Origin of the sequence: Pseudoduganella sp. R-31, from assembly GCF_049913235.1 — a bacterium.
Taxonomy (GTDB): Bacteria; Pseudomonadota; Gammaproteobacteria; order Burkholderiales; family Burkholderiaceae_D; genus Rugamonas.
Window position 1 is genome coordinate 4770644 of the sequence record NZ_CP183986.1, and the last position, 110899, is coordinate 4881542.

Genomic DNA, 110899 nt, shown 5'->3' on the forward strand with positions numbered 1-110899 from the left:
GGCGTCAGGTGCAGCTTGCCGACAAAGGCGTCCAGCCCGAGGGCGGCGCAGGCGTCGAAATCGGCCCAGGTGGTGACCGGACGGCCCACCATGCGGATACTGGATGTCTTCAGCAGCGAATAGGCGCGCGCCTGCGCGGCCACATCGGCCCCGGTAAAGCGTACTTCGACGTACGAACAAATGGTGCCCAGGCGGCTGCCCACGCGCGCCAGGTCGGCTTCGCGCAGCAGGATGCCGACGCCGCCGGCACGCAAGCCCTGCACCGCAGCCAGCGTGGTCGGATTGGCCAGTTCGGAAGTTTTCAGCGACAGCACGGTGTGCTCGGGCGGCAGGTCGAACATCGAATCGGTCGACAGCATGCCGGGCACAGCCTGCAGGAACAGGGTTTTCTGCTTGAGCAGCCAGCCGTGTTCAGGGTGGTTCACCTGGCTGGCGACGAAGCCGACCAGGCCTTCGAGCTCTTCCAGGGTGGGGACATGGGCAGCAGCTTCCTGCTGCCATGTAAGTTCGTAGCCGACCACGCGCTGCTCGGGATCGAGCAGGGGTTCACGAACCAGGAAATGTGTCTGATGCATACGTGGTCTTATGCTTGACTCAGGAGGGAACGGCGACGGCCAGGGCCGCCGCCGCGCATTACTTGTAAAGCTGCGATCAAGCGCCGAGCTTTTCGAAAATCTTGTTCAGCTTTTCATCCAGGGTGGCGGCGGTGAATGGCTTCACCACGTAGCCGTTGGCGCCTGCCTGCGCAGCCGCGATGATGTTTTCCTTTTTGGCTTCGGCGGTCACCATCAGCACCGGCAGCTTGGCCAATGCGGGGTCGGCACGGATGTTCTGCAGCATGGTCAGGCCATCCATGTTCGGCATATTCCAGTCGGACACCACGAAGTCGAATTGCTCCGCGCGCAGTTTAGCCAGCGCCATCACGCCGTCTTCTGCCTCGTCCACGTTGGCATAACCCAGTTCCTTCAAGAGATTTCGCACGATGCGACGCATCGTGGAGAAATCGTCAACAACCAAAAATTTCATCTTTGGATCAGCCATGAATTGCTCCGTTGTTTCTACTTACGCGGTTATTAATTAAAGTGGTGTACCCAGCAAGTTGTAGGATAGCATTTTCGTTGCTCCAAGGCGAACTAACTACCCCAAAACTGTCAATCACGTGTCAAACGCGCAATGCACGCGAGCCATGCTGCGCAAGATAACCCAATACCATGCCGGGCAGCGCCTGCAAGGCTCCAACTTCGTGCGTTGCACCAACGGCAATCGCTTCGCGCGGCATGCCGAACACCACGCAGCTAGCTTCGTCCTGCGCGAAATTATACGCTCCGGCGTTCTTCATCTCCAGCATGCCTGCCGCGCCGTCCTTGCCCATGCCCGTCAGGATCACGCCGACCGCGTTCTTGCCCGCATTCTGGGCCGCCGAGCGGAACAGTACGTCGACCGAAGGGCGATGGCGGTTGACCGGCTCACCCTGGTCCAGCCTGGTCATGTAATTGGCGCCGGAGCGGGTCAGCAGCAGGTGCGAGTGGCCGGGCGCGATGTAGGCATGGCCCGGCAGTACGCGCTCGTTGCCCTGCGCTTCCATCACGGAGATCTTGCACAGCGAATCGAGGCGCTTGGCAAACGATTTGGTGAAGCCTTCCGGCATGTGCTGGGTGATCAGGATGCCCGGGCAGTCCGACGGCATCTGCATCAGGAACTCGCGGATGGCTTCCGTGCCGCCGGTCGATGCGCCGACAATGATCAGTTTTTCCGAAGACATCAGTGGGTTCCGTAGTTGCGGCAGCGGCGTGCCGCCCTCGCCTGCCGTCCCGGCGGCCGGCAGGGTGCGGGCGCGTACCCGGGCCTTGGAGGCGGCGCGAATCTTCTCGGAGATCAGGTCGGCGTATTCGCGCATGCCGGACTGGATCGAGATCTTGGGCTTGGTGACGAAATCCACGGCGCCCAGTTCCAGCGCGCGCAAGGTGATTTCGGAGCCGCGTTCGGTCAGCGAGGAGACCATCACCACCGGCATCGGGCGCAGGCGCATCAGGCGCTCGAGGAAGTCGAGGCCGTCCATCTTCGGCATTTCGACGTCCAGCGTCAGCACGTCCGGGTTGGTCTGCTTGATCAGCTCGCGCGCCACCAGCGGATCGGGCGCCACGCCCACCACTTCCATGTCCGGCTGGCCCTTGATGATCTCGCTCATCACACTGCGGATCAGCGCCGAGTCGTCGCAAATCAGGACTTTGATCTTGTTCATTTTTATATCTCTCAGAACAGCTCGACCTCGCCCGCCACCGGTTTCGACTTGAGGCGGTTGGCGTAATCGTTCTCACGCTGCGCCAGGGTGTCGTTATGGGTTTGCATCAGTTTCTTGACCAGCACCTTGCCAGTCTTGGGGAAGAAGTACACCTTGCGCGGGTAGATGTCCAGCAGGTCCTCGGCCACGATGCGGATCTTCTCGTTCTTCAGGAAGTTCTGCACGAAGGCGGCATTGCGTTCGCCGACATTGATCGCGGTGAAGCCTTTCAGCACGGCGCCGCCGCCGAACACTTTGGCTTCCAGATTGTCGCGCCGGGCGCCGGACTTGAGCAAGTCGTTGATCAGCACTTCCATCGCATACGTGCCATAGCGGGCCGAGGCCGACACCGGGCTGCTCTGGTCGGCGCCGCCATCCGGCAGCATGAAGTGGTTCATGCCGCCCAGGCCCGTCAGGCGGTCGCGGATGCAGGCCGACACGCAGGAGCCGAGCACGGTCACGATCAGCATGTCCTTGTTGGTGTAGTAGTACTCGCCCGGCAGGATCTTGGCCGCGTCGCAGTCGAAGGTCCTGTCGTAATAGACATTGGTCGCGAATTGTTCTTTATCCATGTCATGCCCTCTTGCGCTCATCGAGCTCGTAGACAGTCTTGCCGCGCAACTTCAAAGCGTCCGACACGTAAAGGAAGTTCTCGGAGTGGCCGGCAAACAGCAGCGCATCCGGCTTCATCAAGGGAACAAAGCGCGACAGGATCTTGCGCTGGGTCGCCTTGTCGAAGTAAATCATCACGTTGCGGCAGAAAATCACGTCGAAACCGGGACGGATATCCCATTTTTCGTCCAGCAGGTTGACTTGCCGGTAGGTGATCAGCGAGCGCAGTTCCTGGCGCACGCGCGCCATGCCTTCGTTGGCGCCGCGCCCTTTCAGGAAAAAACGGCGCTGCTGCTCGGGCGACAGCTTGTCGATGCGTTCCATCGGATAGACGCCGTTGGCGGCCGTGGCCAGCACGTTGGTGTCGATATCGGTGGCCAGGATGTGCACCGGCGGCGTCAGCGTATTGAACGCTTCGCAGCAGGTGATGGCAATCGAATACGGTTCTTCGCCGGTGGAGCTGGCGGAGCACCAGATATTGATCGTCTCCCCGCGCTTGGCCTTCACGTGCTCGGCCAGCAGGGGGAAGTGGTGCGCTTCGCGGAAGAACGACGTCAGGTTGGTGGTCAGCGCATTGGTGAACGCTTCCCACTCGCCGTTGCCCAGGCGACCTGCTTCCAGGTCGTCTAGGTAGCGCACGAAACTGTTGATGCCGGTGGCGCGCAAGCGCCGCGCCAGGCGGCTGTACACCATCTCCTGCTTGGAGTCGGCCAGCGCAATGCCGGCCCGCTTGTAGATCATTGCGCGGACCCGTTCAAAATCCTTGCCGTTGAAATCAAACTCTTTCACGGTCTCTTTGGTCAGCGCCATTTTTGCTGTTCTCCGCGGTTACATGGACATTAAAACTCTTCCCAGTCGTCGCCGGATGGGGCGGCCGCAGCAAGTTTCTTCTTCGGCGCCTGCGCGGCCGGGGCGGCCGGCACGACCGCCGTGCTGCGTGGCGGCGCCGCCGGCTTGGCCTTGCGCGGCGCCGCGGCCGCGCGCTTGGCGAATTCGTCGCCTGCCAGCTTGAAGATCGACACCGCCTGCGCCAGGTTGTTGGCCTGGTCCTGCATCGATTCGGCGGCGGCGGCCGCTTCTTCCACCAGCGCGGCATTCTGCTGCGTCATTTCGTCCATCTGGCCGATGGCGGCATTGACTTCCTCGATGCCGTGGCTCTGCTCCAGGGTGGCGGCGGTGATCTCGCCCATGATGTCGGCCACCTGCTTGATCGAGGTCACGATCAGGCCCATGGTCTGGCCGGCTTCATCGACCAGGCGGCCGCCCGCGTCGACCTTGTCGACCGAGTCGTCGATCAGGGCCTTGATTTCCTTGGCTGCCGCGGCCGAGCGTTGCGCCAGGTTGCGCACTTCCGATGCCACCACGGCAAAGCCGCGGCCCTGTTCGCCGGCGCGCGCCGCTTCCACGGCGGCGTTCAGCGCCAGGATATTGGTCTGGAACGCAATGCCGTCGATCACGCCGATGATGTCCACGATCTTGGTCGACGATTGCTTGATCGAGCCCATGGTGTCGACCACCTGCGACACCACCTGGCCGCCCTTCTCCGCCACCGACGATGCCGACACCGCCAGCTGGTTGGCCTGGCGTGCATTGTCGGCGTTCTGCTTCACGGTGGAAGTCAGGTTTTCCATCGATGCCGCGGTTTCCTCCAGCGAGGAGGCCTGCGATTCGGTGCGGGCCGACAGGTCGGCATTGCCGGTCGCGATTTCCTGCGAGGCGGTTGTGATGGTTTCGGTCGAAGCGCGCACCTGGCCAACCGTCTTGGCCAGGCTTTCGTTCATGTCCTTCAGCGCCTGCAGCAGTTCCGAGGTTTCATCCTTGCCTTCCACCGTCACTTGCGAAGTCAGTTCGCCGGCGGCCACCTTCTGCGCCACTTCCACCGCGCCCGACAGCGGACGGGTAATGGACTTGGTAATCACCAGTGCGCACAGGATGCCCACGCCAACGGCCACCGCCGCCAGCACCACCATCCACATCGTCAGGTTGCGGTCGGCCTTGTTGGAGCTTTCCTTGAAGTCGGCAACCGCCGCCTGCTGCAGGTCCACCAGCTTGTTCAGCGAGGCCAGGGTCTGCTGCTGCAGCGGGTCGATGCGGCCGGCAATCACTTTCGCCGCGCCTTCGGCGTTGAAGGCCATGATCTGGCCCATGGCTTCCTTGAAGGCTGCGTCGACGTCGGTCTGCAAGGCGGAGATGTCGTTCACCACCTTCTTCTCGGCGTCGTTCAGGCCCAGGCTTTGCAGCTTGGTGCGCGCCGCATCGTAGCGGGCGCGGTTGGCCTTGACCTTCTCCTCTTCCTTCTGCATCAGGCTGACGTCCGACTGCAGGCCGATATTGCGCATGGCGATGCCGGTTTCCAGCATCGCGCTCTTCATCGACTGCGCCTGCGATTCCTTGGCGCCGGCCAGGTCCAGGCCCGTCATCAGGGCCGACTTGTTACGGTAGTTCAGCACATTGGTCAGCAGCACGGTGCCCACCAGGATCAGCAAAATGATCCCGAAACCGAAACCAAGCCGTGTCCCTATCTTGTATTCGCGCACATTCATTTTTCTCTCTCCCCTCGTGTCCTTTTGGATCTGTATTTTTATGCTTTACGCCGCGAGCTTTTCGCTCAAGCCCATTTCAGGGCTGGACATCAGGCGCTGGATGTCGACCAGGATCAGCATGCGCTCGTCGATAGTGCCCAGGCCGATCATGTATTCCGAGCTGAAGGCGGTGCCCATGTCCGGCGCAGGCTTGATCTGTTCTTCCGTCAGCGACGTCACGTCCGATACCGAATCGACCACCATGCCTACCACGCGGCCATTGATGTTCAGGATGATGACCACGGTGAACTGGTCGTACACAGGCTCGCCCAGCTTGAATTTGATGCGCATGTCCACCACCGGAATGATGATGCCGCGCAGGTTGATCACGCCCTTGATGAACTCGGGCGCATTGGCGATGCGGGTCACCGCTTCGTAGCCGCGGATCTCCTGCACTTTCAGGATATCGATGCCGTATTCTTCGGAGCCCAGCTTGAAAGCCAGGAACTCCTGGACGGCTGTACCGGCGCTTGCTGCGTCGTTCATGGTTCTTCCTTCACAAAGTTTGATTCGTCAACCAGCTGGCGCGACGAACGGACCAGCGCCGTCACGTCCAGGATCAGCGACACGCCTCCGTCGCCGAGGATGGTGGCACCGGAAATTCCGGTCACCTTGCGGTAATTCGATTCCAGGTTCTTGACCACGACCTGCTGCTGCCCCACCAGTTCGTCCACGAACAGGCAGGCTTTCTTGCCTTCGGTTTCCACGATCACCAGGATGCCCTGGGTCGGATCGGTAAAGCGCGGTGCAATGTCGAAAATCTGGTACAGCGGGATCAGGGGCAGGTATTCGCCGCGCACCTTGATGACGCGGCCCTTGCCGCTGATTTCCTTCACGTCTTCCGGCGCCGGCTGCAGCGATTCGAGCACGAAGCCGAGCGGCAGGATGTACACCTCGTCGCCTGTCTGGATCAGCATGCCGTCCAGGATGGCCAGCGTCAGCGGCAGGGAAATCGAGATGGTGGTGCCGAAGCCCTTGGCCGAGCGGATGTCGACGGTACCGCCCATGGCGGTGATATTGCGCTTGACCACGTCCATGCCGACGCCGCGGCCCGACACGTCGGTCACGGTTTCTGCGGTCGAGAAGCCCGGCGCGAAGATCAGCTGCCACACGTCGGCGTCGCTCATGTTATCGGACAGCGGCAAGCCGTTCTGGCGGGCTTTTGCCAGGATCTTATCGCGGTTCAAACCGCCGCCATCGTCCGACACTTCAATGATGATGCTGCCGCCCTGGTGCGAGGCGGACAGGAACAGGCGTCCCGTCTCGGACTTGCCGGCCGCCTTGCGCACGTCCGGCATTTCAATGCCGTGGTCGATCGAGTTGCGCACCAGGTGGGTCAGCGGGTCGACGATGCGTTCGATCAGGCCCTTGTCCAGTTCCGTGGCGGCGCCGCTGGTGACGAATTCCACTTTCTTGCCAAGCTTGGTGGCCAGGTCGCGCACCATGCGCGGGAAGCGCGAGAACACGAAGTCCATCGGCATCATGCGGATCGACATCACCGATTCCTGCAGGTCGCGCGTGTTGCGGGTGAGCTGGGAAATGCCGCTCATCAGTTTTTCATGCAGCACCGGATCCAGCGAGCCGGCGCGCTGCTCGATCATCGCTTGCGTGATCACCAGTTCGCCGACCAGGTTGATCAGCTGGTCGACCTTTTCCACCGACACGCGGATCGAGGACGATTCGCCGCCGGCCGGCGCGTGGGCCTGCTTTTCCGCTTCCTTACGGGCGGCTTTCTTTTCCTGTTCTTCGCTCGGCTTGGCCGCTTCGGCCGGGGCATCCTTGATGCCGGCCTGGGCGCGGATCACTTCCAGCGGCTGGAAGAAGCCATAGCCGCGCGCGTCGTCGGCGGCGCCGGAGGCGTTGGAGCGGATTTCATCGAGCGGCTGGAAGAAGCCATAGCCTTCGCCTTCGGCCGACGGCGCGGCGGCGCCTGCAGCCGGCAGCGGGTCGAAGAAACCGTAGCCCTGCTCCGCCTCCTTGCGTTCGCGTTCGGCCTGCTCGCGCGCCGACTGGGTCGGGCTCAGGGCCGGCAGCTCGCTGACCTTCATCTGGTCGGCATCGATCACGAAGGAGCAGATGGCGACAATATCGTCCAGCGATTCGTGGGTGGTGACGATCATGGCATGGCGCTCGGCATCGAGCGGCGTCAGCTCCACATGGCCCATCAGGCCAAGTTCGGCTGCCAGCGCCTCCACTTCCCGGTGCACCATCGGCGGCAGTTCAAGGCGGAAGCGCTTGCCGCCGCTATGGTCCACCGCCTGCGATTCCTGCGCATTGAAGGCCGGCGCCACCGGCGCCATCGCCTCGATGTGCACGTCCTGCGCCAGCTCCTGCAGCATCATGCGCACGTCGCCCACGGCTTCCTGGTCGACAGCCGTGCCGAGGCGGTGGCCGTCCAGCTGCATCTTCAGGATGTCCTTGGCGGCCAGGAAGGCGTCGACGTGGGTCGACGTCAAGGCCATCTCGCCCTTGCGGATGCGGTCCAGCAGCGTCTCCAGCACGTGCGTGACTTCGGTCATGTCGGTCACGCCGAACGTCGACGCGCCGCCCTTCACCGAGTGCGCGGTACGGAAAATCGCGTTCAAGTCCTCTTCGCTGGGCGACTCGACGTCCACGCCCAGCAGCAGACGCTCCATTTCAGCCAGCAGTTCTTCCGCTTCATCGAAGAAGACCTGGTAGAACTGGCTAATATCGATGGTCATGCCACACCCCTTAATTAGCCAATGACCTTCTTCACTACCTCAATCAAGCGTTGCGGGTCGAAAGGCTTGACCAGCCAGCCATTCGCGCCGGCGGCGCGGCCCTTGGCCTTCATTTCGTCGGACGATTCGGTGGTCAGCATCAGGATGGGAACCTTGGCATAGGACGGCTGCTCGCGCAGCAGCTTGATCAGTTGCAGGCCATCCATGCGCGGCATGTTCTGGTCGGTCAGCACCAGGTCCACGGTTTGCAGCTTGGCCTTTTCCAGGCCATCCTGTCCGTCGACTGCTTCCACCACCTGGTAGCCCGCTGCCTTCAGGCTGAATGCCACCATCTGGCGCAGCGAGGAGGAGTCGTCGACTGCAAGAATTGTTTTAGCCATCTTTTTTTCTCACTTGGTTAAATTTTTGTATTCGTATCTATATTCAGAACAGTTCGATGTCGCCGCTTTCCAGGTGCTTCTGGCTGACTGCCTTGCGCAGCACGCTGCGCAGCTCCAGGCTCTGGATCGCCAGCGCCATGCTGACCTTGCTAAGCAGGTCCACGATCTCGTCGCTGCCCGATTCCGGCACCACTTCGGCGCCGTGCGCACCCAGCGTTCCAAGGAATTCGCGCAAGCCGGTGACACGCTTCAGGGTGCGGTCGATCAGCTGGCTGGTCATGTCCTGGAACTGCATGCTGGTAATGGCTGCATTGACGTAGCCGCTTACCTGTTCGTTCATTTCCTTCAGGCGCGCCTTGTCTTCCGCCGAAGGATCGCCGCCTTGCAGCAGCAGCTCGATGGTCGTCTGCTGCGCGCTCACCGCCTCATGGATCGCCATGAAGTTGCGCGTCAGCTTGTCGATCGCCTCCTCCAGCAGCAGGTTGGTCTGCAGCAGGTCGGTCTCGACTTCGGTCAGGTGGCGCCGGCCATGGTCCGACACGCCGGACAGCAGCCGTTTCACATGCGAGCCAAGGATTTTCTTTCTTGTCATAAAGCCCCTATTTCTTCCCCGCCGGCGCTGCCGCTGCCGGTGCCGCTGCCGCCGCGGCTTGCGTAGCTTCGGTATCGAGGCCGACTTGCAATTTGCCGCCGTCACGCAGCACATTCTCCTCGGTCCTCTTGTTCATCACAATGATGCTGATGCGGCGATTGATCGGGTTGAAAGGATCGGCGCGGTCCAGGTGGGCGGCGCTGGCCAGCCCCACCACGCGCAGGATCTTATTGTCGGCCAGTCCGCCATGCAGCAGCGCGCGGCGCGAGGCATTGGCACGGTCGGCCGACAGTTCCCAGTTACTGTACCCCGTTTCGGTGAAATACGGCGTGGAGTCGGTGTGGCCGGACAGGCCGATCTTGTTCGGCACGTCGTTCAGGGCCGGCGCGATGGCTTCCAGGATCTCGCGCGCATACGGCTGCAAGTCGGCCTTGCCGGCATTGAACATGGGGCGGTTCTGCAAGTCGACGATCTGGATGCGCAAGCCTTCGCTGGTGAAGTCCAGCAACAGTTGCTCTTTGAACTTCTTGAGCTCGGCGTTGGTATCGATGGTCATTTCGATACGGGCACGCAAGGCCTGCAGGCGCGAACGCTCTTCCGCCTCGAGCGCCTTCTTGGCGGCATCCAGGTTGTAAGTCTTGCTCTGGGCCGGATCGTCGGTCATCTTGACCTGGCCGGTACGGCGCGACAGGTCCGAGCCGCCGCCCTGGATCACCGAGGAACTGTCGCCGCTGCCCGAGCCGCCCTGCATGGCGACCTTCAGCGGCGTCTTGAAGTATTCGGAAATACCGTTCAGGTCGCCCTTGGTCGTCGAGCCGAGCAGCCACATCAGCAGGAAGAACGCCATCATCGCCGTCACGAAGTCGGCGTAAGCGATCTTCCAGGCGCCGCCGTGGTGGCCGCCACCGCCTTTCTTGATCTTCTTGACGACAATGGGCCGCAGGCCTTCTTCAGCCATGGCAGGTCCTCGCTTCCATTACTTCGACTTCGATTTCTTGATATGTTCTTCCAGCTCGGAGAAGCTTGGGCGCTCGGTAGAGTACAGTACCTTGCGGCCAAATTCCACAGCCAGGGCCGGGGCATAACCATTCAGGCTGGCCAGCAGCGTGACCTTTACGCACTGGAACATCTTGGTCGACTCTTCCAGCTTCTGCTCCAGCAGGCTGGCCAGCGGGCCGACGAAACCGTAGGCCAGCAAGATACCGAGGAAAGTACCGACCAGCGCGTGCGCGATCAGCATGCCCAGTTCGGACGGCGGGATGCCCACCGATTCCATTGTGTGCACCACGCCCATCACCGCCGCCACGATACCGAATGCCGGCAGGCCGTCGCCCAGCTTGGCGATGCAATGGGCCGGCACATGGCCCTCCTGGTGGTGGGTGTCGATCTCGTTGTCCATCAGGTTCTCGATCTGGAAAGCATCCATATTCCCCGACACCATCAGGCGCAGATAGTCGGTCATGAACTCGATGATATGGTGGTCTTCCAGCACTGCCGGGTATTTGCTGAACAGCGGGCTGTCTTCCGGCTTGTCGATATCGCCTTCAATCGACATCAGGCCTTCCTTGCGCACCTTGGACAACACGTCGAACAGGAGCGACATCAGCTCCATGTACAAGTCCTTGGTATAGCGCGAACCCTTGAACAGCGTCGGCAGCGCGGCCAGCGTAGCCTTGATGGACTTGCCGTTATTGCCAACAAAGAAAGCGCCCGCAGCAGCGCCGCCAATCATCAGCAGTTCCAGAGGTTGGAACAGGGCCGCCAGATGGCCGCCGGACAGCGCGAAACCACCAAAAACGGAGCCAAGGACGATGAGGTAACCGACAATGACTAACAAGCGCGCGAACTCCCCGATAGCTAGTTAAAAGCAATAATATTCCACAGTGGAACTACAATAACGTGAAGACGCCTCTGCGGCAAGGAAAACTGCCTCTAAAATGCTCTTATATAAAGGAGCGGACCACCCTCTGTGGTGCGAATGGTCTTGATGCCGTTTGCAGCTGGAATTTCAAATTCATAACTGGCAAGCAAACTACCGGCCCGCATCTCCCGCTGGGCCTTGCGCCACAAGGCCGGCATGGCGGCCGGCGACAGGTAAGCGAACACCAGGTCGTATTTTGCAAAGTTTAACTGTTCATAGTCGCCACGCACGAAGCGCGCGCGGCTGCCGGACAACGCGGCCCGCAAACGCGACACCAGCCACGGCACCGGCGCCAGTTCAATTCCCACAACTTCCGATTCGGGCCGCGCAACGGCCAGGTGCAAGGCGAAGCCGCCGAGGCCGCTACCGATATCGATCATGCGCAGCACCCTGCCCTGCGGCAGCTCAGCCAGCACGGCGCGCCACACTGCCGGATTCGATGGATAGTAAGGGACCTGGGTGCGATAGGTGGACCAATACCAGCCCAGCAAGAGAAGAAAGGCAGCGGCAGCCAGCCAGGGCGGCAGCTGCAGCGCGAGCCCGGCCAGCAGGGCGACGGGAAATAGAAGCTGGATCGGCAGCCACCACCGCGCCAGGCCAAGCTTCCAGCTGATGCCGGCAGCCAGCAAACCTTGCAGCAGCGCGGCTTGCAGCAAGGTCAACCCATGGCCGAGCGCATCAAGGGCAACCGCCAGCGCGGCGCACGGCAGCAGCGCGCCGGCCTGGACCAGCAGCGCCTGGAAGGCTGGAACTCTAAAATTCATTGCAGGAGTATACCCGGGCCAGCATCGTTGGCACTGCAGTGCCTGACCCTGCGGGTCAGGCACTGGTTTACCGGTTTTGTGTGCGTATGCACCGAAACCTAAACCGGCAACCCGTTGTCAGACCCACGGGGTCTGACACCATCCCAATCAAGCAGCGACCGCTTCGGCAGCATCCTTGGCCTTGCGGGTCTTGCCGGCACGCGAAGGCATATGGCACAGGCCGCACTTGTAGTCGCGGTTCAGGTCCATGGCGTCGACTACGAACTTGCCTTTGCAGCAAGTGCAGGGCTTGAGCTGCAGCATATTGCTGCCTGCGAACTTGACCAGGGTCCAGGCGCGGGTCAGCGAGAGCAGCGGCTCTTCGCCGGCAGCCGGCGGCATCTGCTCCAGGTAGAGCTGGTAAGCCTTCATCACGGCATGGATGCCGGTGGCGCCCGCGTGCTCGACCAGGAAGTTATGGATGTTCATGAACAGCGACGAGTGGATGTTCGGCTGCCAGGTCAGGAACCAGTCGGTCGAGAAAGGCAGCATGCCCTTCGGCGGCGACACGCCCTTCAGCTCCTTGTACAGCTTGAGCAGGCGTTCGCGCGACAGCGACACTTCGGTTTCCAGCAGTTGCAGGCGGGCCCCCAGGTTGATCAGCTCGATGGCCAGCTGGATTTCCTGCGCTTCGGTCACCACACTCTTCTTGCTCATGGCGTCGCTCCTTAAGCGATTTCTTCAACAGCCTGGCCGGCCATCAGGATGGCGGCGTGGGACTGGGCCAGGGAACGGTCCTTGTTGTAGTTGGTCAGCATGCCGAGAATGGCGCTGTCGTCGAAGCGGAAGCGAGCCAGCATCATGTTGCCGCCAGCCAGCTTCAGGATCTGGGCATTGCTCATGCCTTCGATCAGGTCAGCGATGTCGGCGGAAATGCCCAGGCGGAAGATCGCGGTGACTTTGTCGGCGCGGATCATCTGCTGCGCCAGCATCAGGTAGCTCAGGTTCGCATCGCGGATTTCAGCCATCATGTCGTTTGCGGTCATGTCCATCTCCAGTCAGTTTCAGCTTGCAACGCAATTTTCGTTGCTGTTGAGATACATTCTGCTGGAGACGCGATAAAGCGCAAAGAGGCGGCACTCTGTATTTTGGGTCGGGAATAGACGAAGTCGCCCCGTAGGATTTTGTCCTACAGAGGGCTGCCCATAGAGGGACAACGCCAGTATTGGCGTGGGTTTGCGGGGCGTTCGGTCTCGCTCAAAACGCAGGAGCCGAAGGTAAAAATGCGATGTCGGCGTGGTGCTTTTTTGCGACATCTGAACTGGTAACGGCAGGGTTTTGGAGAACTTTAGGGTTCCGAGCAAAAAATTTTAAGATTTTTTCACTCATTCCAAAATGCCGAACAGCAAGCCTTTTACCGGGCTTCTATAAACGGTAACGGCAGGGGTTTGGGGAACTTTAGGTTTTTTTTGAAAAAAATTTTGAAAATTTTTTGGTTCCTTTGAAATCAATGGCTTAGCCAACCAAACCGGTTGGCGGCCGCCGCGTATCGGTGTCAGACCCTGCGGGTCTGACACCGGTTTACCGGTTTTGGCCAAGAAAAGGTTGCTACAATCTCACTTTGTTTAAGTCTCAAGGAAAATGCCCTCATGATTTCCCGTTCCGACTGCCTGGCGCGCGACGCCGCGGACACCCTGGCGCCCCTGCGCGAGCAGTTCGACCTGCCTGCCGGCGTGATCTACCTGGATGGCAACTCCCTGGGCGCGCGTCCCAAAGCCGCCCTCACCCGCGCCACCGAAGTGATCGCCAAGGAATGGGGCAAGGACCTGATCACCAGCTGGAACACCGCCGGCTGGTTCGACATGCCGAAGCGCTTGGGCGACAAGCTGGCCCCGCTGGTCGGCGCCAAGGCCGGTGAAGTGGTGGTTACCGACACCACCTCGATCAACCTGTTCAAAGCCCTGGCCGCCGCCCTGCACGCGCAGGCGCATACCGGCCGCAAGATCATCATCAGCGAGCGCTCGAATTTTCCGACCGATATCTATATGGCCCAGGGCCTGACGTCCTGGCTCGACCGCGGCTATGAAGTGCGCCTGGTCGACAGTCCGGACCAGCTTCCTGCCGCCATCACCGCCGACGTCGCCGTGGTCATGCTGACCCACGTGAACTACCGCACCGGCTACCAGCACGACATGGCCGCCACCAGCGCCCTCGCCCACCAGCATGGCGCAATGGTCGTGTGGGACCTGTGCCACTCAGTCGGCGCGGTACCGCTCGACCTGCACGCCGATGGCGCCGACTTCGCCGTCGGCTGCACTTATAAATACCTGAACGGCGGCCCGGGCTCGCCGGCCTTCATCTGGGTCCCCGAGTGCAACCAGGACAAATTCAGCCACCCGCTGTCCGGCTGGTGGGGCCACGCCAATCCGTTCGCCATGGCACCCGACTTCGCGCCGACCAAGGGCATTGGCCGCGCGCTGTGCGGCACCCAGCCGGTGACCTCGCTGGCCATGGTGGAATGCGGCCTGGACGTCTTCGCGCAAACCACCATGGATGCGGTGCGCGCCAAGTCGCTGGCCCTGACCGACCTGTTCATCGCCCTGGTGAAGCAGCGCTGCCCCAACCATCCACTGGGCCTGGTCACGCCGCGCGAGCATGTGCGGCGCGGCTCCCAGGTCAGCTTCACCCACCCGCACGGCTACGCGGTGATGCAGGCCCTGATCGCGCGCGGCGTGATCGGCGATTACCGCGAGCCGGAAATCATGCGCTTCGGCTTCACGCCGCTATACACCAGCTTTGCCGACGTGTGGGATGCTGTGGAAATCCTGAAGCAGATCCTGGACGATAAGGCCTACGACATCACTGTCGCCCGCGGCGCCGTCACCTGAGACACGACACAATATGACCGAAGAAAAGAAAGATGCCGCCTGGCACGGGGCGCAAATGGACTTCTCCAAGTCCATGAGCTATGGCGACTACCTGGGCCTGGAAAAGATCCTGAACGCGCAGCACCCGCTGTCGCCCAACCACAATGAGATGCTGTTCATCGTGCAGCACCAGACCAGCGAATTGTGGATGAAGCTGATGCTGCACGAGCTGCACGCCGTGGTCGACCATATACGCCGCGACGACCTGCCGCCGGCCTTCAAGATGCTGGCCCGCGTGGCGCGCATCATGGACCAGCTGGTGCACGCCTGGGACGTGCTGGCCACCATGACCCCGCCCGAATACACCGCGATTCGCCCTTACCTGGCCTCCTCGTCCGGCTTCCAGTCACACCAGTACCGCGAAATCGAATTCATCCTCGGCAACAAAAACGCGAACATGCTGGCGGTGCACCAGCAGGCGCCGGAAGCGCATGCCCTGCTCGACGCGGCGCTGCATGCGCCGTCGCTGTACGACGAAGCGATCCGCCTGCTGGCGCGCAATGGCCTGCAGATCGACGCCGGGCGGCTGGACGGCGACTGGACCCAGCCGACCGTGGCCAACGAGTCGGTACAGAAAGCCTGGCTCGAGGTATATCGCGACACCACACGATACTGGGCCCTGTACGAGCTGGCGGAAAAGCTGGTCGACATGGAGACCGCCTTCCGCTTCTGGCGCTTCCGCCATGTCACCACGGTCGAACGGGTGATCGGCTTCAAGACCGGCACGGGCGGCACGGCCGGCGTGTCCTATCTCAGGAAGATGCTCGATGTGGTACTGTTCCCGGAATTGTTCGCTTTAAGGACCGCTTTGTGAAACGCTTGCTCGCTGCCTTGCTGGCCGCGGCGTGTGCGCTGCCGGCAATGGCACGCGACGACCGCCCCGGTGTTTTCGATTACTACGTGATGTCGCTGTCCTGGTCGCCCGAGTATTGCGCCGGCCGTGGCGGCGGCGACCCGGTGCAGTGCGCCACCGGCCGCCAGCTCGGCTTTGTGCTGCACGGCCTGTGGCCGCAATTCGAGCGCGGCTATCCCGAAAGCTGCGGCCGCGTCAGGATTTCGAACAGCCTGCGCGAGCAATACGAGTCGCTCTACCCTTCGCCCAAACTGCTGTTCCATGAATGGAACAAACACGGTTCCTGCTCCGGCCTGCAACCCCAGGATTACCTGGCGTTGAGCGCCAGGCTGCGCGACAGCCTGAAGATCCCGGCCGATTTCGCGCGCCCGCAGCAGCCGGTGCGCGTCACGCCCGGCCAGTTCGAGGCCAAATTCCACCAGGCCAATCCATGGCTGGCCAAAGACGCCGTGCTGCCCGTCTGCGGCTCCGGCGGCCGTTTCCTGCGCGAAGCACGCGCATGTTTCAGCAAGGACGGCAAATCGCGCAGCTGCTCGCAAGAAGCGATCGCCTACTCGCAGAAGAGCTGCGGCCAATCCACTTTCCTGATGAAAAATGTGAAGTGATGGCGCTAAGCGTGCGCCGCCCAAGGCGCGCTTGCAGCGACAATAAGCGCGCTGTACTGCGCGCCTGCTTGCCATACCACGGGGGGAACCGTTATCGCGGGCTCGCGAACTTTGAGGAGCCACCGAATGGGAACTCATCTGAAAAAGGGGCTGGCGACGCTGGCCTTGATTGCCGCTTGCGGAGCAGCGCAAGCTGATCCACTTGTCTTCAACGCCTCACTCAGCGGCGCGGCGGAATCCCCGCCAAACGCATCGGCAGCCACGGGCGATGTGACCGTGCTGTTCGATATCGACAACCACTACATGACCATTGCAGCCAGCTTTACCGACCTGGAAGGCCTGAGCGGTGCTGCCCACATCCATTGCTGCACCGCCGTGGCCGGTGACGGCACCGCCGGTGTCGCCACCATGCTGCCGACCCTGACCGGCTTCCCTGAGAACGAAACCAGCGGCAGTTATGCCTCGTTCTTCAGCACGTCGCAGGAATCGTTCTGGAACCCGACCTTCCTGGCCAATAACGGCGGCACCACGGCCGGCGCCGAGGCCGCACTGCTGGCCGGGCTCAATGCCGGCGCCGCGTATTTCAACATCCACTCGAACGTCTACCCGAGCGGTGAAATCCGCGGCTTCCTGGCGGCGCCGATTCCCGAGCCGGCACAGATCCTCATGCTGCTGGCCGGCCTGCCCTTGCTGTTACTGCGCAAGCGGGAAAACTAGCGAGGAATCGGGTTGCGTGACGCCACGTTCAGCATGTTCCAGGAACGGATGACCGCAACCACGAAGCCCAGTTCCGCGATCTCTTCGTCGGAGAAATGCTCCTTGACACGGGCGAAAGCTGCGTCGTCGGGATCGCGGACTGGAATTGCATTGATCAACTCCGACCATTCCAGCGCAGCGCGTTCGCGCTCGCTGAAGAATGGCGCCTCGCGCCAGCCCGCCACCGCATTCACATGGCGCGGGTCGACGTCCATCTTCAGCAAGTCCTGGTAATGCATGTCGATGCAAAAGCCGCAGCCATTGATTTGCGATACGCGCAGCAGGACCAGGTCCACCAGCTTCTTGCCCAGCAGTTCACGGTTCAGGCCATTCGACAGCGCCAGCAGGTTCTGGAACGATTTCTGGGACAGTTGGAAGTAGTTGTAACGCAGGGTGCTCATGGAAAATCCTTTCGGTCTGATGGTAAAGGCCACGCTGTGCGGCCTTCTCAACCATTAGACGGAGCAGCCTGCCGGTTTGTGACAGCCCGGCTAAAAATTTTTTCCAGGCTGGGCGGGGAAGGTGCACACCCGGTCGCGGCCGGCCCGCTTGGCCGCATACAGGGCGGCATCGGCCCGCTGCAGGAGTTCGCCCAGCGTCTCACCCGGCTGGTGCGCGGCCACGCCGGCGCTGATGGAGAGTTCGATCCCCGACAGGGCGCCGTCGAAACGCTGGGCGCGCACTTCGCTGCGCACCCGCTCGGCAAACTGCAGGCTGTGTTCGAGGTCGAGCTTGGGCAGGAAGACGGCAAACTCGTCGCCGCCATTGCGTACCGCGATGTCGATGCGGCGCGTATGGCTGTTCAAGACTCCGCCGATGCGTTGCAGCACCACGTCGCCGGCCAGGTGGCCGAAATTGTCATTGATTTGCTTGAAACGGTCGATGTCGAACACCAGCAGGCCAACACGTTCGGCCGGATCGCGCTCGTGCTGCTGCAGCAGGCGGGCCGCGGCATCTTCCATGTAATGGCGCGTGTACAGGCCCGTCACGGCGTCGCGCACTGCCAGCTGGTAGTATTTGGAGCGGTCCTTTTCCAGCGCGCTATTGTCCAATTGGGCGAGCCGCAGGTCTTCATAGGCCGACAGCAGCTTCCGGTGCGCCTGCTCCAGCTCCTGCTGCTGGCGCGCCTCGGTGGTGACGTCCTCATAGATGGTGACGAAACCCATGACCCGCCCCTGTTCATCGCTCATGGGGCGGCCGGTCACTTGCAGGACCGTGCCATTGGCGCGCGTGCGCCGGAAACGGTGCGGCACGAACTGGCGCGCCAGGTTGATGCGCTCGCGCACCTGGGCCTCCGGATCGCCGGGCCCGAATTCCCCGCGCAGGGCGTTGAAGCGGAACAGATCCTCCAGCAGCACGCCAGGCTGCATCAGGCTATCGGGGAAATCCAGGCATTGGCAAAACGTCTCGTTCCAGAACCTGAACTGCAGGTCGCGGTCGATGATGGACATGCCAACCGGCAGGTACTGCATGGCGCGCAGCAGGTCCGCCTGCCCGATTTGCATGCCGCGCTCGCGGGTTTCGCTCAACATGTCAGGGCCTCCTCTGCTTGCGTGCCAGCCAACCTCAGTTAACGATGTGCGCCAGTTTATCGGGGTTGCGCACCACATAGATGCCGGTGATGCGCTGGCCGTCGGTGGCAAAGCCCTGCGCCGATTCCAGCTTGCCGTCCACGAAGCGCAGCAAGCCCGGCTCGCCGTTGACCATGGCAGCGCGGTATTCGATGGCGCCCAGCTTGTGCATGCCGGCGTACAGCGCAGCGATCTTGTCCGGATCGGTGATGACGATGCCGAAGGACTTGACCTTGCCGCCGCCATCGCCCACCAGTTCCAGGTCTTCCGCCAGCAGGGCGCGGACCGCCGCCTTGTCGCCGCTGGCCGAGGCCTCCACGAAACGCTGCAAGAGCTGGCGGTGGGTGTCGGCCGGGATATCAAAGCGCGACTGGCCTTGCTGCACACGGTCGCCGGCGCGGCTCACCATCTGGCGGCACGCCGCTTCCGACTTGCCAAGCTGCTCGGCCACCTCGTTGTAGTCGTAATCGAACACCTGGCGCAGCAGGAAGGCGGCGCGCTCCTCGGGACCTAGCCGCTGCAGCAGCCACATATAGGCCAGCGACAGGTCGCTGGCCCGCTCGGCCTGCGCCTCCGGCGTCTCCTCGTCGACTGCCACCAGCGGTTCCGGCAGCCACAGGCCCTCGTAGGCTTCGCGTTCGGCAATGGCGGCGCGCAGGCGGTCGATGGAAAGGCGGGTCACCACCGTCACCAGCCAGGCCTCGGCCGATTGCACGCCGCTGGTATCGGCGCCCTGCCAACGAATCCAGGCATCCTGCACCACGTCTTCTGCATCGGCGCGCACGCCCAGCATGCGATAGGCGATGGCAAACAACCGCGCACGGTGCGCGGCAAAGTCGATTGGATCATTCATGATGCAGGACTATAGCCGACCTTGTGCACTTTCAGCAGCACTTCGCGCAATTCGCGCACGCGCGGCGGCTTGCTCAGCACTTCATCGACGCTGGCCGGCTTGGCGTCCACGTCGCCCTCCGGAATCAGGCGCTGGCCCCAGCCGGTAACCAGGATCACCGGCGTGGCCGGCGACAGCTCCTTGATGCAGCCGGCCACCTTGCGGCCATCGACGTGCGGCATGCCAAGGTCGCTGAATACCGCGTCGAAAGGCTGGCTGGATTCCATCGAAGCGCGGAATTGCTCGATGCCGGCGGCGCCGCCATTGGCCGCCACCACCGTGTGGCCGTCGCGCTGCAGGATGGTGGTCATGGACGCCAGCACGGCCGGATCGTCGTCAATCACCAGCAGGCGCATGGGTTCGGCCACCGCCACCGTCGTGGCAGGCGCTTCCAGCGGCGGCATGGCGGGATGCGCCTGCGGCAGCGGGAAGGCCAGCGACACGGTGGTGCCCTGCCCGATCATCGATTCCACCTGCACCACCGCGCTGTGGCGTTCGGCCATCGAATTGACGGTGGCCAGCCCCAGGCCGCTGCCGCGCTCGCCCTTGGTGGTGAAGAACGGGTCCAGGCAGTGGCGGCGCGTCGACTCGTCCATGCCGACGCCGCTGTCCACCACGTCGACAATGGCATGCTCGCCGGTGCTGCGGGTGCGCAGGATCAGGGCGCCGCCTTCCGGCATCGCATCGACCGCATTGAACACCAGGTTGGTCAGGGCTTCACGGATTTCCGGCTCGGAGCCCATCACGGACGGCAGCCCCGGCGCCAGCTCCAGCTTCATATTGATCACCACGCCGCGCTGCTGCGGCATATCGCTCCAGCGCGCCCGCGTCAGGTCGGCCACCTGCTGCGCCAGCACGTTCAGGCTGACGCTGGTGAGCTCCATCTGCGGCTCGCGGCGGCGGTACAGCTCGCGCATGCGCGCCACCGTCGCCGCCACGTCGTCGATGGCGCGCGCTATCACCTGCAGGTTGCTGCGGCCGCTGGCGCTCAGGCCCGTTTCGGTTTCCAGCAGGGTTTCGGTGTACAGCGCTACCGGCGAGATGGCGTTGTTGATGTCGTGCGCGATGCCGCTCGCCATCTGGCCCAGGGCTCGCAAGCGCTCCTCGCGGGTGACCGACTGCTGCGTCGCATGCAGGGTGTGGTAAGCCTGCTGCAGCGCCCCATACAACTGCGCCTGGCGTGCCGCCAGCGCCGCGTGCTCGCTCAACTGGCGCAGGAATTCGCATTCGCCGCTGGAGAAGGCATTCGGAATGGTGCGCGCCACGGCCAGCACGCCGAAGACCACGCTCTCGGCCTGCAGCGGCGCCAGCACCAGGGAATTCAGGCCGCCGCGCGCCAGCCGGTGCGGGAACGGGAATTCGCTGCCGCTGATGTCCGGTTCGTACACCAGTTGCCCCTTCACGCAGCGCGACAGGCCATTGTTGTCGATCGAAACCTGGGCGCCTTCCTTCAGCGAGGCGTCGCCCGGCAGCATGGCATTGCCCAGGCCGACGCAGCTCGCTTCCAGCACGCCCTCCTGCAGCAGGAACACGCAGGCAAAGTCCACCGGCAACTGGTCTTCCAGGTTGCGCACCAGGACTTGGAGGATGCTGCGCAAGTCCTGCCGCTCGCCGATCGAGCGCGTCATCTGGTGCAACAGGCTGAGCCGGCCAAGCTGGGCCTGCACCTTCAACTCGGCGCCATGGCGCACCTCCATCTCGTCGTGCAGGGCGGCATTGACGGCAACCAGTTCGTCGCGCGAGACCGTGGTGGCGCGCAGGCGTTCGGTCATGGCATCGAAAGCACGCGCCAGGTCCCCCACTTCGTCAACGGCATTCATGTTCATGCGGAAGTCCAGCTTGCCCGAGCCCACCAGTTCGGCGCCACGCCGCAGCCGCTCCAGCGGATGGGCCACGCTGCGGATCGTCAAGGCCAGTGCGCCCAGCACGGTCAGCGCCAGCAGCAGGCCAAGCCCGGCCGCCACGGCGGAAGCATTCTGCTGCGCCTGCAGCACGCCCTGGCGGCTGCGGCGCGCCAGTTCTTCCGCATCCCGTATCATGTCCTGCGTGCGCGACATCAACTGGCCGAACAGCCGCGCTTCCAGCAGGTGCAGCACCTCCGCCCGTTCAGGGGTGGCGCGCAATTCCTGCCGCACCAGCAGCAGTTCGGAGAAATGCCGTGCCAGCAGGGGCAGGTTTTCCTGCAGGTCGTGCAGCAGCTGCGCCTCCTCCGCTTGCCGGAACAGTTCATCGCGCAGCAGCAGCCCTTGCAAGGAATCCTTGCGCAACTGCCACTGCACATGGGAGCGCCGCTCCTGGGTTTGCGCAAATTCGAGCGAAAGGTAGCGCAGCGCCACCACGCCGCTGACGATCTCCCCGGCACGCTCGTTGCGCTGCAGCTCCTGCCTGACCTGGCGCGTGGCGCCGATCATCAGCAGCACGGCCAGCGTCACGCCGGCCACGCACAGCCACTGGGCCCACTTCAGGCGAGTGATAATTTTCATGGTCGCTTAGTGGATGACGGTAACGGCAGTCGGCCGCACCTCGCCCAATCCTTCCAGGTACACGTTGTCGAGGAAATTCGGCACTTCGCGCGAGTTGGCCAGGCGGTTGCGGATGGCCCAGCGGGCGCGGTCCTCAAAGGCCAGCAAAAGCGACTGGTCCAGCTCCAGGCCGAAGTGGTAAGTCGGCCAGGCCGCCACCACTTCATCGCGATTCAGCTTGGCGGTTGCCGGCAGCAGGGGCTGCGCCTCCCGCGGCGACTTTTCGCACCAGGCCGAGCCCTGCTCGATGGCCTGCAACAGGCGCGGGACGACGTCCGCCCGCTCGCCGGTAAAGCGCTGCAGCGAAACCAGGTTGTAGATGCTCTCGTACGCCTGCTCGCCGGAAAAGCTCACCGCCGTATCGCCGAGCTGCTTGCGCATGGCCCCGAGGAAGGGTTCCCAGCCGGCCACCGCGTCGACATCGCCGCGCTGCAGCGCCTGGCCCAGTTCTTCCGGCTTGTAGTTGACCATGGTGACTTCGCTGCCATCCATGCGTTGCCAGTTCAGGAAAACGTCCAGCGTAAACTGGCCCGAGGTTCCCTGCGTGACGCCGATGCGCTTGCCCTTCAGGCTGGCCGGGGTCAGCACGCCGTGGTCGCGGCGGCCGATGATGCCGTGGTCCTTGCCGGTGCGGAAAAACGTCGCCAGCACCTTGACCGGCACACCGTCCATGGCGGCAAACACGATCGGGATATCGGCCACGGTGCCGACATCGGCCTTGCCGTCGACCACCGCCTGCATCGATGCCTTGCCGCTCGAATAAGGCAGCACCTTGACCTGCAAGCCCTGTTCGGTGAAATAGCCGCGTTGCTGGGCGGCCACCACGGCACAGGTGCCGACATATTCGGTGTTGGCCGCGATCACCAGCGACTGCGCCGGCCGCGCCGGCTGCCGCTGCTGCTGCCACAGCCAGGCCACGCCCAGCGCCAGCACGATGAACAACACGGCAAGGACCTGCATGGTTCGGCTACGCATGTTGCACCTGTTGGGTAGTTTCCGGCGCCAGCGGCAGTTCCACCCAGAAGGTGCTGCCCTGGCCCGGCTGGCTCTCGACGCCGATGGCGCCTTGCATGGCCTCGACCACGCGCCGGGTGAGCGCAAGGCCAAGGCCGCTGCCCTCCTCCTCCTCGTCGCGGCCGAGGCGGTGGAAAGGCTGGAAGATGTGCTGCACCTGCTCCGGCTCCAGGCCAGGGCCGGTGTCGCTGACGGAAATGCGCAGGCGGCTGCCTTCCGCTGCGGTGCAGGCCACGGCAACGCGGCCCTGGTCGTGGTTGTACTTGATGGCGTTGGACAGCAGGTTGATCAGCACCTGCACCAGGCGCGTGCGATCGGCGCGCAGGCGCTTCTCCGGCACTTCGCCGAAACCCAGGGTGATGTCGCGCTTGGCGGCCAGCGGCGTCACCATCATGCGGCATTCCTGCAGGACGGTCGGCAGGTCCACTGCTTCCATCGCCAGCGGCACCTTGCCCGCTTCGATGCGCGCCAGGTCGAGGATTTCGTTGACCAGCTTGAGCAGGTGCTGGCCGGACTGCACGATATTGCGCGCAAAGCGCTGCTTCTCTAGCTGGGTGGCCGGCAGCTTGTCGGCCGCCAGGATTTGCGCGAAGCCGAGGATGCCGTTGAGCGGGGTGCGCAGCTCGTGGCTCATGTTCGACAGGAAGCGCGACTTTTCAGCATTGGCATGCTCGGCGGCAGTGCGCGCCTGCTCCAGGCGGTGATTGGCTTCCGCCAGTTCCATCACGTTCTGGCGTAGCTGGCGTTCCAGCTCGGCGTTGGCCAGCCGCAGGGCGCGCGTGGCCTGGGCCCGCGCCAGCACCGGCAGCAAGGAAGACGCCTTGAAAGGCTTGACGATGTAATCGAGGGCGCCGCCCTGCATCGCGCGCACGGCGGTGGCAATGCTGCCCTCCCCGGTCATGATGATGCAGGCCAGGTCCGGGTCGTGCTGCAGGGCTTCCTTGACCAGGCCGATGCCGTCCATCCCCGGCATGTTCAGGTCCGACAGCATCAGATCGAAAGACTGGTTGCGCAAGAGCTCCAGCGCTGACTCGGCGCTGGAACAGCCTTCGGCATCAAACTGGTACTGGCGCAATACGTCGCACAACGCCACGGTGTGGACGCTCTGGTCGTCAACGATGAGAATGCGCTGCTTGCGAACTTCCGTCATGCAATCCTCGCGAAGGCGGGCTTGCTTTGATTATGCCGGTTGACAAGGAGGTAAAGTCTCACCAAATCTAACTAGCATATAAATCCTTGCGGCTTTGGCGCCACAGTTGGGCCAGCACCCACTGTGGCGCGCAAGAGGCACTTCTCCGCCAGCTTACTTCGACAGCAGCATTTCGTTCATGCGCTTGACGAAGGAGGCCGGGTCGGCCAGCGACCCGCCTTCGGCCAGCAAGGCTTGGTCGAACAGGATGTGGGCCCAGTCCTTGAACTTCTCGCCGCTTGCGTCTTCATACTTCAGGCGCGTCACCAGCGGGTGCTGCGGGTTGATTTCCAGGATAGGCTTGGATTCCGGCGCGGACTGGCCGGCTGCCTTCAGCATGCGCAGCAGGTTGCCCGACAGTTCGTGCTCGTCGGCCACCAGGCAGGCTGGCGAATCGGTCAGGCGGAAAGTGACGCGCACTTCCTTGGCCTTGTCGGCCAGCGCTTCCTTCATCTTGCCGACCAGTTCCTGGTACTGGGTTTCGGTCTCGGCGTGTTCCTTCTTCTCCGCCTCGTCTTCCAGCTTGCCCAGGTCCAGGCCGCCCTTGGCCACGGAATGCAGTTCCTTGCCTTCGAAGTCGTTCAGGAAGGACAGCATCCATTCGTCGACGCGGTCGGTCAGCAGCAGCACTTCAACACCCTTCTTGCGGAAGATTTCCAGGTGCGGCGAGTTCTTGGCGGCGGCGTAGCTGTCGGCGGTGACGTAGAAGATCTTGTCCTGGCCTTCTTTCATGCGGCCGACGTAGGCTTCCAGCGATACGTCCTGCACATCGCTGTCGTTGTGGGTCGAGGCAAAGCGCAGCAGCTTGGCCAGGCGTTCCTTGTTGGCGAAGTCTTCGCCGATACCCTCTTTCAGCACCTGGCCGAATTCGGTCCAGAAGGTGGTGTACTTGTCCTTCTTTTCCTGCTCGTCGGCGTTGGCCAGTTCTTCCAGCATGCCCAGCACGCGCTTGGTCGAGCCTTCGCGGATCGCTTTCACGTCGCGCGATTCCTGCAGGATTTCACGCGATACGTTCAGCGGCAGGTCGGCCGAGTCGATCACGCCTTTCACGAAGCGCAGGTAGGTCGGCATCAGCTGCTCGGCGTCGTCCATGATGAACACGCGCTTGACGTACAGCTTGATGCCGCCGCGCTTGTTGCGGTCCCACAGGTCGAAGGGAGCCTTGGCCGGGATGTACAGCAGCTGGGTGTATTCGCTGCGGCCTTCCACGCGGTTGTGGGTGTAGGCCAGCGGCGCGCCGAAGTCGTGCGACACGTGCTTGTAGAACTCTTCGTACTGTTCCTGCGTGATCTCGCTCTTGGAGCGGGCCCACAGGGCGCTGGCCTGGTTGATGGTTTCCAGCTCGTCCTTCAGCACGGTTTCCTTCTTCTCCTCGTCCCACTCTTCCTTCTGCATCTGGATCGGCAGCGAGATGTGGTCGGAGTACTTGCGGATGATGGACTTCAGTTTCCAGCTCGACAACAGTTCATCCTCGCCTTCGCGCAGGTGCAGGATGATGTCGGTGCCGCGGCCGGCCTTTTCGATCTGCTCGATCGAGTAATCGCCCTCGCCCGCCGATTCCCAGCGCACGCCTTCTTCCGCCGCCAGCCCGGCGCGGCGCGATTCGACGGTGATCTTGTCGGCCACGATGAAGCCGGAGTAGAAGCCGACGCCGAACTGGCCGATCAGGGCCGCGTCCTTCTGCTGGTCGCCGGACAGCTTGCCGAAGAATTCCTTGGTGCCCGACTTGGCGATGGTGCCGAGGTGGGAAATCGCCTCGTCGCGGCTCATGCCGATGCCGTTGTCGGAAATGGTGATGGTGCGCGCTGCCTTGTCGAAGCTGACGCGGATCTTCAGTTCGTGGTCGTTGCCGTACAGTGCGTCGTTGTTGATCGCTTCAAAACGCAGCTTGTCGGCCGCATCGGAGGCGTTCGATACCAGCTCGCGCAAGAAGATTTCCTTGTTCGAGTACAGCGAGTGGATCATCAGCTGCAGAAGCTGTTTGACTTCTGCCTGGAACCCCATGGTTTGCTTGTTTTCTGCCATTTTTACCTCAATAGTCTTATACGGAACTTCGGAATCGCCCACATGGGGCCGTTTGCGCCGATTTCAAGCCCCTGGCAACGTTTCAAAAATACAACCTTGTTGTGGACAACGACAAGTGGTTCTCTTAGCATGGTAACAACGACGCGCCGGAGACACCGTGATCAACGAAGGCCTGCTGCATGCGACCCTGCCGAAGGATACTTCGGACGCTTCCATGGTGCGTTGGATGCGCCTGGTATTGGCCGTGGCCTGCTTGTTTACCCTCGTGGTGGAACCGTCCGGCCGCGCCGACCCCTTGTCGCTGGGCGTCTTCCTGGCCTACCTGCTGCAAAGCGTAACCCTGCTCTTGCTGGCCAACCGCTCGATCCTGGTGCGCAGCAAGCTGGTGTACTGGCTTGACGTAGGCTGGTTCACGCTGATGGTCTACGTTACCGGCGGCGATGCCAGTTTTTACTTCCTGCTGTTTTTCTTCGCCATCCTGACCTCGGCCTTCAGCCACGGCTTCGAGGAAGGCGCCCGCATCACCATGGCCGCCTCGCTGGCCTTTGCGCTGACCTCCCTGTACACCCACAGCCAGGCCGAAATGGCGGTGGTGATGCTGCGCGCCACCTTCCTGCTGGCCCTGGGCTACATGATCGCGCACTGGGGCGGCATGGCCATGATCCAGCGCCAGCGCATGGCCTTGCTGCATGCGGTGAGCCAGATGTCCAATCCGCGCTTCGGGGTCGACCGCACCATCAGTTCCGTGCTGGAGCAGACGCGCCAGTTCTACGGCGCCCATAGCTGCATCCTGCTGATGCACGACAACGGCGCGGCAAGCTGGACCTTGCGCGCGGCCAGTTCGGCCAATGCCGGGCGTCCGATCCATGCCAGCAACCTGGCGCCGGACGCCGCTGCGCCGCTGCTGGTATGCGGTGAAGACGCCATCCTGCTGATGCGCCAGCCGCGCGGTCCCTGGCTGCGGCGCCGGCTGCAAATCAAGAGCTATGACAGCGCACACCAGCGCTGGGTGGAAGAAGACGCCGAGGCCGGCGAAACCCTGGCCGAATTGCTCGACGCGCTGTCGCTGATCGCGGTGCCGCTGCCGCTGCGGCGCGGTTCCGGGCGCCTGATCGTGGTGTCGCAGCGCCACCACTTCCACAAGTCGGACGCGCTGTTCCTGTTGCAGATCGCAGCCCAGGCCTTCCCCGTGATCGAGAATATCGAACTGCTGGACCGCATGGCATCGGAAGCGGTGTTGCGTGAGCGTGAGCGTATCGCCCGCGACTTGCATGACACCACGATCCAGCCTTATATCGGCCTGCGCCACGGCGTATCTGGCATCCGCCTGAAGGCCGACCCCGGCAATCCGCTGGTGCCCGACCTGGACAACCTGCTCGACGTCACTTCGCAAGTGGTGCGCGACTTGCGCAACTACGCCAAGAGCCTGCGCGGCGGGCTGGAAATGAAGGAACCGGAATTGCTCATTGCCCTGCGCCGCCAGGCCGCGCAGCTGCGCCAGTTCTACGACGTCCACATCAATGTCGACACCAAGGGTGAATTGCACATGAGCGACCGCCTGGCGGCCGAAGTGTTCCAGATCGTCAACGAGGGTATGAGCAATATCTGCAAGCATACGACGGCGCGCAACGGCTATATCGAACTGGCATGCACCGCTGGCCAGCTGACTGTGCGCATCGAGAATGAATGTTCGGGCCAGCCGGTGCTAGACTTTACACCGAGCTCAATCGCTGAACGCGCCGCCGCGCTGGGCGGCGAAGCGCGCGTGCAGCGCGGCCGCCAGAACAACACTGCGGTACAGATTGTGATTCCGGTGTGAGGTGAGTATGGGGCAAGCCGACAAACGAATCCGCATCATGCTGGTCGATGACCACAAGACCCTGCTATGGGGCCTGGGCAAGCTGATCGAAAGCGAAGCGCTGAACATGCTGGTGGTCGGCACCGCGCGCGACTGCGACAGCGCGCTGGCCATGGCGCCCGAAGTGCTGCCCGACGTGATCCTGCTGGACATCGACCTGGGCGGCACCTGTTCGCTGGACATCATGCCGCGCCTGCTGGCCGGCTGCAACGGCGCGCGCGTGCTGGTGCTGTCGGGCACGCGCGACCGCGAGTTGCTCGATCGCGCCGTGATGCTGGGCGCACGCGGCGTAGTCAGCAAGGACGAGCCGGCCGAGGTGGTCCTGAAAGCCATCGAGAAAGTCCACGGCGGCGAGCTGTGGCTCGATGGCATCATGCTCAGCCGCGTGTTCGAAGCCATGCGCAATCCGCAATCGACACGACGGCAAGATCCCGAACTGGACAAGATCGCCCAGCTCACTGCCAAGGAAAGACGCATTTGCAGCTTAATCGCAACAGGTGGTGGTGCGGTTAACAAGGCTTTGGCGCAACAGTTGTTTATTTCCGAGCACACTTTGCGCAACCATTTGACCGCCATCTACCACAAGCTGGGCGTGTCAAACCGCCTGGACCTTTACGTGTTTGCCACCAAGCACAGGCTCGACCAGGCCGACCTGTAGCGCCTCCTCGCCCCCCGCCCACTACCGGCAGGGGTGCCGAAAATATTTCCTCCAATATATCTTCGTTGAACCGGGACAAATGTCCCGATTCCTGCTGGAAAAAAAGGACTTCTGTCACGCATAGAAAAGGACAGATGTTTGATGGAAGTCAAAACGCATGCGCCTAAAGTGAACTCATCAGCACGGCAGACATGTCGGCTGAGACTAGAACCAGGCAAGGCCAACACAACCATGTCCGGAGTACAGAATGCGTAACCGACTCATGCCGCCACGAATCGCAAGCTTCATCGCCGAGGAAGACGGCCGGGCCTTTTACGAATATGTGCTTGTAGCCTCACTGACAGTTGTCGTCGGCATCATTGTGCTTCTAGCGCTTGGAAAAGGCAGGTGAAGCGGGCTTGTTCCGTGAAGCTGCAAACACTTTGGTGCAGTTATTAAACGTCCTGAAAGGAATCATCATGAAAGCCATCCAAAAATTCATCCGCGACGAACAAGGCGTGACCGCAATCGAATACGGCCTGATCGCTGCCCTGATCGCTGTCGTGATCATCGCTGCCGTCAAGCTGATCGGCACCCAGCTGGATAAGACCTTCGACAAGATCGGCACGGCGCTGACCACCGCCAACGGCTAAATCTTGCGCCTGCGTCCGGCCAGGCATTCCCCCGCCTCGCCGGACGACTTTCTTACCTGGAGGTCGATCGTGAAAGAACAATTCCTACGCTTCCTCCGCAACGACACAGGCGTCTCGGCAATCGAGTACGCATTGCTGGCCGGCTTGATCGCAGTGGTCATCGTCGTCAGCGTCGGCAAGGCCGGCACCCAGCTCCTCGCATTGTTCACCTTCGTCAAATCACAAGTCCTGTTGGCCACATCATGAGCGCTGTCCTTACCCCACGCATCGCGACCCGCCCCAGCCTGCCACGCGCCCTGCTGCGCGAGCACGGCCTGCTGCTTGCCATCGTCGGCGTGGAGCTGGCGGCCGCCCTCGCGCTGTGCGCCGCCTACCCGGCCAAATACCGCCACAACCTGCAGCTGGAAGGCTATCTCGCGACCCTGGCGATGGGCCTGGTGTTTGCACTGTGCGGCTATACGATCTACGTCATGATCTTCAAGCGCCCCGAGCACCTGGTGCGCTACCTGAAACAACACCTGGCCGCCTACCTGACGCGCGAACGCCTGCTGTTTTCGGCGCCGGTGCTGGCCATGTTCCCCCTGTTTGCCGCCAGCTTCACCGTGCTGAAAGCCGCCGTGCCGCTGGTGCAGCCCTATGCCTGGGATGCCCGCATGGCCGCCGCCGACGCCTGGCTGCATGGCGGCGTGCAGCCCTGGCAGCTGCTGCAGCCTGTCTTCGGCCACCCGCTGATGACTGCCCTCCTGAATTTCAATTACCACCTGTGGTTCTTCATCGTGCTGTCCACCGTATACTGGCTGGCCTTCAACCTGGAACGCCGCCAGCTGCGCATGCAGTTCATGCTGAGCTTTGTGCTGAGCTGGGCCCTGCTGGGCAATATCATGGCCATGCTGTTCTCTTCCGTCGGCCCGTGCTACTACCACTTTGCGGTCGCGGGCGCCGATCCCTTCGCCGGCCTGATGCATTACCTGCGCGATGCCGACAAGGTGATCCCGGTGATGGCCCTGCAGGTGCAGGACACGCTGTGGCAAGACTACGCGCAGCACAGCGGCACCAATGCCCTCAGCATTTCCGCCATGCCCAGCATGCACGTGGCCAGTTCGGTGCTGCTGGCCCTGCTCGGCTGGCGCCTGAACCGCGCCGCCGGCATCGCCCTCACCGCGTTTGCCGTGCTGATCCAGGTCGGCTCGGTACACCTGGGCTGGCATTACGCGATCGACGGCTACGCCGGTGCGCTGGGCGCCTGGCTGATCTGGACCCTGTGCGGCAAGCTGGTGCAAAGGAGCGCGCCATGAGCTTCGATACCCGCGCCATGCTGCCGATCGTGCTGCTGGCCTGCCTGCTGGCATGGGCCGTGGCCAGCGATGTGCGCAGCCGCCGCATCCCGAACAAGCTGGTGGTGCTGGGCTTGCTGGCCGGGCTCACGCTGCAAGCGACCGTGACGCCGGGCGCCGGCCTGTTCAGCGAACCGTTCGGTGCGCTGGGCCTGCTGAAAGCCAGTGCCGGCATGGTGCTCGGCCTGGTGCTGCTGTTGCCGATGTATGCGCTGGGCGCGATGGGCGCCGGCGACGTCAAGCTGATGGCGATGCTGGGCGCCTTCCTGGGGCCGCTCGACATCCTGGGCGCCGGCCTGTCCAGCGTGCTGGCCGGCGGCGTGCTGGCCCTGCTGGTGGCCCTGTTCCAGGGCAGCCTGCGCAAGGTCACCGGCAATGTCAAGGTGATGGTGCTGGGCAGCGTGCTGCGCGGCATGTCCGGCGGCAGCGCCCGCATCGATGCCCCGCTGGCTGCCACCGGCCAGTTGCCCTATGCCGTGGCCATCGCCGCCGGCACCGTGAGTTACCTGTTGCTGACCCGTTACTTCGGCTGGAGCCTGCTATGAACGCCACCCCCATCCTCGCCTCGCGCACCGTCAGCGTGCTGGCCACGGCCGCACTGGCCAGCGTCTGGCTGCTGTTCTCGGTGGCCCACGCGCGCGCCTTCAATGCCACCGGCGACTGGGCCTACCTGCTGTTCGTGGCCTCGGAAACCCTGGTGGCGGCGCTGTTCATGCTGCGCTCGGAGCCGGCTGCCGTGTCGCACTCCCCGCTGGACTGGGCGCTGGCCATCGCCTCCACCGGCGCCCCCTTCTTCTTCGCGCCAAGCGGCGAAGGCCTGCTGCCCGCGGCGCGCGCCCTGATCGTGGCCGGCGTGCTGCTGCAGATCTGCGGCCTGCTGTCGCTGAATCGCAGCTTCGGCCTGGTGGCCGCGCGGCGCCAGATCAAGACTACCGGACTGTACCGCTGGATCCGCCATCCGCTGTATGCCAGCTACCTGCTCAGCTATGTGGGCTATGTCCTGTCGAACAGCAGCCTCGGCAATGCCGTCACCTGCCTGCTTGCCTCCATGCTGCTGCTGGCCCGCCTGGTGCGCGAAGAACGCTTCCTGTCGCGCGACAGCGAGTATCTGTTGTACATGCGCCGCGTCAAGTACCGCATCCTGCCAATGGTGTTTTGAGAGAGGTCCGCCATGCCTGCCGATTTTGAAGAACCAAGCAAGCGCCCCTGGGCTGACGACCCGCTGCGCGTTCCCGCACCGCGCACGGTGGAAGAAACCGGGCTGCCCTTCCTGCTGCTGGTGGAGCTGGCCAGCAAGGTGCTGTACCAGCGCGGCCAGGTCAAGCTCAACGAGCTGGCCGCCCACCTGAAGCTGCCGCCATCGGTGCTGGACCCGGTGCTGGGCTTCATGCGCACGGAAAAGCTGATGGAGATGATGCGCCGCGGCGTCAGCAACACCGATGCCGACATCGTCTACAACCTGACCGATACGGGCCGCGCCCGCGCCGCCGAATTCGTGCGCCGCGACGCCTATGCCGGCGCTGCCCCCGTAACCTTTAGCGATTATGCCGAACGCGTGCGCGCCCATAGCGTGGCGCAGATGCACGTCAAGCGCGAGCACATCCGCAAAACGTTCGATGGCATTGTCGCCAGCCCTGCAGTGCTTGACCAGTTGGGCGCGGCCATGAACAGTGGCCGCGCCATCTTTATCCATGGTCCGGCCGGCAGCGGAAAAACCTACCTGGCAGAGCGCCTGAACGGCCTGCTGCAAGGGCAGATCGCCGTGCCGCATGCGCTGCTGGTCGACGGCGACATCATCCCTGTCTATGACCCGGTGCTGCATACCATTATTGAGGACACGCCGCCGCCGGGCATGCTGTTCGACCGCCGCACCCCGCGCGACCAGCGCTGGGTGCGCAGCCAGCGACCCGCCGTGATCACCGGCGGCGAGCTGACCCTGGAAGCGCTGGACTTGCGCTTCGATCCGGCCACCCGGCTGTACCAGGCGCCGCCGCACCTGAAGGCCAACGGCGGCATCTTCATCATCGACGACCTGGGGCGCCAGCGCTGCTCGCCGGTGGAACTGATGAACCGCTGGATCGTGCCGATGGACCGCCAGGTCGACTACCTGTCGCTGCAGAACGGCTACAAGTTCCCGGTGCCGTTCGACGTGGTGGTGATCTTTTCCTCCAATATGCCGCCCGATGCGCTTGCCGACGGTTCCTTCCTGCGCCGCCTGGGCTACAAGATCCATGTCGGCCCGCAGACGCCGGAACAGTACGAGACCGTGTTCCGCCAGGTGTGCCAACGCTATTCGGTGCCGTTCGAGGCCGAGACTTTCGCCTGGCTGATGCGCCAGCACCACACGCACGAACGGCCGCTGATGGCCTGTTACCCGCGCGACCTGGTTTCGCAATTGCGCGACCTGGCCGCCTATGAAGGACGCCTGCCCACGCTGGACATCGCCTCGCTTGAGTGGGCCTGGAATAACTATTTTGCCGCGGTTTGAAGCCAAGGACGCAAGGGGATAATCATGAGGAACACACGAGCAATGATCATGATGGTGGTAGCCATCGCCCTGGCCTTCGTGGCCGTTGTGGTGGCAGCGCGCTGGATCAACGCGCAGGCCAGCGGCACCACGGCCAAGGTGGCCGTGGCGCAGGTGGACATCAGCCTGGGCGCACGCATCACGCCCGACATGGTGCGCCTGGTCGACTGGCCGGCATCGGTGCAGCCGCCGGGCGCCATCAAGGACGACAAGGCGCTGGAGTCGCGCGTCACCCGCACCAGCATCATGCGCGGCGAGCCGATCCTGGAAGCCAAGCTGGCGCCGCCCGGCACCCAGGGCGGGCTGTCGGCGGTGGTGGCCGAGGGCAAGCGCGCCATGACCGTGCGGGTCAACGACGTGGTGGGCGTGGCCGGCTTCGCCCTGCCCGGCAATTACGTCGACATCCTGGTCAACACCCAGGAAGAAGGCCAGCGCACCCAGACCAAGGACCCGACCATTTCCAAGATCGTGCTGGAACGCATCCTGGTGCTGGCGGTGGCGCAGGAATCCTCGCGCGACGAGACCAAGCCGAAAGTGGTGAATGCGGTGACGCTGGAGCTGACCCCGGAACAGGTGGAAAAACTCGACCTGGCACGCAGCGTAGGCAGCCTGTCGCTGGTGCTGCGCAACCAGGTCGACCCGAATCCCGCGCTGACCACCGGCGCCACCAAGACCACCCTGCTGGGCGCCGCAACACCCGCGCCGGCACCGAAAGCGGCGCCCGTCGCCGCCCCGGCACCGAAGCCCGTGCCGGTGCGCAAAGTGGCCACCGTGCCGCCACCGGGCGTGCATGTGGAAATGATCAAAGGCCTGGACCGCAGCAGCCAACAATTCTGATACGGAGCTACTCATGAAAAGGATAAGCACCGCTGTACCGAGCATCCTGGGCGCCCTGTTGGCCCTGCCCGCCCTGCCCACGCCTGCCGCCGCCCAGGTGGGCGCCGAAGCAGCCGTCGTGGCGCAGCAGCCCAAAATGAAGGCCAAGGGCGGCGCCATGCCCGGCAAGAAGGCGGAAGCCGCGCTGCCGGCTGCGCTGCCGGAAGGCCGCACCGAACTGGCGCCGGCCATGCAGCTGGCCGAAGGCAAGTCCAGCATCGTGCGCCTGCAGCATCCTGCAGCACGGGTGGCGGTGGGCGACGCCCGCGTGGCCGACGTGATCCTGCTCAATCCGCGCGAAGTATACATGCTGGGCCGCACCGTCGGCACCACCAACCTGATCGTGTGGCAGAAGACCGGCGACACCGTGATTGCCGACCTGACCGTCAGCGCCGACACGGCCACCCTGCAGGCGGGCATCGACAAGCTGACCGGCCAGGCCGGCATGGTCAAGGTGACCGCGGCCGCCGACTCCCTCATGCTGAGCGGCACCGTACCGGACGTGGTGATGGCCGAGCATGTGCTGCAGATGGCCAACGCCTTCGTCACGCGCCAGCGCCCGACCAGCAGCGGCGGCCCGGGCAGCGGCGCCTCGGCGCCGGCCGGCGCCAGCACGCAGGCCATCGCGCCAGTCGAAGGCAGCCTGTCGCTCAAGATCATCAATATGCTGACCGTCGCCGCGCCGCAGCAGGTGATGCTGGAAGTGAAGGTGGCCGAAGTGTCCAAGACCCTGGTCGACCAGCTGGGCGCCAGCATCGGTCTCAATCACACCATCGGCAACTGGACCTATACCCTGCTGTCCAACCTGTTGAGCGGCAACCCTTCGCTGGCCAATGCCTTCAAGAGCACCAACGGCAACTCCTTCACCATCGATGCGCAAAAGCGCGACGGGCTGGTGAAGATGCTGGCCGAGCCGAACCTGATGGCCATCAGCGGCCAGGAAGCCAGCTTCCTGGCCGGCGGCAAGATCTTCATCCCGGTGGCCTCCACCCCGGACGGCGGCGGCTTTACCCGCATCACGCTGGAAGAGAAGGAATTCGGCGTGGCGGTGCGCTTCACCCCGACCGTGCTGGGTGACGGCCGCATCAACCTGAAGGTGGCGCCCGAAGTCTCGGAATTGAACAAGGAAGGCGTGGGCATTTCGGCGGCCGGCGTCAACGGCACCGCCATCCTGCCTTCGTTCACCACGCGGCGCGCCGCCACCACGGTGCAGCTGTTCGACGGCCAGAGCTTCGCCATCGGCGGCTTGATCAAGAACAACTCGACCAACAACATCAAGGCCGTGCCGGGCCTGGGCGAAATCCCGGTGCTGGGCGCCCTGTTCCGTTCCAACGATTTCCAGACCGACCGCACCGAGCTGGTGTTCGTCATCACGCCGCGCCTGGTCAAGCCGCTGCCGCCCGACCTGGCCAATGCCCTGCCCACCTCCAACGTGACCGATCCGAGCCGCGCCCAGCGCATCTTCACCGGCCAGATGGAAGGCACCCCGCCGCAAGACAAAACCCAGAAGCAGCCTGGCAAGCAAGCCGGCGGTTTCGACCTGAACTAGGAGGCCAGCATGAAATCGTCATTCCTGCGCTGCACCGGCACTGCCCTGCTGCCTTTGAGCCTGGCGGCCTGCATGTCGACCACGCCCTACGTCGACCAGCACCTGGGCGAAGCCGCCACCGACCTGCGCCAGGCGCAGATCATGAACCCCGCCGCCGAGCGCAACATGGCGGTGCCCCTGGGGCTGGACGGCCCGGCCGCCAAGGCCGGCTACGACCAGTACGTGAAATCGTTCAAGGCGCCGGAAAAGAACGCCAATTCCTTCCTGATCGGCGTCGGCCGCTAGGAGACAGCCATGGTCCAGCGCATTCCCAAGCACCACCAGCAGCGCGGCGCCGTGGCCGTGATGACTGGCCTGCTGCTGATGCTCGTCCTGATCCCCGTGGCAGGCCTGGTGCTGGACCTTGGCCACTTATACATCGTCAAGACCGAGCTGCAGAACCTGGCCGATGCCTCGGCCCTGGCTGCCGGCAAGGACCTCGACAACTCGGACGCGGGCCTGAACAAGGCCGTCGCTTCCGGCAAGGCGCTGGCGCTGAAGAACCGCTACAACTTCGGCAGCACGCTGACGCTGCAGGACGCCAACTTCCGCTTTGCCGCCAGTCCGGACGGCCCCTGGTACACCCTGGCGCAAAGCCTGGGCAACGCCACCGGTCGCACGTTCGTGGAGGTCGACACCCGGGATGGCGGCAACGGCGGCACTGCGCAGTCGATCAATACCTGGCTGATGCGCATTGCCGGCGACAACAGCACCTCGACCTACGGCTGGGCGGTGGCGGGGCGCTACGTCAACACCGTCACCCCGGTCGGCGTCTGCGCCATCGACCCGACCCGCCGCACGGCCAACTACAGCTACGGCAGCTTCACTGAAATCGTCGAATACGGCTTCCGCCGCGGCATGTCGTACAACGTGTTCGAACTGGGCTCCCTGGGCGGCGCCGCCTCCGACCCGTACCAGATCAACCCGGTCAATTCGCCGCCCAACGCCTGCGTCTCGTCCAACTCGTCGACCAATGTCACCGCCCCCTTCATCTGCGTCGGAAACAGCGCCGTGGTGCCGACCGGGGTGGGCCAGGTCTACACCAATACCGGCGTGTCGGGGACGCTGGAAAAAGCGTTCAACTCGCGCTTCAACGATTATTCCGGCGGCTCGCAGTGCGACCCGGCCACCGCGCCGCCCGACATCAACGTCAAGGAATACCTGCCCGGCTCCGGCGAAGCACCGGCTGGATGGCAAGACGCCGGCAGCACCAACCTGCCCAGCCAGCAATCGGTCACGACCGACGGCACCCCGCAGCTGCCGAAGTACACGCTGCCCTTTGAGGCCACCACCAATATCTGGCCCAGCACGCCCAGCACCCGCGTCCCGACGCAGGCCAGCTATGCGGAACACGGCGTGCTGTGGTCCTACACGCCGGCGGTCCAGTCCGACGGTACGACGGCCGTTACGCCAGCCGAGGCCAATGGCACCAGCGCAACCAGCAAGATGTACGGCACGGGCGCCACCACCAACTATATCGACCCCGCCAATTACCCGACCACGGTCGGCGCCGGCTTCACCTCGCAGTTTGCGGCGCCGTATAACCAGGCCAGCGGCCCGACCTTCCTGGCCCCGGCCGGCCGCACCGGCGTCGAGAACCGCCGCATCCTGAACATCGTGCTGATCGACTGCCGCACCCCGCCGGTGGGCAGCGGCGCCTGCGGCGTCATGAACGTGGTCGGCATCGGCAAGTTCTTCATGCAGAAGAAGGCCGACCTCAGCGGCTCGCCGAAGAAACTGAACGTGGAATTCACCGGCCTGGTAGAACCAGTGCCCTCGTCCGAAGTCAAACTGTACAAGTGATCACCATGCGCCTTCCACCATTACGCAAGCAATCCGGCGCCGCCCTGGTCGAATTCGGGCTGGTGGCCAGCATCCTGTTCCTGCTGCTGGCAGGGGTGTGGGAGTTCGGCCGCGCCTTCGCCTATTACGATGCGCTCAGCAAGGGTACCCGCGACGGCGCCCGCTACATGAGCGTGGCGAAAAAAGCCAACATCAACTCGAGCGCCGTCGGCACTGCCAAGAGCATCGTGGTGGCCGCCGCCAACGCGGCCAAGGTACCCGGCTTCGCCAGCAGCAACGTGGTGGTCACTTGCCTGGATGCCTCCTACAACGACAGCTCCTGCATTGACGGCACCGCGCCCGGCGGCGTACGCGTCGAGATCACCGGCTACGCTGTCAACATCGGCCAGACCATTCCGCTGATCGGCAATGCGGTGCGCACCATCAACCTGACCCCGCGCACCACCATGCGCTACATGCAGTGAGGATGCCATGAAGAACCGGGCCTGCCGTCCCAGCCTGAAGCGCCAGAGCGGCGCCGCGATCGTGGAATTTGCCATCATCGGCGGCCTGCTGCTGGCCTTCATCTATGCCATCTTCGAGTTCGGCCGCATGATGTTCGTCTACAACACCATGCAGGAAATCAGCCGCCGCGGCGCACGCGAGGCAGCCGTGCGCTGGATGAGCGATGCCGACCAGACCGACATCAGGAAGTATGCGGTGTTCGGTGCCACGAGGCTCCCTGGCAGCATGGAAATCACTGATGAAAATGTCAAAATCCGCTACCTGCAGGCAAATGGCGTCGATCCGGTCATCAACCCGCCAGCGGATGCGGGCGACAATATGGCCGCCTGCAACGATGTGCTGCGCACTGCATCTTGTGTCATGTACGTCGAAGTCAAAGTCAAGGATGTCGTATTTACCCCGCTGATTTTCAAGCCCGGATCGGTCACCGTTTCCAAGCCGGCCAACACCATGCCGGAAGCCACCACTGTCGTCTACGCCGAAAGCCTCGGCTTCACCAACTGAGCGATGCCATGAAGATCACCGCCATCTCCAGCAACGATAAGCAACTGTTCGAAATCGCCCGCATCCTGCGCGAGCGCAGCCCGACCGACCAGGTCGACGTGCTGCCAGGCCTGCTCGACAAGCTGCCGCGCTTTGACGGCATGGCACCCGACCTGCTGCTGGTGGCGCAGCCGCTGCTGAACGGCGAGGACATGGACCGCCTCGAAACGCTCAGCGTGCAACACCCCGACATGGCCATCATCGTGGCCTGCACCCAGCAGACGCCCGACTTCCTGATGCAGGCCATGCGCGCCGGCGTGCGAGAAGTGCTGCCCGCGCCGATCGACGGCGCCGCGCTGCAGGCGGCGGTGCGCCGGCTGGACGAAAAGCGCAATTTCAGCGCCCGTTCGCTGGGCAAGGTGCTGGCGTTCATCTCCTGCAAGGGCGGCAGCGGGGCCACCTTCCTGGCCGCCAACCTCGGCTACGCCCTGGCTGCCGCCGAAGGCAAGAAAGTAGCGCTGTTCGACCTCAACCTGCAGTTCGGCGACGCCTCGCTGTTCGTCTCCGACCAGCGCCCGGCCGCCAGCGTGGCCAGCGTGGCGCAGCAGATGCACCGCCTGGATGCCACCCTGCTGTTCTCCAGCATGGTGCAGGTGACGCCGAACTTCCACGTGCTGGCGGCGCCGGAAGACCCGACCCAGGCCAATGACGTGCATCCCGAGCATATCGACGCCCTGCTGCGGCTGGCGCGCCAGCATTACGATTTCGTCCTGCTCGACATCGGGCGCAGCCTGGACGCCGTCTCGGTGCGCGCCCTCGACCAGGCCGACATGATCTTCCCCATCCTGCAGGCCACGCTGCCGTATATCCGCGACGGCAAGCGGCTGCTGCAGGTATTCCGTTCGCTTGACTATCGGAAGGACAAAATCCACCTGATCGTCAACCGCCATTCGAACAACGGCGACATCCGCCTGCGCGATTGCGAGCAAGCCTACGGCATGGAAATGTTCCGCACCATCCCGAACCACTACGAAGCTGCCGCCGCCTCGGTCAACCAGGGCGTGCCGATCCTGCAGCTGCAGCGCGCCAGCCCGATTTCCAAGGCTTTGCAGGACCTGGCGCGTACCCTGGCCGGCGACAGCAGTACCGAGTCGCGCGGCTGGCTGTCCCGAATCCTCCAGCGCGCATAGCGCCCCCAGACCAGCCCATGGAGCCGATCATGCAGATCCCAGCCCAGAACCTCCGCAATCGCCTTGGCGCCGCGCCAGCCAACGGCAACGTCGCCGCCCTGCGCACTTCCGAGGCAATCGACAACCGCGCCTACCAGCAGCTCAAGCACCGCATCCACCAGACCCTGCTCGACCGGGTCGACCTGGAGAGCATGCAGCGCCTGACCCAGGACCAGATCCGCGACGAGCTGAAGATCCTGGTCGAGCGCCTGCTCGAAGAGAACATGGTGGTGATCAACGACAGCGAGCGGCGCAACCTGACGCGCGACATCCAGTACGAGGTGCTGGGCTTCGGGCCGCTGGAGCCGCTGCTGGCCGACCCCAATGTGTCCGACATCCTGGTCAACGGGGCGCGCCAGGTGTACGTGGAGCGCAAAGGCTGCCTGGAACTGACTTCGGTCACCTTCAACGATGATGCGCACCTGATGAAGATCATCGACAAGATCGTGTCGCGCGTGGGACGCCGCATCGACGAATCGAGCCCGATGGTCGACGCCCGCCTGCCGGACGGTTCGCGCGTCAACGCCATCATCCCGCCGCTGGCCATCGACGGCCCGGTGCTCTCGATCCGCCGCTTCTCGGCCGATCCGCTGGGCATGGCGGAGCTGATCAGCTTCAACTCGATGACCGAGGCCATGGCCACCATCCTGCAGGCGCTGGGCAAGAGCAAGGTGAACATCCTGATCTCGGGCGGCACCGGCTCCGGCAAGACCACCATGCTGAACGCCATTTCCGGCTATATCAGCCACAGCGAGCGCATCGTGACCATCGAAGATGCGGCCGAACTGCAGCTGCAGCAGCCGCATATCGTGCGCCTGGAAACGCGTCCGCCGAACATTGAGAACAAGGGCGAGGTAACGCAGCGCGCCCTGGTGCGCAATGCGCTGCGCATGCGCCCCGACCGCATCATCCTGGGCGAGGTGCGCGGCGCCGAAGCGCTGGACATGCTGCAGGCCATGAATACCGGCCATGAAGGCTCGATGGCCACCATCCACGCCAACACGCCGCGCGATGCGCTGACCCGGCTGGAAAACATGATCAGCATGGGCGCCGCCGGCCTGCCGGTGAAGGCCATGCGCCAACAGATCTCTTCCGCCATCGGCGTGGTGGTGCAGGTGGCGCGCCTGACCGACGGCAAGCGCAAGCTGATGTCGATCCAGGAAATCACCGGCATGGAAGGCGAAATGATCACCATGCAGGAGATCTTCTGCTTCAAGCAGACCAGCGTCGGCACCGACGGCTCGGTGCAAGGCTACTTCAGCGCCACCGGCGTGCGGCCGCGCTTCGGCGAACGGCTGCGCACCTTCGGCGTCACCCTGGCCGACGACATGTTCGACCCCACCGTGCAAAAGAGGATGTAAGCCATGGACTACCTCTATTACGCCACCGGCATCCTGGTCTTCCTGGCCGTGGTGCTGCTGATCGAAGGCATGTACCTGACCTGGAATTCGGCCAAGGGGCCGGAAGCGGAACGGGTGGCGCGCCGCTTGCGCATGATGTCGGCCGGCGCCCATGCCGGCGGCGAAAGCGCTTCCATGATCAAAAAGCGCCTGCTCAGCGAAAGCCCGGTATTCCAGCGCCTGCTGCTGCAGATGCCGCGCGTCAGCCAGCTGGACCGCCTGCTGGAGCAGTCGGGCATGTCGTGGACGGTGTCGGACCTGATCGTGCTGTCGCTGATCTGCCCCGTGCTGGTAGGCGGCGCGGCACTGTTCCTGCGGGTGCCGCTGCTGCTAGTGCTGCCGCTGATGCTGGTCTCGCTCAGCTTCCCCCTGCTGCTGGTGCTGCGCGCCAAGGGCAAGCGGCTGGCCAAGGTGGACCAGCAACTGCCCGACGCGCTGGACCTGATCGGCCGAGCCCTTCGCGCCGGCCATGCCTTCCCGACCGCCATGAAGATGGTGGGCGACGAAATGAACGCGCCGATCGCCGACGAATTCAAGGCAACCTTCGACGAGGTCAATTTCGGCATCTCGATGAACGATGCGCTGATGAACCTGGCCACGCGCGTGCCCAGTACCGACCTGCGCTACTTCGTCATCGCCGTGATGATCCAGCGCGAGACGGGCGGCAACCTGGCCGAACTGCTCGACAACATCAGCAGGATCGTGCGCGAGCGCATCAAGCTGCTGGGCCAGATCCGCGTGCTGTCGGCCGAGGGCAAGATGTCGGCCTGGGTGCTCGGCCTGCTGCCCTTTGCCGCGGCTGGGATGATCCAGCTGACCAATCCCAGCTTCCTGGCCGTGCTGTACACCGACCCGGCCGGGCGCAAGATGGTTGCTGGCGCGATCACCATGATGATCGTTGGTGTCTTCGCGATGCGCAAGATTATCCGGATTCGTGTTTAGCGGGAGATTGACATGAGCGTCCTTCAAATGGCCTTCCTGGCCCTGGTGTTCCTGCTGGTGTTCGGCACCGCCTACGTGGTCATGCTGAGTTTCAGCGCCAACCCCGTGCACGGGCGGCTGCAGCAGGTGAGCGAGCTGCCCGGCAAATCGCGGCGGCGCGAACGCATCAACCCCAACCTGCTGGCGCGCATTGCGGCCTGGCTGGCGCCGGTGGCCAAGCTGTCCGGCGGCGAAACCGAAGAATGGGAGAAGTCGACGCTGCGCCTGCGCTTCATGAATGCGGGGCTGCGCCATGCTTCCATGGGGCCGCTGTACTTCGCCGCCAAGACGGCGCTGGCGATCATGCTGCCGCTGGCGCTCTATGCTTCGCTCGTGCTGTCCGGTTCAAAGCTGTCCGGCAATGGCCTGATGTTCTGGCTGCTGCTGGCGGCGGGCCTCGGCTACTACCTGCCGAACTTCCTGCTGCGCTGGGCCATCAGCCGCCGCCAGCTCGAAATCTTCGAATCCTTCCCCGATGCGCTGGACCTGATGACCGTGTGCGTGGAAGCGGGCCTGGCGATGGATGCCGCGCTACTGCGGGTGGCCGACGAAATCGGCATCAAGAGCCCGATCCTGGCCGATGAACTGCACCTGGTGACGCTGGAGCTGCGCGCCGGCCTGTCCAAGGAGCGCGCCCTGCGCAACCTGGCGCTGCGCACCGGCGTCGAGGATGTCGATGCGCTGGTGGCTATGCTGATCCAGGCCGAACGCTTCGGCACCAGCATCGCCGATTCGCTGCGCGTGCAGTCGGAACAACTGCGCACCCGCCGTCGCCAGCGCGCCGAAGAAGCTGCTGCAAAGATTGCCCTGAAACTGCTGTTCCCGTTGATCTTCTTCATCTTCCCATCGTTGCTGGTGGTGTTGATGGGGCCTGCGTTTATCTCGATTTACCGCGTCCTGCTGCCCACCATGGGCGGCGCCGACGCCGGCTAGAAAGGAATTGCCATGATCAAGCTCAAGCCAATCGCATTGGCCGCAATGGGTTGCGGCCTTCTCACGGCATGCAGTGCTCCTCCGGCATCGCATCAACTGGCCTTGCAGCCCGTCGTGCGCGGCGACATGCCGGGCAACCAGGCGGCAAGCTGGAACCGGCTGGCGCGCTTCCACCACGAGCGCGGCCAACTGGCTTTGGCTCTGGGTGCCTACGCGCAATCGCTTGCCCTCGATGCCAACCAGCTTGAGGCGCGCAACGCGGTGGCCGTGATCGAAGCGCAACGCGGCGACCTGGAACTGGCGCGCAAGGCCCTGGTGGCGCTGGTCAAGGACTATCCGGGCGAGGCGCAGCCGCATACCAACCTTGGCTATGTGCTGTACCTGATGGGCGATAACGCCGGTGCCGCGCAGAACCTGCGCCGGGCCATGGCGCTCGGTGCAGGGAAGAAGGCCTTCGAGAACCTGCAGATGGCCGAAGCCGCGATGGGCAAGCAGTCCGGCGCCGACGCGCCGCAGCTGGCCGCCGCCAGCGCAACCGATGCCGACGCGCCATCGGTCGCTGCGCAGCCTGTCATCGCGCCTTCAGTGGTGGCACCGTCCGTCGCCGCTCCATCCGTCGTTGCCGAACCGGCTGCTGCGCCGTCCATCGTTGTACCCGCCGCAAGCGCACCGCCAATCGCAACGCCGATCGTGGCCGCAGCTGCCGCCGCCCCGGTTGTCCCAGCGCAAGACGCCTCCGCACCAAACATGGCATTGCTCTCCGAGGACCCCGTCGCGCCAGCGCCGGCCCAGGCGCCGCGCAAGGAAGCGCAGCCACTGGGCGTGCTGCCCGCCACCACGGCGAGCGAAATCGCCAGCCATATGGAACTGATCAAAGTCGTCGGCTACGTCTACGAGCTGAAAGCCCGCGTCGCCGCCGAGCCGGCAGCCGCGCCGGTTGCCACCGCGGCACCAACATCCGCCGCCGTGCAGGCCGCAGCCCAGGCCGACCGCGTCCGCGTGGCACGCCTGGAAGTCTCGAACGGAAACGGCGTCGCCGGCATGGCGCGCCGCTTCCGCAACCTGCTGGGCCAGATGGGCATTCCGGTCAATCGCCTGAGCAACGACAAGCCGTACAGGCAGGTTGCCACCATCATCCAGTACAGCCCAGGCTTCGAAAAGCAGGCCGCCAGCCTGCAAAAAGCCCTGCAAGGAAAGGTGCAGCTCACCAGCAAGCAGCTGGCCTCCTGCGACGTCCGCCTGCTACTGGGCAGGGACGCACAGGTGAGCATGGCAGCCGTCACGGAGGCGATCGCAGTGTCCCAAGTTGCCATGCACGACGAAAACTAGTCCGCAAGCTCGCGCTGCAGGAAACGCCAGATTTCCGGCGCCTGCAGCGCAGCGATGTTCAGCCGCATGAACTGCGACGGCAGCTGGCTCGGCGAGAACAAGCTGCCCGGCGCCAGCAGCAAGCCCTGCCCCATGGCCTTTTCGGTCAGCACATTGGTGTCGCGTCCCGCATCGACCCACACGAACATGCCCGCCGGCGGCGCACTGGCGATGCGCATTCCCGTTTTCTCGAGCTGGCGCACGATGCGCGCACGCAGGCCGTCCAGGCGCGTGCGGATGCGCTCCGTGTGCTTGCGGTAGCTGCCTTCGGACAGCACTTTGTGCACGACGCGCTCGCCGATATCGCTGGTGGTCAGCGTTTGCAGCATCTTGCGATCGGCCAGGCGCAGCGCCATTTCTTCCGACGTGGCGATGAAGCCGACGCGCAAGTTGGCGGCCATGGTCTTGGAAAAGCCGCCGAGGTAAATCACGCGCTTCAGCTGGTCGAGCGCCGCCATGCGGGTGGCTGGCTGCACGCTGCTGCCCGGGTGCAGGTCGCAGTAGATATCGTCTTCCACGATGGTGATGCCGTGTTCTTCGGCGATGCGCAGGATCTGGAAGGCCTTGGCTGCCGACAGCGAAGTCGAACTGGGGTTGTGCAGCACGGAGTTGATCACATACAGCTTGGGCTTGTGGATTGCAGCCAGCTCGGCCAGTTGTGCAATATCGGGGCCGTCGGCCAGGCGCGGTATTCCCACCACCCGCGCCCCCAGCGCGGCAAAGGAGCCGAACATCAGGAACCAGGCCGGATCGTCGACAAACACGGTATCGCCGGGGCGGGTGAATTCGCGCGCCACCATGTCGATTGCCTGGGTAACGCCGGCGGTGGTGACGATCTGCTCCGGCGCGGCGCCGATTTCGAGCTCCGCCAGCTTGTGCTGCAAATGCTGGCGTAGCGGCAGGTAGCCCTGCGGCACGCCGTAATTCAAGAGGATGCTGCTGTGCTGGCGGCTGATGGCGCGCAGGGCGTTGCCGATCGCCACCCCATCCAGCCAATCTGCTGGCAGCACGCCCGTGCCGGGCATGTACTGGTGCGGCACGGTGCGGAACATATTGCGCACCAGCCAGACCACGTCGAGACCCTGCGTGCCTTCCGGCTGCGCCAGGCCCGGCTCGCGCGCGGGGGGCTGGGGCGCCTGCAGCGGAGCGCGGTCGCGGATATAGAAGCCGGCGCCGCGCCTTGATTCCAGGTAGCCGCGCGCGACCAGCTTGTCGTAGGCGCCGACCACGGTGAAGGGCGACACGCCGTGCGAGGTGGCGAACTGGCGGATCGACGGCATGCGCGCGCCGGCGCGCAGCACGCGGTCGTCGATGCGGGCGGCCACGCTGCGCACGATCTGGTCGCTGAGCGACTCGCCGCCCTCGCGGCTTAGCAGGATTGTATTGGTCATATCACCATCACAGTGCGTCAAATTATTCGAACAAGTGTATTGGTACTGTACTGGTTACTTATCCTACGATACACCCATCCCCCGCCAATATCCAGTGATTAAAGGAGCCTGCGCCATGAACCTGCTGCCAACCCGTGCTGAACTCGACGCCGCCGCCACCATCGTCTACGGCGCCATGCCTGCCACGCCGCAGTTTTCCTGGCCGCTGCTGAACGTGGCGCTGGGCACCGAAGCCTGGGTCAAGCATGAAAACCATACACCGACGGGCGCCTTCAAGGTGCGCGGCGGCCTGGTCTACCTGGATGGACTGCTGAAGCGCGAACCTGGCGTGGCAGGCATCGTGTCGGCCACACGCGGCAACCATGGGCAGTCGATTGCCTTTGCCGCGCGCCGCCATGGCGTGAAATCGACCATCGTGGTCCCGAACGGCAACAGCGCCGAAAAGAATGCTGCCATGCGCGGGCTGGGCGCGGACCTGATCGAGTACGGCGACGATTTCCAGGCCAGCCGGGAATATGCGCTGTCGCTGGCACGCAAGCAGGGCTTGCATATGGTGCCGTCCTGCCATGCCGACCTGGTGGCGGGCGTGGCAAGCTACTGGATGGAGCTTTTCCATGCACAGCCCGGCCTGGACACCGTGTTCGTGCCGATCGGCCAGGGGTCCGGCTTTTGCGCGGCAGTTGCGGCGCGCGAGGCGCTCGGCCTGCGCACCCGCCTGATCGGCGTGGTGTCCAGCCATGCACCGGCTTATATGGAATCGTTCCGTAGCGGCCAGTTCTGCGAGGCGCCAACCACCACGGAACTGGCGGATGGCATGGCCTGCCGCACGCCCGATGCGGGTTCGCTGGAGATCGTGCGGCGCTATGCCGATGACGTGGTTGCCGTCAGCGATGAGGAAGTGGCGCGTGCGATCCGCCTGTATTACCGCGCCACGCACAACCTGGCCGAGGGCGCAGGGGCGGCGGCGCTGGCGGCGGCCTTGCGCCTCAAGCACGATCCGCGCGTGGCGGGGTGCAAGGTGGGTTTGCCGCTGACAGGAGCCAATGTGGATGCGGAGAAGATCATGCGGGTGCTGTCAGAGGTGCTGCCATGACGCCGTATTCACATGATGGGCCCTCGTGGGAAGTTGACTGCCAAACCGGTACCCCGGTGCCTGACCCGCAGGATCAGGCACCGGCAACGCGGCGGCTGCGGGCGGGTGTCAGACCCCGTGGGTCTGACACCGAACTTCCGGTTTCAGGCGCCGAAAGCCGCGGCATGCTGCTGGGCTTCATCGGCGTCGCCATCTTCAGCCTGACCTTGCCCTTCACCCGCCTGGCCGTGGCCGGCCTCGATCCGGTTTTCGTGGCCATGGGCCGCGCCGTGGCGGCCGCTGTACTGGCCCTGTGCTGGCTGCGCTGGAAGCGCGCCCCGCTGCCGGCACGCGCCCAGTTGCCAACCCTGCTGGCAGTGACCATCGGCTGCGTCATCGGCTTCCCGCTGCTGACCTCCATCGCCATGCGCACCCTGCCCGCCTCGCACGGCGCGGTACTGGTCGGCATCCTGCCGCTGGCAACCGCCCTGTTCGCGGCCTTGCGCGGCCACGAACGCCCTTCGGCCGGTTTCTGGTGCATGGCCGCCGCCGGCAGCGCCCTGGTGGTCGGCTTCGCGCTGCGCCAATCGGGCGCAGGCCTGCACGCCGCCGACCTGGCCGTCTTCGCGGCCGTGGCGCTGGCCGCCATGGGCTATGCCGAAGGCGGCCGCCTGTCGCAAACCATGGGCGGCGAACAAGTGATCGGCTGGGCGCTGGTGCTGTCCCTGCCGCTGGCCGCGCCGGCCACCGCGTGGCTGCTGTGGCGCGACTGGAACAGCATTGCTGCCGCACCAGCCAGCGCCTGGCTGGGCTTCAGCTACGTGTCCGTGTTCTCCATGTTCATCGGCTTCTTTTTCTGGTACCGCGGCATGGCGCTGGGCGGCGTGGCGCGGGTCGGCCAGGTGCAATTGGCCCAGCCCGGACTATCGTTGGTGGCCGCCGCCGTGGTCCTGAACGAAACTTTGCATATTGAGCATATTCTGTTCACTTTTGCCGTAATTGCCGTCGTCGGCGCAGGAAAACGCATGAAAGTGGCCCGTTGACCGTGACGAATTCGGCAACGTGCAGAGTACAATAGCGACTTCACGGAACCTTTTTTCTTGGAAATCACATGTCTGTCTACGAAAAACTGAAGTCGCTCGATATCACGCTGGCTGCGCCGGCCACCCCGGCGGCCGCCTATGTCATGTACGTACAAACCGGCAACCTGGTGTTCATCTCCGGCCACATCGCCAAGAAAGACGGCGCGCCATGGGTCGGCCAACTGGGCAAGAATATCGCGACCGAAGAAGGCAAACAGGCAGCGCGTTCCATTGCCATCGACCTGATCGGCACCCTGCAGGCCGCTTGCGGTGGCGACCTGACCCGCGTCAAGCGCATCGTCAAGGTCATGAGCCTGGTGAATTCCACCCCTGACTACACCGAACAGCACCTGGTCACCAACGGCTGCTCCGAGCTGCTGGGCGAAGTGTTCGGCGACGCCGGCAAGCACGCCCGCTCCGCCTTTGGCGTGGCGCAGATCCCGCTTGGCGCCTGCGTTGAAATCGAACTGATCGCCGAAATCGCTTAACCCCCGCTAGAGATTGAATATGAAAATCGAGAACCAGAACCCATTGCAATGGAACTTCTCCGAGCGTGCCAAAGGCATGCAGGCGTCCTTCATCCGTGAGATCCTGAAGGTCACCCAGCAGCCTGAAATCACCTCCTTCGCCGGGGGCCTGCCTTCGCCTGCCACCTTCCCGGTGGAGATCATGCAAGCGGCCTTCGACAAGGTGCTGTCGACCAACGGTAAAGTCGCCCTGCAATACGGCCCGACCGACGGCTACATGCCGCTGCGCCAATGGATCGCCGATTCGCTGTCCCAGAACGGCGCCAAGATCGCTCCGGAACAGGTGCTGATGGTGTCCGGTTCGCAGCAGGCGCTGGACCTGATCGGCAAGGTGCTGATCGACGAAGGCAGCAAAGTGCTGGTGGAGACCCCGTCCTACCTGGGCGCGCTGCAAGCGTTCTCGGTGTACCGTCCTGACTTTCATTCTGTCGCCACCGACGAACATGGCCTGGTGCCGTCGTCGCTGGACGCGATCGCCGATGGCGCGCGCCTGCTGTACGCGCTGCCGAACTTCCAGAACCCGACCGGCCGCTCGCTGTCCGTTGCGCGCCGCCAGGAACTGGTGGAGACCTGCGCCCGCCTGAACCTGCCGCTGATCGAAGACGATCCATATGGCGCGCTGTCCTATACCGGCCAGCCTAGCCCGAAAATGGTCGCCATGAATCCGGAAGGCGTGATCTACATGGGTTCCTTCTCCAAGGTGCTGACCCCTGGCATCCGCCTGGGCTACGTCGTGGCTCCGCTGCCGATGGTTCGCCGCCTGGAGCTGGCCAAGCAGGCAGCCGACCTGCACACCGCGCAACTGACCCAGATGGTGGTGCACGAAGTGGTGAAGGATGGTTTCCTAGACAAGCACATCCCGACCATCCGCGAACTGTACGGCAACCAGTGCAAGGCCATGCTGGACGCCATGGACCAGCACTTCCCGAAAGAAGCCACCTGGACCAAGCCGGACGGCGGCATGTTCATCTGGGTCGAGCTGCCAAAGCACATCAACGCGATGGAACTGCTGGACGAAGCAATCAAGAACAAGATCGCCTTCGTGCCGGGCGCACCGTTCTACGCCAACGAGCCAGCCACCAACACCCTGCGCCTGTCCTTCGTGACCGTGCCGCCAGAGCGCATCCGCGCCGGCATTGAAGTGCTGGGCAAGTTGATCAAAGCCCGCATGTAAGCCCTGCTGCGCAGGATGAAGTTCATACCGGGGTTCATCCTCGCAGCATGGCTTGCCGTCGGCGGCGCGCACGCCGCCGACGGCAAGCCTCCTGTCGTGCTGGTGCACGGCTTCTTCGGCTTCGACCACACTACGCTTGGCGGATCGTTCCGCTATTGGGGCGGTTTCAACGATATCGCACATCACATCAGGGCCGGCAGCGGGCGCGATGTATTCACCGCCGGCGTAGGGCCGGTCAGTTCGAACTGGGACCGCGCCATCGAACTGTATTACCAGCTCAAGGGCGGTTGCGCCGACTATGGCGCCAGTCACGCGGCGCAGCATGCAAGCGCCGGACATGTCCAGAAGCCAGCCGGCAAATGCTGGGCGGCCGATCCGACCAATAATCCCGAAAAATATCCACTCGCGCTGTATCCGCAGTGGGATGCCGCGCACCCGATCCACTTGGTCGGGCATAGCCAGGGCGGCCAGACCATCCGCACCCTGATCCAGCTGATGGACCAGGGCACTGTGGGCAACGGCGGCGCGCGCGGCTGGGTAATCAGCGCCACCTCCATCGCCACGCCGCACAACGGCACCACGCTGCGCGATATCGTGGTCGACTGGCTGCCGGACGTTTCGACGCTGGCCGGCCTGGCCGTGCAGGCGAGCGGCGCTGGCGGCTCCGGCGGCTCCGGCTTCAAGTACCGCCTGGAGCAGTTCAACATGAAGGCCAGCGCGGCCGAATCAATCGACGACTTCTTCGAGCGCACGCGCGGCCACCCGTTCTGGAACCTGAACAACCACGACTCCGCGCAATGGGACCTGGCCCCGGATGGCGCCAGCGAATTGAACAGCTGGGTCAAGACTTCGCCTGATGTCTACTATTTTTCCTTCAGCGCCCAGGCCACTGAATCGCTCAGCCTCTTTGGCAAGGAATTCCAGTACCCGCGCAGCGACATGATCTTCTTCCTGCAGGGAATGGCGGGCGAATGGGTCGTGCCGTCGTTCGGCCATCCCGGCATGGGCTCTTTCAGGCAGGCGGCGCCCGGACGCGTGCCGACCGACCAGCGCTGGTTTGCCAACGACGGCGTGGTCAATACCATCAGCATGGCCGGCCCCGAGGGCAGCAAGATCCAGGCGCTGGACGGAACACCGGTCAAAGGCGTGTGGAACCACATCGGCACCATGCAAGGCATGGACCACTTCGACGTGATCGGCTGGGATGCCAAGCCTTCGGCTGCGTTGAAGATGTACGACCAGCTGATGGCCATCCTTTCCAAACTCGAGTAAGCGGGCCTGCTGGCTCGCCGTGCATTGCGATTGGCTCCGCAGGCACGGTTATGCCGCAACCGTGCGCAATCGCCCCGTGGTGAAATGAATCACACAAAAAACCACGGGAGACAAGCGCATGAAAGTGCTACCGAGCCTCACTCTGGCCGCCTGCCTGGCCGCCTCCTCCGCCCATGCAGCCAATAGCGACCCGGTCGTGCTGGTGCATGGCTTCCTCGGCTTCGGGCCGGAGACGTTCGCCGCCACGGGCTTCAAGTACTGGGGCGGGTTCAACGACATCGCCGCGCATATCCGGGGCACGCAACGGCCTGTATTCACTGCCGGCGTGGGTCCGGTCAGCTCGAACTGGGACCGCGCGGTCGAACTGTATTACCAGATCAAGGGCGGTTGCGCCGATTATGGCGCACGCCATGCCGCAGACCATGCCGCCGCCGGCCACATCCAGAAACCGGCCGGAAAATGCTGGGCCGCCGATCCGGCCAACAATCCAAACAACTACCCTGTCGCGCTGTACCCGCAATGGGATGCCCAGCACCCGCTGCATTTCGTGTCGCACAGCCAGGGCGGCCAGACCATCCGCACCCTGATCCAGTTGCTGGAAAACGGCGCGCCGAACGGCGCCGGCACGGAAGGCAGCGGCGCCCTGTACACAGGCGGCAAAGTGGGCTGGGTCAAGAGCGCGACGTCGATCTCCTCGCCGCACAACGGCACCACGCTGCGCGACGTGGTGGTTGAGTTCGTGCCGAAGGTTTCCGAACTGGCGGGCAGCATCGTCGAAGTGGCGGGCCTGGGCGGCTCCGGCGGCAGCGGCTACAAGTTCCGGCTAGAACAATACGGTCTGGCGCAGGGGCCGGCAGAATCGATCGGGGACTTCATCGACCGCACGCGCGGCGCCCCGTTCTGGCAGCTGTCCAATCACGATGCCGCGCAATGGGACCTGGCGCCCGACGGCGCAGCCCAATTGAATGGGTGGGTGAAGACTTCGCCCAACGTCTACTACTTCTCGATCGGCTCGCGCGCCACGGAGCAAGGCCACTGGTGCTGCAACAACACCGACCGCGTGATCGCGCCGTTCCAGAGCAGCGATTACCAGTACGCCCGCAACGACATGATCTTCTTCCTGAAGAACACTGCAGGCGAATGGGTGGTGCCTTCGATCCTGCAGCATGGCATGGGCTCCTACCGCTCGCCCGAGTGGTATCCGAACGATGGCGTGGTGAATACCGTCTCGATGCGCGGACCTTCCAGCCAGCCGCAGCGCAACTTCGACGGCGCACCGGTCAAGGGCAGCTGGAACTATATCGGCTACTACGACCAGTACGACCACTTCGACGTGATCGGGTGGGATTCGCCGACGTGGGCGGTGTACCCGATCTACGACAACCTGCTCAGCATCATTGGTGGCCTGTGAACGTGCGCGCTACGATAGGCATCGCATCGATCGCCCTGGCGGCTGTACTGTGGCGGGCTGGCGCGCCGGCGCCCTCGCCTGCTTCCCTGCCTACGCCGCCAGCGGCCACCGCCACTGGCAGCGCCGCTTCCGCCCCGCTTGCCCAGCCCGCGCCGGCGGCTCCGCGCAGTGCAGCCCCGACAGCCAGCACCACGACTGCCGTTGCAGGCGTCGAATCGGCCGTGCGTGAGGCGCGTCGAACCGGCAAGGGCGAACAGGAAGTCCATCGCCTGCGCAGCGAGCGGCTGCCAGCCGAACAAGTGGAAGCTCTGGCCCGCATGGAAGCAGCCGAAGCAAACTGGCGCCAGCGTCTGGAAGCCCTGCAGGCAGCATGCGCAGCCAACATCGGCTGCGACGACGCGCGCGCCAGCTTCACGCGCGAGGAACTGGCGCGAACGACCGCCTACGCCGCGCCCACCCTGCGACAGTAAACACAGTGCGCCCGCAAGCGCGGGCGCACTGTCTTATTTACTGGTGATATTGACCATGCCCTTGAAGTCGTATGGAATCACCACAGTCTGCACCTTGCCTGCCGCAATGCCTTCCGCGATCTTCATCTGGGCCTGTGCCTGCATGTAGGAGATGGCGCCGGCATTGGCGTTAAGCGCTGCAATACGCTCGGCTTCCTTCTTCGCGATCTGCACCTCGACCTCCTTGGTCTTCTCCTCGTTCTTGGCGCGCACCAGGTTGTCGGCGCTGGCCTTGACCGCATCGCTGGGAACCATGCCGCCCACGCGTACCTGCGAGATCGTGATGCCGTTCAGTTTTTCATCGTTCAGCGTCGCGATCATGGTGGCCTGGATCTCCTCCTCGATCTGCGAGCGGTTGTCGTTCATGTTCAGTGCTTCATACTTTCGCGCGACCTTGTACACTGCGTTGCGCGCAGTCTGGTAAATGTAGGCGTGCATCAGGTAGATGTCGCCGCTGGCATCCTGCGTGTGGAAGGAGCGGCTCTTGTTAACCCACAGGTCCGACACCGCCGACGGCGTGATGTTGTAGATCACGGCCAGGTCGAAATCCTTCATGGTCGAATTGTCCGCAGCCAGCGGCATCAGGTCGCGCACGTCGACGCTGACATCCTTGATCGGGAAGGTCAGGATGGAGCCGACGATCGTCTGGTTGAAGCTGCCCGCCACGCGCTCTTCGGCTTCCACGGTCTTGTCGAAGTTGACGCGCAAGCCCACCTCGCCGGTGTCGATCACCTTGCAGCCGGACAGGGCGGCTGCGGCAAGCAGGACAGGAACCAGCAGGAGTGTATGTTTTTTCATGGCGATCTCGATGAGTTGAAAGAAGCGCCATTCTATTGCTTTCCGGACAGATAAAAACCATGAAAATATCGCCAGGATTACCGTTGCCAAAGAGCTAGCGGAAGTGTTCGGATATACACCAAATGTCACAACTTTCCTTAGCTCGCCGGAAACTTTCACCAACTATCAACAAGCCAACGTCTTTTTTAGGCAAAACCTTCCTTGAATTTCTACAATTCCAATTGGCAACACGGTATCATCAAGCCCATATCCTACTCACCCCTAGTCAGCATGAATCAAGGCGGTACCAGCTTTTCGCCACGGCGTGACGCCGTGATTTTGATTGTTGATGATGCGCCGGACAACCTCTCGGTCTTGCGCAAGTTGATGGTCGAGCAGGGTTACCAAACGTACGTCGCCAACTCCGGCGAGCGCGGGCTGGAAATCGCACGCCGCGTCCACCCTCACCTGATCCTGCTCGACGTCATCATGCCCGGCATGGACGGCTTCGAGACTTGCCGCCACCTGAAATCGCACCCGGCCACGGAAGACATTCCGGTGCTGTTCATGAGCGCCCGCAACGAACAGGAAGACGTGGTGGCCGGCTTCGAACTGGGCGCAGTGGACTACATCGGCAAGCCCCTGCGCATGGCCGAAGTGTGCGCGCGGGTGCGCACGCAGCTGCAGATCCGCTTCGCCACCGAAACGCAGCAGGAACAATCGGAGCGCCTGCGCACGATCGTCAACAACATGGCGGAAGGCTTGCTGATCATCGAAGCCGATGGTCGCATCCAGTTCACCAACCCGGCCTGCGACCAGTACCTGGGGTATATGTCGCATGAACTGGCCGGCAAATCGATTTCGGATTTGCTGAATCCATTGGTAGCAGACGAATACCTCGAATACTTTGCACGCTACGCCGCCAACCCGGAAGCGGCCCACAGCCACGGCACGCGCGAAGTGATCATCCGCCACCGCACCGGCAAGTCGGTATGCATGGACCTGACGCTGACGCCGATGTTCCTGCGCCAGCCCTTGTTCATCGGCCTGCTGCACGACATCACCCACCACAAGCTGTCGGAAGATGCGCTGCAGCGCGCAGCCATGATCGACCCGCTGACTAAAATCGCGAACCGGCGCCACTTCGATTCCTTCCTCGAAAAGGAATGGCAGCGCGCCATGCGCACCGGTGCCCCGCTGTCGCTGGTGGTGCTGGATGTCGACCACTTCAAGCTGTACAACGACACGCTGGGCCATGCACAGGGCGACGTCTGCCTGCAGCAGGTAGCGCAGGCAATCGGCGCGCACGCACTGCGCGTGACCGACCTGGCAGCGCGCTATGGCGGTGAAGAATTCGTCCTGCTGTTTGCCGAAACCGACGCCGATGCCGCCTTCCAGATGGCCGAATCGATCCGCACCCATGTGGAATCGCTGCACATCCCGCACCCGCGCTCGGTCACCTCGCCGCACATCACCGTCAGCATCGGCGTAGCGACCTTGTGCCCCACGCCGACGGACAATATCGAATCGCTGTTCGTCGCCGCCGACCGCGCCATGTACGCGGCCAAGGAAGACGGACGCAACCAGGTGCGCGCCACCCGGCCGCCCACCACCGCCATCGAAGCCGCCCGCGCCGCCCTCGCCAAACGCTAATTTGAAAGTCGGGGTCAGGTCTGGCAATCCGCCATAAAAGGCACGTACGTGCCTTTTATGGCGGATTGCCAGACCTGACCCCGACTTTCTGCTTTAAAGCTTTTCGGGGTAGCCGGTGATTGCGGCGATTTCGGCGTACATCGGCTGCAGGCGTTTGTACATCTTCAGGTAGACCCGGTGGTAGAGCTGGTCGTAGGTCTTGCGGTGCGCGGGATCGGGCTGGAAGACGCGGCCCTTGCGCGTCATGGCGTTGATCGCACTGTGGAAGTCCTGGTGCAGGCCAAGGCCGGCTGCGACGGCGATGGCGGCGCCAAGGCCGCTGGTCTCGTAGACGTGGGCGCGCGCTGCCGGCAGGCCGAAGATGTCGGCCGTGAGCTGCATGGCGGCGTCGCTTTGCGAGCCGCCGCCGGCCACGCGCAGTTCGGTGATCCTGGTGCCGCTGCGCTTCTCGATGCGTTCGCGTCCTTCGCGCAAGGCGTAGGCCAGGCCTTCGAGAATGGCGCGGTACATGTGGGCGCGCGTGTGCACGTCGCCGAAGCCGATCATGGCGCCTTTTGCTTCCGGTCCGGGCACCTTGATGCCTGGGCTCCAGTATGGCTGCAGCATCAGTCCCATCGAGCCTGGCGGTACTTCATTCACCAGCCGGTCGAACAGCGCTTCCGGCGGCATGCCCTGCTCCATCGCTGCCGATTGTTCGAGGTGCCCGAATTGCTCCTTGAACCAGTTGACCATCCAGTAGCCGCGGAAGATCTGCACCTCGGTGCTGTAGGCGCCTGGAATGGCCGCTGGATAGGGCGGTATGAACGGCGTGACTTCGACGTACTTGCTGGTGGTGGTGTTGATGGTGGCTGTGGTGCCGTAACTGAGGCAGCCGATGTGCGGCTCCAGGCCGCCGGCGCCGATCACTTCGCAGGCTTTGTCGGCGGCGGCGGCCACCAGCGGCACTCCTTCGGGGATGCCGGTGGCGGCGGCGGCGCGGGCATGGATGGTGCCGATGATTTCACCGGGCTGCAGCAGTTCGGGCAGCTGATCGGGACGCACGGCCAGCGCCTGCCATTTCCAGTCGCGCGCGCCGGCCCAGGCGTGGCGCTTGTAGTCGAACGGCATGTAGGCAACCTGCGAGCCAACGGAGTCGGCGAAGCGGCCGCTCAGGCAATGATTCAGGTAGCCCGATAGCAGCAGGAACTTATGCGTACGGTCCCACAGGCCGGGCTGGTGGGCCTTGATCCAGTTGACTTCCGCTTCGCGGCGGAAGTAGTCGATGGTGCCGTCCACGCCGGCCAGCTTGAAGGCGGCCGTCCACAAAGGACCTATCGGCGGCACCTGTTCGGTGCGGCGCTGGTCCAGCCAGGTGATGGCGGCGCGCAGTGGCTTGCCTTCGCTGTCGACGGCCACCACGGTGCCGCGCTGGGTGGTGACGGCCACGCCGGCAATCGCACTGCGCGGAATGTCGGTGACGGTCCACAGGCGCTGGCAGGCGGCGCACACGGCATCCCAGTAGCCTTCCGCCTTGTGCTCTGCCCAGCCGGGCTGCTCGGAGTGGTAGGCAGGCTGCAGGTGTACTTGCGTCTTGGCGACCAGATTGCCCTGCAGGTCGAACAGCAGCGCGCGCACGCTTTGCGTGCCATTGTCGATGGAAAGAAGGTATTTGCTCATGCGCGTGCTTTCGGCAGGCTGTAGTTTGACCGGCATAATGCCAGATATGCCGCTTCTTCGGCAGCCCAGCGCTGGTCGTCCCAGCCTAGTTCCGGCTGGCAGATGGCGCGTATGCGGCCCAGCAGCGCGGCGCCGCCGTTGGCGAGCTGGATGCCAAGGCGGCTGCGGCGCAGCATCAGGTCCTCCAGGTGCTGCACGGATTCGTGGCGCGCCGCCCAGCGCAATTGGGCCCAGAGGGTTTCGGTGCCGGGGATTTCTTCGAGTTCCCCTTCCTGCGCGGCGGCTACCAGTGCCTCGGCCTGCGCGCCGTAGCGTCCTTGCAGGCGCCTTGCCTGGCCCGGCGGAAGCTGCCATGGCCTGGCTGCTCCGGCGGCGGGCCATGGGCTGGCTGGCGACGCAAAAATGGCGTGCGGCCCGAGATCGGCCTGCCAGTGCGGCAGTTGCTGCGCGGCGTGGCGCAGCACGTCGAGCGCGATGGCGCGGAAGGTGGTGAGCTTGCCGCCGGTGACGGTCAGCAGGCCGTCCTGCTGCCACAGCACGTGGTCGCGCGCTTCTTTCGAGGGGTCGGCCTTGCCGGTGTCGATCACGGGGCGCACGCCGGCGTAGGTGGCCAGTACGTCGGCCTCCGTAACGGCCAGCGTTGGGAACTGGTCGTGCAGCGCTGCCATCAGGTAATCGGTTTCTTCCTGTGTGATGGCGGCTTCCTGCTGCAGGTCGCTGCGGTGGTCGACGTCGGTGGTCCCGACGATCGTTACCCCCTCCCATGGGAAGGCGAAGACCGGGCGGCCGTCGTGCGGGTGCATCAGGCTGATCGCCTGCGCCAGCGGAAGGCGCCAGGCCGGCAGCACCAGGTGGCTGCCGCGCAAGGGCCGCAGCCGCGCGGCCGGCTTGTCGTGCAGGCGGTCGGCCCAGGCGCCGGTGGCGTTCACCACCAGCCTGGCGCGCACCTCGTGCCTCGCGCCGCTCACTGCGCAGCGCACCAGGGCGCCGCGTACACCTGCGGCCACATTGGCCGCCCCGGCGGCGCCATCGCGCAGCAAGGACTGCACCGCGCAGTAGTTGACCGCGACACCGCCGTGCGATTGCGCTTCCTGCAACACGCGCATGACCAGGCGCGCGTCGTCGGTCCTGGCGTCCTGGTAGCAGATGCCGCCTTGCAGGCCTTCAGTGCGGATATGCGGCGCCATCGCCAGGAATTCCTGTGCGCCGAAATAGTGGCGGGCGCGCTGCCCGGCCATGCGGTCATAGATCGCCAGTCCAAGCAGGAAGGCTCGGCGGCCCGGCTTGCGGCCGGCGTAGTCGCCAAAGGCAAAGCCGAGCGGCTCCACCAGCCCTGGCGCATCGCGCAGCAGCGCATCGCGTTCGTGGACCGATTCGCGGGTCAGTGCAAACTGGCCCTCCTTCAGGTAGCGCAGGCCGCCGTGGACCAGCTTCGATGAACGGCTCGACGTGCCCCAGGCAAAGTCGCGCTGCTCGACCAGCAGGGCGCGCAGGCCGCGGCGCGAAGCTTCAAGCAGGATGCCGGCGCCGGTAATGCCGCCGCCAATGACCAGCAGATCCCATTGCTGCGCCAGCAACGCGGCCACCTGCCCACGGCCGTCCGTCTTCCAGTGCGGCGCGCCGCTCGCCCCGGCGTGGCCTGAGGCCGGCTTCATGCCGCCTGCTCCGCCGGCAGCAGCTTGCCGGGATTCATGATGCCCTGCGGGTCGAAGTGCGAGAACAGTGCCTGCATGGCGGCGATGCCTGCCGTTCCCTTCTCTGCTGCGAGATAAGGGGCGTGGTCGCTGCCCACGCCGTGCTGGTGGCTGATGGTGCCGCCGTTGTCGACGATCGCCATGCTGACCGCATGCTTGAGCGCACGCCAGCGCGCCATGTCTGTTTCGAAATCGCCGCCGAGGCGGTAGACAAAGGTCGTATAGACGCTGGCGCCCTGGGCGTACAGGTGCGACAGGTGGGTATAGGTGTGCACCTTTTCGCCCATTGCGCCCAGGGCGCCCGTCGCCGCCGCTTCGACCGCCCGCATCATCAACGAGACGCGCGGCCAGTCGACCGCTGTCTCCACCGTATCGATCACATAGCCTTGCGTCCAGGCCGCGTTGCGCAGGTAGACGTTGCGGAAGCGTCCTTCCTTCCACTTGTCGCCCATGCGGCGGCCGACGTGCACCCCATTGAAGCCGCGGCAGGCCGCGAAGGCGCTGCGCAAGGCGGCGCGGGCTTGCGCGCGCGAGCCGCTGGCGCCGATCATCAGCATGCATTTCCCTTCACCGCAGCCGCGCAGCTTCAGCCAGCCTTCCAGCAGGCCAATCAGGCGCTTGTGGCCGGCCAGCGCCAGCATGGTCACGGTTTCCAGCGGGTTCGACAGGCGCAGCATCGACAGGCCGCCGCGCGCCTGCGCCAGCGCACGAACGGCTGCTTCGGCGCGTTCCCAGTCGGGGAAGAAGATGGCGTGGAAGGCCTCGTACTCCGGCAGCGCGCTCACGCGCACCGTCGCCTCGGTCAGGATGCCCATGCGGCCTTCGGAGCCGAGCACGATTTCGCGCAAGTCGGTCCCGGCCGCGGAGGCCGGGAAAGTCTGGATGTCCAGCCGCCCCTTCGGCGTCTCGACCACGCCACCGGCGAACAGCTGCTCGATGCGGCCATAACGCAAGGACTGCTGGCCGGATGAACGGGTCACGACCCAGCCGCCCAGCGTCGAATATTCGAACGATTGCGGGAAATGGCCGAGCATATAGCCGTGCGCCCGCAGTTGCGCCTCCAGGTCCGGGCCCAGCACCCCGGCGCCAAAGGTGGCGAGCTGGGACTGCTTGTCCAGGTTGTGCAAGCGCCCCATGCGCGTCATGTTCACCGCCAGTACGGGCCTGTCGCCGGCCGGCGCGGTCAGGTGCCCCGCCACGCTGGTGCCGCCACCCTGGGGGATCAGCGACACGCCATGCAGCTGCGCGTAGCCGATCAATTCGCGCACCTGCTGCGAACTTTCCGGATAAGCCACGCCATCGGGCGCGCTGCCGATGCGGCCATAGCGCAGCTTGAGCCAGTCCGGCAGGCTTTGTCCCAGCGCGTTGCGCAGGCGGGTGGCCGGCGTCGTATCGACCATGGGATGCGCGGGCAGGCGCGATCCGGCAAGCGAGGCGCACGCCGCGTCAAAGCTGGCGTCCTGCACCGGCTTGCCGGGGCCGATGCGGCTGGCCAGGAACGCCAGCGCCTCATCATGCAGTGGGAATTCGACCGTCTCCTCGCCCCAACCGTTCCATCGTTTCATATGCAATCCCTTGTTATACTTTGCTCAATAAACTTTAATCCATTGCCACCCGCCAGTCTTGCTTTTTCATGCCAGAAGAATTGTTCGATCATGCCAAGCTTGCTCGCGTAGCAGGCTCCTACCTGCAACCCATGCTGGAGGCGGCCGCAGCGCGCGGAGTGACGGCGCAAGCGCTGGAGCAGGCTGCCGGCCTGCCCGCCGGCGCCCTGGAGCCGCTGCCGGAAGCCCTGCCGGCCGACATCTATGTGAAATTGCTGGATATCGCCGCCAGGCTGGCCGATGACCCGCACTTCGGCCTGCACGTGGGCGAGCGCGTCAAACTGGGCACGTACACGGTCTATGGACTGATCCTGCTGAGCTGCCGCGATTTCGGCCAGGCCTTCGAGCAGACGATGCGCTACGAGCAGCTGGCGCACGACCTGGGGCGTTCCACGCTGCAGGTGCACGGCGCGCTGGCCGACTACACCTGGCATTCGAACTACCCTGCGCAGCAGCGCCACCTGGCCGACAGCGTGTTCGCCGGCATCCGCGTGTTTGGCAACTGGCTGGCCGGCACCACGCTGCCGCCGGCCGAATTGTCGCTGATGCACGACGGCGGCGACCCTGCCGGCCACGCCGAATACATGCGCGTGTTCGGCGCCCTGCCCCGCTTCAATGCAATGTCCAACGTGGCGCAATTCGAAGCCGCGCTGCTGTCATGGCCGGTGCCGAACGCGGACGTGAGCCTGTATCCGGTGCTGCAGCAGCACGCGGAACAACTTCTCAAGCAGCGTGCGGCGCCGGCATCGGCCGGCATCGTGGCGCAGGTGCATGAGGCCATCGTGCGCCGGCTGTCGCAGGGCCAGGTGCGGGTTGCCAGCGTGGCGCAAGAGCTGAAGCTGGCGCCGCGCACCCTGCAGCGCAAGCTGGCCGACGCCGGCTCCAGCTTCCAGCAGGTGCTGGACGACGCGCGCTTTGCGCTGGCACGCGATTATCTGCGCCAGCCCGGCCTGTCGCTGGTCGATATCGCCTTCCTGCTTGGCTACCAGGAGCAGAGCGCCTTTACCCATGCCTTCCGAGAGTGGTCGGGCATGAATCCTGGCGCATGGCGCGCGGCGGGGCGTTAAATCTCCGTGCCGCGCACGCGGATGAAGGGGCCGATGCAGCTTCCCATGTCGCGCCGCTGGCACATCAGGAACATATTGTTCGAGGGGTGGAAGACGATGAAGGCCTGGATCACGTGGCCGACCTCGGTGACCTCGCCGGTGCAATCCTTCTTGCCGTTGTCTTTCACGATCTTGTCGTTGGATTGGTAGAAGCCGTCGCCGTCGGGCTGGTCGTCGATCTGGAATTCCGATTCCGCTATCTCGGCAGCACTGGTGATCAGTGCCGAGCCGTCGGCCCTGATGCGGTACATCTCGTGGCAGGAACCATCGGGCAGCTCGAAACGCCAGGTGCCGACAATGGGATGGTCGTTGCGCAAGGGGCCGGCAAGCGTCCCCTGGGCAGCCAGCAGGGCTGCGGCAAGCAACAGGTATAGTTTCATGGCAGCCCCCGGCGGAGTGATTAGACTCAGTATAGCCCTGTTGGACTATTTGCACTTTCCCGTTGCCTTGGCCGCAAAAGTACCGGCAGCGCGCTTGGCGTCATGGTGAAAGTGAACATCTCCTCGACCGGCGGCGCGCCAGGCAGCGCCTCGATGGTGAAGCTGCGCGCCACCATCGACATCAGCGTCCGGATCTCGCTCATGGCGAGATAGCGGCCCGGACAGAAGCGCGGCCCGCCGCCAAAGGGCAGCATCTTGCGCGCAGGGTCGTCGAATTTCTCCTTCATGGCCGGATCGAGCCAGCGTTCGGGCCGGAATTCGGCGCCGTCGGGCAGTGATACTTCGCGTTCGAAGGCATGGCGCAGCAGCATGAAAATCACCGTGCCCGCCGGTATCTGCACACCGTCCAGCGCCACGTCGCGCACGGCCTCCGCGCCCAGCACCGGCGCCACGGGCTTGAGGCGCATGGCTTCCTGCACGCAGGCGTCGAGGTATGGCGCCTGCCCGGGAGCGCCCAGGGCATCGGCTTCTTCGGCCAGGCGCGCGGCAGCTTGCGGATTGCGCGACAGCAGGAAAAGCATCCAGGCGATGGTGTTGGCCGTGGTGTCCTCGCCGGCAAATACCATGATGATGGCATTGGCGCGCACCGTCTCGTCGCTGATGCCGGAATCCGGCAAGTCCGCCGCCGCCAGCATCGCTTCGAGCAGGTTGTCCGGCTTGTCGTGAAGCGCCGGATTGGCTGCCATGCGGTCTCGCGCATCGGCAACGAAGCCGTCGACCGCGGCGCGGATGCGCAGGCCGGCCGCCTCGGCGGCACGGTCTGCCGGCAGCTTGATGCTGCGCCACCAGGCAACCGGCGCCACCAGCCGCCGCGCCATCTGTGCGAACACGAATTCGATATCCTGCTGCAGCGGATTCTCTTCGTGCCGCACCATGTCCTGGTCCTGCCCCATGGCCATGCCGATCGCCACGTCGAGCGCGAAAGCCTTGAGGTCGCGCAGCAGCCGTTGCGGCTGGCCCGCCTGGGCAGCCGCCTGCCAGCGCAGGCGCAAACGTTCGGTCATGGCAAGCAGCCTGGGATGGAAACGGTTGATGACTTCCGGCGTCAAGGCATGCATGACCAGCTTGCGCTGGCGGCGCCATTCCTCGCCCTCGGCCGCAAATACGCCGACGGCCGCCGCTTCTTCGAGGACGCTGGCCACCCGCCGCGAACGCCGCCACTGGTCGGGGCGGTCGTGCAGGACCTGCGCGATATCGGCATGCCGGCTGGTGACGACAAAGCGCCGGTCCATCAGGCGCATGCGGTAGATCGGGCCGTATTCGCGCGCCCATTCTTCCAGCTTCTGGTGGAAATGGGCCGTATCGATTCCAACATTACCCAGCAGCGGCACGCCGCTGGGGCCTGGCAGGTGATTCATGGTGCACCTCCTTCAGAAGCCGCACTCCCGCAAATAGTCAATGAACAGCCGCAGCCTGGCCGGCGTGAACTGGCGCGATGGCCGCACCGCAAACAGGCCAAAGGGCTCAGGGCTGGCGCCGGGCAGCAATTGCTGCAGGCGGCCGTCGGCCAGGGCCGGAGCCAGCACGAATTCGGGCAGCAGCACGATGCCCATGCCCTGGATCGCGCATTCGGCCAGCGCTTCGGCATTATTGGCCGCCAGCGGCACTTTCAGGTCGAGCTGCTCGCCCGGGTCGCCAATCAGGCGCCCCCACTCTTCGCGCACGCTCAGCAAGCTGTAATTTAACACCGAGTGGCCGCGCAGCTCCGCCAGGGTATTCGGCTGGCCGGCACGACGCAGGTAGGCGGGCGCTGCGGCGAACACGCGGCCGACAGTGCCAATACGGGTGGCCACCAGCGAGGAGTCGCGCAGGAAGCCGATGCGCAGGGCGACGTCGATCGCTTCCGCATGCAGGTCGGTGGTGCGGTCTTCCAGCAGCAACTGCACTCTCAGGCCGGGATGGCGCTGCATGAACGGCGGCAGCACCGGCGCCACTTTCTGGATGCCGAAGCTGAGTGGAGCCGCCACGCGCAAGGTGCCGCTGGCGCTGTCCTGGCCCTGGCGCACGCGGTCGTGGGCTTCATCCAGCAGCTGGAACACGGCCTGCGCATCGGCGTAGAAGGCGCGCCCGGCATCGGTGATGTCGTTGCGGCGCGTGGTGCGGGTGATCAACTGGCTGCCCAGCGCTGCCTCCAGCGTGGCGATGCGGCGGCTGATGGCGGCGGTGCTGACCGAAAGCTGTTCGGCCGCCCGCACAAAACTGCCGCTCTCCACCACGGTGATGAAAGCGCGCAGGTCGGTCAAGTCATATTGTTCCATTTTGCGTAAATATCATTTGCACAACCACTAGTTTATTACGGCATCCGGATTTATTAAAGTTCACTCCATCGCAACCCCACAACAACGGAGCACACCATGAATTTCAAGACCCTGATCAAAGCAGCACTGCCAGTCATCCTCGCCTTCAGCGCCGGCGCCCACGCCGCACCGCCTGCCGAACAGTTGCTGACGCCAAAGAACCACACCCTGGTGCTGATCGACCACCAGCCGCAGATGGCTTTCGCCACGCGGTCCATCGATATCGCCGAACTGCGCAACAACGTGACCGGCCTGGCCAAGGCGGCCAGGACCTTCAAGGTGCCGACCATCCTCACCACCGTCGCCGCCAAGTCCTTCAGCGGCCCGATCTTCCCCGAGCTGCAAGCGGTATTTCCTGAACAAGCCCCGATCGACCGCACCACCATGAATACCTGGGAAGACCAGCGCGTGGTCGACGCCGTGCAAAAGAACGGACACAAGAAAGTCGTGATGGCGGCGCTGTGGACCGAGGTATGCCTGGTGCAGCCGGTACTGTCGGCCATCGACCAGGGCTACGAGGTGTACATCGTGACCGACGCCTCGGGCGGCGTCAGCAAGGAAGCGCATGACATGGCCGTTCAGCGCATGGTGCAGGCCGGCGCCCGCCCCGTGACCTGGCTGCAGTACATGCTGGAACTGCAGCGCGACTGGGCGCGGGGCGAGACCTACGCTCCCGTGATGAAGATCGCTTCTGAACACGGCGGCGGCTATGGCCTGGGCATCGTCTACGCCAAGGAAATGTTCAACGCCAAGGAAGGCAAGAAGTAATCATGCGGCTGGCAACCGCCCTGCTGGCAGCCTGCGGGCTGCTGGCCTGCCTGCCGGCCCTGGCCCAAAGCCAGGGCCGGCTTGGCCGCGAGGTATATGAAACGGTCTGCATCGCCTGCCACGCAAGCGAGAATGTGATGGTCAGTTCGCCCAAGCTTGGCGACCGCAAGGAGTGGCAGGAGCGCATGGCGCGTGCCGGCGGCCTGGATGGCCTGGTGCGCAATGCCATGAGAGGGGTGGGCGCGATGCCGGCCCGCGGCGGCAGGCAAGAACTCGATGCCGACCAGCTCAAGGCCGCGATCCGCTACATGATGCAGGCGGATTGACCCGGCTCCACTCGCACCAGCCGCCGTCGTACACGCTGATGCGCTCCCAGTCCATCAACCAGGCATAGAAGAATGCCAGCGAAGCCCGCCAGCCGGTGCCGCAGTAGAAAGCGGTGCGCTGGCCGGGCTCGATCCCCGCCTGGCGCCACAGCGCGCTGATCTCCGCCGGAGGTTTCATGGTCCCGTCAGCGTGCTGGTATTCGCTCATGCTGTGCACGTCGCCATCGTTGCCGGCACGGCCCCAGCGAGCGCCGGGAATGTCGCCGCGGGCATCGATATAGCTGTAGCCGGACGTGGCGCCGACGTGCTCCTGCCAGGTGCGGATGCTGACCAGGGCGCCGTCCGGCTGCTGCAGCAGTTCGCGCGCCTGGGCGGTGTCAATCAGGAAGTCCGGGCGCGCCGGAAAGGTGGAACCAAAGCTTGCCGCAGCTTGCGGCAACTGGCCGGCGCCCCGCTCCAGCGCATGGCCGGCCCGCAGCCAGCCATCGAAGCCGCCATCGAGCAGGCGCACGTCGGCCACGCCGGCATACAGCATCAGGTGGGCAGCACGGGCAGCGGCCAGCGAGTTGCGGCCGTACAGGATGACGGTGGTGTCGTGGCGGATGCCGTTTTCCAGCAGCAGCGCCAGCAAGGCATCGTCGGAAACCTTGTTCCAGTGCGGCTGCCGTTCGAGGCGGTTGGTGTCGATATAGCCAGCGCCCGGAATATGGCCGGACAGGTAGGCGGCGAGGCTGTCGCAGCCTACTTCAAACAGGCGCCACGCCCCGCCCGGCGCTGCCGGCACGGGCACGCCATCGAGCAGGCGCGCCAGCCAGGCAGGCGATGGGAGCTGGTGCCAGCGCGCCAGGTCGGGACGGAAACCATGCATTTAAAACAACTCAAAATCACAATCAATCCGGCAGTTTACCAGCTTCGGCGGGCGCCTCCGGCTTTGCATCGGGCTTGGCATCAGCTTTGTTCTCCGCTGGGTGCATCACCACCTGCACGTAATTATTGAAGTCGAAATAGCGCCTGGCGGCGGCCTGCACGTCCGCCACGGTCAGGCTGGCGATCATGTCGTTCTGACGCAGCAGCAGCCTGGAATCGGTCCTGTTGACCAGCGACTGCTGGAGGTTGACGAGCCACCAGCCGTTTTCGCGCAAGGCCTTGCGGTAGTTGCTGGTCCAGTTTTCCTTGACCTTGGCCAGGTCGGCCTCCTCCGGTCCCTTCTCCTGCAGCTTGCGCGCTTCGGCAAAGGTGGCTTCGATGGCCTTGTCCGCGTTTTCCGGCGCGGTCGGCAGGCCGATATTGATGGTGTAACTGGGGTAAGGATGGCGCGCCATGCCGCCATGGATGCTTGCGGTATAGACCAGGCCGCGCTGCTCGCGCAAGGCTTCCGTCAGCTTGATCTGCATGATCTCGATGAGGGCGCGCAGGCGCATCTGCTCGACCTCGTTGAAACCGGCTTCGCCCGCAAAGATGATGCTGACCTGGCTCTTTGCTTCGCGGCCGCGGCGCACTTCCTTCTTCACCACGCCGCGCACCGGGCGTACATGGCGGTCCTTGTATTCGACAGGTATTTTCGCAGCCGGCAGGCCACCGAGGTAGGTCGCCAGCAAGGGCTTGATCTTCGCCACGTCAAAACTGCCGACAAAGAAGAAGGTCATGCCGTAAGCACTGGACATGCGCTCCTTCTGCAGCGCCATCACGCGCTCGAGGCGAATGCCGTCCAGCTCTTCCGGACGCGGCGTCAGGCCCACGCGCGGATGGTTGCCGTACATGGTCGTGCGCATGGTATCGGTCAGCACCGCCTCGGGACGCGCCTGGGCGTTGCGCGCCTGCTCCTGCTGCTTGTCGATGAAGACATCGAACAGCGCCTGGTCGCGGCGCGGCTGGGTCATTTGCAGGTAGGCCAGCTGTAGCATGGTCTCGACGTCGCTGCTGCTGGAACCGCCGGCAAATCCTTCGGTCACGCTGCCCAAGGCAAAGGCCGAGCGCACGCTGTGGCCGGCCAGCATTTTCTGCAGGTCCAGCGGCGCATAGCCATCGACGCCCATGCTGGCGAGGATGGCGGTGGCATAGCGCGCGTTGACGATATCGCCCTCCTCCGCCAGCGACTGCCCGCCGAAACGGGTCGACGACATCAGCACCTGGTCGTTCTTGAAATCGGTCGGCTTCAACACGGCCTTCACGCCGTTCGACAGCAGCAGCTCGGTGGTACCCAGCAGCTTGTCCGTGCTTTCCTTGACGATGCGGCCGGCCTTGGGCGGCTGCGCCATCAGGCTGGCAGCAAGTGCCTTTTCCTCATGCGCCGACACGGTGGCCTTTTCGGCCTCCTCCACGGTGGCCAGCATCTGCGTCGCCTGCGGCACCACGGTGCCCGACTTGTCGTTGCCCATGAAGATGACCAGCTTCTTCTGCCCGACCGGAATGGCGTTGCGCACCTGGGCATTGACTTCTTCCAGCGTGATGCCCGGCAGCAGCTCCTTGTAATAGCTGTATTCGTTTTCGATGCCGGGCATCGATTCGCCATCCAGGAAGTGGCGGGTGAACTCGCTCACGTAGGCCGCCGACTCCGTCTTGTCGCGTTCGTTGTACAGGTTCTCGATGAAGCGCATCATATTCTTCTTGGCGCGCTCCATTTCAGCCGCGCCAAAGCCAAGCTGGCGCGCACGCTCGCCTTCCTCGACCACGGCGCGGATGGCCGGCAATGCGCCGGCCTTGCCCACCACGGCGCTCGAAACGAAGGCCTGCCGGCCATGTACCGCCTTGGCCATGTTGCTATAGCCTTGCAGGAAAGGCGGGTTCGGTTGCTGCGACAGTTCGGCGATGCGCTGGCTCAGCATCGCTGCCGACAGCAACTCCACCATGCGGTTGCGGTACTCGCCGACAGTCTTCGATTCGGTGCGCTCGATGAAGCGATAGCGGATCGTCACCAGATTTGACGGCGCCTCGCGGTCGGTGACCACGATGGCTTCCGACTCCTTGCGTTCCGGGATCGGGGGGTAGGTGCGCGGGCGCGGGTTGGCGGGATTCACCAGCTTTGAAAAATGGCTGGCCACCAGGCGCTCGGCCTCTTGCGGATCGACGTCGCCCACCACGATCACCGCCATCAGGTCCGGGCGGTACCAGTCCTTGTAGAAGCGGCGGATCGCATCGGGCTTGAAGGACTTCAGGATTTCCGCCTTGCCGATCGGCAGCCGGCTCGCATACAGCGAGCCGTTGAAGATCTTCGGCAGCAGCACCTTGTTCATGCGGTCGGTCGCACCTTTGCCCAGCCGCAGTTCTTCCAGCACGATGCCGCGCTCGCTCTCGATATCGGCATCGTTGAAGGTCACGCCCTGGGCCCAGTCTTCCAGCACCAGCAGGCCCTTGTCCAGGTTTTCCTTCTTGTCGACCGGGATCGGCAGCATGTACACCGTTTCATCGAAGCCGGTGTAGGCATTCAGGTCGGCGCCGAATTTCACGCCCACCGATTGCAGCCACGAAATCAGCTCGTGGCGCTTGAAATGGGTCGAGCCGTTGAAGGCCATGTGCTCGGTGAAGTGGGCCAGGCCAAGCTGGTCCTCGTCTTCCAGAACCGAACCGGCCTTCACCACCAGACGCAGTTCAACGCGCTTTTCCGGGCGGCGGTTCTGCTGGACATAGTAAGTGAGGCCGTTGGTCAGCTTACCGGTCCTGATCTGGGGATCAAGCGGCAGCAGCGTTGCCGAATCGGGGGCGGCGGAAGCCACGAAGGAGCAGCACACCAAGGCTGCTGCCAGAAGCAGTTTTAGTAGTTTCATAACATAGTACGATACACCATAGCTTGTCGTTAATGCTAGTATGCCGGAATGAACGCTTACCGCCCTGCAATCGCGTGGCTGACCAGCTGGTGGCAGTTGCTTCAGTTCGCCGCACTGCTGCTGACGCGCGCCATGGCGCCATCCAGCTACCGGCGCGATAACCGGCGCATGCTGTCCGAACAGATCGTCGTTGCCACCACCGCCAACCTGGCCTGGTTTTCCGTGCTTTGCGCGCTGATCAGCCTTGTCATCATCCGTATTGTCGTGGTCACCTCGGCCAGCTACGGCCTGTCGCGCTATGCGCTGGAAATGGTGGTGCGCGTGCTGGTGCTGGAACTGGTGCCGCTGACGGCGGCGCTGTTCGTGGCCTTGCGCACCACCCTGCCCGCTGGCGTCGAATTCGCGCAGCAAAGGCTGGCCGGCCATGCGCCCGACGCGCGCGCCGCCCTGCGCACCCAGTTCTACCCGCGCGCCGCAGCGGGCGTGTTCGCCGTGTGGATGCTGGCTGCAGTCAGCTGCCTGCTTACCCTGGTGCTGGCCTACCTGGTGATGTACGGCTTCACGCCATGGGCGCTGCCGGGCTACACCCGCGTAGTGGGACAGATATTCAATCCGGCGGTGTGCCTGATCCTGGTCCTGAAGGTAGTGTTTTTCAGCTTGGCGGTAGCGGTGATCCCGCTGGCGTCCTCTTACTTCACCGGCGCCTCCAGCCCGCTGCGGCGCATTGGCGTTGCACACGGGCTGGCCGACATGGTGCGCATGTTTTCCGTGATCCTGGTAGTGGAAGCCGCATCCCTGATGGGTAATTATTATTGACGATATGAGCGAAACGACTCCCCCTGCTACCGGTGCCGAGCCGGCGCCGATCCATAACGCCGAAGCCAAGGCAGTTGCCCTGCTGGTGCTGCTGGTCGCCTTGGTGCTTGGCGCGATCATGTACTTGATGTACGCACGCGGCGCCTTCGAGCCCACGCAACGGCTGGTGCTGACCGCCGACGACTCCGAAGGCGTGGCGGTCGGCATGGACGTGACCTTCGCCGGCTTCCCGATCGGCCGCGTGCAGCGCATCGAACTGGCGCCGGACGGCAAGGCCCGTATCCTGGTCGACGTACCGAGCAAGGATGCGCACTGGTTGCGCACCACCAGCATCTTCACGCTGGAAAAGAGCCTGGTGGGCGGCGCCAAGCTGCGCGCCTTCACGGGCATCCCGGCCGACCCGCCCTTGCCGCCTGATGCCGAGCGCGCGCTGCTGGTGGGCGACATGGCCGCCGAAATCCCGCGCCTGCTGCAATCGGCCAAGGACTTGCTGAACAACCTGGCGGCGCTGACCGCCGAAGAATCCGCACTCGGCACCAGCCTGCGCAATGTGCAAGGCGTGACCGAGAAATTGAATGGCCCCGGCGGCGCGCTCGGCGTGCTGGCAGGCGAAGACCAGAAAGCGCGAGAACTGCTGCGCAATGCCAATTCGCTGGTAGTGAAGGCCGACAGCCTGGTCGGCAACGCCGACAAGCGCGTGTTCGGTGAAAAAGGCCTGGCCAACGATACGCAGGCGGCGGTGCAGCAGTTGAATGCCCTGCTGGCAGACGCGCGCAACTCGCTGAAAAAGCTCGATGCGGTACTGGTGGAAGCGCAAGCTGTCGGCGCCAACACGCGCGCCGCCACCGAAGACCTCGGCGCCTTGCGCGCCGAAGTCGACGCCAACCTGCGCAAGGTAGAACAGATGATCAATGAGCTGAATCGCAAATGGCCGTTCAAGCGCAGCGAACCGGAGATCAAACTTCCATGAGAATGTCGACACTCGCCGCGGTACTGGCCGCCGCGTTGTTGGCCTCCTGCAGCAGCGGCCCGCGCGTGCCGGACTGGCAGTTGAACGCCGCCGGCGCCACCGAGCGCGCAACTTCGGCCTACATGGAAGGCAAGACAGCCGTCGCCGAGCGCGAGTTCAGCCTGGCCCGCAACCAGGTCGGCAGCACCGCCCAGCCCGCGCTGGCGATCCGGATCGAGCTGCTGCGCTGCGCGGTACAGGTAGCAGCCCTGGCATATGAAGAATGCGCCGGCTTCACGCCGCTGCAAGCCGACGCTTCCGCCGCCGACCAAGCCTACGCCCGCTACCTGGCTGGACGCGCCACCCCGTCCGATGCCGCCCTGCTGCCCGAGCCGCAACGCGCCGTAGCCGGTGCATCCAGCGACACCGCAGCCGCGATGGCCGCCGCCGCCATCAGCGACCCGCTCTCGCGCATGGTCGCCGCGGGCGCCCTGATGCGCGCCAACCGCGCCACGCCCGAACTGGTGACGACGGCCATCAACACCGCCTCAGCCCAAGGCTGGCGCCGCGCCGTCCTGGCCTGGCTGAACGTGCAATTGCAGCGCGCCGAACAAGCCGGCGACACCGCCGAAGCCGAACGCCTGCGCCGCCGCATCAAGCTCGCCACCACTCCATAACAGCCGAGTCCGTGTCACACCTTGGGGTCACACCCCAGGTGTGACACGGGCTCTAGCATGCCGCGCGGTTGAGGTCGTGTCACACTTAGGGTGTGACCCCATGGTGTGACACGGGCTCAGCCGTTGTTGGTGTTGGCGGCGGCTTCGCGCAGTTTGTCTTTTTTGCTCTTGCGCTTGCCTTTGATGCCGCCGGTGCCGTCGCTGGCGCCGGGGGGCAGTGGCTTGGCTGCCGTGGTCGGTTCGAAGCCGGCCAGGCGTTCGCGCTGGACGCGTACGTTCTGGCGCTTTTCGATCAGGCGGAAATGCTGTTCGGCGTCGGGGGGGATGAAGCTGACCGCCAGGCCGGAGGCGCCGGCGCGGCCGGTGCGGCCGATGCGGTGGGTGTAGTCGGCCGGTGAGCGCGGCAAGTCGTAGTTGACCACCACCGGCAGTTGCGCGATGTCGATGCCGCGCGCGGCGACGTCGGTGGCGACCAGCACTTTCAGTTTGCCTTCGCGGAAGTCGTTCAGTACCGAGGTGCGGGCGCCCTGGCTGAAGTCGCCGTGGAAGGCTTCCGCTGCCACGCCGCCGCGACGCAGCTTGTCGGCCACGTGCTCGGAGGCGTATTTGGTGGCCACAAACACCAGCACCTGTTTCCAGCCCTCTTCTTTCAGCAGGATGCGCAGCAGCGAGGTGCGCTGCGCCTGGTCCACTTCAATGGCGCGCTGGGTGATGTCGGGTGCGGACGCTGCTTCGTCCAGCGTGGCGACCCGCACCGGTTCGTGCAGCAGCTTGCCGGCCAGCGCCTGCACCGCCGGCGGGAAGGTGGCGGAAAAGAACAGGTTTTGCCTGCGCGCCGGCAGCAGCGCGAGGATGCGGGAGATTTCGTCGGCGAAGCCCATGTCCAGCAGCTTGTCCGCTTCATCCAGCACCAGCACCGAGGTGCCATCCAGCTTGAGCGCATTGTGCTCGACCAGGTCGAGCAGGCGGCCGGGGGTGGCGATCATGATGTCGGTGCCGCCGCGCAGGGCCATCATCTGCGGGTTGATCGAAACGCCGCCAAAGGCGACCGAGACCTTGACCGGCGACGGAAGGTGCGATGCCAGCCCGCGCAACGCTTCACCAACCTGCGCCGCCAGCTCGCGCGTGGGCGCCAGCACCAGCGCATGCAGCTTGCGCGGGCCGGCGCCTGGACGGCCCGCCTCGAGCAAGGCATTCAGCAGCGGCAGCGCAAAGGCGGCCGTCTTGCCGGAGCCGGTTTGCGCCTGCCCCAGCACATCCGCGCCGCGCAGGGCGGGAGGGATGGCGGCGGCCTGAATGGCGGTGGGGGTGCTGTAGCCGGTCTCGGTGATGGCGTTGAGCAGTGCGGGCGCGAGGCCCAGGCTGGAAAATGTCATGGCGTGCTTCGTTGGGATAAGCCGGCAGTATACCTTGTGCCGGGTTTCGTGCGACTATACGTTTGCTATCAATCTACCAACAATCACAACAAGAAATGATCAACTGGGATGCCCACATCTGCCTGCCGCAGCATCCGCAGGCGGATTTCTCTCCGCTCGACCAGCTCCATTCCGCTGGCGTGAACTACGTGTCGATCGCCGTGGGCGCGGACATGAATCCCGTGTCGCAGGTGATGTCGGTCATCGCCGGCTACCGCGCCACCATCGCCGCCAATCCGGGCCGCTATCGCCTAGTGTCCGGCGTGGATGAAGTGATCCAGGCTGCGGCCGACGGCGTATTGGCCATCGGCTTCGACATGGAAGGCGCCATGCCCTTGATGGAGCAGCCGGAAATGGCAGAAGTGTATGCCCGGCTGGGCGTGCGCCAGATGCTGTTCGCCTACAACCGCAACAACAACGTGGCCGATGGTTGCCACGATATGGCGCGCGGCCTGACGCGCCTGGGCCATCGGGTGCTGAAGGCGGTCAACGACGCTGGAATCATCGTCGATTGCTCCCACACTGGCCGCCTGTGCAGCCTTGAAATCATGGAAGCTTCCAGCAAACCGGTGGTGTTCAGCCACGCCAATCCGTTTGCCATGGTGCCGCACGGGCGCAATGTGACCGATGAACAGATTCAGGCCTGCGCGTCGACAGGCGGCGTGGTATGCGTGTCGGGCCTGTCGTGGTTCCTGGGCTGCGAGCAGCCGACAGCGGCGGACGTGGCGCGGCACGTGGCCTATGTCGCCGACCTGGTGGGCGTGGCCCACGCAGGTGTCGGCCTGGATATCTGCTTCAGCGAAAAAGACCTGGACGATACGCCGCCCGGCGGCTTCAATCCCGGCTGGTGGTGGCCGGAGTCGGCCGGCTATCGCGCCGGCCGTTCTCCTTCCTTCGTGCCGATCTATGCCTGGAGGTCGCTGCCGCTGGAATTGCGCAAGCTGGGCATGGCGCCCAGCGAGATCGAGCAAGTCCTTGGCCGCAATATGCTGCGTGTGGCACGGGCGACCTGGCTAAGCTGAGCGACGCAGCTTACATCCCGACGTCGCCGTAAGGCCCTGCCAGCACCACAACGTAACCTTCCGGATCGCGCAGCCACAGTTCGCGGTGCTGCGCGTTGCTGTTTTCCTTCGGCCCCTCCAGCACCGTGGCGCCGGCTGCAGTAGCGCGATCGACCGCATCGTCAAAGTCGTCAGTCCAGAACCACAGCAGCGCACCGTTGCCGTAGGGGCGCTGTTCGGGATTGCCGATGTGAGGATGATGGTGGGCATCCCAGCGGTGCAGCTGCAGCACCATGCGGCCGTCATGCAGCAATTGCTCGTACTCGTTGCCGCCGTGTCCGCTCTTCAGGCCCAGGGTTTTCTGGTACCAGCGGCTGGCCGCCTCGACGTTGCTGACAGCAATCAAAGGTTGCGCTTGCATATCTCCTCCGTTTCCAGGGTTCGCGGAAAAACCTGCTGGACCTAAGCTTACCCCGGTCCGAACCTCTGCACAGCAAAGTCGAGAAAACTTCGCAATTTTGGCATCATTCGCCGGTCGGGCGCATACAGCACGTGCAAAGCGCGAGCCACTGGTTCGTAGCCCGGCAACAGCCGCACCAGGCGGCCGGCGGCGATTTCCTCGGCCAGCAGTTCGTGGGGATGCAGGACTATTCCCTGCCCGGCCACGGCTGCGGCGCGCAGGGCTTCGCTGTTGTCGGTCGAGAACCTGCCGCGGATTGAAACCGACTCGCGTCGTTGCGGCCCGTCGAATTCCCATGCCGTGCGCAGCGTGGTGTGCGAGAACACCAGGCACTCGTGTGCTTGCAGGTCCTGGGGCGTTTTCGGCTTGCCGGCCGTTTTGAGGTAAGCCGGCGCCGCGCACAGGACCATGCGGTACGGTGCCAGCCGCCGTGCCTGCAAGCCGCTATCGGGCAGTTCGCCCGTGCGGAACACGGCATCGTATCCCTCCTCGATGAGGTCTACCGTCCGGTTGCTCAGGCTGAGATCCAGCGTGACTTCTGGGTTCTGTTTCAGGTACTCGGGAATGGCCCCGGCGAGCGCCCGGCTGCCGAAGGTGATCGGTGCGCTGATGCGCAGCCGCCCCCTTGGCACGGCGCGGGTTTCCGCCAGCAGCGCTTCGGCCGCCTCCATCTCGGCCAGAATGCCCTTGGCCCTCTCGTAAAAGATGCGGCCGCCGTCCGTCAGGCTTTGCCGGCGCGTGGTGCGGTTCAGCAGCTTGATGCCAAGGCCCTGCTCCAGCGCCCGCATCTGCTTGCCCGCCAACTGCGACGAGATGTTGAGCTCTTCCGCTGCTGCGGAGAGCGAACCAAGCTCCACCGCTTTCACGAATATCTGCATGCATGTCAGCTGCCGCAACCGGCGGCGCCGCTCCGGCCAAGCCTACCGTGGTCCTGGTCCATGGCGCCTTTGTCGACGGCTCGGTATGGAACAAGGTCATTCCACAGTTGGAGGCAAAAGGCTTGAAAGTAGTGGCGGTCCAGAATCCATTGACTTCGCTGGCCGACGACGTCGCCGCGACCAGGCGCGTGCTGGACATGCAGGCCGGCCCGGTCGTCCTGGTGGGGAATTCCTGGGGTGGCGTCGTCATCACCGAAGCTGGCCGGCATGGGCGCGTCAAATCGCTGGTCTACATCGCGGCTTTCGCTCCCGCCGAAGGACAGTCGATCGTGACCGCGTCCAAGGGCTACCCGACACCTTCGTGCTTCAGCCACTTGGTGGCCGACAAGGAAGGCTTCCTGACCCTCACGCTTGAAGGGGTGCAGAAACACCTCGGGCAATATGTCCCGGCCGCGGAAGCAAAGCTGTTGGCGGCTACCCAGGTTCCGATCCGCGGCCTCAATTTCGAAGAGAAGGTCGGCGTCCCGGCCTGGAAGAGCAAGCCGTCGTGGTACTTCGTGAGCGAGCAGGACAACATGCTGGCGCCGGCCCTGCAGAAGGACATGGCGAAGAATATCTCGGCACAGGTGGTCAGCCTGCCTGCCGACCACTCACCGCACGTTTCGCGCCCCGGCGATGTCGCCAAGCTGATCCTCGCGGCGGCCGCTGCCACGTCGGATTAAGGGCGGGACGGCATACCACTGCACCACGCCGAAGGCGAATTCGGGGAGGACGAACAGCCAGACCAGCGGCATGCCGCCACCGGCCAGTGTCCAGGCAAACCAGGTGCTGAACATGAGGCGTGCCGTGCCGTCGTAGGTGGCGAACTGCGGCTGCGGGTCGCGCAGCCGCAGCCAGGACCACACCAGCACGATGCTGCCGAGCAGGCAGGCAAACAGGATGTGGATGGCGCCGAAGGCCGGCAACGGCGGCCCGCCCAGCGCTTCGTTTAGCGCGGACAGGTGGCCGTGGGCGATGGCGAAGGTCCATGGGGTGGCGAAAGGTGCCGTCACCAGCAGGTCGTAGGTGGCGCTGGCGCGCACCAGTTTGCGGATATTTGAAGTATTCATGCTGCGCAGCTTAAACCTTGGAGTACACTCCATGGTCAAGCACTTTTTTGGAGACGGCGAAATGCAGATCGGCGAACTGGCTGAAGCAACGGGCATCAGCCGCGATACCCTGCGCTATTACGAAAAGCGCGGCTTGCTGGCGGCGCGCCGCAGCACAAATGGCTACCGCGACTATCCCACGGAAGCGGTGGACTGGCTGCGCTATATCCGCATCGCGCAGGCGCTGGGCTTCACCCTGCAGGAAATCGAGGCGGATCTGCCGCTGCTGGCGGCGCCTGTCGAACAAAGCGCGGCGGTCCTGCGCACAGCCCTGCAAGCCAAGCTGGCCGAGATCGACCGTCGCATCGACGGCCTGCAGTCGTTGCGCGGCGAGCTGCTGCACCGCCTCAGCGAGCGGATGGAAGATTGCCCGCTGCGCCCCGTTGCGGCTGCGGCTTAGGCGCTGATTAGTTAAACTGGCGTATGGTCAACGCCACCTTCCGCTTCTACGAAGAACTAAACGACTTCCTGCCGCGCGAACGGCGCAAGGTTGAGTTCACCGTACCGTGCGCACGCGCGGCCACCACCAAGCACATGATCGAGGCGCTTGGCGTGCCGCATACCGAAGTCGAACTGATCCTGGTCAACGGCGAGTCGTCGGGCTTCGAGCGCCTGCTGTGCGATGGCGACCGGGTGGCGGTCTACCCCAAGTTCGAGGCGTTCGACGTGCGGCCGCTGCTGCGCGTGCGCGCCGAGCCATTGCGCTTGGTGCGCTTCGTGGCCGACGCCCACCTTGGCGGCCTGGCGCGGCTGCTGCGCATGGCGGGCTTCGATACGCTGTACGACAACCGGATCGACGATCCGACCGTGGCAGCGCTGTCGGCGGAGGAAGGCCGGGTCGCCCTCACCCGCGACCGCGAATTGCTGAAGCGGCGCGGGATTACGCACGGCTGCTATGTGCGTGCCCTGAAGCCTGCCGAGCAGTTTGCGGAGCTCTTCCAGCGCCTGGACCTGGCGGCCAGCGCGCGGCCGTTCACGCTGTGCCTGGCCTGCAATGCGCCGCTGCGGCCGGTGCCGAAGGCCGAGGTGGCGGAACAGCTTCCGCCTTCGGTGCGCGCATCGCAAGAGGAATTCCTGACCTGCGACGTCTGCCGGGGTGTGTTCTGGCGCGGCTCGCACTGGCGCCGCATGAAGGCGCTGCTGGAGAGCCAGGGCGTGGCTACCGGCTAGCGCTGCCTGCCTGCGCGCAATCGGGTTCGATCGATTCGACCGGCGCCAGCACGATCCGCTGGCCGCCAGCCTCGAGATCGCGCAAGCGTGGCGCTGCCAGCGAGAATTCGCCGGCCCTCAGGCGTTCCTGCAAGCCGGCGCATCCGGCGAGCGACTTGGGCGGCCGGCCGATGACCTGCCACCGTCCCTCCCGCTCGGCCAGGAGCGCCGCGCCATCGGCACGGTTTTCTCCGACCAGCAAAACGTCCTGCCGGCCGTCGCCGTCGGCATCCAGCAAGACCGCGTCGCACCGGCTGCCGGCGCGGCGCAGGCAGCCCGGCGCCCACGCCGGATAGCGGACAGCGGCCCAGTCCTGCGCGAGGAAGCCAGGCGGCATCCGGACGCCTTGCGGCCACACGCTCAGGTTGGCGGCAATATCGGCCGGCCCGGCAGTGCCGGTCTCCCCGCGATCCTCGTAGCGCTGGCTCAATACGCTTGCCGCGCGGGTGCGAACGGCTGCAGCCTGCGGACCGGCGCCGTGGGCGGCGAGCGTCTGCAAGGCTTCCATGCCATAGCGCGCGCCGCGGAAGCGCAGGAATCCATAGTCAAACTTGTCCGTCGCCGTTGCGCCACTGGCCAGCCGCGCCACCTGGCTGGCAACCGATATGCGTGCCGGATCAGCAAGCGGCGTAAAGAGCGACAGCGCAACCGCCAGCGAGAGCATCGCTGCCGCAAGGTTCACCTGGCGCAAGCCATCCAGCCACGGCCCGCCCCGGCGCACGGCTGCGTACACATAGCCGCCTGCATAGAACACTGCCACCAGCAGGCAGGCGGCGGCGATCACGCGGTCCGGCGTCCAGCCGTAATCGGCCACGCGCAGGCCGAGCGCATACACGCCCAGCATGGCCAGCGGCGGCAACAGGAAGCAGGCCAGCCGCGCCGAGAAACGGACGCTGCCCGCCAGCCCTGCGGCCGCGTCGCCCGCCTGGAAAGCGGCATTGACCAGCACCACCAGTACTGCGCTGCTAGCCAGCAGCACGGCGGTGGCGTGGCGCGTCTGCCACAGCACCTCCAGGCCGGTGAACGGCAATGCAGCCAGGAATCCGCCGACCAGCAGCACTGCGATTGGCAGGATCCAGGCTTTCAGCACCAGCAGCAGGCTGCGGATGCCGCGCACGATCGCCGGCCGCACGTCGGTGGTATGCATGGCGCTGGAAAAAGCCACGCATACCAGCGGCACCGAGAACCAGGACTTCATCAGCAGCTTTTCGAGGAAATTCAGCTTCAGGAGGCCGAACAATGCGGCGCCCATCCACATCACCAGCCAGATACCAACCACGAACAGGGCGGAAAACAACAACTGGATCGCCAGTTTCCAGGCACTTTCGAAGCAGGTGGCGTAATGGGCGACCCAGCGCCTGTCGTGCGCTCCTGCCATCACCAGGCTATGGGCGACAAAAAAGAAACCGATGACGAACGGGAACACGAGGAAGCTTGGCCGCAGCAACGGCGCATGGTCGAAGGCATTGCGCCACGCATCATGCATGCCAACCACCGCCAGCACGGCGGCGGCGGCTCCCAGCCACAAAGCCAGCGGACGACGCTCGAGATGGCCCAGGCTGGAAATCAGCAGGACGGGCAGGACGATGGCGGCCAGCACCAGCGGCAGGTAGAGCATCGGCTGGCTGGCCGGCCAGTTGCCGGACTGCTGCGCATGATACAAAAAATATAACACACCACCCTGCACCAGGCCGGCAATCAGGCGCAACTGCCCCACCCGCCGCGTGACGGCAGCGTCGCGCACCGGTTCCTGCGGCAGCACATCTGGTTCGGAGGTTGCGGCGTCCATGAAACGATCATATCCCCTTGTCAATTTTGCAGCAACGCCACTGTTGCGCAGTACGGCTATAATCAATGGTTCAACCAGCCGTATGCGCCATGAATCCACATCTCGACAAGCTGCAGTCCTACCCGTTTGAAAAACTGCGCCAGCTCTTTGCCGGCAGCACGCCCAATCCCGCTTTCAAGCCTATCAGCCTGGGCATGGGCGAGCCAAAGCACCCTACCCCGGCCTTCATCCGCCAGGCCCTGGTCGATAACCTGGACGGGCTGGCCAACTATCCGCTGACCGCCGGCAGCGAGGCGCTGCGCAACGCCATCGCGTCCTGGCTGGAGCGCCGCTACGACCTGCCGACGCTGGACCGCGCCACCCAGGTGCTGCCGGTAAACGGCTCGCGCGAGGCCCTGTTCTCGTTTGCGCAGACCGTGATCGCGCCCGATACCGGCGCACTGGTGATGTGCCCCAACCCGTTCTACCAGATTTATGAGGGCGCGGCATTCCTGGCAGGCGCCGAGCCGTACTTCGTCAATTCCGATCCGGCCCGCAATTTCGCGCCGGACTACGACAGCGTGCCGGAAGAAGTCTGGCAGCGCGTGCGCCTGCTGTTCATCTGCTCGCCGGGCAATCCGACCGGCGCCGTGCTGACGCTGACCGACTGGGAGCACCTGTTCGCGCTGTCCGATCGTTATAATTTTATTATCGCCGCCGACGAGTGCTACTCGGAGATCTACCATGGCGACGAGCCGCCGCTGGGCGCGATGCAGGCGGCCAATATCCTGGGACTGACCCGGGAAGGCGAGCCGTATGCCCGCCTGGTGGTGTTTTCCAGCTTGTCCAAGCGCTCCAATGTGCCGGGCATGCGCTCCGGCTTCGTGGCCGGCGACGCGCAAGTGCTGAAGAAATTCCTGCTGTACCGCACCTACCACGGCAGCGCCATGGGCCCGCATGTGCAGGCCGCCTCTGTCGCCGCCTGGAACGACGAAACCCATGTCGAGGAAAACCGCGCGCAATACCGCGCCAAGTTCGCCGCCATCACGCCCCTTATCCAGGAAGTGCTGGACGTGCAAATGCCGGACGCCAGCTTCTATTTGTGGGCCGATGTGACCCGCACCGGCCTGTCCGACACCGAATTCGCCCGCCGCCTGCACGCCGAGTACAATGTCACCGTGCTGCCGGGTAGCTACCTGGCGCGCGACGCCCACGGCGTCAACCCGGGCCGCAACCGCATCCGCATGGCGCTGGTTGCCGAAACCGAGGAAGGCCTTGAAGCGGCGCGCCGTATCGTTCAATTCTGTAACCAACTAGCTAAATCATGAGCATCCAGCAAATCATTGAAACCGCGTGGGACAACCGCGCCGAGATCAACCCGTCCAACGCCACCGCGGAAGTGCGCGATGCCGTCAACCACGTGCTGGCTGGCCTGGACAACGGCTCGCTGCGCGTAGCCCATAAAGAAAATGGCGCCTGGGTGGTCAACCAGTGGATCAAGAAGGCCGTGCTGCTGTCCTTCCGCCTGGAGAACAACGTGGTCATGCCTTCCGACGGCACCATGCAGTTCTACGACAAGGTTCCTACCAAGTTCGCCAACTACTCGGCCGAAGATTTCGCCAAGGGCGGCTTCCGCGTGGTGCCGCCAGCCGTGGCGCGCCGCGGCTCCTTCATCGGCAAGAACGTGGTGCTGATGCCTTCCTATGTGAACATCGGCGCCTACGTCGACGAAGGCGCGATGGTCGACACCTGGGCCACCGTTGGTTCCTGCGCACAGATCGGCAAGAACGTGCACCTGTCGGGCGGCGTGGGCATCGGCGGCGTGCTCGAGCCAATGCAGGCCAATCCTACCATTATCGAGGACAACTGCTTCATCGGCGCCCGTTCCGAGATCGTGGAAGGCGTGATCGTGGAAGAAAACTCGGTGATTTCGATGGGCGTGTACATCGGCCAGTCGACCAAGATTTACGACCGCACCACTGGCGAGGTATTCTACGGCCGTGTGCCGGCCGGCTCCGTCGTGGTTTCGGGCTCGCTGCCATCGGCTGATGGCAAGTACAGCCTGTACTGCGCCGTGATCGTCAAGCGCGTCGACGCACAAACCCGCGCCAAAACAGGCATTAACGAATTGCTGCGCGGCGTATAACCGTAACAAGGAGATACCCAAAAAATGGCTATGGACCGCCTGTTCCAGCTAATGAAGGAAAAAAACGCCTCGGACATGTTTTTTGCCGTAGGCTCGCCGGTGCATCTGAAGATCAACGGCCTTCTGATCCCGATCAACCAGCAAAAGCTCGGACCCGAGAACCTGGAAGCCCTGTTGGCTGAGGTCTGCTCGCCCGAGCAGCTGGAAGAACTGGATACGACCAACGAGCTGAACATGGGTATCTCCGTGCCCAACCTGGGCCGCTTCCGCCTGTCCGCTTTCCGCCAGCGTGGCAGCATTTCCGCTGTCTTCCGTTTCGTCCCGGCCAGCATTCCGCCGCTGGGCGAACTGGGCCTGCCGCCGGTGCTGGCCGACCTGATCATGGAAAAACGCGGCCTGGTGCTGCTGGTCGGCGCGACCGGCTCCGGCAAGTCGACCACCATCGCCTCCATGCTGGACCACCGCAATGAACTGCGCTCGGGCCACATCCTGACGCTGGAAGACCCGATCGAATACCTGTTCCGCAACAAGAAGTCGATCGTCAACCAGCGCGAGATCGGCAGCGATGCCAAGGACTTCTACACCGCCCTGCGCAACTCGATGCGCCAGGCGCCGGACTGCATCCTGATCGGCGAGATCCGCGACCGCGAAACCATGGCATCGGCCATGGCTTACGCGCAGTCGGGCCACCTGGTGCTGGCGACCCTGCACGCCAACAACTCGTACAACGCGCTGAACCGGATCATTTCCTTCTACCCGATCGAGAACCGCCCTGCACTGCTGCAGGACTTGTCCTCGACCGTCAAGGCGATCGTGTCGCAGCGCCTGATCCGTTCGGCCGGCGGCGGCACCCGCACGCCAGCGGTCGAGATCATGGTCAACACCCGCTACATCTCGGACCTGATCGAAAAAGGCGAGATCGGCCAGATCAAGGAAGCGCTGGAAAAATCCCTGTCGCCGGGCTCGCAGTCGTTCGAGCAAGCGCTGTACAGGCTGGTCATGGACGGCTCCATCACCAAGGATGAAGCCCTGGCCAACGCCGACTCGGCCACCAACCTGCTGTGGCTGCTGAACCACGGCATGGAAACGCCGCCAGCCGTCGAGGAAGAAGAACTGAAATCCCCGACCGACGCCTCCTTCACCGAGTTCACCCTGAACTCCTGACCTGGCGCGCGGGGCTGTCAGTGCCAGCGCTTGCCGAGGCAAGCGCTGCGCCGCACATCTGCGGTCCGGTTCTTGCCGATCCTGGCTAGGGCTGAACAAGTTTGCCGATGAAATCATCAGGACGCGCGGTAAGCTGCAAACGGCATGCGATGAGGTATGATCAGAATTTCATATCAACAAGAAATTCCGCCCCAATATGAGCACCGCCCTGCCGATCGCCAAAACCGACGCCCTTTCCCTCGACCTGCTATCCAGCCTGGTGAACCGCCACGGTTGCATCACCGGCGCTACCGGCACCGGCAAGACGGTCACGCTGCAGCGCATGGCACAATCGTTGTCCGACATCGGCGTGCCGGTCTTCATGGCCGACATCAAGGGCGACCTCTCTGGCATGGCGAAACCCGGCGTGCTGGGCGAAAAAATGGCCAAGCGCCTGGAAGCGCTGAAGCTGGAAACCCCGCAATGGGCCGCCTGCCCGGTTACCTTCTGGGACGTGTTCGGCGAACAGGGCCACCCGGTACGCGCCACCATTTCCGACCTCGGCCCCACCCTGCTGGCGCGCATGCTGAACCTGAACGATACCCAGGAAGGCGTGCTGCAGCTGGTGTTCAAGATCGCCGACGACAACGGCATGCTGCTGCTCGACACCAAGGACTTGCGCGCCATGCTGCAGCACGTGGGCGACAATGCCGCCGACTACAAGACCAGCTACGGCAACGTCAGCGCGGCCAGCATCGGCGCCATCCAGCGCGGCCTGCTGGCGATTGAAGAGCAAGGCGGCGAGCAGTTCTTCGGCGAGCCGATGTTGAACATCGACGACCTGATCCAGACCGATGCGGCAGGCAAAGGCGTGGTGAACATCCTCGCTGCCGACAAGCTGATGAACGCACCGCGCATCTACGCGGTGTTCCTGCTGTGGATGCTGTCCGAGCTGTTCGAAAACCTGCCGGAAGTGGGCGACCTCGATAAGCCGAAACTGGTGTTCTTCTTCGACGAAGCCCACCTGCTGTTTGCCGAAGCGCCGAAGGCCCTGCTGCAAAAGATCGAGCAGGTGGTGCGCCTGATCCGTTCCAAAGGCGTGGGCGTGTTCTTCATCACGCAAAATCCCCTCGATATTCCGGAGACCGTGCTGGGCCAGCTGGGCAACCGCGTGCAGCACGCACTGCGCGCTTACACGCCACGCGACCAGAAGGCCGTCAAGTCGGCCGCTGAAACCTTCCGCCCGAATCCGGCGCTCGACGTGGCGCAAGTGATTACCGAGCTTGGAGTGGGCGAGGCGCTCGTATCCTTCCTCGACGAAAAAGGCACGCCGCAGATCGTGCAGCGCGCCTTCGTGCTGCCGCCGGCATCGCAACTGGGCCCGATCAGCGCAGCGGAACGCCAGGCCGCGCGCGCCAGCTCGGTTGTGGCCGGCGTGTACGAGAAAGCCGTCGACCGCGAATCCGCCTACGAAAAGCTGACTGGCCGCGTCGCCGGCGCCGGCACCCCTGCACCCGCACCGGGTGGCCGCGGGCCGATGGGCCGGGGCACCGCGCAAGCGCCAGCCGAAGCGCCTGCCGACAGCGGCGGCTCGATCTTTAGCGACGTACTGGGCGGCCTGTTCGGCGGCAGCAGCAAGCGCGACACCGCAGTGCAGGCGATGGTGAAATCCGCCGCCCGCAGCATCGGCTCGCAAGTTGGCCGCGAGATCATTCGCGGCGTGCTGGGCTCCATCCTGAAGAAGCGTTGATCGTGCGGGCCGGTGTTTTGCTGCTCGCACTCCTTCCCGCTGTGCACGCACAGGCTTGCTCGTCCGTGTCGGCGCACCCCATCGCCTCGCTCAGCGACCTGCCTCAGGAGGTGTTGAACCTTCTGGGCCGCTTTGACAAGCCCCGCGCCGGCATCGCCGATATTGGCGAAAGCTTCAATGCGTCGGACGTGATTTACCCTGACAGCCCGCCCCAGCAGCGCCTGGTGTCCGGCGTGGCGGGCAAAGATTGCGTTGAACTGAAGGTGGAGTTCGGAGGCATCGCTTACCACACGGAGCAGATTGAGTTCCGGGACACGTGGCGAGGCTGGGCCAGGACCAGGGGCGGCTACGGCCCGGTCGTTCTCAAGCCGGCCCCGGTGCAGGCGCCACGGCCATGACGGCGCCTCAATGGGACCGGCCGGCGCCCTTCATCCTGCCGGTCACGCCGCGAGCGGCTGACATCGACGGCCTCGATCACACCAATAATGCGGTCTACGTGCGCTGGTGCGAAGAGGCTGGCTGGGCGCACTCCAATGCACTCGGCCTGACGCTGGCGGACTACAAGCGGTTGGACCGCGGCATGGCGATCCGCCGCAGCGAGTTCGATTACATCTTCGCCACCAACGAAGGCGAGGATCTGCTGCTAGGCACCTGGCTGCTGCCCGGCGACAGCCCGCTATCGATGCAGCGCTGCTTTCAGTTGGTTCGCCAGCGCGACAACACCACGGTTCTGCGCGCGCGCTGGGACCTGGTCTGCATAGAGCTGTCCAGTGGCCGCCCGAAGCGGTTGCCGCCGGAATTCAGCGAGGTGTACGTGCCGGCATTCAGTCAGGTGTCCGCGTCAAAATAGGCGCGCGCGTGGCGGCGGGTAGCTCCGCCCTCTTGCCATTCTCAGGAAACATTGGCAAAACGATCACGGTTTATCACGCTCGCTGCACGATATAATGTCGTCCTTCGGCCGCAAGGCCGCCCCCGCACAACATTATTTTCCGAATGATTACCCTCTACGGCATTCCCAACTGCGACACTGTCAAGAAAGCCCGCGTATGGCTGGCTGGTCAACAGCATGACTTCACCTTCCACGACTTCAAGAAACAGGGCCTGGACGAAGCCACCGTGCGCACCTGGCTGAAAACCCTGGACTGGGAAGTGCTGGTCAATAAGAAGGGCACCACCTGGCGCGCCCTGCCCGACGAGCGCAAGGCTGCCGTCACCAGCGCCGATGCCGCAGTCGCCCTGATGCTGGAAAACCCGTCCGTGATCAAGCGCCCGGTGCTGGTGGGTGCCGGCGCGAAGGCCCACGTCGGCTTCAACGACGCCATGTACCAGGAAATCTTCGCAGCATGAGCGCCTCCCGTACCCTCGACCTGACCGAGAAGCTGCTGGGCCGCGAGTCTGTCACGCCTGACGACAAGGGCTGCCAGGACCATTTGAAATCGTGGCTGGAGCCGCTCGGCTTCCACTGCGAGACCATCATTTCCGGCGAAGTCACCAACCTGTGGGCGCGCAAGGGCACGGAAAGCCCGGTGCTGGTGTTCGCCGGCCATACCGACGTGGTACCGACAGGCCCGGTCGAAAAGTGGTCGTCCGAACCGTTCTACCCGACCCACCGCGACGGCAAGCTGTATGGCCGCGGCGCTGCCGACATGAAGACATCGATCGCCGCGATGGTGGTCGCTTGCGAAGAATTCCTGGCCGCGCACCCGGATCACAAAGGCTCGATCGCCTTCCTGATCACCTCCGACGAAGAAGGCCCGGCTACCGACGGCACCGTCACGGTGGTGGAAAAGCTGAGGGCGAGAAACGAGACCATCGATTACTGCATCGTCGGCGAGCCGACTTCCGACAAGACCCTCGGCGACATGATCAAGAACGGCCGCCGCGGTTCGCTGTCGGGCAGCCTGACCATCAAGGGCGTACAAGGTCACATCGCTTATCCGCAGTTGGCAAAGAACCCGATCCACCTGGCCGCGCCGGCACTGGCCGACCTGGTGGCCGAAGTCTGGGACCACGGCAACGAGTACTACCTGCCGACCTCCTGGCAAATGTCGAACATCAAGGCCGGCACCGGCGCCAACAACGTGATCCCGGGCGACATGCACATCGACTTCAACTTCCGCTTCTCGACCGCTTCCACGCACGAGAGCCTGCGCGAGCGCGTGCATGCCATCCTCGACAAGCACGGCCTGGAATACCAGCTGGACTGGACCTTGTCCGGCCTGCCCTTCCTGACGCCACGCGGCACGCTGTCCGAAGCGCTGTGCCACGCCATCAAGGATGAAACGGGCGTCGACACGGAACTGTCCACCACCGGCGGCACCTCCGACGGGCGCTTCATCGCCCAGATCTGCCCCCAGGTGATAGAATTTGGCCCCCCGAACGCCAGCATCCACAAGATCGACGAGCACATCGAAGTCCGCTTCATCGATCCACTGAAGAACATCTACCGCCGCACCCTGGAAAACCTCCTGCGCTAAGAAGAACACTATGGATACCACCCTGTACACCACCCCGCGCGACCTGATTCGCCACGCAGTCACCCGTTTCAACAAGGCCAAGCTGTTCTTCGGCCACGGCAGCGCCGAGGCTTACGATGAAGCGGCCTACCTGACCCTGCACACGCTGGCGCTGCCGCTGGACCGCCTGGAGCCGTTCATGGATGCGCGCCTGCAGCCGGAGGAAATCGCCGAAGTGCTGGCCGTGATCGAGCGCCGCGCCAACGACCGCGTGCCGGCTGCCTACATCACCAATGAAGCCTGGCTGGGCACCTACAACTTCTACGTCGACGAGCGCACTATCGTGCCACGCTCCTATATCGCGGAACTGATTCCGAATTACTTCGCCCCTTGGGTCAACGATGCGGAGAACGTGTCGAACATCCTGGAATTGTGCACCGGCTCCGGCTGCCTGGCGATCATGATGGCCGACGCCTTCCCTGATGCGGAAGTCGATGCGGTCGATATCTCCGCCGATGCACTGGAAGTGGCGCGCAAGAACGTCGAGACCTACAAGCTGGAAGACCGCGTGAACCTGATCCAGTCGGACCTGTACGCCAACGTCCCGGCCGGCAAGAAGTATGACCTGATCATCACCAATCCGCCTTACGTGAACTCGTCGTCGATGGCCAAGCTGCCGCAGGAATACCTGCACGAGCCGCAGATTGCCCTGGACGGCGGCGCCGATGGCATGGACCTTGTGCGCAAGATCGTTGCCGGCGCGGCCGAGCGCTTGACCGACGACGGCCTGCTGATCGTGGAAATCGGCAATGAGAAAGAGTTTGCGGAAGCGGCGTTTGGGGAGCTGGGGCTGACCTGGCTGACCACTAGCCAGGGCGATGATATGGTGTTCCTGATCACTGCTGACCAATTGAAAATCTAAACCGGCAAGGCGGTGTCCGACCCGCAGGGTCAGACACCGGTACGCCACGGCCGCGGACTGCGGAGTGACTGGCAGTGAGGGACGGGAGCTGGACCTTGGGCCAGTTCCCGCCGCTTTACCGGTTTTAACTAGAACGACCAAGAAAATGATCCGCTTCACCAACGTCAGCCTAATGCGCGGCCTGAAGCCGCTGCTGGAATCCGCCGACCTGACCCTCAATCCAGGCGACAAGATCGGCCTGATCGGCGCCAATGGCGCCGGCAAATCCAGCCTGTTCGCCATGCTGCGCAACGAGCTGCACCCGGACCTGGGCGACATCGACTTCCCGAAAAGCTGGCGCATGGCCTACGTGGCGCAGGAGACCCCTGCCCTGCCGCGTACCGCCATCGACTACGCCATCGACGGCGACGCCCACCTGCGCCAACTGCAGGCCGAACTGGCGCGCCTGGAAGCCCTGCCCGACACGCCGGAGCACGGCATCGAGATCGCCCACGTCCACACCGAACTGGCCGACGCCGACGCCTACACCGTGCAGTCGCGCGCCGAGCAACTGCTGCTTGGCCTGGGCTTTTCGCTGGAGCAGATGCAGCAGCCGGTGGCGAGCTTTTCGGGCGGCTGGCGCATGCGCCTGAACCTGGCGCAGGCGCTGATGTGCCCTTCCGACCTGCTGCTGCTGGACGAACCGACCAACCACCTGGACCTGGACGCGATCATCTGGCTGGAAGACTGGCTGAAGCGCTACCCAGGCACCCTGATCATCATCTCCCACGACCGCGATTTCCTCGACGAGATCGTGAACGTGATCGTCCACATTGACGATCGCAAGCTGAAACGCTACTCGGGCAACTACTCCGGCTTCGAGCGCCAGCGCGCCGCGCAGCTGGTGCTGCAGGCTTCCGCCATCGAGAAGCAGCAGCGCGCCCGCGCCCACCTGCAATCGTTCATCGACCGCTTCAAGGCCAAGGCCACCAAAGCGCGCCAGGCGCAAAGCCGCATGAAGCAGCTGGCGAAGATGGAAGAACTGGCGCCGCTGCGCGCCGCTGCCGAATTCAGCTTCGAATTCCGCGACCCGGTCAGCGCGCCGAACCCGCTGCTGGTCATGGAAGACGTCGACTGCGGCTACCACACCGAGCAAGGCGACAAGACCATCGTGCGCAGCGTGACGTTCTCGCTGGTACAGGGCCAGCGCATTGGCCTGCTGGGCGTGAACGGCGCCGGCAAATCGACCCTGATCAAGACCATTGCCGGCGACATCGACCCGCTGACGGGCACCGCCACCACCGGCAAGGGCCTGGTGATCGGCTACTTCGCCCAGCACCAGGTGGAGATGCTGCGTCACGACGAGTCGCCCCTGTGGCATTTGCAGAAGATGGCGCCGACCGTGCGCGAGCAGGAACTGCGCAACTTCCTGGGCAGCTTCAACTTCCCGGGCGATATGGTGACCAGCAAGATCGCGCCGTTTTCCGGCGGCGAGAAGGCGCGCCTGGCGCTGGCCCTGATCGTATGGCAGCGCCCCAACCTGCTGCTGCTGGACGAACCGACCAACCACCTGGACCTGGAAACCCGCGAAGCGCTGACCGATGCGCTGGCGCAGTTCGAAGGCACGCTGCTGGTCGTTTCCCACGACCGCCACCTGCTGCGCGCCACCACCGAGCAATTCATCATCGTCGAGAACGGCCGCCTGCGCGAATTCGACGGCGACCTCGATGAATACAAGGACTGGCTGCTGCAAACCAAGCTGGCCAAGCCTGCCGCTGCCGCCAGCGCCGCGCCGGCTGCCGGCCAGCCAGCCGCAGCCGAAGCTTCCACGGTCGACCGCAAGGAACAGAAACGCCTGGAAGCCGAGCAGCGCCAGCGCCTGTCGGCCCAGCGCAAGCCGCTGGAGAACCGCCTGAAGAAGGTGGAGGCCGCGATGGCCCAGCGCAGCGAACAGAAAGCCGCGATCGACGCCGCCCTGGCCGATCCCGCCATCTACGATGCTGAAAACAAGCCCAGACTGAAAACCCTGCTGGCCGACCAGGTCGAATGCAGCAAGGAACTCGAACAGCTCGAAGGCGAGTGGCTCGAGCTTCAGGAGCAGCTGGAAGCGCTGGCCGCCTGACGCGGACGCGCCGCCCCGCGCACCGCCATCAGGCGGTCGATATCGAGCATGATCAGCCGGCGTTCGCCGAGCTGTCCCATCCCCAGCAGGTAATCCACCTCCTCGCCCACATGCGGCAGGGGGTGGACCGCGCTGGCGGGCAACGACACCAGGTCGGTCACGCCATCGGTCACCATTCCCATCACACAAGTCGAAAGCTGCAGGATGATCACGTCCGTGCGCGGATCGTGCACCGGCGGCCGGGGGCCGAACGCCACGCGCATGTCCACAATGGGCATGATGACGCCGCGCGACAACGCCACGCCTTCAACGATTTCTCCGCCCGATGCAATACGCTCGAGCGCACTCAATGGACGCAACTCCTGCACGCGGCGGTAGTCCAGCGCGTATTCAAGGCCGCCCAGGCGGAACGTCAGGTACTGTCGCAGGTCGGCTTCCATATTGCTCCTCTGATTCCGGTGATACGCTGTTCCATCGTACCGTTACGCAACAGCAAGCAGTTTGACCATCCTCAAAGATTGCGGCCTGGGCTACAATGCTTTCATAACAATTGCTGGGAAAGCGTCCATGTTCCAATGGCTGAAGCGACTGCTCGCCAAACCTGAAAGCCGGCCGCCAGCGGCCGCCCCTGCCGCGCCGGCGCAGCCCGCGCCCACACCGGCGCCGGTCCCCGTGCTCTCGCCGGCCCTTGAAGGCGGCCCCGATTTCGAACAGAAGGACCTGGTCAACTCCACCTTCCAGCGCTGGCTGTTTGGCCTGCGCAAGGACGATTCGCTTGATACCACCGCGCCCGAAGGCCGCGTGCTGCACGAATTGATCCTGGCCGCGCAATCGGGCCACAATGCGGCTGACATGCTGCGCCGCATGCCGGGCGTGATCCCGCAACTGCTGCAAAGCCTGCGCAGCGAGAATTTCGCCGGCGCCGATATCGCGCGCAAGATTTCCAACGACCTGGTGCTGGTGGGATCGGTGCTGCGGCTGGCAAATGCCGCCATCCAGAACAGCGGCGAAGCCACCACCATCAACAGCGTCGAACACGCCGTGATCGTGGTTGGCCAGGAAGGCTTGCGCCAGTTGATCACCAGCGTCGCCTTCCGCCCCATCATCGATTTGAATTCCGGGCACTACACCAAGCTGCTGGCGCCGCGCATCTGGGAGCAGTCCGAGAAAAGCGCCGTGGCCTGCCGCATGCTGGCCCCGGAATTCGGCGTCGACCCGTTCGAGGCTTTCCTGGCGGGGCTGGTGATCAATTCCGGCTTGCTGACTGCCTTGCCGGTACTGGACAGCGCCGGAGCCGGGCCGGGCGAGCTGGGATCGGCCACGTTCCGCGCCCGACTTGCCCACGAGGCACTCGCCATTTCGGCCGGGATATCGGAGGCATGGAATTTCCCGCCGTCGATTACCCAGGCGATACGCGAACAGCAGGCCATGCGCAAGGGCGAGCCGCGCACGCCGATGGCGCGCGTGCTGGCGGTGGGCGACTACCTGTCAAAGATCCGCGTGCTGCAGGCCAACCGCGAGATCAACGATACGGAACACAACCTGTTCCACGACCTGCCGCTGGGCGCCATGCCCTGCTACGCGGCGATTTAAGCCGCGCTGCCGCTCCAGTCGAACTGGCCGCCGCTGCCGATGAAGAGCGGCTGCTGCGTGCCCAGCGCGGCCCGCACGCGCAGCTTGACTTCCTTTGGCGGCAGCAGGTAGGCCGGCCCCAGGTCGGGATTGAATACCAGCTTGCGCACCACCATGTCGCCCGCCACTTGCCGCACCGTGCAGCGCGCGCCGCCGACGACCAGCAGCTTCTGCCGGTACACATGCTCGCCCAGCTCCTGCTCCTTCTGCTGGGCGGCCTGGGCTTCCTTCATCGCCACCTGCAAGCGCGCCACCATCTTCAGCGAGGGGCCGACCTTCAGCGCCATCTTCTGGAACAGCACGAGCTGCTCCTGGTTCAGCGTGACTTCCTGCTTGCGCACCTTGCTCGCCAGTTGCAGGTAGTTGCGCACCTCCTGGTCGGCAGTGATGGCGTCCATCTGCTCCTTGCAGCGCTGCGCCTGCTGCTCCTGCCTTTCCGCGCGGGCGGCGCATTCGGCCAGCTTGTCGTCGTACTTGCTGGTGTCCGGCACCATGACGTGCAGCTGCATCTCGGCCTGCTTGCGCGGCCCGGCGCTGTCGATCTCGATGCGGCGCGCGGCAATGGCGCAGCCGGCGGCCAGCTTGATCAACACCTCATCGGCCATGATCTCGCAGTTGTAAGCCTCGGTGATGATCACGCGCGAACCGGTAATCACACAATTCTGCGCCTTGCCCAGCACCACCTCGCCATTTTTGGACTGCAGCAGCGCACCGGAAGCGACGCCGGATACGCGGATATTGCCGTCGGCGTTGGTGGCGCTGCCGCCCATCAGGTTCTTTTGCAGCGCAATCGTGCCGCCGCGCGAGACGATATTGCCGAAGACGTCGGCATGCACGGTGATATTGCCGCCTTCCACCGTGCGCTGTTCCTGCACTTCGCCGAACTCCTCGTAATCGCCATCGAGCTTCAGGTTGCCCGTCGTGCGCGCGGACACGCCTTCGCGGCTGACGATCTTGGGGCCGATGGAGATGCGCTTGCTTTTGCTGTCGACGTTGATGAAGCCTTCGCGCGAGGAGACCAGGTAGTCGACGCCATCGTGGTGCTCGACCACCGTCCCTTCCCCGGCCACCGCGGCCAGTTCCAGGTCGCGCGGCGGTGGCGGGTCCAGCACGATGCCGGACAATTCGAAACCGCGCGTGCCGGCCTGCGGCGGCTCGCGACGCAGCAGCCGCACCTGGGCCTTTACTTGCGGGAAGCGGTTCTGGAAGCTGTGCAAGTCGAAGCGGCCATTGGCCAGCAGGCGCGGAGCATTGGAGCGGTGGATGCTTTCCGATACTTCCACGATGGCGGCATCGCGCCCCGGCACCGGCGGCAGCTTGCGCGCCACGATCAGGCGCGCCACCTTGCCGCTGGCAATGGCTTCGCGCACCACCGGCGCATCGATGCCGAAGCGGATACCCTTGGTCCACATATCGGCCACGAATTCGCCGAAGTCGAGGTGGGCCGGCAGCGGCGCCTCGCCTTCGGCTTCCACGAACACGGGTTCGAAATAATATTCAGCCTCGCCGCCGACGATGCGTACCGACTTGTACAGGTCGCGCCGCCCGCCGGGGAATGGCACGATATCGTCGGCAAAGCGCCACAGGGGCTGGCCGGCCATGCCTTCCGGCAGTTCGTGACCGACGCCGTACAGGGCGCGGACGAAGACGCCGTAATCAAGCCCGCGGAAACAGGCGCCGGACAGGAAAACCTGGTTGGCAGCCGCCTGCAGCAAAGCCGCTGGGGCTTCGGCCTTGAAATACACGCCATCGGCGCGCTGGACCAGCGACGATGGCAGATCGCCGGCCGCCGCGGCGGCCGATGCAGCGTCTGCAGGCACCATGTCTCCCGGGTAGTCTTCTTGCGCCATTGTACGGCTATCGGCCCACTACGCTACGCTCGCCTCGGCCTGGGCAGCGCCATGCCAGTTCACGCTGCCGCTGGAGCCGGCGAAAATGGCCTGGCTATCGAGCCGGGGCCCGCGCAGCATGGCCTTGTAATCCTTGGCGGCGGCCATGAAATTGGCCGCCATCGCCTCGCCCAGCGGCAAGGTACGCACCAGCACTTCGCCGTCGACCATGGTGATGCGCACCGAGGAACGGGCGGCGGCATCGCGCTTCAGCGCTTCCAGTTCGTCGCGCCGGGCGCGCGCGCCGCCGATCGACTCTTCGGCCACCTTGATCGACTGCAGCAGCTGGCCGATTTGCTTGATGTGCGGCGCCACCGCGCCCGCCACTTTTTTAAGGTTCGGCACCTGGGCCGGCGTCAGGTGGATCTCGCCCTTGCGCAGCTTTTCTGCCAGCGTCAGGTAGCTGCGCACCTCGGCCATGGCATTCAGGCGGTCATGCTCGGCGCGCCAGGCGGCGATTTCCGCCTCATGCACGGCGACCTGTTTTTGCAGGGTTTCCAGCTCGGCGTCGTGGCCGGCGACGTCTTTCACCACTACGTAGACCAGCATTTCGCTGTTCTTGCGCGGGCCGGCGCTTTCAACCAGCACGCTGCGCCCGGCAACGGCGCAGCCGATGGCCAGTTCAATGGTCACTTCGTCGGCAAGGATTTCGCAGTTGGACGCTTCCGCGATCACCACCCTGGGCGCGCTGATGACGCAGCTTTCGGCGCGGCCGGTGATAGTAATCGTGCCGCTGGCTGTCTGGATGGTGGAACCGGAGGCCACGCCTTCAATGCGGATATCGCCCCTGGCGTTGATGGCCCGGCCGCCCACCAGGTTGCGGCCCAGGACGATGGTGCCGCCGCTGGAATTGATATTGCCGAACACGTCGCCGTGCACGGTGATGTCGCTGCCGTTCACGTCGCGCAGTTCCTGCACGTCGCCGAATTCTTCGAATGCGCCCATCAGTTCCAAGTTGCCGGTGGTACGGCCGGACACGCCCTCGCGGCTGATAATCTTGTCGCTCAGCGCCACCTGCCCGCTTTTCGGGTCCACATTCAGGAAGCCTTCGCGTGCCGCCACCAGGAATTCGCCATCGGCTTCGCGCGCGATGACCGTGCCCTCGCCGGCATAGCGGCTGAAGTCCACGTCGTTCGGCGCCAGCGCGGCCAGCGGCTGGCCAGCGATATTGCGGCCCGGCTCGCCCGGCACGCCGGGCAGCTTTTGCAGCAGGCGCATGCCTTGCTTGATCTGGGGGAAACGGTTCTGGAAGCTGGTCAGGTCGACCGTGCCGTCGGCGCGCTGGCGCGGCGCGTCGCTGCGGTGCAGTTCGGACGCCACTTCCACCACGCGCGCATCCTGTGCAGGCGTCGGTTCCAGGTCGAGCGCCGCGGCCACCCGTTCGCCTTTCGGCGCCGCCAGCGCGGCGCGCACGGCTGCCACCTGGATGCCGAAGCGCACGTTCTTCAGCCACATGTCGGCCACGAATTCGTCGAAATCGAGGTGGGCCTGGCGTTCCGGCAGCAGGGTGCCGTCCGACAGCTCCTCGGCCGGCAGGTAGATCGGTTCAAAGAAGTATTCCGCTTCGCCGTCGCGAATCCTGACGTTGCGGTACAGCGGCTTGCGCTCGGCCGGGAATGGCGCCAGACGATCGGCCACGCGCACCAGCAGTTCGGGACTGGGCGCCAGCTCCGGTCCCACGCCGTACAGGGCGCGCGCCAGCACCGGATAGTCCAGCCCCTGCAGCACATAACCGCTGCGGTACAGCACATCGACCGCGGCGCTCAGTTCAGGCGCGAGCAGGCGCAGGTCCAGGTAGACCCCATCGGGCCGCTGGACCACGCCGGCCGGCAAGCTGCCGGCGCTCTCCTGTTGTGCAATATGGGACAAAGCTCCTCCTCCAGTGCCCTATTGTTGGGCGCGCCGGGGCGCGTTGTCTTGCGGGCAATCAATATTACACGCAAAACATTAAATGCCGGAGGTTTTCGGAGCCGAAAGTTTTCTTAACGTTACGTAAACGTCACAAAATCACCGCCTGCGCGGCAGGGAGTACACTTGCTGGCCCGCTTCATTGATCTGGCGGCGCAGGTCACGGCGCTCGTCGGGGGTCATGCGCCCCCCCATCCGGCGCGAGTCTGCGTTGTCCCGGTCGTCCACCATGCGCGGCGCATCGTCCATGCGCCCCTCATACTGGCGTGGATAGCGCACTTCGCGGGCGTCGTTCATGCGATTGTCGCGGAAGTCGCGCGGCGCTTCGCGGCGTTCTTGCTGGCGGTTGCGCTGGTCGGACTGCGCTTGCGCGCTGGCCATCACGGTGCAGCACAGGCCGGCGCACAGCGCCAAAGCCGCTTTGCCCAATCCCGTTTTCGCACCAAGTTTCATCGCAGTCCTCGTCGTACTTGCCGTATCCATGCCCGCAGTGTATGCGCTCCAACTTCCCATAGTAAGAGCGACCCGGTAAAGTTTGTAAGAAAATGTAATGAGTTTTCACCGGTATGGCACCGGCCATCAATATGACGTTACCATAGCGACATGCATCTGACAATTCAACAAGATCAACATCCTTATGAATACCACCACTAACCCTCCTGCCGCACCAGGCGGCGCGCAAGGCCACCAGGCCAAGATCATGGTGGTGGACGATGACGTCCGCCTGCGCGACCTGCTGCGCCGCTACCTGACCGAGCAGGGCTTCAACGTCGTCACCGCCGAAAACGCTACTGCCATGAACAAGCTGTGGCTGCGCGAGCGCTACGACCTGCTGGTGCTGGACCTGATGCTGCCCGGCGAAGACGGCCTGTCGATCTGCCGCCGCCTGCGCGGCGCCGGCGACCAGACCCCGATCATCATGCTCACTGCCAAGGGCGAAGACGTGGACCGCATCGTGGGCCTGGAAATGGGCGCCGACGATTACCTGCCCAAGCCATTCAACCCGCGCGAGCTGGTGGCCCGCATCGGCGCCGTGCTGCGCCGCAAGCAGCCCGACGAAATCCCGGGCGCGCCTTCCGAGCATCCGCAAACCTTCGAGTTCGGCCAGTTCGTGCTGGACCTGGGCACGCGCACGCTCAAGAAAAATGGCGAAACCGTGCCGCTGACCACCGGCGAGTTCTCGGTGCTGAAAGTGTTTGCGCGCCATGCGCGGCAGCCGCTGTCGCGCGAGAAGCTGATGGAGCTGGCGCGCGGCCGCGAGTACGAAGTGTTCGACCGCAGCCTGGACGTGCAGATTTCCCGCCTGCGCAAGCTGATCGAGCCGGACCCGTCCAGCCCTCTGTACATCCAGACGGTGTGGGGCCTGGGCTACGTCTTCATCCCCGAGGGCCAGCCGCGCTGATTTTGGGCTGTCGATGAAATTCCGCCTGCCACGCCCGGCGTCGCTGACCAGCGGCCTGTTCTGGCGCACGTTCCTCTTGCTGAGCGTGTTGACCACGCTCTCCATGTCGGCCTGGTTCGGCATGGTCAACTACGTCCAGCGCGAACCGCTGGCACAGCAGACTGCCGCCCAGGTGGTGTCGGTGGTGACCATCACCCGCGCCGCCCTCACCCACTCCGCCACCGACTTGCGGCGCGAACTGTTGTTCGAACTGGTGTCGAACGAAGGCATCCGCGTATTCACCATGGAGGACGACGACGAGGTGGCGCCGCCGCCAAGTTCGGGGCTGATGGCCGACATCCAGACCCTGGTGCGCGCCAAGCTCGGTGCCGATACCCGTTTTTCCTCCGAAGTGAACGGTGTGCCCGGCTACTGGGTCAGCTTCAAGATCGCCGATGACCGCTACTGGCTGATGCTGGAGCGCGAGCGCCTGCAGGGGCCGGTCGAATGGCTGGGCTGGGCCGGCGTGGTGGCGCTGGTGTCGCTGCTTGGCGCAGCGCTGATTTCCAGCCTGATCAACCTGCCGCTGAAACGGCTGACCGCCGCCGCGCGCGAGATTGCCCAGGGCCGCCATCCGGACCCGCTGCCGGAAGTCGGGCCGCAGGAGGTACGCCAGGCCAACCGCAGCTTCAACCAGATGGTGGATGACTTGCAGCAGGTCGAATCCGACCGCGCTGTGATCCTGGCCGGCATTTCACACGACTTGCGCACGCCGCTGGCGCGCATGCAGCTCGAGGTGGAAATGGCCAAGCTGTCGCAGGAGGCGCGCGAGGGCATGCAATCGGATATTGCGCAGATGGATGCCATCATTGCCCAGTTCCTCGATTACGCCAAGCCGACCGAGGCGTCCAGCTTTATCAATGTGGACATGGTGGCGCTGCTGAGCGATTGCGCGCATGAGGCTGGACGTCATCCGGATGTGAAGGTTACGGCTGAGCTGCCGGAGCATGCGCATGTGCTGGGCAATGCAACTGACCTGAAGCGGGTGATTGCCAACCTGGTCGAGAATGCCCGGCGCTATGGCAAGACGCTCGATTCGGATGTGACCGAGATTGATATCAAGTGCTCGGTGCGGGGAGTGCATACGGCCAAGCGCGTTGTTGTCGAGGTGCAGGACCACGGCGTGGGTGTGCCGGAGGGGCAGATTGCGCAGTTGCTCAAGCCGTTTACGCGGCTGGATACGGCGCGCGGGCAGGCCAACGGGGCCGGGCTGGGGCTGGCGATTGTGGACCGGGTGCTGTCGCGGCATGAGGCGGAGCTGGAGGTGTCCAATCGTGAGGGGGGCGGGTTGAAGTTCACTATTTCTTTGCGGGCGCTTTAAAACCGGTAAACCTGGGTCTGACCCGCAGGGTCAGACCCAGTCTGCTCATCTGCCGCTGGTTTCGGTTGTGCGCACTTGATCTTCGACGAAAGTCAACAGCCTCGACCCAACAGCAAGACGCAAGACCGTTGGGGGTCTGACCCTACGGGTCTGACCCCGAATTACCGGTTTTGGGCTAAATTGAAGTCATGCTCCGCCAAGGCTTCGCCGACGCCATCGGCCATACTCCCCTGATCCGCCTCGCCCGTCTCTCGGCCGAGACCGGCTGCGAAATCCTGGCCAAAGCCGAGTTCATGAACCCCGGCGGCTCCGTCAAAGACCGCGCCGCCCTCGCCATCATCCTCGACGCCGAGCGCTCCGGCCGCCTGAAACCCGGCGGCACCGTCGTCGAAGGCACCGCCGGCAACACCGGCATCGGCCTGGCCCACCTGTGCTCCGCACGCGGCTACAAATGCGTGATCGTCATCCCCGAAACCCAGTCCGAGGAAAAATTCGCCATCCTGCGCACCCTTGGCGCCGAAGTGCGCCCCGTCAAAGCCGTCCCCTACGCCGACGACAACAATTACCAGAAAGTCGCCGGCCGCCTCGCACAGGAATTGCCCAACGCCATCTGGGCCCAGCAGTTCGACAATCTCGCCAACCGCCAGGCACACTACGCAACAACCGGCCCAGAAATCTGGCACGACGCGCATGGCCGCATCGACGCTTTCACCTGCGCTACCGGCACTGGCGGCACCCTGGCCGGCGTCGCCCGCTACCTGAAGGAGCAGCAGCCGAACATAAAAATCGTGCTGGCCGATCCCTACGGCAGCGCGCTCTACAACTGGATCAAGCACGGCGAACTGAAGAGCGAGGGCAATTCGATTTCGGAAGGCATCGGCAACAGCCGGGTCACCGCAAACCTGCAAGGCACACCGATCGACGACGCCATCCGCATCGACGACAAGGCGTGCGTGCAGATGGTCTACCGCCTGTTGCGCGAGGAAGGCCTGTACGTCGGCGGCTCGAGCGGCATCAACGTGGCCGCCGCGGTTGAGCTGGCAAAACAGATGGGGCCCGGCCACACGATAGTCACCCTGCTGTGCGACCGCGGCGCCACTTACGCGGCCCGCCTGTTCAACCCGGAATGGCTGGCTGAAAAAAATCTTTTGTAATCGTGTCGATCTGGCGCATCGCCGTTCGTCGTGGGAATATGGAGGCCGCAAACGGTGTCCAGTTCCCAAACAACGAATGGAGATTCACCATGACTGTCAAACCAATTCCAGAAGGCATGCGCACTGTTACCCCGCACCTGGTCTGCGAAGGCGCTGCCGATGCCATTGCTTTCTACAAAAAAGCCTTCAACGCGGTAGAAAATTCCCGCATGCCCGGCCCTGGCGGCAAGATCATGCACGCCCAGATCAGCATCGGCGATTCGAACATCATGCTGGTCGACGATTTCCCTGACGCCGGCTGCTTCGGCCCGAAACACTACAAGGGCACGCCGGTAACCCTGCATATTTATGTGGAAGACGTGGACGCCGCCTACAAGCGTGCAATCGACGCCGGCGCCACTGCCAAGATGCCCCCTGCCGACATGTTCTGGGGCGACCGCTACGGCGTGCTGGTGGACCCATTCGGCCACTCCTGGTCGATCGCCACCCACAAACGCGACCTGACTCCCGCGCAGATGGAAGAAGGGATGAAGGAAATGATGAAGAACTCGCCTGAGTGCAAGGGCTGATTTTTAAATTCAATCGAGAGGACACCATGCGATTCATGCTCATCGTCAAAGCAACCCCTGATTCCGAAGCCGGCAAGATGCCGAAAACCGAACTGCTCGCAGCCATGGGCAAGTTCAACGAGGAACTGGTGAACGCCGGCGTACTGCTGGCCGGCGAAGGCCTGCACCCCAGTTCGCGCGGCGCCCGCGTGCATTTCTCGGGCAGCAAGCGCACGGTCATCGACGGCCCCTTCTCGGAAACCAAGGAGCTGATTGCCGGCTTCTGGCTGATTCAGGTAAAGTCGCTGGCTGAAGCCATCGAATGGGTCAAGCGCTGCCCCAATCCGATGGAGACCGACTCAGATATCGAAATCCGCCAAGTGTTCGAGGCCGAGGATTTCGGCGCCGAATTCACGCCCGAACTGCGTGAGCAGGAGGCGCGCATCGCCAGCAAGATCGCAGCGCCCGTTTAAAGGAGACTTCAATGCAGTACATGGTAATTCGGAAGGCCGACGCCACCTCGGAATCGGACAACTTCCCATCCGCTGAACTGGTGCAGGCCGTACCGGGTGCCAAATGGCTGCGTTCCAGCGCCGACGGCGGCCTGCGCATGCGCCGCCGCGACGGCCAGTGGCTGTACGAAGAAGGCCCGTTCGAAGATGTGAGCGTGGCCGGCTTCACCTTCATCGAGGCCGAAGACCGCCGCGCCGCCAGCGAACTGGCTGCGCGCTGGCCATCGGCGGACGCGGAAGGCAGCGCCGTGGTCGAAGTGCGCGAAGCCGGTTGCCCCGGCGGCTGCGTAGGCTTCGACACCGGCGCGGCGCCCAAGCATACCGCCTGGGCCATCCTGTTGCGTTCCGATGCCGTGGCGGAGCAGGATTTCGAACCGCCGGCGGCAGTGATCGACATCATGAACCGCGCCAACAATGCCGGCATCGCCGCCGGTGTTGCACTGTCTGGCGAAGGCTTGAAGTCCACCGCACGCGGTGCGCACGTCAAGTTCAGCGGCGGCAAACCCTTCATCACCGACGGCCCGTTTGCCGAGGTGAAGGAACTGATCGCCGGTTATTGGGCGGTGGATGCGGCTTCGCGCGATGATGTCATCGCCTGGGTCAAGTCCTACCCCTACCCTAACCCCGGCGATATGGAAGTGGAACTGCGCAAGGTTGCGATCTAATCCCGAGTGGCGGTGGAGGCGCGCAGCACGAGTTGCGCGTTGACCACCGTCAGCGGCTCGACTTCCTGGCCTTCGATGGAGGCCAGGAGTTTCTCCATGGCCGCCGCGCCCATCTGTTCGCTGTTCAGGTCCACGCTGGTGAGGGCCGGCGAAGCGAAACTCCCGAACTGGATATTGTCGAAGCCGACCACGGAAACGTCTCCCGGGACGCGGAAGCCCAGCGCCTGGGCGGCTTTCATGAAACCCAGCGCCAGCAGGTCGTTGAAGCAGACCAGCGCGTCGGGCGGCTGCCTGCCCAACATGATCGATGAGCTCAGTTTCTCGCCCGCTGACGACGCTGGAGCTTCGGCTTCGAATACGCTCAGATCCAGTCCTTGCGCCGCCAGTGCCTCGCGCACGCCGGCCATGCGCTCGCGGTCGCGGCGCGAATTGGCGTAACCCATGTAAGCTACCCGCTTGTGGCCTTGCGCCAGCAGGTGACGCGTGACCATGAAGGCGCCAAGCTGGTCGTCGCTGGCCACGGAAGGCAGCTTGATATAGTCCGGCCGGCCGAAAAATACCGATGGACGGTCCAGCGCCAGCAGCCAGTCCAGTTCCTCCTCCGGCGTGCGGGAATAGACGATCATGCCGTCCACGCGCCGGCTCAGGGCTTCCAGCAGTTGACGCTCGCGCTCCGGGGTTTCTTCGGTATCGACCAGCAGCACGGTGTAGCCGTGGGACTGGGCCACGCGGTTGGCGCCTTTTACCACGCTGGCGTAGTGAGGGTTCGTAATATCCAGGATCGACAGGCCGATGGTCCTGGTGCGCCCGGTAATCATCGACTGCGCCATCGGATTGGAGCGGTAGCCCAGTTCCTCGATGACGCTGGCCAGCCGGGCTTCGACCGCCGGCGAAAAGCGCTGCGCGCCGTTGACGAACTTGGAAACCGTGGCCGTGGATACCCCCGCGGCGGCTGCCACATCACGGATTGTCGCTACGTTCTTCTTCATCGGCCGGTACATTATTGGAAAAGTTGCCGAGTTTATCACGCCATCACTGCCGTGATGGTAAAGTAGCTGGATGAACGACAACAGCATCCACCGCGCCATCGACGCTGTCTGGCGCATCGAAGAAGCGAAGATCATCGCGGTCCTGACACGCATGCTGCGCGACGTCGCACTGGCGGAAGAAATGGCGCAGGATGCGCTGGTCAGCGCGCTTGAGACCTGGCCGGAAAACGGCACGCCCGACCGGCCAGCCGCCTGGCTGATGCAGGCGGCGAAGAACAGGGCGCTCGACTACCTTCGCCACCAGAAGCTGGTGCACGAGAAAGAGCCCGAGCTGACCTACGAAATCGAAGGCTTGCTGCAGGACGCCGCGCCGGACCTCGAGCGCGAGCTCGATGACAATATCGGGGACGACCTGCTGCGCCTGATCTTCATTTCCTGCCACCCGGTGCTGACCATGGAAGCGCGCGTGGCGCTGACCTTGCGCCTGCTGGGCGGCCTGACGACCGACGAAATTGCACGCGCCTTCCTGGCGTCCGAATCGACGGTGGCGCAGCGCATCGTGCGTGCCAAGCGCACCCTGGGCGATGCCAAGGTGCCGTTCGAAGTGCCGCGTGGCGCCGAGCTGGAAGAACGCCTGGCCGCGGTACTGCAGGTGATCTACCTGGTCTACAACGAGGGTTATTCCGCCAGCGCGGGCGCCGACTGGATGCGCCCCGCCCTGTGCAACGAGGCGCTGCGCCTGGGGCGCATCCTGGCCGAGCTGGTGCCAGGCGAACCGGAGGTGCACGGGCTGGTGGCGCTGATGGAGATCCAGTCGTCGCGGTCGCGTGCGCGCACAGACGCGCAGGGTAAGCCGGTGCTGTTGTTGGAGCAGGACCGCACGCGTTGGGACCAGATGCTGGTCCGGCGCGGGCTGGCGGCGCTGCAGCGCGCGCAAGCGTTGAATCGGGTGCCGGGGCCATACGTGCTGCAGGCCGCCATCGCTTCCTGCCACGCCCGCGCGCGCCGGGCCGAAGACACCGACTGGCAGCAGATCGCCGACCTGTACCTGGCGCTGGCGACACGCGCGCCTTCGCCGGTGGTGGAATTGAACCGCGCGGTGGCGCTGGCCATGGCTTATGGGCCGGAGGTGGGGCTGGAATTGGTGGACCAATTGGTCGACGAACCGGCGCTCAAGCAGTACCACCTGCTGCCAAGCGTGCGGGGCGACTTCCTGTTCAAGCTGAACCGCCTGCCTGAGGCACGTTTCGAATTCGAACGCGCCGCGAAGCTTACGCAAAATGAGCAGGAGCGCCAACTATTGCTGACACGCGCCGCGGCCTGCGGTTGAACAGGAGAGAACCCGATGATCAAAGTTAGTGTCATGTACCCATATGCCGCAGATGCGCGATTCGATCACGCCTACTACCGCGAGAAGCATATGCCAATGGTGAAACAGCGGCTCGGCGCAGCGTGCCTGTATTACACGGTGGACAAGGGCGTTGCAGGCGGCGCTCCGGGCACAGACCCCGTCTATGTGGCCAAGTGCGATTTCGTCTGCACCTCTGTCGAAGCCTACCAGGCAGCCCGCGCGCCGCACGCGCAGGAGATCTGGAGCGACATCGCGAATTACACGGATATTCGACCCGTGCTTCAGATCAGTGAAGTGGTGGTGGAGCGTTCAGAGGCCTGATTCAAGGAAAAGAGGTTTTTTCATCAGCGTGTCGATTCTGTGCCCCGCCATCCGTCGTCAGGATGCAGCACCGAATTACCGTTCCACATCAATCAAGGAAACGCCATGAAAAAACAAGTCATCCTCAATTTGCCAGTGAAGGACCTGGAAAAGTCCAAGGCCTTCTTTTCCGCGCTCGGCTTTACGTTCAATGCACGATTCAGCGGCGATAACGCGGCATTCATGAACGTCGTCGGCGACACAATCCAGGCCATGCTGACGACCGAACCTTTCTTCAAGTCCCTGATTGGCAAGCCCGTCGCGCAGGCCAAGGAAGCCAATGAAATGGTCATCTGCCTGAGCTGCGAAAGCCGGGAAGAAGTCGACACCCTCATCGCCAAGGCCATTGCCGCCGGGGGCCGCACGCCGCACCCGCCGGAGGACCATGGCTTCATGTACGACCAGGGCTTCGAGGACATTGACGGCCACCTGTGGAACCTGGTGTGGGTGGCGCCGGAAGCCTGACAGCGACTAGGCGCGTTCAAGAGCGCCATCGCGGCGCGTGCGGCGGTAGCGCGGCAGGTCGTCGCAGATCGGCTCCCAGTGCAGGCGGCTATCGGCAAAGGTGTGGTCCTGCGGCGGCAGTGCTTCGGGATCGTCCAGGCTGGCGGTGGTGATGTCCAGTTCGCCGGGCGTGCTGTCATCGGCAAAGGTGAGGTGGGTGCCGCAGACGCCGCAGAATTCGCGCGTCACGCCGGGGCTGGAATGGAAGATGGCGGGCTTGCCGCGCACATAGCGAAACTGGGTGCGCGGTACGCTGAACCAGGCCACGCTGGGCGCGCCGGACAGGCGGCGGCACATCGAACAATGGCACCAGGTGCAATTCAACACCGGCGCGTCTGCTTCATACTGCACTGCGCCGCAAAAACAGCCGCCCGTGTACATAGGGATCTCCCTACTCCAGCAATTTGGTCATGAGCAGTTCCGCCGAGCCGTAGCCAAACAGCGAATCGCTCTCCAACCCCTCCGTGTCGTATGGCACGGACACTTCGCGCTCCGGCTTGGCCGGATCGTCGCCGTAGGTTGCCTGCCAGGCGCGCTTCAAGGCATCGGCGCGGCGGATGAACATCGGCACCGGCCAGTCGATGCGCTGGAAGCCGATGGTATTGCCGATCACCGGCCAGCGCCCGTTGGCCAACGCGATGTCGCCGGTGCGGATCACCTTCAGCACATCGTTCGCCTTCAGCTGCTGCACGTCCGCCAGGGTCGGCAGCGTCCAGTGGGTCGGCCCGAACAGGTAGGCCAGCATGACCTTTCCTTGCGGTGACAGGCGAGCCACCAGTCCGGTGGCATAGCCGCCATTTCTAAGCGGGATGGCAAACCAGCTGCCCTCCCGGTACGGCTGCAACTTCATCGACTTCCTTTCTCGAAGTCGGGGTCAGGTCTGGCAATCGGACACGGGCTCGACCGTAGGCGACGCCTACGGTCGAGCCCGTGTCCGATTGCCAGACCTGACCCCGACTTTAATCACCATAGTGGTACTGCGCGGCGATCGGTCCCGCCTTGAACAGCGCTTCCTTCATTTCCTTGTCCATTTTCGGGTCGCGCCGGCGCACCCATTCCAGCAGCATTGCGATCTGCTTGCGCGTGGAATCGCGGTGGCTGGCCATGACCAGCTTCAGCTCGGGGTCGGTGCACGTTTCGATGCGCTGGTTTTGCAAATCCAGCATCTCGATCTTCTCGCTCAACGACGTTAGCGCCCGGTGCATGTCCAGCACCTGGGCATTCAAATAGTCGCGCGGCTCGACCACGTGTTCCTGTGTCATCTCACTCTCCTTAGACATGCGGGTACACGCATTGTCAGCCTGCGGCGCGGATTTCTCAAGTGTAGCAAGGCGCTTGGCGGGGTGTCGCACGGATGGGCGAGATTTGCGCGATAATGCCGGGCACTATGCAAAACTTCGAATTCCACAATCCAACCCGTGTCATCTTCGGCGTGGGTCAAATTACCTCCTTGGCAAAACATATTCCTTCCAATGCACGCGTATTGATGCTCTACGGTGGCGGCAGCATCAAGTCGAACGGCACGTACGACGAAGTGCGCGCGGCCCTGGCAGATCACACCGTGCTCGAGTTCTCCGGCATCGAGCCAAATCCGCGCTATGAAACCTTGATGGAAGCAGTCGAGCTGATCCACCGCGAAAACATCGATTTCCTGCTGGCTGTAGGCGGCGGTTCTGTTGTCGACGGCACAAAATTTGTTGCCGCGGCGGCGGCATATGACGGCGATGCCTGGGACATCCTGAAAATCGGCGGCAAAGTGATCAAGGCTGCCCTGCCCTTTGGCGCCGTACTGACCCTGCCGGCTACCGGCTCGGAAATGAATAGCGCCAGCGTGATCAGCCGCGCCGAGACAAAGGAAAAGCGCGCCTTCATGAGCCCGCATGTTTATCCGCGCTTCTCGGTGCTGGACCCGGCCAAGACCCTGACCCTGCCGCTGCGCCAGGTCGGCAACGGTGTGGTCGATGCCTTCGTCCACACCACCGAACAATACCTGACCTACCCGGCCAATGCGCCGGTACAGGACCGCTTTGCCGAAGGCTTGCTGCAAACGCTGCTGGAACTGGGCCCGCAAGTGCTGGCGCGCCCGGACGACGTGGAAGTACGCGCCAACATCATGTGGACCGCCACCATGGCGCTGAATGGCCTGATCGGAGTCGGCGTGCCGCAGGACTGGGCAACCCACGGCATCGGCCACGAACTGACCGCGCTGTTTGGCCTCGACCATGCGCAGACGCTGGCGATAGTCCTGCCGGGCATCCTGCAGATTCGGCGCGAAGCCAAGCGCGGCAAGCTGCTGCAGTATGCCGAACGTGTCTGGGGCCTGCATGCCGGCAAGGGCACCGACGATGAGCGCATCGACGCGGCCATCGGCAACACGCGCGCCTTCTTCGAGCAGATGGGCGTGCCGACCCGCTTGTCCGGCTACGGCCTGGGCGCGGAAGCGATCGACGCCACCGTCGCTGCCATGGAAGCTGCCGGCCTGACGGGCCTGGGCGAACGCCGCGATATCACGCCTGCCGACGTGCGCAAGGCGCTGCAACTGAGCCTGTAGTACAATACCGCCTCGCTAGGGGTCCTCGCGCATGTGCGCGGGGTGAGAAATACCCTCCGAACCTGATCTGGATAATGCCAGCGAAGGAAAGCGTAGATGGTTGAAGGCCCGCAGCCCCGGGGCCTGCTCTCACCCTCGTGCTCTCCCGCTGGCGCATAACGTACAGCTTGAGCACAAACATGAATAGCACTCGCCTCACACTGGCCGCACTGGCCATTGCTTCCGCCTTCGCCCCTGCCGCCCATGCGCAGGACCAGAAAATGACCGAAGTGGTCATTACCGCCAACCGCGTGGCCGCCGAACGCGCGTCCGTGGCCGGTTTCAGCGACCAGCCCTTGCTGCAGACGCCTGCTTCCGTCACCGTACTGACTCGCGAACAGATTCAAGACCTGAACATCGGCACTACCACTGACGCCGTCAAGTACGACGCCAGCATCGGTGACGCGTACAACGCCGTTGGCTATGCCGAGCAGTTCTCGATTCGCGGCTTCAAGCTGAATAACGCCAACTCCTACCGCAAGGATGGCCATCCGATTTCCGGCGATACCCAGATCCCGCTGGAGAACAAGGAAAGCATCGAAGTGCTGCGCGGGCTGGCCGGCCTTCAGCAAGGCGTCGCGGCGCCAGGCGGCGTAGTGAACTACGTGACCAAGCGTCCAACCGAGAACAACCTGCGTTCCGTGCAGTTCAAAGTGAGCGAGCGTGGTTCCGTGCTGGGCACGGTGGACCTGGGCGGCCGGTTCGAAGATAGCCGATTCGGCTACCGTTTCAATGCTGCAGGTGAGCGCATGCGCTCCATCATCAAGGGCGCTGACGGCCATCGCAGCTTCGTGTCCGGCGCTTTCGATTTCCGCATCAGCCCACAGGCGCTGCTGCAGATCGATGCCGACTACCAGAAGAAGTCGCAGAAGTCGGCGCCAGGCTTCCAGCTGATCGGCGGCACCAACTTGCCGGTGGTCGATGCTGACACGTTCCTGAATGACCAGCCGTGGGCCAAGCCGGTGGAGACTGAATCCAGCAATATCGGCGTGAATTTCCAGTACCAGTTGTCGCCTGAGTGGAAGGCCACCCTGAGTGCCAACCAGCATCGCTTCAAGCGCGATGACTACACGGCCTTCCCATACGGCTGTGAGAACGAGTTGTTGTGGCCAGGCTATTGCACCAATGGTGACTACGATGTCTACGATTACCGCAGCCTTGGTGAAAAGAAGAAGCCGCTGTCTGCCAAGGCGCTGTTGAATGGCCGCTTCGCGACCGGTTCGATTCGCCATGAACTGGCTGCCGGCCTGTCCTTCTTCAGCAACCACGAGAGCTGGGGCGATTACGTATACGAGAAAGCAGGCGTCAGCAATATCTATCACCCAGTTGCAGTGCCAATGACCGACAAGCAGGTTGGCCCGGTTTCCGAGCGCCGCAATGATCATGAGCGTTCCGCCTTTGTGCAGGATGTCATCGGCCTGACCGATCAGCTGGCGCTGCATGCCGGCGTGCGTTACGCTTCCCTGCGCCGCAATGAGGTTGACGTGGTCCCGGTTCGCGAGAATTTCTGGCTGCCGAATGTGTCGCTGGTATTCAGCCCGACCGCCAAGCTGTCCTACTATGCGAACTACGCCCAAGGCCTGCAGTACGGTGGCGTAGCCCCACTCGGCACTTCCAACTATCCGCACGCCCTGGCGCCGGGCAAGTCCAAGCAGGTGGAACTGGGCGCGAAGGCTGAAATCAACGGCATCTCCCTGTCGACCGCGCTGTATCAGATCGATCAGGGCCTGGAGTTTACCGACCCGGTTTCCAACGCATTCGTGCGCAGCGGCCAGGAACGTCATCGCGGCCTGGAATTTACTGCGCAAGGCAAGGTGACTCGTGACCTGCTGCTGGGTGCTTCGATGGCGGCCATCCGCGCGAAGCAGGAAGACACCGGCCTGGCCGAACTCGATGGCAAGCGCGTGACCAATGTGCCGAACTTCAAGTCCACTGTGTGGGCTGATTACGCTGTGGCCGAAGTGCCTGGCCTGAAGCTGAATGCGAACTGGAGGTTCTCCGGCCGTAAGGCGTTCGACCAGGAGAACAAGAGCATGGTGCCTTCCTACCACGTGGTCGACCTGGGCGGCTCTTACGCAACACGCGTGAGCGGTTCGACGGTGATCCTGCGCGCGCAGGTGAAGAATGCGTTCGACAAATTCTACTGGCGCGATGTGACGCCGGAGCTGGGCGGCTACCTGTTCCCTGGTTCGCCTCGCACCTTCCAGCTGTCGGCGCAGGTAGACTTCTAAATTGGCAATGCGGAGCCGGGTCCAAGGCGGCTCGCGCTCCGCTTAACCAAACGGAAGAACTGCGGAGTCGGACAGATATGCATCGATTTCTTCTTGCGAAGTGTCGACATTGCTGATCATCTCAAGGAGGTGCGCGAGGTTCGGGAACTCAAGGCGCGCAGCGAAGTGTTTGGCCTCGAGAACTTCAGTTTCCTCCCCACCGTACTCCCAGACGTGAAGATTTATCATTTCGAAGAGTGCACGATAAATGGACGAACCGTACGAGGTGACTTCGCTTGGACGCTCCAAATAAAACGAGATGTACTCAGGTTCATTCAGTGCAATATCAACTGCGAAAACCAGCTCCCCGTGCTCCCATAACGGCAAAAGCGTTCTGTGTGCCAAGTCCTCCCAATTTCCTGGGTAATCTGGGGCTCCTTGCGAATAGAAGTAGTAGGGGCAATTAAACAGGTCTCGCATGCCCGCAGGGGCGTCGAGCGCGCCAAGGAAATCCTTTACGGTAAGTGGGAGATTCAAGTGATGAATTGCCTCAATACGGCGGCTTTCTGATACGCTCATGCTAGGGTCCAATTTGTTTTGAAAGGCCGACTACTGCCAACCATTCGGGAAGCGCGAAATGTGGCGGAGACAAAGCCTGGAAGTCCTAAGATTGAATTGCGTGGCCCCATCGGTCTGCCCTTACCTCTTCATTCAAACAGCTTCAGGCCTCGATCAAGACCATCGCATCGATCGCCCTTACCTAATGCAACAAGCCTAACGCCCTGCACCTCAAAGGTCTCGATCATTCTCCGAAGCTCATTGGCGTTCGATGGCTGCTTGCTCACATAACAATGCCCATCGGACGCGTACGAGAATATATCAGGGTCCACGGTAAAAGGCTTTCCACACGCAGTGCAGCAACCCGCCTCCACATAAAAGTCGCCGCTCACGTTGTCGGCGAACGGGGCGCGCCCGCCCCCTTCACTTTCGGCGCAGGAACTCCATAGCGCGTTCCGAAAAGGATGAGTGCCCCCTGTCGGCAATCTGCGATGGGCGCAGTTCAGAACAGGTACTGCGCACGCATCGAGAAGGAATTGGCTGCGCGTCCTGAGTTTTTGCCAAACAGGTAGGCCGCTTCGTATTTGAGGCGGCCCGCTTCGCCGAAGAATGCCGGGCCGGCGCGGTGCGATTGTTTTTTCGACGGCAGCCAGTTGTTCCACTTTCCTACTTCGCCAAAACCTTGCAGGCCGGGAGAGAACCAGCGCTTCCAGCGTTGTTTCACCTGCCACTGGTAGGCCAGTTCGGTTTCGTTCTGCTTCCCGTTGTCCATCTCACGCTGGAAGAACACGTTGAAGTTCAACTGGGTGCGCCAGATCTGCGTTTGCAGGACTGGTCCGAATTCCACGTAGTAGCCGTTATCGCTCCGCCGGGCACGCTCCACCAGCGTGTGCAACGCGACATCGACGTCGTACTGGCCCTGGGTCAGCAGGAAGTCGTTTTGCCATTCGACGCCGGTGTTGCGGGTTTGCCGCCCGTTGCGTTGAAACCATTGCGTGGTGAGTTCGGTGTACCAGCGCGACGTTACGCCATAGCCGATGCCGATCTCCGGGCTGGCGGTGTTGCGCGAATTCTTGTAGTGGGCGTTCCAGTATTTGTAGTCGATTGAAGCCTGGCCTTCTACGTCGTAAACGGTGACCATGTAATAACCGGTCTCGCCAAACGCCGCCGAGGGGAACATGGCGGCCAACGCGAGCAGTTTTTTCATGCTTCAATCCCCCAGGAGTTGAGCTACTTGCTTCAGGCGTTCATCGAGGTTGCCCGAGATGCGCGTGTACGGTACGCCGCGCCGGGCCAATTCATCGAGCAGGATCGCATCAATAATACCGCTGACATCCTGCTCCTCATGATGAAGTCCGTCAGGTATCCAGGCAAATTCGGGTTTGCAGACAAGGGTTATGTCGTATTGGCGCGACGATGCGAGACTTGCGAGCTGCTCGTCGATGCCGCCGAAGTAATGGATGCTGTAGACCGCCGTCATCAGCGGCGTGGTGTCGCAAAAGAGGAAGCGGCCGCTCTGTGCAGCCAAGGCATCTTCCCGCGCCACCTGGGTGGTGGCAATGTG

112 protein-coding genes and 1 riboswitch (2 of these 113 cut by a window edge) are annotated in these 110899 nt (G+C 64.0%); of the genes, 63 read left to right on the forward strand and 49 right to left on the reverse strand.

The window, feature by feature from the left end:
• The 16 genes from ACN9MY_RS21510 to ACN9MY_RS21585 form a co-directional block, all read right to left on the reverse strand.
• On the reverse strand, positions 1–575 hold the 5' portion of the coding sequence (locus ACN9MY_RS21510) for an EAL and HDOD domain-containing protein (protein ID WP_426162553.1). It extends 637 nt beyond the left edge of the window; 575 of the gene's 1212 nt are visible here — the first part of the coding sequence; the start codon lies at positions 573–575; its stop codon lies off the left edge, out of view.
• A 76-nt stretch (positions 576–651) separates the two neighbouring features.
• Positions 652–1041 (reverse strand): chemotaxis response regulator CheY, encoded by a 390-nt coding sequence (cheY, locus tag ACN9MY_RS21515; RefSeq protein WP_028104141.1) that lies wholly within the window; start codon positions 1039–1041, stop codon positions 652–654.
• Between the two features lie 121 nt (positions 1042–1162).
• On the reverse strand, positions 1163–2242 hold the full coding sequence (locus tag ACN9MY_RS21520) for a protein-glutamate methylesterase/protein-glutamine glutaminase (RefSeq protein ID WP_426162554.1): 1080 nt from the start codon (positions 2240–2242) through the stop codon (positions 1163–1165).
• A gap of 11 nt (positions 2243–2253) precedes the next feature.
• Positions 2254–2874 carry a chemoreceptor glutamine deamidase CheD gene (gene cheD / locus ACN9MY_RS21525; RefSeq protein ID WP_426336111.1) on the reverse strand — a complete coding sequence of 207 codons (621 nt, stop codon included), beginning with the start codon at positions 2872–2874 and terminating at the stop codon, positions 2254–2256.
• Positions 2855–3703 carry a CheR family methyltransferase gene (locus ACN9MY_RS21530; RefSeq protein ID WP_426162556.1) on the reverse strand — a complete coding sequence of 283 codons (849 nt, stop codon included), beginning with the start codon at positions 3701–3703 and terminating at the stop codon, positions 2855–2857. Before ACN9MY_RS21530 ends, cheD begins: the two co-directional genes overlap by 20 nt.
• A 29-nt stretch (positions 3704–3732) precedes the next feature.
• Complete coding sequence (locus tag ACN9MY_RS21535) at positions 3733–5436, reverse strand: methyl-accepting chemotaxis protein (RefSeq protein ID WP_426162557.1); 1704 nt, start codon at positions 5434–5436, stop codon at positions 3733–3735.
• 45 nt (positions 5437–5481) lie between these two features.
• On the reverse strand, positions 5482–5961 hold the full coding sequence (locus ACN9MY_RS21540; protein ID WP_426336112.1) for a chemotaxis protein CheW: 480 nt from the start codon (positions 5959–5961) through the stop codon (positions 5482–5484).
• A complete protein-coding gene (gene cheA / locus ACN9MY_RS21545; RefSeq protein WP_426336113.1) occupies positions 5958–8177 on the reverse strand; it encodes a chemotaxis protein CheA in 2220 nt (739 codons plus the stop codon). Before cheA ends, ACN9MY_RS21540 begins: the two co-directional genes overlap by 4 nt.
• A 14-nt stretch (positions 8178–8191) precedes the next feature.
• A complete protein-coding gene (locus tag ACN9MY_RS21550) occupies positions 8192–8557 on the reverse strand; it encodes a response regulator (RefSeq protein WP_055936079.1) in 366 nt (121 codons plus the stop codon).
• A gap of 43 nt (positions 8558–8600) precedes the next feature.
• Positions 8601–9149: a chemotaxis protein gene (locus ACN9MY_RS21555; RefSeq protein ID WP_426336114.1), complete on the reverse strand. Its 549-nt coding sequence runs from the start codon at positions 9147–9149 to the stop codon at positions 8601–8603.
• 7 nt (positions 9150–9156) lie between these two features.
• The gene (motB, locus tag ACN9MY_RS21560; protein ID WP_426162560.1) at positions 9157–10107 is read right to left on the reverse strand and encodes a flagellar motor protein MotB; all 951 of its coding nucleotides are present in this window, start codon (positions 10105–10107) and stop codon (positions 9157–9159) included.
• Between the two features lie 18 nt (positions 10108–10125).
• Positions 10126–10986 (reverse strand): flagellar motor stator protein MotA, encoded by an 861-nt coding sequence (gene motA / locus ACN9MY_RS21565; protein WP_055936071.1) that lies wholly within the window; start codon positions 10984–10986, stop codon positions 10126–10128.
• A gap of 95 nt (positions 10987–11081) precedes the next feature.
• Positions 11082–11834 (reverse strand): class I SAM-dependent methyltransferase, encoded by a 753-nt coding sequence (locus tag ACN9MY_RS21570; RefSeq protein WP_426318567.1) that lies wholly within the window; start codon positions 11832–11834, stop codon positions 11082–11084.
• Positions 11835–11981: 147 nt separating this feature from the next.
• On the reverse strand, positions 11982–12530 hold the full coding sequence (flhC, locus tag ACN9MY_RS21575) for a flagellar transcriptional regulator FlhC (RefSeq protein WP_426162562.1): 549 nt from the start codon (positions 12528–12530) through the stop codon (positions 11982–11984).
• Between the two features lie 11 nt (positions 12531–12541).
• Positions 12542–12859, reverse strand: a complete 318-nt coding sequence (gene flhD / locus ACN9MY_RS21580) for a flagellar transcriptional regulator FlhD (protein ID WP_055936061.1) — start codon at positions 12857–12859, stop codon at positions 12542–12544.
• Positions 12860–13198: 339 nt separating this feature from the next.
• Positions 13199–13411: a hypothetical protein gene (locus tag ACN9MY_RS21585; RefSeq protein WP_426336115.1), complete on the reverse strand. Its 213-nt coding sequence runs from the start codon at positions 13409–13411 to the stop codon at positions 13199–13201.
• Between the two features lie 51 nt (positions 13412–13462).
• Between ACN9MY_RS21585 and kynU the strand changes: the two genes are divergently transcribed.
• The 4 genes from kynU to ACN9MY_RS21605 all read left to right on the forward strand — a co-directional run bounded on the left by kynU (position 13463) and on the right by ACN9MY_RS21605 (position 16915).
• Positions 13463–14701 carry a kynureninase gene (kynU, locus tag ACN9MY_RS21590; RefSeq protein ID WP_426336116.1) on the forward strand — a complete coding sequence of 413 codons (1239 nt, stop codon included), beginning with the start codon at positions 13463–13465 and terminating at the stop codon, positions 14699–14701.
• 13 nt (positions 14702–14714) lie between these two features.
• A complete protein-coding gene (gene kynA, locus ACN9MY_RS21595; RefSeq protein ID WP_426162564.1) occupies positions 14715–15554 on the forward strand; it encodes a tryptophan 2,3-dioxygenase in 840 nt (279 codons plus the stop codon).
• Positions 15551–16198, forward strand: coding sequence for a ribonuclease T2 family protein (locus ACN9MY_RS21600; RefSeq protein WP_426162566.1), 648 nt, complete (start codon positions 15551–15553; stop codon positions 16196–16198). Before kynA ends, ACN9MY_RS21600 begins: the two co-directional genes overlap by 4 nt.
• Before the next feature lie 126 nt (positions 16199–16324).
• On the forward strand, positions 16325–16915 hold the full coding sequence (locus ACN9MY_RS21605; protein WP_426162567.1) for a CHRD domain-containing protein: 591 nt from the start codon (positions 16325–16327) through the stop codon (positions 16913–16915).
• Here ACN9MY_RS21605 and ACN9MY_RS21610 read toward each other — a convergent pair.
• The 7 genes from ACN9MY_RS21610 to htpG form a co-directional block, all read right to left on the reverse strand.
• Positions 16912–17355, reverse strand: a complete 444-nt coding sequence (locus ACN9MY_RS21610) for a carboxymuconolactone decarboxylase family protein (protein WP_426162569.1) — start codon at positions 17353–17355, stop codon at positions 16912–16914. The genes ACN9MY_RS21605 and ACN9MY_RS21610 overlap by 4 nt on opposite strands.
• Before the next feature lie 90 nt (positions 17356–17445).
• Complete coding sequence (locus ACN9MY_RS21615; protein WP_426162570.1) at positions 17446–18486, reverse strand: diguanylate cyclase; 1041 nt, start codon at positions 18484–18486, stop codon at positions 17446–17448.
• A gap of 34 nt (positions 18487–18520) precedes the next feature.
• Complete coding sequence (locus ACN9MY_RS21620) at positions 18521–19378, reverse strand: RNA polymerase sigma-70 factor (RefSeq protein ID WP_426318571.1); 858 nt, start codon at positions 19376–19378, stop codon at positions 18521–18523.
• A complete protein-coding gene (locus ACN9MY_RS21625) occupies positions 19375–21900 on the reverse strand; it encodes an ATP-binding protein (RefSeq protein WP_426336117.1) in 2526 nt (841 codons plus the stop codon). The genes ACN9MY_RS21620 and ACN9MY_RS21625 overlap by 4 nt, the downstream gene beginning before the upstream one ends.
• A 6-nt stretch (positions 21901–21906) precedes the next feature.
• Positions 21907–22914, reverse strand: coding sequence for an ABC transporter substrate-binding protein (locus ACN9MY_RS21630; protein WP_426162573.1), 1008 nt, complete (start codon positions 22912–22914; stop codon positions 21907–21909).
• A complete protein-coding gene (locus tag ACN9MY_RS21635; RefSeq protein WP_426318574.1) occupies positions 22907–24103 on the reverse strand; it encodes an ATP-binding protein in 1197 nt (398 codons plus the stop codon). Before ACN9MY_RS21635 ends, ACN9MY_RS21630 begins: the two co-directional genes overlap by 8 nt.
• Positions 24104–24256: 153 nt before the next feature.
• Positions 24257–26167 (reverse strand): molecular chaperone HtpG, encoded by a 1911-nt coding sequence (gene htpG, locus ACN9MY_RS21640; protein WP_426336118.1) that lies wholly within the window; start codon positions 26165–26167, stop codon positions 24257–24259.
• 157 nt (positions 26168–26324) lie between these two features.
• On the opposite strand from htpG, the gene ACN9MY_RS21645 reads away from it, so the two are divergent.
• The 19 genes from ACN9MY_RS21645 to ACN9MY_RS21735 all read left to right on the forward strand — a co-directional run bounded on the left by ACN9MY_RS21645 (position 26325) and on the right by ACN9MY_RS21735 (position 44302).
• Entirely contained in the window at positions 26325–27986 is a 1662-nt protein-coding gene (locus tag ACN9MY_RS21645) for a sensor histidine kinase (RefSeq protein ID WP_426318576.1), read from the forward strand.
• Between the two features lie 7 nt (positions 27987–27993).
• A complete protein-coding gene (locus tag ACN9MY_RS21650) occupies positions 27994–28683 on the forward strand; it encodes a response regulator (RefSeq protein ID WP_426162580.1) in 690 nt (229 codons plus the stop codon).
• Between the two features lie 458 nt (positions 28684–29141).
• A complete protein-coding gene (locus tag ACN9MY_RS21655; protein ID WP_426162581.1) occupies positions 29142–29315 on the forward strand; it encodes a Flp family type IVb pilin in 174 nt (57 codons plus the stop codon).
• Positions 29316–29384: 69 nt separating this feature from the next.
• Complete coding sequence (locus ACN9MY_RS21660; RefSeq protein ID WP_426162582.1) at positions 29385–29561, forward strand: Flp family type IVb pilin; 177 nt, start codon at positions 29385–29387, stop codon at positions 29559–29561.
• A complete protein-coding gene (locus tag ACN9MY_RS21665) occupies positions 29558–30610 on the forward strand; it encodes a phosphatase PAP2 family protein (RefSeq protein WP_426318577.1) in 1053 nt (350 codons plus the stop codon). The genes ACN9MY_RS21660 and ACN9MY_RS21665 overlap by 4 nt, the downstream gene beginning before the upstream one ends.
• Positions 30607–31194 (forward strand): A24 family peptidase, encoded by a 588-nt coding sequence (locus ACN9MY_RS21670; RefSeq protein WP_426336119.1) that lies wholly within the window; start codon positions 30607–30609, stop codon positions 31192–31194. The genes ACN9MY_RS21665 and ACN9MY_RS21670 overlap by 4 nt, the downstream gene beginning before the upstream one ends.
• Complete coding sequence (locus ACN9MY_RS21675; protein ID WP_426318579.1) at positions 31191–31808, forward strand: methyltransferase family protein; 618 nt, start codon at positions 31191–31193, stop codon at positions 31806–31808. Before ACN9MY_RS21670 ends, ACN9MY_RS21675 begins: the two co-directional genes overlap by 4 nt.
• 12 nt (positions 31809–31820) lie before the next feature.
• Positions 31821–33137: an ATP-binding protein gene (locus tag ACN9MY_RS21680; RefSeq protein ID WP_426162587.1), complete on the forward strand. Its 1317-nt coding sequence runs from the start codon at positions 31821–31823 to the stop codon at positions 33135–33137.
• A 24-nt stretch (positions 33138–33161) separates the two neighbouring features.
• Entirely contained in the window at positions 33162–34013 is an 852-nt protein-coding gene (gene cpaB / locus ACN9MY_RS21685; protein ID WP_426162588.1) for a Flp pilus assembly protein CpaB, read from the forward strand.
• 13 nt (positions 34014–34026) lie between these two features.
• Positions 34027–35601, forward strand: coding sequence for a type II and III secretion system protein family protein (locus ACN9MY_RS21690; RefSeq protein WP_426318580.1), 1575 nt, complete (start codon positions 34027–34029; stop codon positions 35599–35601).
• A gap of 9 nt (positions 35602–35610) precedes the next feature.
• Positions 35611–35886, forward strand: coding sequence for a hypothetical protein (locus ACN9MY_RS21695; protein ID WP_426162590.1), 276 nt, complete (start codon positions 35611–35613; stop codon positions 35884–35886).
• Between the two features lie 9 nt (positions 35887–35895).
• Complete coding sequence (locus tag ACN9MY_RS21700; RefSeq protein ID WP_426318581.1) at positions 35896–37443, forward strand: pilus assembly protein TadG-related protein; 1548 nt, start codon at positions 35896–35898, stop codon at positions 37441–37443.
• Positions 37444–37448: 5 nt separating this feature from the next.
• Positions 37449–37907, forward strand: coding sequence for a TadE/TadG family type IV pilus assembly protein (locus ACN9MY_RS21705; RefSeq protein ID WP_426162592.1), 459 nt, complete (start codon positions 37449–37451; stop codon positions 37905–37907).
• A 7-nt stretch (positions 37908–37914) separates the two neighbouring features.
• Positions 37915–38451: a TadE/TadG family type IV pilus assembly protein gene (locus ACN9MY_RS21710; RefSeq protein WP_426162593.1), complete on the forward strand. Its 537-nt coding sequence runs from the start codon at positions 37915–37917 to the stop codon at positions 38449–38451.
• Between the two features lie 8 nt (positions 38452–38459).
• On the forward strand, positions 38460–39620 hold the full coding sequence (locus ACN9MY_RS21715; RefSeq protein ID WP_426162595.1) for an AAA family ATPase: 1161 nt from the start codon (positions 38460–38462) through the stop codon (positions 39618–39620).
• 29 nt (positions 39621–39649) lie between these two features.
• Positions 39650–41020: a CpaF family protein gene (locus ACN9MY_RS21720; RefSeq protein ID WP_426162596.1), complete on the forward strand. Its 1371-nt coding sequence runs from the start codon at positions 39650–39652 to the stop codon at positions 41018–41020.
• A gap of 3 nt (positions 41021–41023) precedes the next feature.
• Complete coding sequence (locus ACN9MY_RS21725; RefSeq protein ID WP_426162597.1) at positions 41024–42001, forward strand: type II secretion system F family protein; 978 nt, start codon at positions 41024–41026, stop codon at positions 41999–42001.
• A gap of 12 nt (positions 42002–42013) precedes the next feature.
• Positions 42014–42973, forward strand: a complete 960-nt coding sequence (locus tag ACN9MY_RS21730; RefSeq protein WP_426162598.1) for a type II secretion system F family protein — start codon at positions 42014–42016, stop codon at positions 42971–42973.
• A 12-nt stretch (positions 42974–42985) separates the two neighbouring features.
• On the forward strand, positions 42986–44302 hold the full coding sequence (locus tag ACN9MY_RS21735) for a LytR C-terminal domain-containing protein (RefSeq protein WP_426336120.1): 1317 nt from the start codon (positions 42986–42988) through the stop codon (positions 44300–44302).
• On the opposite strand, the gene ACN9MY_RS21740 is transcribed toward ACN9MY_RS21735, so the two are convergent.
• Entirely contained in the window at positions 44299–45732 is a 1434-nt protein-coding gene (locus ACN9MY_RS21740) for a PLP-dependent aminotransferase family protein (protein ID WP_426336121.1), read from the reverse strand. The two genes, ACN9MY_RS21735 and ACN9MY_RS21740, sit on opposite strands and share 4 nt — an antisense overlap.
• Before the next feature lie 115 nt (positions 45733–45847).
• Here ACN9MY_RS21740 and ACN9MY_RS21745 point away from each other — a divergent pair, with 115 nt between their 5' ends.
• The 7 genes from ACN9MY_RS21745 (at position 45848) to ACN9MY_RS21775 (ending at position 52740) form a co-directional block, all read left to right on the forward strand.
• Positions 45848–46825 (forward strand): threonine dehydratase, encoded by a 978-nt coding sequence (locus ACN9MY_RS21745; RefSeq protein ID WP_426336122.1) that lies wholly within the window; start codon positions 45848–45850, stop codon positions 46823–46825.
• 164 nt (positions 46826–46989) lie between these two features.
• Positions 46990–47847, forward strand: coding sequence for a DMT family transporter (locus ACN9MY_RS21750; protein WP_426318583.1), 858 nt, complete (start codon positions 46990–46992; stop codon positions 47845–47847).
• A 68-nt stretch (positions 47848–47915) separates the two neighbouring features.
• Positions 47916–48374, forward strand: a complete 459-nt coding sequence (locus tag ACN9MY_RS21755) for a RidA family protein (RefSeq protein ID WP_426162604.1) — start codon at positions 47916–47918, stop codon at positions 48372–48374.
• Between the two features lie 19 nt (positions 48375–48393).
• On the forward strand, positions 48394–49587 hold the full coding sequence (locus ACN9MY_RS21760; protein WP_426162605.1) for a PLP-dependent aminotransferase family protein: 1194 nt from the start codon (positions 48394–48396) through the stop codon (positions 49585–49587).
• A gap of 15 nt (positions 49588–49602) precedes the next feature.
• Positions 49603–50859 carry an esterase/lipase family protein gene (locus ACN9MY_RS21765; protein ID WP_426336123.1) on the forward strand — a complete coding sequence of 419 codons (1257 nt, stop codon included), beginning with the start codon at positions 49603–49605 and terminating at the stop codon, positions 50857–50859.
• Positions 50860–50977: 118 nt separating this feature from the next.
• The gene (locus ACN9MY_RS21770) at positions 50978–52270 is read left to right on the forward strand and encodes an esterase/lipase family protein (protein ID WP_426162607.1); all 1293 of its coding nucleotides are present in this window, start codon (positions 50978–50980) and stop codon (positions 52268–52270) included.
• A 2-nt stretch (positions 52271–52272) separates the two neighbouring features.
• Positions 52273–52740, forward strand: a complete 468-nt coding sequence (locus ACN9MY_RS21775) for a hypothetical protein (protein ID WP_426162608.1) — start codon at positions 52273–52275, stop codon at positions 52738–52740.
• Between the two features lie 33 nt (positions 52741–52773).
• Here the strand turns inward: ACN9MY_RS21775 and ACN9MY_RS21780 are convergent, their stop codons facing one another.
• Positions 52774–53577 (reverse strand): SPFH domain-containing protein, encoded by an 804-nt coding sequence (locus tag ACN9MY_RS21780; protein ID WP_426162609.1) that lies wholly within the window; start codon positions 53575–53577, stop codon positions 52774–52776.
• Positions 53578–53847: 270 nt separating this feature from the next.
• Here ACN9MY_RS21780 and ACN9MY_RS21785 point away from each other — a divergent pair, with 270 nt between their 5' ends.
• Positions 53848–55209 carry a diguanylate cyclase domain-containing protein gene (locus ACN9MY_RS21785; protein ID WP_426336124.1) on the forward strand — a complete coding sequence of 454 codons (1362 nt, stop codon included), beginning with the start codon at positions 53848–53850 and terminating at the stop codon, positions 55207–55209.
• 93 nt (positions 55210–55302) lie between these two features.
• Here the strand turns inward: ACN9MY_RS21785 and ACN9MY_RS21790 are convergent, their stop codons facing one another.
• From ACN9MY_RS21790 to ACN9MY_RS21800, 3 genes are read right to left on the reverse strand one after another with little or no spacing between them, the layout of a single operon-like run.
• Positions 55303–56865, reverse strand: coding sequence for an FGGY-family carbohydrate kinase (locus ACN9MY_RS21790; RefSeq protein WP_426336125.1), 1563 nt, complete (start codon positions 56863–56865; stop codon positions 55303–55305).
• Positions 56862–58520 carry a glycerol-3-phosphate dehydrogenase/oxidase gene (locus ACN9MY_RS21795; protein WP_426336126.1) on the reverse strand — a complete coding sequence of 553 codons (1659 nt, stop codon included), beginning with the start codon at positions 58518–58520 and terminating at the stop codon, positions 56862–56864. The genes ACN9MY_RS21790 and ACN9MY_RS21795 overlap by 4 nt, the downstream gene beginning before the upstream one ends.
• Positions 58517–60124, reverse strand: coding sequence for an FAD-binding oxidoreductase (locus ACN9MY_RS21800; RefSeq protein ID WP_426336127.1), 1608 nt, complete (start codon positions 60122–60124; stop codon positions 58517–58519). The genes ACN9MY_RS21795 and ACN9MY_RS21800 overlap by 4 nt, the downstream gene beginning before the upstream one ends.
• 68 nt (positions 60125–60192) lie before the next feature.
• Between ACN9MY_RS21800 and ACN9MY_RS21805 the strand changes: the two genes are divergently transcribed.
• Entirely contained in the window at positions 60193–61230 is a 1038-nt protein-coding gene (locus ACN9MY_RS21805; protein ID WP_426336128.1) for an AraC family transcriptional regulator, read from the forward strand.
• On the opposite strand, the gene ACN9MY_RS21810 is transcribed toward ACN9MY_RS21805, so the two are convergent.
• Genes ACN9MY_RS21810 through ACN9MY_RS21820 form a run of 3 tightly spaced genes read right to left on the reverse strand, consistent with a single transcriptional unit; the run spans position 61227 to position 63967 of the window.
• A complete protein-coding gene (locus ACN9MY_RS21810; RefSeq protein WP_426336129.1) occupies positions 61227–61649 on the reverse strand; it encodes a hypothetical protein in 423 nt (140 codons plus the stop codon). The two genes, ACN9MY_RS21805 and ACN9MY_RS21810, sit on opposite strands and share 4 nt — an antisense overlap.
• A 26-nt stretch (positions 61650–61675) precedes the next feature.
• Entirely contained in the window at positions 61676–63067 is a 1392-nt protein-coding gene (locus tag ACN9MY_RS21815; protein WP_426336130.1) for a cytochrome P450, read from the reverse strand.
• Between the two features lie 12 nt (positions 63068–63079).
• Positions 63080–63967 (reverse strand): LysR substrate-binding domain-containing protein, encoded by an 888-nt coding sequence (locus ACN9MY_RS21820; protein WP_426318590.1) that lies wholly within the window; start codon positions 63965–63967, stop codon positions 63080–63082.
• Between the two features lie 96 nt (positions 63968–64063).
• On the opposite strand from ACN9MY_RS21820, the gene ACN9MY_RS21825 reads away from it, so the two are divergent.
• Complete coding sequence (locus ACN9MY_RS21825; protein ID WP_426318591.1) at positions 64064–64774, forward strand: hydrolase; 711 nt, start codon at positions 64064–64066, stop codon at positions 64772–64774.
• Between the two features lie 2 nt (positions 64775–64776).
• Positions 64777–65100, forward strand: a complete 324-nt coding sequence (locus ACN9MY_RS21830; protein ID WP_426162621.1) for a c-type cytochrome — start codon at positions 64777–64779, stop codon at positions 65098–65100.
• Here the strand turns inward: ACN9MY_RS21830 and ACN9MY_RS21835 are convergent.
• Both ACN9MY_RS21835 and ACN9MY_RS21840 read right to left on the reverse strand, forming a co-directional pair.
• Positions 65063–65968: a sulfurtransferase gene (locus ACN9MY_RS21835; RefSeq protein ID WP_426318592.1), complete on the reverse strand. Its 906-nt coding sequence runs from the start codon at positions 65966–65968 to the stop codon at positions 65063–65065. The two genes, ACN9MY_RS21830 and ACN9MY_RS21835, sit on opposite strands and share 38 nt — an antisense overlap.
• A gap of 22 nt (positions 65969–65990) precedes the next feature.
• Positions 65991–68864 (reverse strand): M16 family metallopeptidase, encoded by a 2874-nt coding sequence (locus ACN9MY_RS21840; RefSeq protein WP_426336131.1) that lies wholly within the window; start codon positions 68862–68864, stop codon positions 65991–65993.
• A 48-nt stretch (positions 68865–68912) separates the two neighbouring features.
• Between ACN9MY_RS21840 and ACN9MY_RS21845 the strand changes: the two genes are divergently transcribed.
• From ACN9MY_RS21845 to ACN9MY_RS21855, 3 genes are read left to right on the forward strand one after another with little or no spacing between them, the layout of a single operon-like run.
• Positions 68913–69680, forward strand: a complete 768-nt coding sequence (locus ACN9MY_RS21845; protein WP_426162624.1) for an ABC transporter permease — start codon at positions 68913–68915, stop codon at positions 69678–69680.
• Between the two features lie 4 nt (positions 69681–69684).
• Positions 69685–70650, forward strand: a complete 966-nt coding sequence (locus tag ACN9MY_RS21850; protein ID WP_426336132.1) for an MlaD family protein — start codon at positions 69685–69687, stop codon at positions 70648–70650.
• A 2-nt stretch (positions 70651–70652) separates the two neighbouring features.
• A complete protein-coding gene (locus ACN9MY_RS21855) occupies positions 70653–71306 on the forward strand; it encodes a hypothetical protein (protein WP_426336133.1) in 654 nt (217 codons plus the stop codon).
• Between the two features lie 116 nt (positions 71307–71422).
• On the opposite strand, the gene ACN9MY_RS21860 is transcribed toward ACN9MY_RS21855, so the two are convergent.
• Positions 71423–72682: a DEAD/DEAH box helicase gene (locus ACN9MY_RS21860; protein WP_426336134.1), complete on the reverse strand. Its 1260-nt coding sequence runs from the start codon at positions 72680–72682 to the stop codon at positions 71423–71425.
• Between the two features lie 95 nt (positions 72683–72777).
• Here ACN9MY_RS21860 and ACN9MY_RS21865 point away from each other — a divergent pair, with 95 nt between their 5' ends.
• Positions 72778–73743, forward strand: a complete 966-nt coding sequence (locus tag ACN9MY_RS21865; RefSeq protein ID WP_426162630.1) for a dipeptidase — start codon at positions 72778–72780, stop codon at positions 73741–73743.
• Between the two features lie 10 nt (positions 73744–73753).
• On the opposite strand, the gene ACN9MY_RS21870 is transcribed toward ACN9MY_RS21865, so the two are convergent.
• Both ACN9MY_RS21870 and ACN9MY_RS21875 read right to left on the reverse strand, forming a co-directional pair.
• The gene (locus ACN9MY_RS21870) at positions 73754–74143 is read right to left on the reverse strand and encodes a VOC family protein (RefSeq protein ID WP_057259270.1); all 390 of its coding nucleotides are present in this window, start codon (positions 74141–74143) and stop codon (positions 73754–73756) included.
• A 47-nt stretch (positions 74144–74190) separates the two neighbouring features.
• Complete coding sequence (locus ACN9MY_RS21875) at positions 74191–75060, reverse strand: LysR family transcriptional regulator (protein WP_426162631.1); 870 nt, start codon at positions 75058–75060, stop codon at positions 74191–74193.
• Between the two features lie 2 nt (positions 75061–75062).
• Here ACN9MY_RS21875 and ACN9MY_RS21880 point away from each other — a divergent pair, with 2 nt between their 5' ends.
• The gene (locus ACN9MY_RS21880; RefSeq protein ID WP_426336135.1) at positions 75063–75782 is read left to right on the forward strand and encodes an alpha/beta fold hydrolase; all 720 of its coding nucleotides are present in this window, start codon (positions 75063–75065) and stop codon (positions 75780–75782) included.
• Here the strand turns inward: ACN9MY_RS21880 and ACN9MY_RS21885 are convergent.
• Complete coding sequence (locus tag ACN9MY_RS21885) at positions 75711–76169, reverse strand: hypothetical protein (RefSeq protein ID WP_426336136.1); 459 nt, start codon at positions 76167–76169, stop codon at positions 75711–75713. The genes ACN9MY_RS21880 and ACN9MY_RS21885 overlap by 72 nt on opposite strands.
• 31 nt (positions 76170–76200) lie before the next feature.
• Between ACN9MY_RS21885 and ACN9MY_RS21890 the strand changes: the two genes are divergently transcribed.
• Positions 76201–76608: a MerR family transcriptional regulator gene (locus ACN9MY_RS21890; RefSeq protein WP_426318600.1), complete on the forward strand. Its 408-nt coding sequence runs from the start codon at positions 76201–76203 to the stop codon at positions 76606–76608.
• A 23-nt stretch (positions 76609–76631) separates the two neighbouring features.
• Complete coding sequence (locus ACN9MY_RS21895) at positions 76632–77378, forward strand: Mut7-C RNAse domain-containing protein (RefSeq protein WP_426336137.1); 747 nt, start codon at positions 76632–76634, stop codon at positions 77376–77378.
• Here the strand turns inward: ACN9MY_RS21895 and ACN9MY_RS21900 are convergent.
• Complete coding sequence (locus ACN9MY_RS21900) at positions 77368–79206, reverse strand: DUF4153 domain-containing protein (RefSeq protein ID WP_426336138.1); 1839 nt, start codon at positions 79204–79206, stop codon at positions 77368–77370. The two genes, ACN9MY_RS21895 and ACN9MY_RS21900, sit on opposite strands and share 11 nt — an antisense overlap.
• Positions 79207–79295: 89 nt before the next feature.
• On the opposite strand from ACN9MY_RS21900, the gene dapC reads away from it, so the two are divergent.
• The 10 genes from dapC to ACN9MY_RS21950 all read left to right on the forward strand — a co-directional run bounded on the left by dapC (position 79296) and on the right by ACN9MY_RS21950 (position 89703).
• Positions 79296–80513, forward strand: coding sequence for a succinyldiaminopimelate transaminase (gene dapC / locus ACN9MY_RS21905; RefSeq protein WP_426336139.1), 1218 nt, complete (start codon positions 79296–79298; stop codon positions 80511–80513).
• A complete protein-coding gene (gene dapD, locus ACN9MY_RS21910) occupies positions 80510–81331 on the forward strand; it encodes a 2,3,4,5-tetrahydropyridine-2,6-dicarboxylate N-succinyltransferase (protein WP_426162641.1) in 822 nt (273 codons plus the stop codon). The genes dapC and dapD overlap by 4 nt, the downstream gene beginning before the upstream one ends.
• Positions 81332–81355: 24 nt before the next feature.
• Entirely contained in the window at positions 81356–82495 is a 1140-nt protein-coding gene (locus tag ACN9MY_RS21915; RefSeq protein WP_426336140.1) for a PilT/PilU family type 4a pilus ATPase, read from the forward strand.
• Between the two features lie 196 nt (positions 82496–82691).
• Positions 82692–84224: a helicase HerA-like C-terminal domain-containing protein gene (locus ACN9MY_RS21920; RefSeq protein ID WP_426336141.1), complete on the forward strand. Its 1533-nt coding sequence runs from the start codon at positions 82692–82694 to the stop codon at positions 84222–84224.
• 113 nt (positions 84225–84337) lie between these two features.
• Positions 84338–84622 (forward strand): hypothetical protein, encoded by a 285-nt coding sequence (locus tag ACN9MY_RS21925; RefSeq protein WP_426336142.1) that lies wholly within the window; start codon positions 84338–84340, stop codon positions 84620–84622.
• Positions 84619–85074 (forward strand): acyl-CoA thioesterase, encoded by a 456-nt coding sequence (locus tag ACN9MY_RS21930; RefSeq protein ID WP_426336143.1) that lies wholly within the window; start codon positions 84619–84621, stop codon positions 85072–85074. Before ACN9MY_RS21925 ends, ACN9MY_RS21930 begins: the two co-directional genes overlap by 4 nt.
• A gap of 143 nt (positions 85075–85217) precedes the next feature.
• On the forward strand, positions 85218–85571 hold the full coding sequence (locus ACN9MY_RS21935; RefSeq protein WP_426162648.1) for an ArsC family reductase: 354 nt from the start codon (positions 85218–85220) through the stop codon (positions 85569–85571).
• The gene (gene dapE / locus ACN9MY_RS21940; RefSeq protein WP_426336144.1) at positions 85568–86701 is read left to right on the forward strand and encodes a succinyl-diaminopimelate desuccinylase; all 1134 of its coding nucleotides are present in this window, start codon (positions 85568–85570) and stop codon (positions 86699–86701) included. Before ACN9MY_RS21935 ends, dapE begins: the two co-directional genes overlap by 4 nt.
• 10 nt (positions 86702–86711) lie before the next feature.
• On the forward strand, positions 86712–87602 hold the full coding sequence (prmB, locus tag ACN9MY_RS21945; RefSeq protein WP_426318605.1) for a 50S ribosomal protein L3 N(5)-glutamine methyltransferase: 891 nt from the start codon (positions 86712–86714) through the stop codon (positions 87600–87602).
• A gap of 145 nt (positions 87603–87747) precedes the next feature.
• Entirely contained in the window at positions 87748–89703 is a 1956-nt protein-coding gene (locus ACN9MY_RS21950; RefSeq protein ID WP_426336145.1) for an ATP-binding cassette domain-containing protein, read from the forward strand.
• Here ACN9MY_RS21950 and ACN9MY_RS21955 read toward each other — a convergent pair.
• Positions 89673–90143 carry a chemotaxis protein CheW gene (locus tag ACN9MY_RS21955; protein ID WP_426162653.1) on the reverse strand — a complete coding sequence of 157 codons (471 nt, stop codon included), beginning with the start codon at positions 90141–90143 and terminating at the stop codon, positions 89673–89675. The two genes, ACN9MY_RS21950 and ACN9MY_RS21955, sit on opposite strands and share 31 nt — an antisense overlap.
• 127 nt (positions 90144–90270) lie before the next feature.
• Between ACN9MY_RS21955 and ACN9MY_RS21960 the strand changes: the two genes are divergently transcribed.
• Positions 90271–91296, forward strand: coding sequence for an HDOD domain-containing protein (locus ACN9MY_RS21960; RefSeq protein ID WP_426162655.1), 1026 nt, complete (start codon positions 90271–90273; stop codon positions 91294–91296).
• Here the strand turns inward: ACN9MY_RS21960 and ACN9MY_RS21965 are convergent.
• The 3 genes from ACN9MY_RS21965 to ACN9MY_RS21975 form a co-directional block, all read right to left on the reverse strand.
• The gene (locus ACN9MY_RS21965; RefSeq protein ID WP_426336146.1) at positions 91293–93185 is read right to left on the reverse strand and encodes a flagellar assembly protein A; all 1893 of its coding nucleotides are present in this window, start codon (positions 93183–93185) and stop codon (positions 91293–91295) included. The genes ACN9MY_RS21960 and ACN9MY_RS21965 overlap by 4 nt on opposite strands.
• A gap of 18 nt (positions 93186–93203) precedes the next feature.
• Positions 93204–95093, reverse strand: coding sequence for a flagellar assembly protein A (locus tag ACN9MY_RS21970; protein ID WP_426336147.1), 1890 nt, complete (start codon positions 95091–95093; stop codon positions 93204–93206).
• Positions 95094–95231: 138 nt separating this feature from the next.
• Complete coding sequence (locus ACN9MY_RS21975) at positions 95232–95585, reverse strand: hypothetical protein (RefSeq protein WP_426162658.1); 354 nt, start codon at positions 95583–95585, stop codon at positions 95232–95234.
• Positions 95586–95769: 184 nt separating this feature from the next.
• On the opposite strand from ACN9MY_RS21975, the gene ompR reads away from it, so the two are divergent.
• The 6 genes from ompR (at position 95770) to ACN9MY_RS22005 (ending at position 100773) form a co-directional block, all read left to right on the forward strand.
• Entirely contained in the window at positions 95770–96534 is a 765-nt protein-coding gene (gene ompR / locus ACN9MY_RS21980; RefSeq protein WP_426162659.1) for a two-component system response regulator OmpR, read from the forward strand.
• Positions 96535–96547: 13 nt separating this feature from the next.
• A complete protein-coding gene (locus ACN9MY_RS21985) occupies positions 96548–97894 on the forward strand; it encodes an ATP-binding protein (RefSeq protein ID WP_426336148.1) in 1347 nt (448 codons plus the stop codon).
• Positions 97895–98082: 188 nt separating this feature from the next.
• Positions 98083–99048: a cysteine synthase A gene (locus tag ACN9MY_RS21990; protein ID WP_426318609.1), complete on the forward strand. Its 966-nt coding sequence runs from the start codon at positions 98083–98085 to the stop codon at positions 99046–99048.
• Between the two features lie 89 nt (positions 99049–99137).
• Entirely contained in the window at positions 99138–99617 is a 480-nt protein-coding gene (locus ACN9MY_RS21995) for a VOC family protein (RefSeq protein WP_426318610.1), read from the forward strand.
• A 26-nt stretch (positions 99618–99643) separates the two neighbouring features.
• Positions 99644–100069 carry a YciI family protein gene (locus ACN9MY_RS22000; RefSeq protein WP_130311298.1) on the forward strand — a complete coding sequence of 142 codons (426 nt, stop codon included), beginning with the start codon at positions 99644–99646 and terminating at the stop codon, positions 100067–100069.
• Positions 100070–100080: 11 nt separating this feature from the next.
• Positions 100081–100773 (forward strand): YciI family protein, encoded by a 693-nt coding sequence (locus tag ACN9MY_RS22005; protein WP_426336149.1) that lies wholly within the window; start codon positions 100081–100083, stop codon positions 100771–100773.
• Here ACN9MY_RS22005 and ACN9MY_RS22010 read toward each other — a convergent pair.
• Positions 100770–101762, reverse strand: a complete 993-nt coding sequence (locus ACN9MY_RS22010) for a LacI family DNA-binding transcriptional regulator (RefSeq protein WP_426318611.1) — start codon at positions 101760–101762, stop codon at positions 100770–100772. The genes ACN9MY_RS22005 and ACN9MY_RS22010 overlap by 4 nt on opposite strands.
• A gap of 70 nt (positions 101763–101832) precedes the next feature.
• Here ACN9MY_RS22010 and ACN9MY_RS22015 point away from each other — a divergent pair, with 70 nt between their 5' ends.
• The 3 genes from ACN9MY_RS22015 to ACN9MY_RS22025 all read left to right on the forward strand — a co-directional run bounded on the left by ACN9MY_RS22015 (position 101833) and on the right by ACN9MY_RS22025 (position 103938).
• Positions 101833–103092, forward strand: coding sequence for an RNA polymerase sigma factor (locus ACN9MY_RS22015; RefSeq protein WP_426336150.1), 1260 nt, complete (start codon positions 101833–101835; stop codon positions 103090–103092).
• Positions 103093–103107: 15 nt separating this feature from the next.
• On the forward strand, positions 103108–103434 hold the full coding sequence (locus ACN9MY_RS22020) for an EthD family reductase (RefSeq protein WP_426162667.1): 327 nt from the start codon (positions 103108–103110) through the stop codon (positions 103432–103434).
• A gap of 105 nt (positions 103435–103539) precedes the next feature.
• Positions 103540–103938: a VOC family protein gene (locus tag ACN9MY_RS22025; protein WP_426162668.1), complete on the forward strand. Its 399-nt coding sequence runs from the start codon at positions 103540–103542 to the stop codon at positions 103936–103938.
• Positions 103939–103944: 6 nt separating this feature from the next.
• Here ACN9MY_RS22025 and ACN9MY_RS22030 read toward each other — a convergent pair whose 3' ends face one another.
• The 3 genes from ACN9MY_RS22030 to ACN9MY_RS22040 all read right to left on the reverse strand — a co-directional run bounded on the left by ACN9MY_RS22030 (position 103945) and on the right by ACN9MY_RS22040 (position 105239).
• Positions 103945–104358 carry a GFA family protein gene (locus tag ACN9MY_RS22030; protein ID WP_426336151.1) on the reverse strand — a complete coding sequence of 138 codons (414 nt, stop codon included), beginning with the start codon at positions 104356–104358 and terminating at the stop codon, positions 103945–103947.
• A gap of 10 nt (positions 104359–104368) precedes the next feature.
• On the reverse strand, positions 104369–104827 hold the full coding sequence (locus ACN9MY_RS22035) for an Imm26 family immunity protein (protein ID WP_426336152.1): 459 nt from the start codon (positions 104825–104827) through the stop codon (positions 104369–104371).
• 109 nt (positions 104828–104936) lie between these two features.
• On the reverse strand, positions 104937–105239 hold the full coding sequence (locus ACN9MY_RS22040; RefSeq protein WP_426162672.1) for a ferritin: 303 nt from the start codon (positions 105237–105239) through the stop codon (positions 104937–104939).
• Between the two features lie 125 nt (positions 105240–105364).
• On the opposite strand from ACN9MY_RS22040, the gene ACN9MY_RS22045 reads away from it, so the two are divergent.
• Entirely contained in the window at positions 105365–106528 is a 1164-nt protein-coding gene (locus ACN9MY_RS22045; protein WP_426336153.1) for an iron-containing alcohol dehydrogenase, read from the forward strand.
• Positions 106529–106535: 7 nt separating this feature from the next.
• Positions 106536–106634: riboswitch (TPP riboswitch) on the forward strand.
• Positions 106635–106707: 73 nt separating this feature from the next.
• Positions 106708–108798, forward strand: a complete 2091-nt coding sequence (locus tag ACN9MY_RS22050; protein ID WP_426336154.1) for a TonB-dependent siderophore receptor — start codon at positions 106708–106710, stop codon at positions 108796–108798.
• 42 nt (positions 108799–108840) lie between these two features.
• On the opposite strand, the gene ACN9MY_RS22055 is transcribed toward ACN9MY_RS22050, so the two are convergent.
• The 3 genes from ACN9MY_RS22055 to ACN9MY_RS22065 all read right to left on the reverse strand — a co-directional run.
• Positions 108841–109356, reverse strand: a complete 516-nt coding sequence (locus tag ACN9MY_RS22055; RefSeq protein ID WP_426336155.1) for a hypothetical protein — start codon at positions 109354–109356, stop codon at positions 108841–108843.
• Between the two features lie 481 nt (positions 109357–109837).
• A complete protein-coding gene (locus ACN9MY_RS22060) occupies positions 109838–110542 on the reverse strand; it encodes a hypothetical protein (protein ID WP_426336156.1) in 705 nt (234 codons plus the stop codon).
• 3 nt (positions 110543–110545) lie between these two features.
• A protein-coding gene (locus ACN9MY_RS22065; protein WP_426336157.1) for an AAA family ATPase crosses the window boundary here: on the reverse strand, positions 110546–110899 show its 3' portion. The gene runs 162 nt beyond the window's last position; the window shows 354 of its 516 coding nt (coding positions 163–516); its start codon lies off the right edge, out of view; the stop codon is at positions 110546–110548.

Excerpts from the sequence above, each read along its gene's own strand:
- ACN9MY_RS21800 (WP_426336127.1), bottom strand. The coding sequence starts at position 60,124 with ATGAAACGATGGAACGGTTGGGGCGAGGAGACGGTCGAATTCCCACTG.
- cheD (WP_426336111.1), bottom strand. The coding sequence starts at position 2,874 with ATGAGCGCAAGAGGGCATGACATGGATAAAGAACAATTCGCGACCAAT.
- ACN9MY_RS21760 (WP_426162605.1), top strand. The coding sequence starts at position 48,394 with ATGAAAATCGAGAACCAGAACCCATTGCAATGGAACTTCTCCGAGCGT.
- ACN9MY_RS21655 (WP_426162581.1), top strand. The coding sequence starts at position 29,142 with ATGAAAGCCATCCAAAAATTCATCCGCGACGAACAAGGCGTGACCGCA.
- ACN9MY_RS21675 (WP_426318579.1), top strand. The coding sequence starts at position 31,191 with ATGAACGCCACCCCCATCCTCGCCTCGCGCACCGTCAGCGTGCTGGCC.
- ACN9MY_RS21785 (WP_426336124.1), top strand. The coding sequence starts at position 53,848 with ATGAATCAAGGCGGTACCAGCTTTTCGCCACGGCGTGACGCCGTGATT.
- cheY (WP_028104141.1), bottom strand. The coding sequence starts at position 1,041 with ATGGCTGATCCAAAGATGAAATTTTTGGTTGTTGACGATTTCTCCACG.
- ACN9MY_RS21665 (WP_426318577.1), top strand. The coding sequence starts at position 29,558 with ATGAGCGCTGTCCTTACCCCACGCATCGCGACCCGCCCCAGCCTGCCA.
- ACN9MY_RS21860 (WP_426336134.1), bottom strand. The coding sequence starts at position 72,682 with ATGACATTTTCCAGCCTGGGCCTCGCGCCCGCACTGCTCAACGCCATC.
- kynU (WP_426336116.1), top strand. The coding sequence starts at position 13,463 with ATGATTTCCCGTTCCGACTGCCTGGCGCGCGACGCCGCGGACACCCTG.
- ACN9MY_RS21965 (WP_426336146.1), bottom strand. The coding sequence starts at position 93,185 with ATGGCGCAAGAAGACTACCCGGGAGACATGGTGCCTGCAGACGCTGCA.
- ACN9MY_RS21915 (WP_426336140.1), top strand. The coding sequence starts at position 81,356 with ATGGCTATGGACCGCCTGTTCCAGCTAATGAAGGAAAAAAACGCCTCG.
- ACN9MY_RS21820 (WP_426318590.1), bottom strand. The coding sequence starts at position 63,967 with ATGGAACAATATGACTTGACCGACCTGCGCGCTTTCATCACCGTGGTG.
- ACN9MY_RS22020 (WP_426162667.1), top strand. The coding sequence starts at position 103,108 with ATGATCAAAGTTAGTGTCATGTACCCATATGCCGCAGATGCGCGATTC.
- ACN9MY_RS21700 (WP_426318581.1), top strand. The coding sequence starts at position 35,896 with ATGGTCCAGCGCATTCCCAAGCACCACCAGCAGCGCGGCGCCGTGGCC.
- ACN9MY_RS21770 (WP_426162607.1), top strand. The coding sequence starts at position 50,978 with ATGAAAGTGCTACCGAGCCTCACTCTGGCCGCCTGCCTGGCCGCCTCC.
- htpG (WP_426336118.1), bottom strand. The coding sequence starts at position 26,167 with ATGGCAGAAAACAAGCAAACCATGGGGTTCCAGGCAGAAGTCAAACAG.
- prmB (WP_426318605.1), top strand. The coding sequence starts at position 86,712 with ATGGATACCACCCTGTACACCACCCCGCGCGACCTGATTCGCCACGCA.
- ACN9MY_RS21740 (WP_426336121.1), bottom strand. The coding sequence starts at position 45,732 with ATGACCAATACAATCCTGCTAAGCCGCGAGGGCGGCGAGTCGCTCAGC.
- ACN9MY_RS21605 (WP_426162567.1), top strand. The coding sequence starts at position 16,325 with ATGGGAACTCATCTGAAAAAGGGGCTGGCGACGCTGGCCTTGATTGCC.
- ACN9MY_RS21715 (WP_426162595.1), top strand. The coding sequence starts at position 38,460 with ATGAAGATCACCGCCATCTCCAGCAACGATAAGCAACTGTTCGAAATC.
- flhD (WP_055936061.1), bottom strand. The coding sequence starts at position 12,859 with ATGACCGCAAACGACATGATGGCTGAAATCCGCGATGCGAACCTGAGC.
- ACN9MY_RS21920 (WP_426336141.1), top strand. The coding sequence starts at position 82,692 with ATGAGCACCGCCCTGCCGATCGCCAAAACCGACGCCCTTTCCCTCGAC.
- ACN9MY_RS21805 (WP_426336128.1), top strand. The coding sequence starts at position 60,193 with ATGCCAGAAGAATTGTTCGATCATGCCAAGCTTGCTCGCGTAGCAGGC.
- ACN9MY_RS21790 (WP_426336125.1), bottom strand. The coding sequence starts at position 56,865 with ATGAGCAAATACCTTCTTTCCATCGACAATGGCACGCAAAGCGTGCGC.
- ACN9MY_RS21695 (WP_426162590.1), top strand. The coding sequence starts at position 35,611 with ATGAAATCGTCATTCCTGCGCTGCACCGGCACTGCCCTGCTGCCTTTG.
- ACN9MY_RS21845 (WP_426162624.1), top strand. The coding sequence starts at position 68,913 with ATGAACGCTTACCGCCCTGCAATCGCGTGGCTGACCAGCTGGTGGCAG.
- ACN9MY_RS21930 (WP_426336143.1), top strand. The coding sequence starts at position 84,619 with ATGACGGCGCCTCAATGGGACCGGCCGGCGCCCTTCATCCTGCCGGTC.
- ACN9MY_RS21650 (WP_426162580.1), top strand. The coding sequence starts at position 27,994 with ATGGGGCAAGCCGACAAACGAATCCGCATCATGCTGGTCGATGACCAC.
- ACN9MY_RS21635 (WP_426318574.1), bottom strand. The coding sequence starts at position 24,103 with ATGACGGAAGTTCGCAAGCAGCGCATTCTCATCGTTGACGACCAGAGC.
- ompR (WP_426162659.1), top strand. The coding sequence starts at position 95,770 with ATGAATACCACCACTAACCCTCCTGCCGCACCAGGCGGCGCGCAAGGC.
- ACN9MY_RS21830 (WP_426162621.1), top strand. The coding sequence starts at position 64,777 with ATGCGGCTGGCAACCGCCCTGCTGGCAGCCTGCGGGCTGCTGGCCTGC.
- ACN9MY_RS21625 (WP_426336117.1), bottom strand. The coding sequence starts at position 21,900 with ATGAAAATTATCACTCGCCTGAAGTGGGCCCAGTGGCTGTGCGTGGCC.
- ACN9MY_RS22030 (WP_426336151.1), bottom strand. The coding sequence starts at position 104,358 with ATGTACACGGGCGGCTGTTTTTGCGGCGCAGTGCAGTATGAAGCAGAC.
- ACN9MY_RS21680 (WP_426162587.1), top strand. The coding sequence starts at position 31,821 with ATGCCTGCCGATTTTGAAGAACCAAGCAAGCGCCCCTGGGCTGACGAC.
- ACN9MY_RS21620 (WP_426318571.1), bottom strand. The coding sequence starts at position 19,378 with ATGAATGATCCAATCGACTTTGCCGCGCACCGTGCGCGGTTGTTTGCC.
- ACN9MY_RS21630 (WP_426162573.1), bottom strand. The coding sequence starts at position 22,914 with ATGCGTAGCCGAACCATGCAGGTCCTTGCCGTGTTGTTCATCGTGCTG.
- ACN9MY_RS22050 (WP_426336154.1), top strand. The coding sequence starts at position 106,708 with ATGAATAGCACTCGCCTCACACTGGCCGCACTGGCCATTGCTTCCGCC.
- ACN9MY_RS21955 (WP_426162653.1), bottom strand. The coding sequence starts at position 90,143 with ATGGAAGCCGACCTGCGACAGTACCTGACGTTCCGCCTGGGCGGCCTT.
- ACN9MY_RS21720 (WP_426162596.1), top strand. The coding sequence starts at position 39,650 with ATGCAGATCCCAGCCCAGAACCTCCGCAATCGCCTTGGCGCCGCGCCA.
- dapD (WP_426162641.1), top strand. The coding sequence starts at position 80,510 with ATGAGCATCCAGCAAATCATTGAAACCGCGTGGGACAACCGCGCCGAG.
- ACN9MY_RS21975 (WP_426162658.1), bottom strand. The coding sequence starts at position 95,585 with ATGAAACTTGGTGCGAAAACGGGATTGGGCAAAGCGGCTTTGGCGCTG.
- ACN9MY_RS22015 (WP_426336150.1), top strand. The coding sequence starts at position 101,833 with ATGAACGACAACAGCATCCACCGCGCCATCGACGCTGTCTGGCGCATC.
- ACN9MY_RS21690 (WP_426318580.1), top strand. The coding sequence starts at position 34,027 with ATGAAAAGGATAAGCACCGCTGTACCGAGCATCCTGGGCGCCCTGTTG.
- motB (WP_426162560.1), bottom strand. The coding sequence starts at position 10,107 with ATGGCTGAAGAAGGCCTGCGGCCCATTGTCGTCAAGAAGATCAAGAAA.
- ACN9MY_RS21885 (WP_426336136.1), bottom strand. The coding sequence starts at position 76,169 with ATGAATACTTCAAATATCCGCAAACTGGTGCGCGCCAGCGCCACCTAC.
- ACN9MY_RS21950 (WP_426336145.1), top strand. The coding sequence starts at position 87,748 with ATGATCCGCTTCACCAACGTCAGCCTAATGCGCGGCCTGAAGCCGCTG.
- ACN9MY_RS21535 (WP_426162557.1), bottom strand. The coding sequence starts at position 5,436 with ATGAATGTGCGCGAATACAAGATAGGGACACGGCTTGGTTTCGGTTTC.
- ACN9MY_RS22060 (WP_426336156.1), bottom strand. The coding sequence starts at position 110,542 with ATGAAAAAACTGCTCGCGTTGGCCGCCATGTTCCCCTCGGCGGCGTTT.
- ACN9MY_RS21730 (WP_426162598.1), top strand. The coding sequence starts at position 42,014 with ATGAGCGTCCTTCAAATGGCCTTCCTGGCCCTGGTGTTCCTGCTGGTG.
- ACN9MY_RS21995 (WP_426318610.1), top strand. The coding sequence starts at position 99,138 with ATGACTGTCAAACCAATTCCAGAAGGCATGCGCACTGTTACCCCGCAC.
- dapE (WP_426336144.1), top strand. The coding sequence starts at position 85,568 with ATGAGCGCCTCCCGTACCCTCGACCTGACCGAGAAGCTGCTGGGCCGC.
- ACN9MY_RS21865 (WP_426162630.1), top strand. The coding sequence starts at position 72,778 with ATGATCAACTGGGATGCCCACATCTGCCTGCCGCAGCATCCGCAGGCG.
- ACN9MY_RS21540 (WP_426336112.1), bottom strand. The coding sequence starts at position 5,961 with ATGAACGACGCAGCAAGCGCCGGTACAGCCGTCCAGGAGTTCCTGGCT.
- ACN9MY_RS21705 (WP_426162592.1), top strand. The coding sequence starts at position 37,449 with ATGCGCCTTCCACCATTACGCAAGCAATCCGGCGCCGCCCTGGTCGAA.
- ACN9MY_RS21765 (WP_426336123.1), top strand. The coding sequence starts at position 49,603 with ATGAAGTTCATACCGGGGTTCATCCTCGCAGCATGGCTTGCCGTCGGC.
- ACN9MY_RS22045 (WP_426336153.1), top strand. The coding sequence starts at position 105,365 with ATGCAAAACTTCGAATTCCACAATCCAACCCGTGTCATCTTCGGCGTG.
- ACN9MY_RS21570 (WP_426318567.1), bottom strand. The coding sequence starts at position 11,834 with ATGAATTTTAGAGTTCCAGCCTTCCAGGCGCTGCTGGTCCAGGCCGGC.
- ACN9MY_RS21555 (WP_426336114.1), bottom strand. The coding sequence starts at position 9,149 with ATGACAAGAAAGAAAATCCTTGGCTCGCATGTGAAACGGCTGCTGTCC.
- ACN9MY_RS22005 (WP_426336149.1), top strand. The coding sequence starts at position 100,081 with ATGCAGTACATGGTAATTCGGAAGGCCGACGCCACCTCGGAATCGGAC.
- ACN9MY_RS21795 (WP_426336126.1), bottom strand. The coding sequence starts at position 58,520 with ATGAAGCCGGCCTCAGGCCACGCCGGGGCGAGCGGCGCGCCGCACTGG.
- ACN9MY_RS21985 (WP_426336148.1), top strand. The coding sequence starts at position 96,548 with ATGAAATTCCGCCTGCCACGCCCGGCGTCGCTGACCAGCGGCCTGTTC.
- ACN9MY_RS21810 (WP_426336129.1), bottom strand. The coding sequence starts at position 61,649 with ATGAAACTATACCTGTTGCTTGCCGCAGCCCTGCTGGCTGCCCAGGGG.
- ACN9MY_RS21855 (WP_426336133.1), top strand. The coding sequence starts at position 70,653 with ATGTCGACACTCGCCGCGGTACTGGCCGCCGCGTTGTTGGCCTCCTGC.
- ACN9MY_RS21880 (WP_426336135.1), top strand. The coding sequence starts at position 75,063 with ATGTCAGCTGCCGCAACCGGCGGCGCCGCTCCGGCCAAGCCTACCGTG.
- ACN9MY_RS21835 (WP_426318592.1), bottom strand. The coding sequence starts at position 65,968 with ATGCATGGTTTCCGTCCCGACCTGGCGCGCTGGCACCAGCTCCCATCG.
- ACN9MY_RS21520 (WP_426162554.1), bottom strand. The coding sequence starts at position 2,242 with ATGAACAAGATCAAAGTCCTGATTTGCGACGACTCGGCGCTGATCCGC.
- ACN9MY_RS22010 (WP_426318611.1), bottom strand. The coding sequence starts at position 101,762 with ATGAAGAAGAACGTAGCGACAATCCGTGATGTGGCAGCCGCCGCGGGG.
- ACN9MY_RS21935 (WP_426162648.1), top strand. The coding sequence starts at position 85,218 with ATGATTACCCTCTACGGCATTCCCAACTGCGACACTGTCAAGAAAGCC.
- ACN9MY_RS21890 (WP_426318600.1), top strand. The coding sequence starts at position 76,201 with ATGGTCAAGCACTTTTTTGGAGACGGCGAAATGCAGATCGGCGAACTG.
- ACN9MY_RS21960 (WP_426162655.1), top strand. The coding sequence starts at position 90,271 with ATGTTCCAATGGCTGAAGCGACTGCTCGCCAAACCTGAAAGCCGGCCG.
- ACN9MY_RS21825 (WP_426318591.1), top strand. The coding sequence starts at position 64,064 with ATGAATTTCAAGACCCTGATCAAAGCAGCACTGCCAGTCATCCTCGCC.
- ACN9MY_RS21550 (WP_055936079.1), bottom strand. The coding sequence starts at position 8,557 with ATGGCTAAAACAATTCTTGCAGTCGACGACTCCTCCTCGCTGCGCCAG.
- ACN9MY_RS21530 (WP_426162556.1), bottom strand. The coding sequence starts at position 3,703 with ATGGCGCTGACCAAAGAGACCGTGAAAGAGTTTGATTTCAACGGCAAG.
- ACN9MY_RS21615 (WP_426162570.1), bottom strand. The coding sequence starts at position 18,486 with ATGTTGAGCGAAACCCGCGAGCGCGGCATGCAAATCGGGCAGGCGGAC.
- ACN9MY_RS21745 (WP_426336122.1), top strand. The coding sequence starts at position 45,848 with ATGAACCTGCTGCCAACCCGTGCTGAACTCGACGCCGCCGCCACCATC.
- dapC (WP_426336139.1), top strand. The coding sequence starts at position 79,296 with ATGAATCCACATCTCGACAAGCTGCAGTCCTACCCGTTTGAAAAACTG.
- cpaB (WP_426162588.1), top strand. The coding sequence starts at position 33,162 with ATGAGGAACACACGAGCAATGATCATGATGGTGGTAGCCATCGCCCTG.
- ACN9MY_RS21840 (WP_426336131.1), bottom strand. The coding sequence starts at position 68,864 with ATGAAACTACTAAAACTGCTTCTGGCAGCAGCCTTGGTGTGCTGCTCC.
- ACN9MY_RS21610 (WP_426162569.1), bottom strand. The coding sequence starts at position 17,355 with ATGAGCACCCTGCGTTACAACTACTTCCAACTGTCCCAGAAATCGTTC.
- ACN9MY_RS21875 (WP_426162631.1), bottom strand. The coding sequence starts at position 75,060 with ATGCAGATATTCGTGAAAGCGGTGGAGCTTGGTTCGCTCTCCGCAGCA.
- ACN9MY_RS21780 (WP_426162609.1), bottom strand. The coding sequence starts at position 53,577 with ATGAAAAAACATACACTCCTGCTGGTTCCTGTCCTGCTTGCCGCAGCC.
- kynA (WP_426162564.1), top strand. The coding sequence starts at position 14,715 with ATGACCGAAGAAAAGAAAGATGCCGCCTGGCACGGGGCGCAAATGGAC.
- ACN9MY_RS21750 (WP_426318583.1), top strand. The coding sequence starts at position 46,990 with ATGCTGCTGGGCTTCATCGGCGTCGCCATCTTCAGCCTGACCTTGCCC.
- ACN9MY_RS21870 (WP_057259270.1), bottom strand. The coding sequence starts at position 74,143 with ATGCAAGCGCAACCTTTGATTGCTGTCAGCAACGTCGAGGCGGCCAGC.
- ACN9MY_RS21755 (WP_426162604.1), top strand. The coding sequence starts at position 47,916 with ATGTCTGTCTACGAAAAACTGAAGTCGCTCGATATCACGCTGGCTGCG.
- ACN9MY_RS21725 (WP_426162597.1), top strand. The coding sequence starts at position 41,024 with ATGGACTACCTCTATTACGCCACCGGCATCCTGGTCTTCCTGGCCGTG.
- ACN9MY_RS21850 (WP_426336132.1), top strand. The coding sequence starts at position 69,685 with ATGAGCGAAACGACTCCCCCTGCTACCGGTGCCGAGCCGGCGCCGATC.
- ACN9MY_RS21895 (WP_426336137.1), top strand. The coding sequence starts at position 76,632 with ATGGTCAACGCCACCTTCCGCTTCTACGAAGAACTAAACGACTTCCTG.
- ACN9MY_RS22035 (WP_426336152.1), bottom strand. The coding sequence starts at position 104,827 with ATGAAGTTGCAGCCGTACCGGGAGGGCAGCTGGTTTGCCATCCCGCTT.
- ACN9MY_RS21900 (WP_426336138.1), bottom strand. The coding sequence starts at position 79,206 with ATGGACGCCGCAACCTCCGAACCAGATGTGCTGCCGCAGGAACCGGTG.
- ACN9MY_RS22000 (WP_130311298.1), top strand. The coding sequence starts at position 99,644 with ATGCGATTCATGCTCATCGTCAAAGCAACCCCTGATTCCGAAGCCGGC.
- ACN9MY_RS22040 (WP_426162672.1), bottom strand. The coding sequence starts at position 105,239 with ATGACACAGGAACACGTGGTCGAGCCGCGCGACTATTTGAATGCCCAG.
- ACN9MY_RS21815 (WP_426336130.1), bottom strand. The coding sequence starts at position 63,067 with ATGAATCACCTGCCAGGCCCCAGCGGCGTGCCGCTGCTGGGTAATGTT.
- cheA (WP_426336113.1), bottom strand. The coding sequence starts at position 8,177 with ATGACCATCGATATTAGCCAGTTCTACCAGGTCTTCTTCGATGAAGCG.
- ACN9MY_RS21990 (WP_426318609.1), top strand. The coding sequence starts at position 98,083 with ATGCTCCGCCAAGGCTTCGCCGACGCCATCGGCCATACTCCCCTGATC.
- ACN9MY_RS22055 (WP_426336155.1), bottom strand. The coding sequence starts at position 109,356 with ATGAGCGTATCAGAAAGCCGCCGTATTGAGGCAATTCATCACTTGAAT.
- ACN9MY_RS21710 (WP_426162593.1), top strand. The coding sequence starts at position 37,915 with ATGAAGAACCGGGCCTGCCGTCCCAGCCTGAAGCGCCAGAGCGGCGCC.
- flhC (WP_426162562.1), bottom strand. The coding sequence starts at position 12,530 with ATGAGCAAGAAGAGTGTGGTGACCGAAGCGCAGGAAATCCAGCTGGCC.
- ACN9MY_RS22025 (WP_426162668.1), top strand. The coding sequence starts at position 103,540 with ATGAAAAAACAAGTCATCCTCAATTTGCCAGTGAAGGACCTGGAAAAG.
- ACN9MY_RS21670 (WP_426336119.1), top strand. The coding sequence starts at position 30,607 with ATGAGCTTCGATACCCGCGCCATGCTGCCGATCGTGCTGCTGGCCTGC.
- ACN9MY_RS21735 (WP_426336120.1), top strand. The coding sequence starts at position 42,986 with ATGATCAAGCTCAAGCCAATCGCATTGGCCGCAATGGGTTGCGGCCTT.